Here is a 114,066-nt window from a genome sequence, read left to right as displayed (position 1 = left end):
GTTTCGGTTTCCTTGTATTCGCGAGCCGCGCCCGCGCCCAGATCCTGAGCGAATTCGGCGCGACGGCTTCGGCGCGCAGGCGTCGCGGCACGCGCCGTCAGGACGCAGGCGACGCCGCTTCGCGACCGCTGCGCTGATCCTGCGCGGACCTCCCTGGTTTCTGCCGATGCACGCGGGCCTCGCTGACGAGGCTCGTGCGCCGAGCGCGCTTCGCGCAAACCCCGACTACTCCCGCACGCGTTCCTGTCCTTTAATGGAAGCCACGCGCGAAAGCGTGATGGCGCGTGCCTTGCTGCATCGGTATTCGAAGCATCTTGCGACGCCACGCGTCGCATCGCTCTGACCGATCCACCACACTACAAGGAGAACACCATGTCGGAACACGTCTACAAGCAGATCGAACTGACCGGCTCGTCGCCGCAATCGAGCGATGACGCCGTGCGCGTCGCGCTCGAGAAGGCGTCGAAAACGCTGCGCAACATGCACTGGTTCGAAGTGGTGGAAACGCGCGGGCACATCGAGGACGGCAAGATCCTGCACTGGCAGGTGACGATCAAGGTGGGACTGCGTATCGATTGATGCGCGTGGCTCATCGCATGAAAAAACCGCGCTTCGTTTTGCAACGAAGCGCGGTTTTACATTGCGGCGAGCGAACGATGCGCGCTTACTTCGGCAGCGAGCCGTCCACGCCTTCGACGTACCAGTTGATGCGCTGCAGTTCCGGGTCGGTCAGCGTCTTGCCGGCCGGCACCTTCTCCGCGCCCGACTGATCCTTGATCGGACCGCTGAACACATCCCACTTGCCTGCGTGCAACTCGTCACGCTTCGCGGAGATCGCCTGCACTGCCTTCGCGGGAATCGCGCCGGTATTCAGGTCTTCGAGATCCACGGCCTTCTGCGGAATGCCGAGCCATACCGGATCGTTCTTCCACTTGCCGTCGATCACCTTCTGGATCACGTCGTTGTAATACACGCCCCAATGCGCGACGACCGAGCCCAAATGCGCGCTCGGGCCGAACTTCTTCATGTTCGAATCCCAGCCGAACGCGAAGACCTTCTTCTCGGCGGCGGTGTTGAGCGTCGCGTTCGAATCGGTGTTCTGCAGCAGGACGTCGGCACCCTGGCCGATCAGCGTTTCGGCTGCCTGCTTTTCCTTGCCCGGATCGAACCAGCTATTGATCCAGATGACCTTCGTGTGGACCTTCGGGTTCACGGAGCGCGCGCCCATTGTGTACGCGTTGATGTTGCGCACCACTTCCGGGATCGGCACCGACGCGACGAAGCCGAGCGTGTTCGTCTTCGTCACGTAGCCCGCGGCGACGCCCGCGAGATACGCGCCCTGATACATGCGCACGTCATACGTGCCGAAGTTCTTCGCCTTCTTGAAGCCGGTGGCCGTCAGGAAAATGGTGTCCGGAAAATCCTTCGCGACCTTCAGCGCGAAATCCTGATAGCCGAAGCTCGTCGCGAAGATGACCTTGTTGCCCTTGTTCGCGAGATCGCGGAACACGCGTTCCGAGTCCGCCGATTCCGGCACGTTCTCGACGCGCGTGATCTTGATCTTGCTGCCGTACTTCGCTTCGGCCTCCTTGCTGCCGGCGTCGTGCGCGAAGGTCCAGCCTGCATCGCCCGGATTGCCGAGATAGACGAACGCGACGCCCGGCGCATCCGCCGCCTGCGCGCTCAAGGCCGCGACGGTGGCGGACAGTGCGACCGTAGCGGTGATCGCCTTCAGCCATGGTTTATTCATTGTGATTCTCCTGGTCGATGTTGTGTGTCAAACGAATTGCTTTGGCCCGCATCAGTGTGGTCGGTCAAAAATGAGAACGGAACCGCGATGCTGCGCGCGAACAACAGCGGCATCAACTCGCCGCGAAGAACGGCTTGCCGAGCGATGCGGGCGCGTTGAGCCTGATCGTGTTCGGGTTACGCGAGATGAGCACGAGCACGACGATCGTCGCGATATACGGCAGCATCGCGAGAAATTGCGTCGGTACCGGGACGCCGATCGCCTGCGCGTAGAACTGCAGCGCCATCACCGCGCCGAACAGCAACGCGCCGATGAGCAGCCGGCCCGGGCGCCACGTCGCGAACACGACGAGCGCGAGCGCGATCCAGCCGCGCCCCGACGTCAGTTGCTCCTGCCAGACGTGCAGATAGACGATCGAGTAATAGCCGCCCGCGATGCCGGCCATCGCGCCGCCGAAGAGCGTCGCGCCGTAGCGCACGCCGACGACCGGAAAGCCGACCGAATGCGCGACCGCCGGCGATTCGCCGACCGAGCGCAGCACGAGCCCCGCCCGCGTCTTGTAGAGGAACCAGCCGATCACCGCGAACATGATGAACGCGAGATAGCCGAGCGGCGTGAGCGAGAAGATCGCCGGGCCGAGCACCGGAATGCTCGACAGCCCGGGAATCGGCATCACGTCGATGGTCGAGCGCACCGCCGCCGACGTATAGGGCTTGCCGACATACGCCGAAAAGCCGATGCCGAAGATGGTCAGCGAGAGGCCCGTCGCGACCTGATTCGCGAGCATCGTGATGGTGAGAAAGCCGAAGAGCAGCGCCATCGCGAGCCCGGCGAACACCGACGCGACGATGCCGAGCCACGGGCTGCCCGTGATCGCGGTGACGGCGTAGCCGGTGACGGCGCCCATCAGCATCATGCCTTCGACGCCGAGATTCAGTACGCCGGATTTTTCCGCGACGAGTTCGCCCGCGCCCGCGTACATCAGCGGGATGGCGGCGATCACGGCGCTCGAAGCGAGATTGCTGGCTTGATTGATGTCCATGTTTCTCTCGACCTCGTTAAGCGGCGTGATGTGCAGGCGTCCTGCGCTTGATGCGGAAATTCACGAACAGATCGCAACCGAGCAGGCAGAACAGCAGCAAGCCCTGAAACACGCCCGCGAGCGCCTGCGGCAATTGCAGCGACGTCTGCACCGCTTCGCCGCCGAGATAAAGCAGCGCCATCAGCAGACTGGCGAGCACGATGCCGACCGGATGCAGACGCCCCACGAACACGACGATGATCGCCGTGAAGCCGTAGCCCGGCGACCAGCCCGCCTGAAGCTGGCCGATCGGACCGGCCACTTCGCCCATGCCCGCGAGACCCGCGAGGCCGCCGGAAAGCAGGAGCGAGGTCCAGATCGTCTTCTTGTCGGAGAACCCGGCGTAGCGCGCGGCGAGCGGCGCGAGACCGCCTACGTTCATCCGGAAGCCCGCGAAGCTCTTGCGCATGAAGAGCCACACGCAGGGAATCGCGATCGCCGTCAGAAACACCGACGCGTTGATGCGCGTGCCCTTCAGCCATGTCCAGTGCCAGTCGCCGTAGAGACGCGGGAAGAGCGCGTCGTCGCCGAACATCGCCGAGATCGGGAAGTTCATGCCTTCCGGATCGCGCCACGGACCGCTCACGAGATAGATGAGCAACTGCGTCGCGACGTAGGTGAGCATCAGGCTCGTCAGGATTTCGTTCGTGTTGAAGCGGCTCTTGAGCAGCGCGGGAATGCCCGCCCACACCATTCCGCCGACGATGCCGCCCACCATCATCAGCGGCAGCGTCCACCAGCCGGAAGCATCGCCGACATGGACGGCGATGCCGCCCGCGACGATGCCGCCGAGCAGCATCTGCCCTTCCGCGCCGATGTTCCACACGTTCGCGCGATAGCCGACCGCGAGTCCGAGCCCGATCAGGCACAGCGGCGACGCCTTGAGCACGAGCTCCGACCAGCCGTTGATGCTGGAGAGCGGCTCGATGAAGAACGCATGCATCGCGCGCAGCGGATCCTGTCCGACGAGGCTGAAAATCAGAAAGCCGATGACGAGCGTCGCCACGGCGGCGACCACCGGCACCGCGAGCTGCATGACGCGCGAGGGCGCCGGACGCGCTTCGAGTCGATAAGGGAAGATCATCGTTCTTTTAGTGCTTCTGAAGAGAGTCGGATTCGACGGCGGACGCGGGCTTGCCTTCGAAGAGGCCGGCCATGAAGAGGCCGATCTCCTCCGCATTGGTTTCGCTCGTCTTGCGCACCGGCGAGAGCTTGCCGCGCGCGATGACGGCGAGCCGGTCGCAGATATCGAAGAGTTCTTCCAGTTCTTCCGAAATCACGAGAATCGCGACGCCGCGCGCGGACAGATCGAGCAGTTGCTGGCGGATGAAACCCGCCGCGCCGACATCGACGCCCCAAGTCGGCTGCGCGACCACGAGCACTTTCGGCTCCTGAAGAATCTCGCGTCCGACGATGAATTTCTGCAAGTTGCCGCCGGAGAGACTTTGCGCGAGCGCATCGCTGCCGCCGCAACGCACGTCGAACGACTTGATGCAGCGTTCCGCGAATGCCTTGACCGTGCCCGCCTTGATCCAGCCGCCGCGCACCATGTTTTCGCGATGCGCGGTGAGCAGGCCGTTATCGGCGAGCGACATCGCCGGGACCGCGCCGCGGCCGAGCCGCTCCTCCGGCACGAACGCGAAGCCGAGCCGCCGGCGGCCGCCCGCGGTGAGACGCGCGGCGGGCTTGCCGCAGATCGACACGGCATCGGCGGCGACGTGTTTATCGCGGATTTCGCCCGACAGCGCCGCGAGCAACTCCGCCTGTCCGTTCCCCGACACGCCCGCGATCCCGAAAATCTCGCCCGCGTGCACCCCGAACGAGACGTTGTCGAGCGACGTGCCGAACGGGTCCGGACTCGCGACCGACAGATTTTTCACCGCAAGGCGCACGTCGCCGGGATTGTGTTCGCGGCGCGTGTAGTCGGGCAGCGAATGGCCCACCATCAGTTGCGCGAGCGACGCATGCGTCTCCTTGCGCGGATCGACGTTGCCGGTCACGCGACCGCCGCGCATCACGGTGGCGTTTTCGCACAGCGACTGTATTTCGTCGAGCTTGTGACTGATATAGAGAATGCTGCAGCCCTCGGACGCGAGGCGGCGCAGCACCTTGAAAAGCTTCTGCACGGCTTGCGGCGTAAGGACGGACGTCGGCTCGTCCATGATGAGCAGCCGCGGATTCTGCAGGAGGCATCGCACGATCTCGACGCGCTGCCGTTCGCCGACGGTCAGGCTGTGGACGTGGCGCTGCGGATCGACATCGAGGCCATAGTCCTTCGACACATCGCGGATGCGCTTGCCGAGCGCCTTCATGTCGAACTTTTCGTCGAGCGCGAGCGCGATGTTTTCGGCGACGGTCAGCGTCTCGAACAGCGAAAAGTGCTGAAAGACCATGCCGATGCCGAGCTTGCGCGCGGCGGCCGGGCTGCCGATCTCGACCGCCTCGCCCTGCCAGCGGATCTCGCCTTCATCCGGGCGCACCGCGCCGTAGATGATTTTCATCAGCGTGGATTTGCCCGCGCCGTTCTCGCCGAGCACGGCGTGGATTTCGCCCGGCATGACGACGAGATTCACGCCGTCGTTCGCCTTGACCGACGGATACTGCTTGCTGATACCGGACAACGCCAGGCGCGGTGGCGTCGTCGACGTGGAGATGGCGTCGCCCATTGAGATCCAGAGATGCGCCCGGCCACCGAGCAGGCCGGGCTGGAAAAAGTTACCGCTCGAGAGCGCAAGACAGCGTGATGTCGCACGAACTCATATCGCGGGCAGAATTTACAGAATTCGAGACGCTAAGTCGATAACTCAAAATTATGTGTTGCGCCCCGCAAACCCAGGCATCGCGGGTAACTCACATCTTGACGAATTTTTTGCAACATATTAAAAACGATATGTCGCACCCCTGCGTCGATCAGCCAGAACATATAGTGGAGATAACATGAGTCAGCAACGCGAGGCGATCGATACTTACTTATTGCGCGTCTTGCATACCCTCCTGATGGAACGCAGCGTGACGCGTGCGGCCGTCAAGCTCAATCAGTCGCAACCCGCCATCAGCGCTGCCTTGCGGCGCTTGCGCGACATCACCGGCGACCCGCTTCTCGTGCGCGGCAAGTCCGGCATGGTGCCGACCGAATATGGCCTGCGCCTGCTCGAACCGACGCAGAACGCGCTGCGTGAAATCGAGCGCATCAAGGTTCAGCAGCATAATTTCGACCCGTCCACTTCGGTGCGGTGCTATCGGATCGGCTGTCCGGATTATCTGAACGTGCTGTTCGTGCCGACTGTCGTCGAGCGCTTCAGGCAGGCCGCGCCCAACGCCACGCTCGAATTTCATTCGCTCGGTCCGGCGTTCGATTACGAACTCGCGCTGGAGGACGGCAAACTCGATATCGTCGTCGGCAACTGGCCGGAGCCGCCCGAGCAGTTGCATCTTTCGAATCTGTTCGTCGACAAGATCGTGTGTCTCGTCAGCAATACGCATCCTTTCGCGAAGCGCGGCGGGCTTACGCTCGATCAGTACCTGAACGCGCCGCATCTCGCGCCGACGCCCTATTCCGTCGGGCAGCGCGGCGCGATCGACGTGCATCTCGCGCGGGAACGGTTGAAGCGTCATGTCGTCGTTACGTTGCCGTACTTCAATCTCGCGCCTTACGTGTTGATCAAGTCGGATCTCGTGTTTACGACGACGCGGCTGTTCGCGGACCATTACGCGCGGTTCTTGCCGCTGGCAGTCGTGCCCGCGCCGCTCGATTTTCCGCCGATGCAGTATTACCAGTTGTGGCATGAGCGGTGTCATTATTCGGATGAAGTGCGATGGTTGCGGGGGCTCGTCGCCGAGGCGACGCGGTCGTTGATCGATCAGCCTTAACGCTTTCCTTGCTCGTTCGTGAAACCTGTGTTCGCGTCGGTCTATTAGCGTTGCCCCGGTGCGAAAAGACCGACGCGAACACAGGTTTCACGCAACGCCCCCAAGAAAGATCAAGAGCCCGAAGAAGCAGCCTGAACCAAGTCCCGCGCCAGACGATTGTGGCGCTCCACGACCGCGCCTAGATCCACCGTCGCAAGCACCCCATCCTTCACCACGATCTTCCCGTCGATAACACTGGTCGACACCTGCGACGGAGCACAGAACACCAACGCAGCGACAGGATCAGAAAGCCCCCCGGCAAACGCGACCTGCGAGAGGTCGAAGGACACAAAATCCGCCGCCATGCCCGGCGCAAGCGCCCCGATATCATCGCGATTGAGCACCCTCGCGCCCCCGAGCGTCGCAATTTCCAGCGCCTCACGCGCAGTCATCGCATCCGGCCCGAACCCAACGCGTTGCAAGAGCAAAGCCTGCCGCACTTCCGCGACCATCTGCGCGCCATCGTTCGACGCCGACCCATCCACGCCGATACCCACCGGCACGCCCGCATCGCGCATCGCGCGAATCGGCGCGATCCCGGACGCGAGCCGCATGTTCGAGCACGGGCAATGCGCGACACCCGTCCCTGTGCGCGCAAAAAGCTCGATGCCCGCCTTGTCGAGCTGCACGCAGTGCGCGTGCCACACGTCATGCCCGACCCAGCCGAGATCCTCCGCATATTCCGCCGGCGTCATGCCGAATTTCTCGCGGCTATACGCGACATCGTTCACGTTCTCGGCCAGATGCGTGTGCAGCGACACGCCGTATTCGCGCGCGAGCAGCGCCGCATCGCGCATCAATTCGCGGCTCACCGAAAACGGCGAACAAGGCGCGACGACCACGCGCAGCATCGCGTAACGGCCTTCGCCGTGATACGTCTCGATCAGGCGTTGCGAATCCTTCAGAATCGCATCCTCCTTTTCGACGACCGAATCGGGCGGCAAGCCGCCATCCTTTTGTCCGACGCTCATGCTCCCGCGCGCCGCGTGAAACCGCATGCCGATCTCGCGCGCCGCCGCGATGCTGTCGTCGAGCCGGCTGCCGTTCGGATAGATATACAAGTGATCGCTCGACGTCGTGCAACCGGACAGCAGCAGTTCGGCCATCGCGGTCTGGGTCGAGACATGGATCATTTCGGGCGTCAGATGCGCCCAGATCCTGTAGAGATTCGTGAGCCAGCCGAAAAGCTCGGCGTTCTGCGCGGCGGGAATCGCGCGCGTGAGGCTCTGATACATGTGATGGTGCGTGTTGACGAGGCCCGGAATCACGAGATGACCGCGCATGTCGAGTACGTCGTCGGCGGATTGCGGAAGTTCGCTCGTCGGCCCGACCTGCACGATGCGATTGCCCTCGATATACATGCCGCCATCGGCGATTTCGCGGCGCGCTTCGTCCATCGTGACGAGCATGTGGGCGTTCTTGACCAGAAGACTGCGTGGCATAAGCTAACTCTCTCCAGAGACAGTTGGGAAACCAGTGAAAAGCCCCGGTTACCCAGCGTCTGCCGCCGTCTTCGGGACGCGGCAAATATCCATGGATATTGCGCGCACCGCTACTGTCCGCAGCCAAAAAATCGGACGCAATCAAGCGGCAGTCATAGTCATCTTCACGGCGGCAATATATTCCCGATTATTGGCGCGGGTAGCATCGGCGAAAAGCGATTCCGAGCGCGTGCGTCTTGCTTACGCGACGCTGTCATGCGTCAGGCATTATCTTTCCTATCGCGGCCGCACAGCGCGTCTCGAATTCCTACAATGCTGTACACGGCGCGCATCTGAAACGCCGACGGGTATGTAGCCACTGACGTGGAGCCTCGATCCGCCGCAGACGCACCTCGAGTAATCAGGTGCCGAATTTCGGATCGATGCGCAAAGCCGGATCTCGCACAACTCAAGGAAACTGCGAATGGGCAAGCTCACTACCCACGTCCTCGACACCGCGCACGGCCGCCCGGGCGCGAACCTCAAAGTCGAGCTGTTCGCGCTCAACGGCGACGCCCGCCGCGCGATCAAGACCATCCACACGAACGACGACGGCCGCGCCGATGCGCCGCTGCTCGAAGGCGCCGACTTCGAAACCGGCGAATACGAACTCGTGTTCCACGCAGGCGACTACTTCGCCGCGCTCGGCGTGAAAGTGCCCGAGCCGCGCTTCGTCGATCGCGTCGTGCTGCGCTTCGGCATCGCGGATGCTTCGTCGCACTATCACGTTCCGCTGCTCGTGTCGCCGTGGGCGTACAGCACCTATCGCGGAAGCTGAGCGGCAGCCAAAACATCGCTTGAACCCCACAAGCACATAACGAATCGGTAGTGGAGGAGTACATGGAAGGCTTTGTCACCGACTGGCTCAATCTCGTATTGCGCTGTCTGCACGTCATCGTCGCGATCGCGTGGATCGGCGAATCGTTCTATTTCGTCGCGCTGGACAACAGTTTGAAACCGCCAACCGACCCGAACGCGCGCCGGCGCGGCGTGTTCGGCGATTTCTGGCACGTTCACGGCGGCGGTTTCTATCACATGCAGAAGTATTCCGTCGCGCCGCAGGACATGCCGGAAAACCTGCACTGGTCGTTCTGGCCGTCGTACACGACGTGGATGTCGGGCTTCGGCCTCTTCTTCGTGCTGTATCTGATGGCGCCGAGCACGTATCTCATCGACAAGAGCGTGCTCGACATGGGTCCGGTGGTCGCCGTATCGGCCGCGCTCGGCTTTCTGATGGCCGGCTGGATCGTGTACGACACGCTGTGCCGCGTGCTCGGCACCAACGACAAGCTGCTCGGCATCTGCGTCGGCATCTATGTGCTGATCGCTGCGTTCATCGCGTGCCATGTGTTCGCGGGCCGCGCGGCGTATCTGATCACCGGCGCGATGATCGCGACGATCATGTCGGCGAACGTGTTCTTCGTCATCATTCCGGGCCAGCGCAAGATGGTCGCCGCGATGCTCAAGGGCGAAACGCCGAACGCGATCTACGGCAAGCGCGGCAAGCAGCGCTCCGTGCACAACACGTACTTCACGTTGCCGGTGGTGTTCGCGATGCTGTCGAACCACTACGCGATGACCTACACGCACAAGTACAACTGGCTGATCCTCGTGCTCATCATGCTGGCGGGCGCGCTGATTCGCCAGTTCTTCGTGATGCGCCATCGCGGCCAGGTGCTGTGGTACATGCCGGTCGCGGGTCTCGTGCTGGTGCTCGGCGCGTTCGCATGGACTATGCCCGCACCTTCGGTGCCCGTCGCCCAGGCCGCAGGCGCGCCGACGATCAAGGTCTCCGACATTCAGCCGATCATCCAGCAGCGTTGCGCGACGTGCCACTCCGCGCATCCGACGATGATGGGCAGCGCACCCGCCGGCGTCCTGCTCGATACGCCCGCGGAAATCAAGCAGAATGCGCAGCGCGTGCATCAGCAGGCCGTGACGCTGAAGGCGATGCCGCTCGGCAACGTCACGCAAATGACGGATGCGGAGCGTCAGAAGGTGGCGGCGTGGTTTGCAGGCGGCGCTGTCGAATAAGCTTGCCGCTGCGCGCAATGAAATGCCCCGCTTCGTTCGGAAGCGGGGCATTTTTGATTCGACCTTCAACGTGCGAAGTAATCCTTCACCGCGCGAACGACCGTGTCGATATCGGCGCGCGACACATCGCGATGCGTGACGAAGCGCGACGCATAGAGCATCTGCGTGAGGATGCCGCGCTCCTTCAGAAAGGCTTCGAGCCGCGCGCAATGCGCCTCGGGAATCTGCGCGAAGACCATGTTCGTCGCGTGCGACTGAATCTTGATGCCATCGATCTGTGCGAGGCCGGCGGCGAGATGCGCGGCGTTGTCGTGGTCTTGCACGAGGCCATCGACGTGATGATCGAGCGCATACAGACACGCCGCCGCCAGCACGCCCGACTGGCGCATGCCGCCGCCGAGCACCTTTCGCCAGCGGCTCGCGACATCGATCAATGCCTTCGATCCGACCAGCACCGAACCGACCGGCGCGCCCAGCCCCTTCGAGAAGCAGACGGAAACCGAGTCGAACGGCGCGCACAGTTCGCCGACTGGTTTGTCCGATGCCACCGCCGCATTGAATATGCGCGCGCCGTCGAGATGCGTCGACAGACCGCGACTGCGCGCGAGTTGCGTCGCCTCCGCGACATAAGACGCCGGCAGCACCTTCCCGCCGATGGTGTTTTCGAGCGCGAGCAGACGCGTGCGCGCGAAGTGATTGTCGATCGGCTTGATCGCCGCCGCGATCTTGTCGAGCGGCAAGGCGCCGTCGGGCGCGTTTTCGATCGGCTGCGGCTGGATGCTGCCGAGCACCGCCGCGCCGCCGCCTTCGTACTTGTACGTGTGCGCCTGCTGGCCGACGATGTATTCGTCGCCGCGCGCGCAATGCGCCATCAACGCCGCGAGGTTGCTCTGCGTGCCGCTCGGAAAGAACAGGCCCGCTTCCTTGCCCGTGCGCTCCGCGAGCCTGCCTTGCAATTCGATGACGGTCGGATCGTCGCCCCAGACATCGTCGCCGACTTTGGCCGCGGTCATCGCGGCGAGCATCGGCTGACTGGGACGGGTGACGGTGTCGCTGCGAAGATCGATCATGCGTGGTTCCTTGTTTCAGGCTCGTCTGGGCCGACTATCTTAGCCGTTCGATAAAGAGCGCGCCCCGAAACGCGAAAGGCCGGCGCGCCCGCACCGGCCTTTCGATACGCGATAACGACGCGCCGCTTACGGTTCCACGACGTTGAAGTCGTTGTCGACCTGTTCGAGCGCGCCGAGCAGCGACTTGAACGCGTCGAGATCGCCCGTGACGCGGATCTGACCTTCGCGCAGTGCGCCCGCGAAGCCGGTTTCGCCGCAGAGGATCAGATTCAGCGTCTCGCGCGTCATGTCGATCTGCGCGTGCGGCGGCAACGCAGACGGCAGCGCAGACCACGTCAGCGCGCCGTGCTGCAGATTCACGGAGAAGCGCTTGTCGACATCGCTGAAACGCCAGTCGAAGCGCGCAGTCAGATTCTGTGCCTTCAGCCCGTCGATACGCACCGCCAGATAGTCGAAGAACATGTCTTCGGTGATCGCGCACACCATGTCGCGGCTGCGGCTCGCGAACTGCGTCGCCGCGCGATGCCCTTCCCGCAACTCGCGCGCACCCAGAAGGAACGCATTGCGCCACGTCGCCGATTCGGCCTGATAGCCCATCTGCTCCAGCGCCGCCGCGCCCAGTGCGCGCGCTTCGAGCAACTGCGGCTGCGCGAACACGAGATGATTCATCACCTGAGCGACCCAGCGATATTCGCCCTTGCCGAAATCCCGGCGCGCGCGTTCGAGCACGGCATCCGCGCCGCCCATGTACTCGACGTAGCGCGGCGCCGCCAGTTCCGGCGGCAGCGCGTGCAGATTCGACGGATTGCCGTCGTACCAGCTCAGATACTGCTGATAGATGGCCTTCACGTTGTGCGACACCGTGCCGTAATAGCCGCGCGCGTGCCACAGCGCGTGAAGCGAATCGGGAAGGCGCATGACCTCCGCGATCTCGGCCGCGTTCATGCCGCGATTCATCATGCGTACGGTCTGATCGTGCAGATACTTGTATAGATCGCGCTGTGCTTCGAGATATCCGGCGATACGCTCGCGGCCCCAAGTCGGCCAGTTGTGCTGCGCGAACACGACATCCGCGTGGCGTCCGAAGCGCTCCAGCGATTCGCCCAGATAGCGCGCCCAGCGTTGCGCATTGCGCACGTTCGCGCCGCGCAGCGGACACAGATTGTGCAGCGAGCGCGTGCCGTTCTCCGCGAGATTGAGCGCGCGCTCCTGCGGGAAGTAAAAATGCATTTCGGCGGGCGCTTCGCTTTCCGGCGTCAGCTGGAAAACGATCTCGACGCCGTCGATGACATGCGTCTCCAGCGGCTCGCGAATGAGCTGCGTCGGCGGAATCAGCGTGATCGTGCCGCGCGGCATGGTCTTGCCCATGCCGGCATCGATCTGGCAGCACGCGTTGCGCGCGAGCGTGTGGCCGAACTGGAACTGCGCGCGACGCGCCATCGCCGGGCCGGCCATCACGTTTTCCGACACCGCCTCTTCCATGAACCCGGCCGGCGCGATGATCGCCGTGCGCCCGGCCTGCACATCCGCGTCATTCGTGACGCCGCGCACGCCGCCGAAATGATCCGCGTGGCTATGGCTGTAGATGACGGCCACGACCGGACGCTTCGGCCGATGCGCGCAATAGAGCGCGAGCGCGGCCTCGGCGGTTTCCTTGCATGTCAGCGGATCGATGACGATGAGCCCGCTGTCGCCCTCGATGAACGTGACGTTCGAGACGTCGAAACCCCGCACCTGATAAATGCGCTCCGTCACCTTGAAAAGGCCGTGCAGCGAATTGATGCGGGCGTGACGCCACAGCGACGGATGCGCGGTGTCGGGCGCCTCGGGCTCGTTCAGAAAGGCGTAGTCCGCGAGGCTCCAGACGAGCTGGCCATATGCGCCGCGCACTTCGGCGTCCGGCACCGTGCCGATGAATCCGCGCCGCGCGTCCGCTTCCTCCTCGGGATCGTCGGGAGGCAGTTCGTGCAGCGCGCGCTCGTGCGCCGCGCGCGTCGCCGCGGTCGCCGGCAGCGACGGCGGATAAGGTTTCGGCAGCGCCTGTGTGTCACCGTTTTGCATGCGATGTTCCCCGCTGAATTAGATTGCCTCGACGCGCGTCTCGGTGGAGACGGCGGCACGAATGAGATCCGCGGCCTTCTCCGCGATCATGATGGTCGGCGCGTTCGTGTTGCCGCCGATGATCGTCGGCATGACCGAGGCGTCGGCCACGCGCAGACCATCGATGCCGCGCACGCGCAGGTCGGGGTCGACGACCGCGAGTTCATCGACGCCCATCTTGCATGTCCCGACCGGATGAAAGAGCGTGTCCGCATGCTGGCGGATGTAAGCGCGAATGGCGCGCTCATCGCCCTCGCCGGGGCCGAAATCGTCGGTCATGAGCTCGCGCCCGCCCGCTTGCGCAAGCGCGGGCTGCGAGAAAATCCGGCGAATGAGCCGCACGCCGGTCACGAGGTTGTCCATGTCGGATTCCACGCTCAGATAGCGCGGATCGATGAGCGGCGCATCGCGCATGTCGCGCGACTTGAGGCGAAGCACGCCACGGCTTTTCGGACGCAGGTTGGTCGCGTGACAGCTGTATCCCGGCGGCGCTTTCCTGCCCGCGCCGTCGCCACGGCTGCCCACGAGCGCGAGAATGAACGCGAACTGCAGATCGGGTTCCGCGAGCCCTTCGCGGCTGCGCGTGAAGCCGCCCGCCTCGATGATGTTGGATGCGAACATGCCTGTGCGGTCGCGCCTGTAGCGCATCAGCTCCGGAATCATGCGCGCGATGTTGCGCCACGAGTAGCCGTAGAGATCGGCGGTCGGCACGGCCTTCTTGATCGTGATGTCGATGTGATCCTGCAGGTTCTCGCCGACGCCCGGCAGATCGTGCACGACATCGATACCCATCTCGCGCAGATGCGCGGCCGGGCCGATTCCCGATGCCAGAAGCAGTTGCGGCGAATTGAACGCGCCCGCGCACACGATGACCTCGCGACGCGCACGCAGGCTGCGCTCGACGCCATCGCGCACGACGCGCACGCCGGTCGCCCGCTTGCCGTCGAACTCAATGCGCAGCGCGATCGTGCCGGTCATCACCGAGAGCGAGTCGCGGCCGCCGCAGAGCGATGCATCGGCTGCGTCGCCGCGATGCAGATACGCGCGCGCCGTGTTCCAGCGCTCGCCGTTGTACTGCGTGACCTGATATAGCCCGACGCCTTCCTGATGCTGTCCGTTGAAATCGTGATTGAGCCGCATGCCCGCCTGCAACGCGGCGTCGATGAAGCGCTGGCTGAACGGATTGAGCGTGCGCTGATCGCAGACGTGCAGCGGGCCTTGCGCGCCGTGGAAGGCGTCGTCGAGACCATTGCGGATCCGGCCGTTCGACTCGGCCTTGCGGAAGTACGGAAGGACTTCTTCGTAGCTCCAGCCGCGGCATCCGAGTTGCGCCCATCGATCGTAATCGTTGCGATGACCGCGGACATACAGCATGCCGTTGATCGACGAGCTGCCGCCGAGTCCGCGGCCGCGCGGCTGAAACGACACCCGGTTGTTCAGCGACGGTTGCGGCAGCGTGTGATAACCGTAGTTGCGCACATTTTCCTTCACCGCCAGCTTCGCCACGCCGACGGGCGCCCACACCGTGTAGTGATGATCGTCCGGGCCGGTCTCCAGCAATGCGACCGTGACCCCTTGCTGGTCGGCAAGGCGGCTCGCGACCGCGCATCCCGCCGATCCTGCCCCGACCACTATGTAGTCATACTGATCGTTACCGCTTACGCTCGCGCGCCTCCTGGCCGAATCGCTCATGCTGTCTCCGTATTTATTAGTGCGGCACCGGACGGTCCCGAGGCGGACGCTGGCCGGATGCAAGCCGTCCGTCAAGGGTAAGGGGCGGGTCTGTCCCGTTCAACGGAGATTTCGGGTGGGAAGGCGGCGATATCGGGTGGTGTGGGTGGCGCTGTGACGAAAAAAAAGACCGGAGGTGCGTTCCGGTCTTTCGTCACTGCGCGGGTGCTGCTTTCGATGCGCCTATCGCAGCGCGTCTTCGGTCAGCCAGAGCGATTCCTTCAGATCCTGCTCGTTGAGGTTGTGCCCTTCGCCGCCGCCGCGATCGACGACGATGTAATCGCTCACCTTCCCCAGCGCGAGCAGCGGGTGATGCCACACGCCTTTCGCATAGTTCACACCCTGCCAGCCGCGCGTGACGAAGGCGCGGATCTTCGATTCGTCGAGATCGCCTGCGGGCGCGACGACGACGAGATACGGCCGGTCATCGAGCGGAATGAACGCCTGGCTGCCGAGCGGATGGCGCTCCATCATCTTGCATTCGAACGGCAGCGTGCGCGGCTGGCCGCGAAACAGATTGACGATCGCGTGGCCGCCGCCGTCCGTCACGTCGACGTTGCACAGATCGTGGAAGCGGATCGTGGTGCCGAGGTTGATTGGAATCTGCTTGGCGCCATCGAGTTCGATGACATCGCCATAAGGCTTGAACGCTGCGCGCGTCAACGGTTCGATAGCGAGTTTCTTCATCATGCAAGGGTTCCGAGGAGACGAAGACGCGACACGCCGCCGTCAGGATAAATATTGAAGCGCACGTGCGTCACCGGGCCGAGCGCGGCGAGTTCGGACTCGAAAAAATGCTGCTTGTCCATCTGCAGTTTCTGTTCGCCGAGCAGCACCGGCCAGAACATCGCCTGCGTGACGAGCGAGCTGTCCGTGCCGCCCTTCACGTATGCCGCCTGAAGCGAGCAGCGGTCGGGGAAATTGCCCTTGAAGTGCGCGGTATCCACTTCGACCTTCTTGATGATGCCCGGCTGCGCCAGCGCGACGATACACCAGTCGTTGCCCGGCTCGCGACGCCGGCGCGTTTCCCAGCCGTCTCCCATGTTCACGCCGCGGCCCGGCATCAGCAAGGTCGATGCGAGACCGAAGTGCTGATTGTTCGTGCCGACCATGTACGCGCCGTTTTCCATCGCGGCGAGATCGACGAGCGCATGCTTGTCCGCGTTGCTCCAGTCGAGTTGCGGCTGGCCATAGACCCGCAGACGCGCGATGCCGCCATCCGGATAGATGTTCACGCGCAGATGCGTGAACGGCTGCGGGACCTCGACTTCGAGATAGTGATGGCTGTTGCCCTGCAGCGTCGTCGACGGGACGATTTCCGTCCATTGCGTCGACTGATTCGGTGCGCCGTCGGCGACATGCGCCCCTTCGATCGACGCCGCCGGCGGGAAGTTGCCGGTGAAGTGGCTCGTGTCGACATCGATGCCCTTGATGACGCCCGGACGCGCGAGCTTGACGATGCACCAGTCATAGCCCGTCGTGCGCTTGCGGCGCGTTTCCCAGCCGTCCATCCACTTGCCGTGATCGTCGTACTTGCCGGGAATGAACACCGCCGGCTCGGGATTCAGCATGCGTTCCTTCGGCGCGAAGAAATCGTCGCTCGCCTCGAGTGCCTGCGCGCCCAGACGCGGGTCCGCCAGGTTCACATAGCGGCGCGTGAAGTCGGGCGCATTGGGATCGAGTGTCGGGATTGCCATTTGTTTCTGTCCTTCTTTTCGTTCGTTTACGGTTGTTTGCGGATTACGCCGCTTGAATCAGGTCGTTCAACCTGAAGCCCGCGATCCGGTAAATCTGGTCGAGACTCGTGCGCAATTCTTCGGCGCGGTCGTGATTCACGCGCGCTTCGAAGTTCGCGATGATGCCGTGACGGTCATAGCCGCGCACCGCGAGAATGAACGGAAACCCGAATTTCTCGCGATACTGCGCGTTCAGCGACTGAAGCCTGTCGAACTCTTCCTGCGTGCACAGATTCAGGCCCGCGCCGCTTTGTTCGCGCGTCGATTCGGCGGTCAGCTCGCCGCGCACCGCCGCTTTGCCCGCGAGCTCCGGGTGCGCGTTGATGAGCGCGAGCTGCCTGTCTTCGCCGGCCTCTTCGACGATCTGCGACATCGCGCGATGCAGCGCGTCGATGTCCTTGAACGGGCGCTGTTGCGCCGCTCTTTCCGGCACCCACGGCGAGTGCTCGAAAATGCCCGCGAGCACCGTCACGAACGTGTCGGCGGGCATGGTGTTGAGTTGGTCGAGTGTGTAGTGCATCGCCTTCATGCCGCCGTCCCGTTGTTAGCTTTTTCGAAAGGATGTTGCTCGCGCCAGTGACGCGCGATGTCGACACGCCGCGTGACCCACACCCGATCATGCTTCTCGATGTGATCGAGGAATTTCTGCAGGCCACGGAAGCGCCCCGGCCGGCCGAGCAAGCGGCAGTGCATGCCGATGGACAGCATCTTCGGCGCGTCGTCGCCTTCTTCGTAGAGCACGTCGAACGCGTCTTTCAGGTACGTGAAGAAGTGATCGCCCGTGTTGAAGCCTTGCGGCGTCGCGAAGCGCATGTCGTTGGTGTCGAGCGTGTACGGCACGATCAGATGCGGCTTCTTCTCGCCGCCCGTCACTTCGACTTCGGTCCAGAACGGCAGGTCGTCGCCGTAGTAGTCCGAGTCGTAGAGGAAACCGCCGTATTCCGCGACCAGCCGATGCGTATTCGGGCTATCGCGCCCGGTATACCAGCCGAGCGGCCGCACGCCCGTCACGCGCTCGATCGCTTCCATGCCGAGGCGCATGTGTTCGGCTTCCTTCTCCGGCGACATGTCCTGATAGTGAATCCACCGATAGCCGTGACACGCGATTTCATGCCCCAGTTCGACGAACGCCTTCGCCACTTCGGGATGCCGCTCGATCGCCATGCCGACGCCGAAGATCGTCAGCGGCATGCCGCGCTTCTCGAACTCGCGCAGGATGCGCCACACGCCCGCGCGCGAACCGTATTCGTAGATCGACTCCATGCTCATGTGACGCGACGGATACGCCGCCGCGCCCACGATCTCCGACAGGAACTGCTCGGAGCCCGGATCGCCGTGCAGCACGCAATTCTCGCCGCCTTCTTCGTAATTGAGCACGAATTGCACGGCGACGCGCGCCCGTCCCGGCCAGTTCGCCTGCACCGGGTGGCGGCCGTAGCCGATCAAATCGCGTGGGTAGTTCGGATCGAGTGACATGGCTGGCGTTCTGCTCAAGCGTTGAAAAAACGGGATTGTCGACGATTCAGTGTAGCTAAAAGACCCGGATGCGCCCATACATCAGGGCGCATAATCCGGGTCACGTCATCGGTATGTGTCCGGCGAAAAGGCTATCGGCGCGGGCTGAAATCCGACAGCACGCCGTCGTACCGTTTCGCGAGCGGGCGCGCGTAGTCGCCGCGTTTCGCCGTGTGCAGCTTCAGCGCGATGAGCGCCTCCGCCCATTTCACCGCGGCCGTCACGCCCTCAACCACCGGCGCGCCGATCGCGTCCTCCACTTCGCGGCAGAACTCCGCCATGCCCGCGCAGCCGAGCACGATGGCGTCCGAGCCGTCTTCGTCGAGCGCGCGCCGGCATTCGTCGATGATCGTCCGACGCGCCGGCGACCCCGGCACATCCAGTTCGAGCACGGGGACGTCTGTCGCGCGGACGTTCTTGCAGAAGCGCTCCATGCCGTAGCGCTCCGCCAGATGCCAAGCCATGCCGACGGTACGCTGCAACGTCGTGACGACGGAAAATCCCGGCGCGATGACGCTCGCCGCATGCATCGCCGCCTCCGCGATGCCGATCACCGGGCCGCGCGCCAGTTCGCGCGCGGCGTAAAGGGCCGGATCGCCGAAGCACGCGATCACATAGCCGTCGAAGCCCTGCTTTTCGCCCGCTTCCACTTCGGCGAGCAGACCGAGCGACGCGACCGCCTCGTCGTAATAGCCTTCGATGGACGGCGGGCCCATCGTCGGGCTGACGGCGACGATCTCCGTGCCGGGCGCGGCGACCTCGCGGGCGCAGCGGCCCATCGAGTCGGTCATGCGCTGCGTCGTGTTGGGGTTGATCAGTTTGATGCGCATTGCTGTCTCCACACTGCCTTTGGAAATTCTCTCAGGTTCCAGCTATCGTTTTAGACTCCGCGCTTGCGATCCGCGAGGAAGTAATAGAACACCGCGCCGAGTCCCGCACCGATGAACCACGAGAAGTTCGCAGCAGCTTCGAGCGACGGCACCGTCACGCAGAGCGTCGCGAGCACGGCGGCCGGCACGAGCGCCATCACCGCGCGGCGGTTCACGCCCTTCGTGTACCAGTACTTGCCCTGTTCCGACACCGTGTAGAGATCGTCGACCACCAGCTTGCCGCGTTTCACGAGATAGAAGTCGAGGATCAGCACGCCATACAGCGGTCCGATGAAGCTGCCGAGAATATCCAGCGTGTAGTGGATCACGGCCGGGTTGTTGAACAGGTTCCACGGCGTGATGAAGATCGACGCGACCGCCGCCATCATGCCGCCCATGCGCCAGCTGATGAGCTTCGGCGCGACGTTCGAGAAGTCGAAGGCCGGCGACACGAAGTTCGCGACGATGTTGATGCCGATGGTCGCGATCGTGAAGGTCAGCGCGCCGAGAATCACAGCAGACGGATGGTCGATGCGGCCGACGGTTTCCACCGGATCCGTGATGAGCTGGCCGAAGACCGGCAGCGTCGCCGCAGTCGTGATGACGGTCACGACCGAGAACGCCAGGAAGTTGACCGGCAGGCCCCAGAAATTGCCGCGCTTCACGCTGCGAAAGCTCTTCCCGTAGCGCGAGAAGTCGCCGAAGTTGAGCATCGGGCCGGAGAAGTACGAAACGACGAGCGCGATCGCGGTGATCATCACGGGAATCACTTCCGTGCCGTGATACTTCACCCCGCCGAGGTTCAGGCCGATATTGTCGATGCCCGCGCGCCACACCATATAGCCGGCGAGAATGAACATCACGACGTAGACGGCGGGACCGGCGAAGTCGATGAACTTCTTGATCATCTCCATGCCGCGCCAGAACACGACGGCCTGCAGCACCCAAAGCAGCATGAAGCCCGCCCAGCCGAGCGCCGAAAGCCCGACGAAGCCGTACTTGTGGACGTCGGCATAAGGCATCAGCGACGGCACGAACTTCAGCACGACGATGACGAGCGCGCTCGACGCCAGATATGTCTGAATGCCGTACCACGCCACCGCAATGAGCCCGCGGATCACGGCCGGAATGTTCGCGCCGAGCACGCCGAACGTGGCGCGGCACGCGACGGGATACGGCACGCCCGCCACCTGGCTCGGTTTGGCGATCAGATTGCACAGCACGTTCACGAGCCCAATGCCGATCAGCAGCGACACCAGCACCTGCCAGCTCGTCAGGCCGAGCGCGAAGAGACTTCCGGCGAACACATAACCGCCGACGCTGTGCACGTCCGACATCCAGAACGCGAAGATGTTGTACGCGCCCCAGGTCTGATTCTTGAGCGGGGCGAGGTCCTCGTTGTAAAGCCGGTCGCTGTAACCGGCGGGCAGATGTTGCTCTTCGTACTCGTTGTCGAGCGGCGGCAGGGTTGAGCTGCCGGATGCACTGAACTGGGCCATGACGTCTCCTTCATTGGCTGCTTGCGTGATGAGAAAACTGCAAATGCTCGGGGTTCAAGCTTCGATCGGATGCCTTCGCTGACGTGTCGGATGTCTCCATCCCGCGCGGCATTCTTCGGATTTGCGTTTTCGCCTTCGGGCATGAGGCCGAGAGCGCGCGAGGCATCGGCCCGGCACGCCCGCCCTGCGGCGGCTTTCATTTCACGCTCACACGAGCGTCCTGTTCGGTGCGATACACGCTACGGATTTTCAAAGCGTGCGACTCTCCACGCGCCTTCGCGCGAAGCGCGAGGCACGGTCTCCAGTTATTTAGTCCTGCTTGATTCAGCCGATGGCAGATAGTCCGATCTGCCGTCTGTCTGCCTTACATATCGAGCGCTCGTTCGCGCTCGGCGGGCTTCATGAACACTTCCTTCAGATCGACCGCGCCGCGTGCCGGCCGCTCCAGCATCTTCAGTTCGACGTCGCGCAGATGTTGCGCCATCAACACGCCGGCTTTCGCTGCATCGCCTGCATCGAGCGCGGCGAGAATCGCTTCGTGATCTTCGAACGAGCACGAACTCTTGCCGAGCGATTCATACAGCGCCGAGATCAGCGTCGAACGCGCGACGAGTCCCGACAGGCATTCGCACAGCACCGTGTTGCCGGTAAGCGCCGCGAGTTCGGTGTGAAACTCGCCGGAGAGCCGGATCCACGACGAAAAATCGTGGCTTTCGAAAGCGCGGCGCTCTTTTCCGATCGTCGCGCTGATCGACTTCAGCCGACGCAGGCCGTGCCCTTGCGCAATTCGGTCCACCACGGCCAATTCGATGATGCGGCGCATTTCGAACACTTCATGCACTTCCTGCAACGATGGACTCGCGACGAACGCCCCGCGATTCGGCTCCAGATCGACGAGCCGTTCGTTCGACAGTTGCGCGAGCGCCTGGCGGACGGTGCCGCGCTTCACGGCGAACACCTCGCATAACTGCGCTTCGGTCAGCTTCGCGCCCGGCGCCAGCCGATGCTCGAGGATCGCGGCGCGGATGTTCTCGGCGATCGACTCGGCGTTCGCCCCGTTGGGAGCGGAATCTGCAGCGTTCGGTGCAGCACTACGCTTGGTGTCGGACATGATGTGCTCGCTTGCATGTTAAGCATCTTAGAATCGACATAAAGATTGTCAACAATTCATTTTTAAAATTATCGGTTACCGCGCGTTTTTCGAGTACCGCGTTTTGCTGAGGCCCAATATCGGCGGGCATCGCAGCAGATTCCACAAGTTTTTGTCAGCATTGTCGCCTCTTTTTTGTCGACAATTCTAGCGCCGACGTGGTGCACGCAGTTGTCGCGGACGGTGCATGAACCGACAGTTAGTTGCAGGGACGAGCTAAAAATAAGGCGCTCGCTTGAGCGCCTTGCCACGCGGACTCAAGCCAGATGCGGGTAATCGGAAAGTTTCAGCGTGAAGCCCCGCTCGCTCGCGATAAGGTGCGCCGCCGCACCGAAAGGCAGCGTCAGCAGATTTTCGACGTGTCCGAACTGCAATCCTGTCACCACCGGAATGCCCGTCACCGACCTCACTTGCTCGATCATCGCGTCGAGCGAATAGCCGTTGTCGTAGTCCGACAGACGGCCGCCGGAGAACTCCCCCATCACGATCGCCTGCTGCCGACCGAGCACGCCCGCCTGATACAGCTGATAAATCATCCGCTCGATGCGAAACGGATGCTCGTTGACATCCTCGATGTACAGGATTCCGCCCTCGACCGGCGGCAGATACGGCGTGCCGACGAGCGACGCCAGAATCGCGAGATTGCCGCCCCACAGCATGCCGGTCGCGTCGACGGTCTGTTGCTGCGGCGTATGGCTCGTGACGGTGAAACTCGGTCGCGAGATCGCGTTCCAGAAGTGCTGCATCGTGAACGAACTGACCTGCTCGGCGCCGAAATCGCCCGCGAACATCGGTCCGCCGAAGCTTTTCACACCGGCGTGCGCGAACAGCGCGCACTGAATCGCGGTGAAATCGCTGTGGCCGACGATCGCCACCGGCTGATCCGCGAGCCTGCGCAGCCCGGTGTAGTCGAGGCCGTGCAGGATGCGCGACGCGCCGTATCCGCCCCGCACGGCAAGTACGATGTCAGGTAACGGGCGCGATGCATCCGCAAGACGATTGAGATCGGCGGCGCGTTCCGCATCGGTGCCGCCGAAGCGCTGGAAGCGTCGGCGCGTCACGTCGACGTTTTCGAGGCGATGCCCTTCCCTGCGCAACCGTCCGATGCCGCGCTCGACGGCCGCCGGATCGTGTGGATAGCCAGAGGGCGCAACGAGGTCGATGGTGCGTGATTTCACGATGTTGTTAGTCGATCAGATGAATCGGCGGCGGGTTGCCCGGCTTCGCGCGCGCGGCGCGCATCGCGTTCGTCGCGCGCGAGGCGGCGGCGCTCGGCGAAGAAATTCATGAGCGCATGCCCGCATTCATCCGCGAGCACGCCGCCCGTCACGGTGGTGTGGTGATTGAGCTGCGCATTCGCGAACATGTCGACGACACTGCCGCACGCGCCCGTTTTCGGGTCCGTGGCGCCGTAGACGACGCGCGAGATGCGCGCGTGCATGATCGCGCCCGCGCACATCAGGCAAGGCTCGAGCGTCACGTAGAGCTCGCAGCCCGGCAAGCGGTAGTTCTGGAGCGATTGGGCGGCGGCGCGCAGCGCGGCCATCTCGGCATGCGCGGACGGATCGTGTCCGCGAATCGGATGATTGAAGCCGGTGGCGATGACATCGTCGCCGAGCACGATGACCGCGCCGACGGGCACTTCGCCCGCGCGACGGGCTTCGTCGGCGGCGCGTTGCGCGAGCGCCATGAAGCGGCGATCGCGTTCGCTGGCAGGATCGGCGATTTGAGCGCTGGGCGCGGGATCGGCCGCATCCGGCAGGCCGGTCACTTGACGTCCACCGCCACGCGCGACTGCGCGCGCTCGGACAAACGCTCCGCGATGCGCCGGCGATATTCATGCGGCACGCAGCCGCCGCCGCGCAGCGACTCGAGCGCCATGTCGAGCGCGAGCATCTTGGCTTGCAGCTGGCAACGGGCCGCGGGGTCCGTCACCTTGTCGAACTCTTCCTGAAGCCCGCGCAGCGCGCGAAGCTGTTCGACTGCCGGCGGGACGAAGCCCGCATTCTTGAGGATTCGATTGGCGACGCGCACTTCCTCGGGCACGAGGGTGTCGTCGTCGAAGTGAAGCGGTGCGCCCGCGCCCGGCAGGTTGTTGAACTCGCCACGCGCAGCGGCTTCGTTGATCCGCTGTTCGACCAAAGCATCTAGCAATTTCATCGGGGATTACGACCGGTTTTCACCCGCGAACGGGCGCGGTCTGTCACGATTTCCGTTGGTTAGCTCGAAGTCGGAAGGCAGCCGGAAAACCACGCTCGCGCGTTGTTCGGCACGTCTCGACAATCCAGCGCACATTCTATCAGCGGCGGCGGCACCGGTTTCGTCGAAGACAAGCCGGCCCGCCGCGCGTCGTCGTATACCGGGCTTATCGCCGTGCTTATGCGTCGTTCGCGCAACATCCATTGACCGCGTCATGACGATTGTGCTTGTACGACGACTACGCGTTCTGTCGCGTGTAGCCTTCTGTCGCGAGCAGAAGCCGGCGCGTGTACTCGTGCGTAACGTCGCGCGAACGCACGGCATCGCCGCCCAGTTGCTCGACGATTTCGCCGTTGCGCATGACCGCGACGCGCTGGCAAAGAAAGCCGATCACGGCGAGATTGTGGCTCACGAGGATCATCGTCAGCTTGCGTTCGCGATGCAGGCGGCGCAGCAGGTTCAGGATTTCCGCCTGGACGGAGACATCGAGCGCGGAGGTCGGCTCGTCGAGCAGCAGCACGCGCGGCTCGACGATCAACGCGCGCGCGATCGACACGCGCTGGCGCTGCCCGCCCGATAACTGATGCGGATAGCGAAATCGATACGCCGGACCGAGCCCGACTTCGGCGAGCGCGGCGAGAATGCGCGTGTCTTCGTCGCCGATGCCGTTGATCGCGAGCGGCTCGCGCAAGGTCTTGTCGACGGTGAAGCGCGGATGCAGCGCGCCGTACGGGTCCTGGAACACCATCTGCACGTCGCGGCTTCCAGGGCGCGATCCGATGCTTATCCTGCCGCCCGACAGCGGCGTCAGCCCGGCGAGCCCGCGCAACAACGTCGACTTGCCGCTGCCCGATTCGCCGACGAGTCCGAAAACCTCGCCCTCTTCCACGCGCAGCGAAACGTCGCGCACGGCGTCGACGTGACCGCTCTTCGTCTTGAAGCGGATGAGCGCGCGCTCGATTTCGATCATCGCGCGATGCCTTCATCGAGCCACGCGGGGTCGCGGCGCAGCGTCGGCAACTCGTCGGGCGGATTCTCGAGCGGCGGATTCGCTTCGAGCAGCCCGCGCGTGTACGGATGCGTCGCGTGAACGAGATCGCGCGCCGCGCACGTCTCGACGACGCGACCGCCGTACATCACCGCGACGCGGTCGCAGAACGACATCACGAGCGGCAAATCGTGACTGATGAACACGAGGCCGGTATCGTGGCGCGCGATCATCTCGTCGAGCACGGCAAGCACCTGCATCGATACGAGGACATCGAGCGCGCTCGTGGGTTCGTCGGCGATCAGAAGGCGCGGGCCGGCCGAGACCATCATCGCGATCATGACGCGCTGGCCCATGCCGCCGGACAGTTCGTGCGGATACGCATCCGCGACACGCTGCGGATCGCGGATATGCACCGCTTCCAGCGCTGCGACGATGCGCTCGCGCAACGCGCGCCGGCCTTCTTTCACACCCTGCCGCACAAAGGTTTCGCGCATCTGCTGCGCGACGGTCATCACCGGGTTCAGCGAGAACTTCGGATCCTGCAGGATCATGCTCATGCGCGTGCCGCACAGGCGGCGGCGCGCTTTCGGGCGCATCGCGAGCAGGTCCTGCCCTTCGAAACGCAGCGCCTTAGCCGACCATTTTGCCTCGGGCGGCAGCAGTCCGAGCAGCGCGCGCCCCGTCAGCGATTTTCCCGATCCCGATTCGCCGACGATGCCGAGCCGCTCGCCGCGCCGCACCGTCAGCGATACGCCGCGCACGGCGGGCATGAGCACGCCGTCATGGCTCGCGAAGGCCACGTCCAGTCCGTCGATTTCAGCCAGCGCATCGGGCATGTCAGCCTCCGTGACGCGGATCGAAGACGTCGCGCAGACCGTCGCCGAGCAGGTTGAAGGCGAGGCTCACCGCGAGGATCGCGAGGCCGGGAATCGTCGCGACCCACCACGCGTCGAGCAGCACGTTGCGGCCCGCCGCGACCATGTAACCCCATTCCGGGCTCGGCGGCTGCGCGCCCAGTCCGAGAAAGCCGAGACCGGCGACGGCGAGAATGATGCCGGCCATGTCGAGCGTCGCGCGCACGATCACCGACGACGAGCACAGCGGCACGATATACCGCAGCAGAATGCGCAGATGCGAAGCGCCTTGCAGACGCGCCACATGGATGTAATCGGCCTGCGCGAGCCGCAGCGACTCCGCGCGCGCGAGACGCGCATACGGCGGCCACGCGGTGATCGACAGCGCGATCACCGCATTGAGCACGCCCGGCCCGAGCGCGGCGGCGAACGCGAGCGCGAGCACGATCTTCGGAAATGCGAGCGCGACGTCGGTCAAGCGCATCAGCACCGTATCGACGATGCCGCCGCAATAACCCGCCACCGTGCCCATCAAAAGCCCGACCGGCACCACGAGCACGACGACGAGCATCGCGATCGCGAGCGTCAGGCGCGAGCCGTGCACGAGCCGCGAAAGGATGTCGCGGCCGAGTTGATCGGTGCCGAACCAGTGCGCCGCGCCGGGCGGCGTCAGACGTTCGGCGAGCACCTGCTGCAACGGATCCTGCGTGACGAGCATCGGCCCGAACGCCGCGACTACGATCAGCAGCAGCAGGATCGCGAGTCCGAGCATGCTCAACGGATTCGACGAGAACCGCCGCCAGCGCCGATACGCGCGCCCGAGCGCGGCTTGACGCGGCGACGCGGGCGTATCGGTCAGGAGCCACGCGCGCAAGCCCGTTCGCGGCTGTTTCATCTGCGCAAGATCCTCCATGTCAGCGCGCACGCGGATCGAACACGCGATACAGCGCGTCGGTCAACAGATTGAGCGCGATGAACGTCGCGCCGATCACGAGCGTGCTGCCGAGCACGGCGTTCATGTCGGCGTTCAACAGCGCGCCCGTCAGATACGAGCCGATGCCCGGCCACGCGAACACGATCTCCGTCAGCACCGAGCCTTCGAGCAGATAGCTGTATGCGAGCGCGATCACCGTCAGCAGCGGCACCGCGATATTGCCGAACGCGTGCCGCCAGATCACGCGGCGCTCGGGCAGCCCTTTCGCGCGCGCGGTCGTCACGTATTCCTGGCTCAGTTGTTCGAGCATGAACGAGCGCGTCATCCGCGACAGATACGCGATCGAATAGAACGCGAGCACGCTCGCCGGCAGCGCGATATGCGAGAACGCGTTCTCGAAGACATCCCATTCGCCGGCGATGAGCGAATCGATGAGCAAACTGCCCGTGCGGGTATCGACCATGCCGTCGTAAAGCGGATCGATGCGTCCCGGCCCGGACACCCAATGCAGCCGCGCGTAAAAGAGCAGCAGGCCCATCAGCGCGAGCCAGAACACCGGCACGGAGCTTCCGGCGAGCCCGATCACGCGCGCGATGTGATCGACGATGCGATTGTGCTTCACCGCCGCCGCGACGCCGAGCGGCACGCCGATCGCGATGCCGATGAAGGTCGAGAGCGTCGCGAGTTCGAGCGTCGCGGGAAAGACGCGCTTGATGTCGTCGATGACCGGATTTGCCGTCAACAGCGAAATGCCGAGATTGCCGTGCAGCACGTCGCGCGCGTAGATCAGGAATTGTTCGATGAGCGGCTTGTCGAGACCGAGCCGCAGACGCGCGGCGGCATAAGCCGTCGCGGACGCGCGATCGCCGAGAATCGCGAGCACCGGATCGATCGGAATCTTGCGGCCGATGAAAAACGTGATCGCGAGCAAGCCCGTGAACGTGATGGCGAGCATCGCGATCCAGCGCGCGAGCGCCAACGCGATGCGCGCGCCGCCGCGCCGCGAGCCGATGAGCGTGACCGTGTTCACTGCTTCTTGATGTTGCGATACGACACGAGATCGTTGATCGGCCCGACTTCGAGACCGGTCACGCCGGGCCGCGCCGCCACCTGCGACACCTTTTGGAACATGATGACGAACGGCGATTTCGCGAGCACTTCACGCTGCATCTTCTCGTACAGCTGCGCGCGCTTTTTCGTATCGCTTTCGGCGAGCGCCGCGTTGGTTTCCTTCGTCAGTTGTGGAATGTCCCACGCGTTGCGCCACGCGAGCATCTTGTAGCTCGATGCATCCGAGTTGTCCGGATTCCACACGAAGCCCTGCGCGTTACTGTGCGGATCGATGTAATCCGCCGACCACTCGCCGATGTAGATATCGTGGGCCCGCGCGCGATATCGTCCGAGCGTCTGCTTGTTGTCGCTCGGCACGAGTTGCACCTTGATGTTGGCGAGCGCGAGATTCGCCTGCACGGCTTGCGCGATCTCGCTGTACGGATAATCGTTGCGCACGTCCATCTTCACCGTGAAGCCGTTGGACAAGCCCGCTTTCGCGAGCAGCGCCTTCGCCTTCGCGACATCCTGGTGATACGGGTTTTCGTTCAGCGCGCCGAGAAAGCCTTCGGGGAGAAACGCTTCGTGAACCTTGTAGGTCGTGCGGATCACGTTCTTCTGAATGCCCTGATAGTCGATGAGCCACTTCATCGCTTCCCAGACTTCCGGCTTCGCGAGATTCGGATTCTTGTTGTTGAGGCCGAGATACATGAGTGTCGCTTGCGGCACGGCCGTCGCCTTGATGACGCCGTTCTTCGAGAGCGTGTCGAGATCGTCGGGCGAGAGGTCGCGCGCGACGTCGATGTCGCCGTTCTGGATCATCAGACGCTGGCTCGCCGCTTCCGTGACGTGACGCAGCACGATGCGCTTCATCGCGAGCGGAATGCGATAGCCGTCGAAGCGTTGCAGCACGATGCTGTCATTCGCGGTCCATTTCACGAGCTTGTACGCGCCCGAACCGGCTTCGTTGGTCTTCAGCCACTCGTTGCCGTAGTCGTTGCCCTTCGCGTGCGATTCGACGAGCTTGCGATCCACCACCGACGCCGGCCACGAACCGAGCACGTTGAGCACGAAGGTCGGCGCATAGCGCTGATCCGTCGTGATCGAGACGGTCGTATCGTCGATCTTCTTCACGTTCTGCAACGCGTTCGCCTTCGTCAGCCCGATGCCCGCAAGCACCGCCGCCGCGCCCTTGTCGAGCAGCGCGGTGCGCTGGATCGACCACGCGACGTCATCGGCGGTGAGCGTATTGCCGGAATGGAACTTGAGTCCCGGCCGGATCTTGAACGTGAACGTGAGGCCGTCCTGACTCACCGTCCACGATTCGGCGACATCGCCATTGAATTTCGACGGATCCTTCAGATCGACGCGCACCAGACGGTCATACGTGTTCGCGACGTATTCCTCCGGCACCAGTTCGTAGATTTCGCCGGGATCGAGCGACGTGAATTCATCGAGCAACGTGGCCATGACGAACATGTCTTTCGGCGTCGCGGCGCTTGCCGGCGGCGCGCTCATCAACGTGAGCATCAGCGCCGTGATCAGTGCAGTCAGTTTCATGTCGAATCCCCGATTACATGAGCCGCAGCGGGCCGCATTCTTCGTTGTCGATCAGAGCAAGTTCGCGCGAGCCGGGCAATTCGTAATGCCACCACTCGCTTTTGATGTGCGTGAAGCCCGCGCCGTGCATGACGCCCAGCAGCAGCGTGCGATTGCGCTGCACATGCTCCGGCAAGCCGAAGTGAAAGTGCTCGGATTCGGCGACCATCGCATCGAAACCGGTGCCCATGTCGAGCTCGTTGCCGTCACGATCGACGAGCGTCAGGTCCACCGCCGTGCCGCGGCTATGGTTCGAGCCGCGTCCGAGTTCGGCGATGAAGGTCGGATCGGGCAGGAAATCCCACAGCACTTTCTGCGCTTGCGGCGGACGATAGGCGTCGAAGATCCTGAGCGTCATGCCGATGCTCGTCGCGATATCGACGGCTTTACGCAATGCCGCTTCGGCGGGCTCGAGCAGCAGGCAGTGCTGCGCCTTGTAGATGGGCTTGCCGGTGAAATTGCGATCGGTCGCGTAGACGAGATCGATCTGGACGTGGTGGGTGTCGGGCGTGATGTGCAGCAGGCGGGATCGGGTCATGTAAGCGCTTCGTCTCGATTCATTCCGATACACGCACCTTAACGCGTTAGAAAAATCCGCGAAACCTTTTATTGCGCGTGGTTCCGCCGATTCACGGCACGAGCGGCCAGCGCGCGAGGACTTCGTGTTGCGATTTGCCGAGCCGGCTGCGCACGAGCGCGAACTCACGCACGGTCCATGCGATGGGTTCGATGCGCTCACGCGCGACGCGGTGTTCGTCGTAGAGCAAGGTCACATGAGGCGTGAAATGGGGATGCCGCTTCAGTGCGATGCCTGCCGCCTCCAGCGCCGCGCCGAGCGTTCGCTCGAGCGCGTCGAGCGGCTCGGTGACATCGCCGGAAACGACGAGCGGGCGTCTCGCGCGACGGCCGGAAAAGCTTTCGATACGGTCGAGCGTCACATCGACGGGCGGCAACGCGATTCGGGATGCTGCGGCGCAAGCGTGCGCGGCCACATCGGCGGGAACGCCTGCGAAGGCGCCGAGATAATGCAGGGTGACGTGAAGGCGATCGGCGGGAATCGCCCTCGCCTTCAGCGTGTGCTCGATACGCAGCCGCGCCGCCAGTTCGGCGATGCGCGCGGCGGCGACTGCGTCCGGATAGATCGCGAAGAAGAGCGAGTCGGTGGGGCGATCGGACGCGGAATCAGTCATGCCCCCTCGCAATCAGACGCGGCTCACTCCCACTCGATTGTCGCAGGCGGCTTGCCAGAGATGTCATACACCACCCGATTGATCCCGCGCACTTCGTTGATGATGCGATTGGAAACATGCCCGAGCAGATCATGCGGCAGATGCGCCCAATGCGCGGTCATGAAGTCGAGCGTCTGCACGGCGCGCAGCGCGACGACGTATTCATAGGTGCGCCCGTCGCCCATCACGCCGACGCTCTTGACCGGCAGGAACACCGCGAACGCCTGGCTCGTCAGGTCGTACCACGACTTGCCCGTTTCCTTGTCGATGGTGTTGCGCAGCGTCTCGATAAAAATGGCATCGGCGCGACGCAGCAGGTCCGCGAATTCGCGCTTCACTTCGCCAAGAATCCGCACGCCGAGACCCGGACCGGGGAACGGATGGCGATACACCATCGCGGGCGGCAGACCGAGCTTCACGCCGAGTTCGCGCACTTCGTCCTTGAAAAGCTCGCGCAGCGGTTCGAGCAGCTTCAAATTCAGCGTCTCCGGCAAACCGCCGACGTTGTGATGGCTCTTGATCGTATGCGCGCCCTTCTTGCCCTTGCCCGCCGATTCGATCACGTCCGGATAAATCGTGCCCTGCGCGAGCCACTTGGCATCGGTGAGCTTGTCCGATTCGTTGTGAAACACTTCGACGAACTCCGCGCCGATGATCTTGCGCTTCGCCTCCGGATCGGTCACGCCCGCAAGCTTCTGCAGGAATTCCTCGCTGGCATCGACGTGAATCACCTTCACGCCCAGGTGATCCGCGAACGTCGACATGACCTGCTCCGCCTCGTTCTGACGCAGCAAGCCGTGATCGACGAACACGCACGTCAGCTGGTCGCCGATCGCGCGATGCAAAAGCGCCGCCGCCACCGACGAATCCACGCCGCCCGACAAGCCGAGAATCACATGCTCATTGCCGACCTGCGCGCGGATATTCTCGACCGCCTCGTCGATGTAATGGCCCATCTCCCAATCGGCCTTCGCGCCGCACAGCTCCAGCACGAAACGGTCGAGCATCGCGCGGCCCTGCACCGTATGCGTGACTTCCGGATGCCATTGCAGGCCGTAGAAGCGCCGGTCGTCGTCGGCCATCGCGGCGATCGGGCACGACGGCGTCGAGGCCATCAGCTTGAAACCCGCCGGCAGATCGACGACCTTGTCGCCGTGGCTCATCCAAACCTTGAGCATCGACTCGCCCTTGTCGCTGGCGAAATCCTGAATGCCTTCCAGAAAGCCCGTGTGATTCAGCGCCTGCACTTCCGCATAGCCGAATTCGCGCACGTTGCCGAGTTCGACCTTGCCGCCGAGCTGATCGGCCATCGTCTGCATGCCGTAGCAGATGCCGAGCACCGGCACGCCGAGATCGAAGACGATCTGCGGGGCGCGCGGCGACTTCGCCTCGGTGACGGAGTTCGGGCCGCCGGACAGGATGATGCCCTTCGGCGCGAATTCGCGGATGAACGTCTCGTCGACGTCGTACGGATGGATTTCCGAGTAGACGTGCGACTCGCGGATGCGCCGCGCGATCAGCTGGGTGACTTGGGAGCCGAAATCGAGAATCAGGATTTTGTCGTGCATGGCTGCGGCCAAAGGCTAAGTGAACGAATGATGTCGGTGCTGCCGGAGCGCGGCCTCGCGCCCCGGTCTGCAAATAAATCGACGGCCGGCGCAAAGGCCGACCGTGCTTGTCCTGCGTGTTTCCGTTGCTGCGCGTGCGTGGCTCGTAGCATGCGCTTCACGCCTTCAGCGAGGCGCGCGGCCCGCGTCGGGCGCGAGCGGATCGGCTCTTCGACCCGTCGCCGGATCGATCTCGCCGCTGATGACGGGCTCGATGCGCTTGCCGGTGACCGGATCGACCGCGCGGCCCGTCAGCGGATCGAGCGTGCCGCCGGTAACGGGATCGACCGCGCCGTCCGGGTGCGCGCGAACCGCGCCGGCCGGCGAGACGGAATCGAGCGTGCGGCCCGATACCGGATCGATGGCCGTCGCGCCCGGTGCGCGCGCTGCGGGACGCGCCGCGAGATCGACCGACTCGGCGCGCGCCGACGATGCCGCGTTGCTCGCGGAAAACTCGTCACGCTTTTGCGCCGCCTTCTTTTCCGCGCGCTGCGCCGATACCGCGCCGGCCGCCGCCGCGCGCTCGCGCCGACGCACCGCCGACGACAGTCTCACGCTGCCCAGACCGAGCACCAGCAGCACGGCGCCCACGACGGCCGCGCTGATCTGCCCGAAGCCATCGATCTGAGGCGTATGCAGTCCGAGCAGCCAGACCAGCACCACCACCCCCGACAGCCACTGCACGTGTCCCGACACGCGCGCGGCGCGAGCCGTCAACGCGCCATCGACGGCTGCGTGAAACGCAAGCCACGACAGCCCGATGAGCGCGATACCGAGCAACTGCCCGGCGAAGGCCGGCTGAACGCGGATCGAATCCAGTTGCAGCGCGCCGTACAGGCCCGCCCACGGCGTCAGCAGAAACAACAGGCCGAACGCCAGAAAAATCAGGGCATTGATGACGAGCACGACCCGCAGCAACGGTTTCATGATCAGTCCGCTCGATTAGTCGACGTGATAGTTGGGCGCTTCCTTCGTGATCTGCACGTCGTGCACATGCGATTCGCGCATGCCGGCCGCCGTGATCTGAACGAATTCCGCCTTCTCGTGCAGTTCGGAAATCGTGCGGCAACCGCAGTAGCCCATGCTCGCGCGCACGCCGCCGACGATCTGGAACAGGATCGCGTTGACCGAGCCCTTGTAGGCCACACGGCCTTCGATACCTTCCGGCACGAGCTTGTCGATGTTCGCCGAGTTGTCCTGGAAGTAGCGGTCCGCCGCGCCGTCCTTCATCGCGCCGACCGAACCCATGCCGCGGTACGACTTGTACTGGCGGCCCTGATACAGGAACACGTCGCCCGGCGATTCTTCGGTGCCCGCGAGCATGCTGCCCATCATGACGACGTTCGCGCCCGCCGCGAGCGCCTTCGACACGTCGCCCGAGAAGCGCACGCCGCCGTCCGCGATGACCGGCACGCCGGTGCCGCGCAGTGCTTCGGAAACATTCGCGATCGCCGTGATCTGCGGCACGCCGACGCCCGCCACGATCCGCGTCGTGCAGATCGAGCCCGGGCCGATACCGACCTTCACCGCGTCCGCGCCGTACTCGACGAGCGACTTGGCTGCCGCCGCCGTCGCGATATTGCCGCCGATGACCTGCACGTGCGGATAATTCTGCTTGACCCAGCGCACGCGCTCCAGCACGCCCTGGCTATGGCCGTGCGCGGTATCGACGACGATCACGTCGACGCCCGCCTGCGCGAGCAGCTCGACGCGCTCTTCATTGTCCGGACCGACGCCCACGGCCGCGCCCACACGCAGCTTGCCGTCTTCGTCCTTGCAGGCGTCCGGGTTTTCGGTCTGCTTGGTGATGTCCTTCACCGTCATCAGGCCGCGCAGCTCGAACGCGTCGTTCACCACGAGCACGCGCTCCAGGCGATGGCTGTGCATCAGCGCCTTCGCCTCGGCGAGCGACGTGCCTTCCTTGACCGTCACGAGGCGTTCGCGCGGCGTCATGATGTTGCGCACCGGCTCATCGAGCCGTTCTTCGAAGCGCAGGTCGCGATTGGTGACGATGCCGATCAGTTGCGCGCCTTCGACCACCGGGAAACCCGAAATGCCGTGCTGCTGCGTCAGCGCGATGACGTCGCGCACGCGCATTTGCGGCGGAATCGTGATCGGATCGCGCACGACGCCCGATTCGAAGCGCTTCACTTTCGCGACTTCGCGGGCCTGTTCCTTGGCGGTGAGATTCTTGTGGACGATGCCGATGCCGCCCATCTGCGCCATCGCGATGGCGAGCCGGCCTTCGGTGACCGTGTCCATGGCGGCGGACACGAGAGGCATGTTCAGGGAAATATTGCGAGTCAGCTGGGATTTCAGGCTGGTGTCGCGCGGGAGAACGCTGGAGAAGGCGGGCACGAGGAGCACGTCATCGAACGTGAGTGCTTTCTGGATCAGACGCATGGCAAATCCTATGGGCGCAAAAGCAGATTATACCGATAGTTCCCTGCATTTTCACTGCCCGAACAGCAGCTTAGCCCATTCGGACGCAAATTCCGGACCGCTTTCGCCCGTCTGCCGGGCGTCCGCGTTGTTGCAGTTTTAGACAAGACGGCCGCCCGGGGCCACATGCTACGCTTCGCGCCGTCAGTTGAAATTTCGGCAGGAGTCGGACGATGCAGCGCGGTGTGATGTACGGAATGGCGGCGGGAGCGATCTGGGGTTTCATCTTTCTCGCGCCACGGCTCTTGCCGGATTTTTCGCCGCTGACGCTCTCCGTCGGGCGCTATCTGATGTACGGCGCGGTTTCGCTCGTCGTGGCGCTGCCGTTCGCCCGGCGCCTCGCGGCCAAGCTCACGCGCGCCGATTTCATCGCGCTCGCGAAGCTCGCGCTGGTCGGCAACCTGCTGTACTACATGCTGCTCGCGAGCGCGGTGCAGCTCGTGGGCGTCGCGCCTTCGTCGCTGATCGTCGGCATTCTCCCCGTGACCGTCACGCTCGCCGGACGGCGGGATCGCGGCGCGGTCGACCTGAAAAGGCTCATCGGGCCGCTCCTGCTCGTGCTGGCGGGCATCGCGTGCATCAATCTCGATGTATTCAGCGACGCCGATCACGCGACGAGCGTGCTCACGCGCCTCGCCGGACTCGGATGCGCGCTCGGGGCGCTCGCTTCTTGGACGTGGTACGCGGTCGTCAACGCGCGGTATCTGCAATCGAATCGCCATTTCGACGGCAACGAGTGGTCCATCCTGTGGGGCATCGTGACGGGTCTGCTCGGCGTCGCGCTCGGCGCGATCGTCTGGATGCTGCCCGCGGGCACGGTGCAGGCGAGCGTCCCCGCGTCGCGCTGGCATCTGTTCTGGATCGTTTCTTTTGCGCTGGCCACCGGCGGCTCGTGGCTCGGCAACATGCTGTGGAACGCGGCAGCGAAGCGCCTGCCGCTCACGCTGTCAGGGCAGATGATCGTGTTCGAGACGCTCTTCGCCCTGCTCTACGCCTTCGTCTACGACGGCCGCTGGCCGCGCTCGCCCGAAGTGCTCGCGATCGTGCTGCTGCTCGCCGGCGTAATCTGGTCGGTCAGGCAGCACACGCTGGAGCCGGCGCCCGCCGCGGCGAAAGAAGCGCCCGCGCATTGAATTCGCTCAGCGCGAATCCTTCGACTGCCACTTGCGCCCTTCGATCGAACCCGCCTTGCGCGCCTTGTCCACGCGGCGCTGGCGCGCGGCCTTCGGATCCACCTTCAGCGGCCGATAAATCTCGACGCGGTCGAAATCGGCGAGCGCCGCGTCGAGCGGCTTCGGCTTGCCGAACACGCCGACCTTCTGCGTCGTCAGATCGATGTCGCGATGCGCGAGCAGCACGCCGCTTGCGTCGATCGCATCGCGCACCGTCGCGCCCTCGGGCAGGTCGACGCGCTTCAGGAACGCGCCATCGGGCAGGCCGTAGCAGACATCGATATGCATCATGGCTTGCCGTAGCGCTGGTCCGCGCGCTTCACGAAGGAATCGACGAACGTGTTGGCGATATGGCTGAAAACCGGCCCGATGATCTTCTCCAGAATCACGTTCGAGAATTCGTAATGCAGCGCGAATTCGATCTTGCAGGCGTCCGCGCGCAGCGGCGTAAAGTGCCAATATCCGGTGAATTTCTTGAAAGGGCCGCTCAGGAACTCCATATCGATATTGGTCGGACGCTTTTGCACATTGCGCGTCGCGAAATGCTGCTTGATGCCCTTGAAGCTGATGTCGATCTTCGCTTCCATGCCGTTCTCGTCGTGGCGGCCGATTTCGACGCCGCCGCACCAAGGCAGGAAATTGGGGTAGTCGGCGACATCGGTGACGAGGTCGAACATTTCTTCCGCTGAATGGCGGATCAATACGGTTTTCTGGACGTCTGCCATATAGGGCGCAGCGGTGGCTGAATTGGGCGGCAACGCGCAAGAGAACGAGGCATCGGATCGAACGCATGCCGGCGCGCTGCTAAAATCAGGATTTTAAACGAGTTGGGCACTTTCCATTCATGAGCATCATCGACAACAGAAAAGCCTTCTTCGATTACTTCGTCGAAGAGCGCTACGAGGCCGGTCTCGTGCTCGAGGGCTGGGAAGTCAAGGCGCTTCGCGCCGGGCGCGCGCAGATCAAGGAAGGCTACGTCGTGATCAAGAACGGCGAGCTCTTTCTGATCGGCACGCATATCAGCCCGCTGCCCGAAGCATCGAAATTCGCTAACCTCGATCCGGTGCGCACGCGCAAGCTGCTTCTCCACCGCGAACAGATCGACAAGCTCATCGGCAAGGTCGAGCAGCGCGGGCACACGCTCGTGCCGCTCAACTTCCACTACAAGGATGGCCGCGTGAAATGTGAAATCGGCCTCGCGAAGGGCAAGAAGTTGCACGACAAACGCGAGACCGAAAAGAAGCGCGACTGGGAACGCGAACGCGGGCGTCTGATGCGAACCGCCTCGCGTTAAACCGTGAAACGAATCGGGGGCGCTTTTTAGCGCCCCCGATTGCTTCAGCTCTTCCTGATTATGCCGCTGCCCTCGCCTTTCACGATCGACAACGCGGACGCGATCATCGTGCTCATGTCGGACATGTTGCCCGGCACGATCAGCGTGTTGCCCTGCTTCGCGAGATTGCCGAACGCGCCGACATACTGCTCCGCAACCTTCAGATTCACCGCTTCCATGCCGCCCGCTGTCTGAATTGCAGTGCCGATCTTCTCGATGGCTTGCGCGTTCGCTTCCGCCACCGCGAGAATCGCGGCGGCTTCGCCCTGCGCCTGATTGATCGCCGCCTGCCGTTCGCCTTCCGACTTCTGGATCGCGGCCTCGCGCGCGCCCGATGCCAGATTGATCTGCTCCTGCTTGCGCCCTTCGGACGCGGCGATCAGCGCGCGCTTCTCGCGCTCGGCGGTGATCTGCGCCTGCATCGCGTGAAGGATTTCCTTCGGCGGCGTGAGATCCTTGATTTCATAGCGCAGCACTTTCACGCCCCAGTTCGACGCGGCTTCGTCGAGCGCATTCACGATGCTCTGGTTGATGAAGTCGCGCTCCTCGAACGTCTTGTCGAGCTCCAGCTTGCCGATGACCGAACGCAACGTCGTCTGCGACAGTTGCGTGATCGCGAACACGAAGTTGCTCGATCCGTACGAAGCCTTCATCGCATCCGTGACCTGGAAGTACAGCACGCCATCGACTTGAAGCTGCGTGTTGTCGCGCGTGATACAGACTTGGCTCGGCACTTCGAGCGGAATCTCCTTCAGCATGTGCTTGTAGGCGATGCGATCGATGAACGGCAGCACGATGTTGAGGCCCGGCGTAAGCGTCGCGTGATAGCGGCCGAGGCGTTCCATGATCCATGCGTGTTGCTGAGGGACGATCTTGACCGTTTTCGACACGATGACGATCGCGATGACGAGCACGATGAGCGCAAAGTACATTGACATTATTTTTCTCCTTATAGGACTACCGTTTGGCCGCGACGATCAGGCGATTGCCGTCGAGCGCCGTGATGCGATAAAGCCGTGCGCCCTCCGTTTCGCCCGGTGCGAGCTCGACATCCCACTGCGCGCCGCGATACATTGCGCGCGCGTGGCCGTGATGCCATTGATCGACTTCCAGGGTCGCGCCGATATCGAGATTCACGGCCGCATCGCGCGAGGCGTCGTCACGCCGCTTCCAGCTGACGAAGCGCGAGCGCCGCAGCACCGCCACCGCGATCAGCGCGATGACCGCGGCCGCGCCCATCTGTACGTGCGGCAACGCGCCGAGCACATGAGCGACGCCGCCCGCGATCATCCCGAGCGCGATCATGAGCAGATAGAACGTTCCGGTAAACAATTCCGCGACGATCAGCGCGCCCGCAGCGACCCACCAGATCAACCCGCCCGTTTCCATCATCGGTCTCCAAACGAAAACACCCCGGAAAAGTCCGGGGTGTTTTTTATATCACGCTGCACCAATCCGAAAGCAAGTGGAAAGGTGTGACATCGACTTATTTTGACAAGGTCTTCGCGAGCTGCTGCCACGTATCGATGATCGTGTCCGGATTAAGCGACATCGACTCGATGCCCTGCTTCGCGAGCCACTCGGCGAGATCAGGGTGGTCCGACGGGCCCTGACCGCAAATGCCGACGTACTTGTTCAGCTTCAGGCACGTCTCGATCGCGCGCTTCAGCATGAACTGCACCGCTTCGTCGCGCTCGTCGAAGTCCGCCGCGAGCAACTCCATGCCCGAGTCGCGATCGAGGCCCAGCGTCAACTGCGTCAGGTCGTTCGAACCGATCGAGAAGCCGTCGAAGCGCTCCAGGAACTGCTCGGCGAGAATCGCGTTGGACGGCACTTCGCACATCATCACGAGCTTCAGGTCGTTCTTGCCGCGTTCGAGACCGAACTTCTTCAGCAGCTCGACCACGCGATCGGCCTGCTTCAGCGTACGCACGAACGGCACCATGATCTGCACGTTGTCCAGGCCCATTTCCTCGCGGACCTTCTTCAGCGCGATGCATTCCATGTGGAACGCCTCGGCGAAGTCTTCCGCGATATAGCGCGACGCGCCACGGAAACCGAGCATCGGATTTTCTTCATCCGGCTCGTAGCGCGAACCGCCGATCAGCTTCTTGTACTCGTTCGACTTGAAGTCCGACAGACGCACGATGACGGGCTTCGGATAGAACGCCGCTGCAATCGTGGCGATGCCTTCGGTCAGCTTGTCGACGTAGAACGCTTTCGGCGATGCATGGCCGCGCGCGACGCTTTCAACCGCCTTCTTCAGATCGGCATCGACGTTCGGGTACTCCAGAATCGCCTTCGGATGCACGCCGATGTTGTTGTTGATGATGAACTCGAGTCGCGCCAGGCCGACGCCCGCGTTGGGCAACTGCGCGAAGTCGAACGCGAGTTGCGGATTGCCGACGTTCATCATGATCTTGACCGGAATCTTCGGCAGTTCGCCGCGCTGCACTTCGGTCACTTCGGTTTCGAGCAGGCCGTCGTAGATCTTGCCTTCGTCGCCTTCCGCGCACGACACCGTGACGAGTGCGCCGTCCTTCAGGATGTCCGTTGCGTCGCCGCAGCCGACGACCGCCGGCACGCCCAGCTCACGCGCGATGATCGCCGCGTGGCACGTACGGCCGCCGCGATTGGTCACGATGGCCGATGCGCGCTTCATCACCGGTTCCCAGTTAGGGTCCGTCATGTCGGCGACGAGCACGTCGCCCGGCTGCACGCGTTCCATTTCCGACGGATCGTGAATCACGCGCACGGGGCCCGCGCCGATCTTCTGGCCGATCGCGCGGCCGGTCGCCAGCACGTTCGACTGCCCCTTCAGCTTGAAGCGCATTTCGGCCTTGCCCGACGCCTGGCTCTTCACCGTCTCCGGGCGCGCCTGGAGGATGAACAGCTTGCCGTCGCGGCCGTCCTTGCCCCACTCGATGTCCATCGGACGCTGATAGTGCTTCTCGATGATGACCGCGTACTTCGCGAGCTCGATCACGTCTTCGTCGGTGATCGAGAAGCGGTTGCGCTGTTCGTGCGGCACGTCGACGGTCTTCACGCGGCCCGGCTCGCCTGGCTTCGTGAATTCCATCTTGATGAGCTTCGAGCCGATCGAGCGGCGGATGATCGGGTATTTGCCCTGTTCGAGCGTCGTTTTGAAGACGTGGAACTCGTCCGGATTCACCGCGCCTTGCACGACGGTTTCGCCCAGGCCGTAGCTCGACGTGATGAAGACGGTTTCCTTGAAGCCCGATTCGGTGTCGATGGTGAACATCACGCCGGCCGCGCCGACGTCGGAGCGCACCATGCGCTGCACGCCCGCCGACAACGCGACTTCCGCATGCGTGAAGCCCTTGTGGACGCGATAGGAAATGGCGCGGTCGTTATAAAGCGACGCAAACACGTGCTTCATGCGATCGAGCACGTCCTCGATGCCGACCACGTTCAGATAGCTTTCCTGCTGGCCCGCGAAGGATGCGTCCGGCAAGTCCTCGGCCGTCGCCGACGAGCGCACGGCAAACGAAAGCTCTTCGGGCGAGCTGGCTTGAAGGACTTCGAAACCGCGGCGGATTTCGTCTTCGAGGCGCGGCTGCATCGGCGCGTCGACGATCCACTGACGGATTTCCTTGCCGGCTTCGGCGAGCGCCTTGACGTCGTCGACATCGAGCGTCTCGAGACGTTTGGCGATGCGGTCCGTCAGATTGTTGTGATGGAGGAAGTCGCGGAATGCGAGCGCAGTCGTGGCGAAGCCCGTCGGCACGCGAACGCCGGCTTCGGAAAGCTGGCTGATCATTTCGCCGAGCGACGCATTCTTGCCGCCGACGATTTCCACGTCGGTCATTCGCAACTGCTCGAATGGAACTACATACGCCTGATCCTTTGCGACATCTTTCGCAACATTGACTGCGTTAGTCATACAAGCCCCTAAGGTGGATGGAATTCACGATCGCACGAGTGGGCTCATATGCGAGCGCGCTCATTGGAAGCGCGCACGCATCTCGTACAACCTGTTTGATAAACCTTCGGGGACACGCGCCCGCGAGAACCGGGGCACGTCAAAAAGAAGCGGGGTACGTCTGAAATCTGCTCGAAAACGTGGACTGACGTAACGAAATGCCACGAAACGACCGCGATTTGACGAAAATCCGATTCAATTTCTCCGCAATTGCTTATCGAACAGGTTGCCGCTATTCTACCTTGCCGTATTTCAAAATTGTTTCGGCCGGGCAGTCGTTCCACGGCAAAATCGAGGTCTTTAACGCCTGATCGTGGGCTCACCCACACCCCGGCGCTCACGCCCGGTTCACTGCCTGCCAGCGGTCAGCTACCTTAACACAGGTTTTTACGGCGTCCGTGCTTTCGCGCTAGCCACGGTTCAGCGTTTGAGCATCGTCGCCCCAACTCGTTCCCTCTTTCGCCGATGCCGCCTTCCGTATTCATCGTTTCCGACGGGACCGGGATCACTGCCGAAACCTTCGCGCATTCGATCCTCGCCCAGTTCGATCAAAAATTCCGGCTCGTGCGCGTGCCGTTTGTCGACTCGATCGACAAGGCCTACGCGACCGTCGAGAAGATCAACGAAGTCGTCGCGCTCGATGGCCGCCGGCCGATCGTGTTCACGACGCTCGTCGACAGCGCATCGAATGAAGTGGTCAAGGGCTGCAATGCGCTCGTGCTCGACATGTTCCAGACCTTCATCGAGCCGCTCGAGCACGAACTGGAAATGAAATCGACGCACGCGATGGGCCGCGTGCACCAGAACGCCGACACGGAGGAATACAAGAATCGCATCGAGGCGATCAATTTCTCGCTCGCCCACGACGACGGCCAGTCGAACCGCAATCTCGCCGACGCGGACGTCATTCTCGTCGGCGTATCGCGCAGCGGCAAAACGCCGACGAGCCTTTATCTCGCGATGCAGTACGGCGTGAAGGCGGCGAACTATCCGCTGATTCCCGAAGATTTCGAGCGCGGCAAGCTGCCGACGCCGCTGCTCGAGCATCGGACGAAGATGTTCGGTTTGTCGATCGATCCGCAGCGGCTGGCCGAGATCCGTAACGAACGCCGTCCGGGCAGCAAGTACGCCGCACTCGAAAACTGCCGCTACGAGATCAACGAGGCGGAAATGATGATGAAGCGCGAAGGCATCAAGTGGCTTTCGTCGACGCACAAGTCGATCGAGGAAATCGCCACGACGATCCTGCAGGAGGTCAAGCCGGAGCGTCCTTCCTACTATTGACGGCTGTCAGCGCTGCTGGCGGCACTGCTCGAAGAGACAGATCGCCGCCGCGGCCGCCACGTTCAGCGATTCCATGCCGCCCGGCTGCGGAATCGTCACGCGATGCGTCACCGCATCGCGCCAGATTTGCGACACGCCCGCGCCTTCGTTGCCGAACACCCAGGCGAGCGCGCCCGACAGGTCGCAATCGTAGAGCGCGACGGCACCGTGCGAATCGGTGATCGTCACGGGTGCGTCGAGTCGCGCGATGAGATCGGCCGGTTCGACGTCCTCGAAAATATCCAGCAGAAAATGCGCGCCCATGCCCGAGCGCAGCACTTTCGATGACCACGCGTATGCCGTGCCCGGCGCGCAGAATACGCGCGTGATGCCCGCCGCCGCCGCGCTGCGCAGAATCGAGCCGACATTGCCGGCGTCCTGAACGCCATCGAGAATCACGCAGGTTTGTGCGACGCGCGCGGGCAATTCTGCATCGATCTTTTCGACGAGCAACAGCATGCCCACGCCGTGAACGACGCTCGACAACTGCCCGAAAAGCGCATCCGGCAACACGACGACGCGCTTCTCTTCGATGCGCGCGACGATCTCGCGCGCTTCCTCGTGCGTGAGCGCGCCTTCAGTGACGACGCACGTTTGCGGCTGGCCCGCCGCGTCGAGATACGCTGACGCCAGATGCAGGCCTTCGAGCAGCGCGTGGCCGCTTCTGCGCTGCTGCGCCGTCGACCCGGCGAGCGCCTTCATGCGCTTGTAGAGCGGGTTGTCCCGCGAAGTGATGGATTTCACGTTGATTCGGTTGACGCTCAGAAGGCGAGCGCGTCGGGATCGTCTTCGATCGTCGATGCGACCTGAAGCACTTCGGGAGCGATCTCGGGCAACACCGAACCGAACACGAGCGCGTGCGCCTCGCGCACCGGCGCGAACGACCGCCGATGATGCTCGCACGGCCCATGTTCGCGCAGCGCCTTCAGATGCTGCGGCGTGCCATAGCCGGAATGCGTGGCGAAGCCGTACATCGGGAAAAGCTCGTGCAGATCGACCAGCATGCGATCACGCGTGACCTTTGCGAGAATCGACGCCGCCGAGATCTGCTTGACGAGCGCATCGCCGCCGATCACGGCTTCGCTGCGGATGGACAAGGTCGGGCAGCGATTGCCATCGACTTTCACGAGCGTCGGCGCGACCGAGAGGCCTTCCACCGCGCGCTTCATCGCCAGCATGCTCGCGTGCAGGATGTTGATGGTGTCGATTTCCTCGACGCTCGCCGACGCGATGCAGTACGCGAGCGCGCGATCGACGATCTTCTCGTACAGCTCTTCGCGCCTTTTGGCAGAGAGCGCCTTCGAATCGTCGAGGCCGTTGATGCGAGGCTTCGCCGGATCGAAGATGACCGCCGCCGCCACGACCGGACCGGCCAGCGGACCGCGCCCGGCCTCGTCGACGCCACAAACGACGTCGAACGGTGAGCTGAAATCGAGTCCGGCTTGCGCCGATCGTCTAGCGGCCATTACCGCGGCCTCCGCGTGTCGAGCACCCGCGCGACGGCCTCGGCCGCTTTCTGCGACGTATTCTGGCGCAGCGCGATGTGCATGTCGGTGAATATTTCCGTCAGGGTACGGCGGTTGGCGTCGTCGTTCAACTGTTTCAGCGTGGCGTCGGCGAGCGCTTCGGGCGTCGCGAAGTGCTGCAGGATTTCCGGCACGACGAAGCGGCCCGCCAGAATGTTCGGCAAGCCGACATACGGCAGATAACCCTGACGCTTCATGATCTGACCCGTCAGCCAAGGCACCTTGTACGAGATGACCATCGGCTTCTTGAGCAGCGCCGCTTCGAGCGTCACCGTGCCGCTTTTCACGAGGATCGCATCGGCGGCGGTCATCGCGCGCTGGGCGTTGCCGTCCGTGATCGTCAGCGACAGATGCGGATGCGCGTCCACGAGCGGCCGCAGCAGTTCGCGCAACGCCGGATTCGCCGCGGGCATCAGGAAGCGCACGTCGGGCTCGCGAAGCTGCATCAGTTCCATCGCGTCGAAGAAGGTCGGGCCGATCAGCGAAATCTCCGAGCGACGGCTGCCCGGCAGGACCGCGATCACCGGACCGCCTTCCGCGATGCCGAGTTCGCGGCGCGCGCCCGCGACGTCCGGCTCGAGCGGAATGTCATCGGCGAGCGGATGGCCGACGTAGCTCGCGGCGACGCCCGCCTTTTCCATCAGCGCCGTTTCGAACGGAAACACGCACAGCATGTGATCGACCGCTTTCACGATCTTCTTGATGCGGCCGCCGCGCCACGCCCAGATCGACGGACAGACGAAATGCACGGTCGGAATGCCCGCTTCGCGCAGCGGCTGCTCGAGGCCGAAGTTGAAATCGGGCGCGTCCACACCGATGAAAACCGACGGCGGCTCGGCAAGCAACTGACGCTTGATCTCGTTGCGGATGCCGAGAATCTCGGGAATGTGCTTCAGCGCTTCGACATAGCCGCGCACGGTCAGCTTGTCCATCGGCCAATGCGCTTCGAAGCCCTCGGCCGTCATGCGCGGACCGCCGATGCCGCTATAGCGCGTGCCTTCGGGCAGCGTGCGCCGCAGGCCTTTGAGCAGCGATGCCGCGAGCAGGTCGCCGGACGGCTCGCCCGCGACCATCGCGATGCGTGGCGGGTTGGTGATCAGGGTCATCGGACAGCGTGTCAGCGGATGATGCCGCGCTGCGACGCCGCGATGAAATCGGAGAATGCCTTGACGGGCGCATCGCCCTCGCCGCCTGCCGTGCTCAGCTCCTTCAGCTGCGCTTTCGCCTCTTCGAGCGACAGGCCGCTCTTGTAGACGATGCGATACGCGGAGCGCAGCGCCGAAATGGCGTCGGGCGTGAAGCCGCGGCGGCGGAGACCCTCGACGTTGATGCCGTGCGGCTCCGCCTTGTTGCCTGCCGCGATGACGAACGGCGGCACGTCCTGCACGAGCGCCGATGCGCCGCCCAGCATGGAATGCGCGCCGATGCGCACGAACTGATGCACGCCCGACATGCCGCCGACGATCGCGTGGTCTCCGACGATGACATGTCCCGCCAGTTGCGCGTTGCTCGACATGATGACGTTGTCGCCGAGCCGGCAGTCGTGACCGACGTGCACGTACGCCATGATCCAGCAGTCGCTGCCGATCGACGTGAGGCCCTGATCCTGCGCCGTGCCCGTGTGCAGCGTCGTGAATTCGCGGATGGTGTTGCGGTCGCCGATTTCGAGGCGCGTCGGCTCGCCCTTGTACTTCATGTCCTGCGGACGGCCGCCGATCGACGCGTAATGGCCGATGCGGTTATCGCGGCCGATCGTTGTGTGGCCCTCGATCACGCTGTGCGAGCCAATGGTCGTGCCCGCGCCGATCACGACGTGCGAACCGACGATCGCGTACGGCCCGACTTCGACGGACTCGTCGAGCTGAGCGCCCGGCTCGATGATCGCGGTTGGGTGAATCTTGCTCATGCGCTTTTCGCCTATGCTGTTCGTGCTGCTTGTTACGTTGAACGCGGTGTGAACGCGAAGGCGCTCAGGCGTCCGTGCTCTTGACGGTACACATGAGCTCGGCTTCGGCGGCGGTCACGCCGTCCACTTCGGCGCGCGCCTTGAACTTCCAGATGCCCCGCATGTACCGCTCGAACGTGACGTTGAGAACGAGCTGATCGCCCGGCTCCACCACGCGCTTGAAGCGCGCGCCGTCGATACCCACGAAGTAATAGAGCGTGTTGGACGGATCGTGCGGCTCTTCCGCGAACGTCAGAAGCGCGGCCGTCTGCGCGAGCGCTTCGAGAATCAGCACGCCGGGCATCACCGGGCGCGTCGGGAAGTGGCCCTGGAAATACGGCTCGTTGATCGTCACGTTCTTGATCGCTTTGATGCTCTTGTGCGGCTCGAGTTCGAGCACGCGGTCCACGAGCAGGATCGGATAGCGATGCGGCAGCAGCGTGAGAATCTTGTGGATGTCGAGATTGATTTTTTCTGTGCTCATGGTCGTTCTGCTCACGCGCGCGTCGGGCGCGGAAATTTGGATGGCGGGCCGTATCGGACGCCCGCCCGGGATTGCCAGCTCGCTTCGGCGGCTTGAACCGGCCCGCTCTTGCTTGTGGTTCGTTCTTCGTTCGAACGAGCCCGGCGCTTATGCGCCGCCGCTCGTCTCGTCGCGCTTGCCTGAATCGGCGAGCGCGGTCTCGAGCGCCTTGATGCGCTCGCGCATCTTGTCCAGATTGCGCATGATCGCCGCGCTCTTGTTCCAGTCTGCATGCGGCACGGCCGGAAACGCGCTCGTGTACATGCCGGGCTTCAGGAGCGACTTCGACACGCCGGATTGCGCGGTGACGATCACGTAGTCCGCGAGCGTCACGTGCCCCGCGATGCCCACCGCGCCGCCGATCATGCAATGCTTGCCGATGCTCGTGCTGCCCGCGATGCCCGCGCAGCCGGCGATGACCGTATACGCGCCGATGCGGCAGTTGTGGCCGATCTGCACGAGATTATCGATCTTCACGCATTCCTCGATGACGGTGTCCGCCATCGCGCCGCGATCGATCGTCGTGTTGGCGCCGATTTCCACGTCGTCGGCGATATCCACCGCGCCAACCTGCGGAATCTTCACCCAGCTTCCGGTGCGCGCATCGCCCTCGCCGACGAAATCCGGAGCGAAGCCGAAACCGTCCGCACCGATCACCGCGCCCGCGTGCACGATCACGCGCGCGCCGAGCTTGCAGCCGTGATAAACGGTGACGTTCGGATACAGATGAACGTCGTCGCCTAGCGTAACGCCGCGCCCGACGACTACGCCCGCATCCAGCTTCACGCGCTCGCCGACGACCGCGCCCGCCTCAACCGTCACGTGAGGGCCGATCACGGCGCTCGCCGCAACCTTCGCGTCCGGATCGATGTAGGCGCTCGGATGCACGCCAGGCTCGGCCTTGGGCGTCGCCAAGTCGATGAACGCCTGAGCCACGCGAGCGAAATAAGCGTAAGGATTCGGCGTGACGATGAAATTACTGCCCGCGCGATTCGTCACCTTGTCGAGGTCGGCCGGGGAAATCAGCACGGCGCCGGCGCGCGTCGTCTCGACTTGGGGCAGATACTTCTGATTCGCGAGAAACGCGAGCTGCGCGGGGCCCGCCTTGTCGAGCGGCGCGAGACTGCCGACCGCGTGCGCGCCGTCGCCGACCACCTCGCCGCCGAAGCGTTTCACCAGCTCGCCGAGGGTGATCGTCATGCCTGATGCCATCTCGTCTCAGTCCTCGTCAGTTCGGGTTCGTGAGCGAACCCGTGCCGGTCGCGCCCGCCGCCAGCGCCTTCAGCACCTGATCCGTAATGTCGATGCGCGGGCTCACGTACACCGCTTCCTGCACGATCAGGTCGTAGTGCTGCTGCTCGGCGATCTGCTTGATCACCTTGTTCGCGCGGTCCAGCACCGCCGCGAGTTCCTCGTTACGGCGCTGGTTCAGGTCCTCGCGGAACTCGCGCTGCTTGCGCTGGAAGTCCGCGTCGAGCTGCGCCAGATCGCGCTGACGGGCCGCGCGGTCGGTCGGCGACATCGAGGCACCGTTCTTGTCGATGTTGTCCGACATCGCCTTCAGGCGCTGCGCCATGTCCTGCAGCGCCTTGTCGCGTTTGGAGAATTCCTGCTCGAGCTTCGACTGGGCGGCCTTCGCCGCGGACGATTCGCGCAAGATGCGGTCCGAATTGACCGCCGCGATGCGCGCTTCCTGAGCACTGGCGGACATCGCCGTGCCCAGGCCGAGAACCATCGACAACGCAAGCGCCAGCGCCCTATGTTTCGAATGCTTACCGGTTCCCAAAGTGTTCCTCACGTTACGTCGAAAAAAATGAAGTTCGCGTTCATCGGCGGGCTGCTTAGAACGCCGTACCGATCTGGAACTGGAACTTCTGATACTGGTCGCCCTCATGCTTCTGCAGCGGGAAGCCGAGGCTCAGCTTGAGCGGGCCGATCGGCGAGATCCACGCGAGACCCAGACCGTAACCGTAGCGCAAGCCGTTTGCACCGCCGCTCGTACCGCCTTGACCCGGATCGCCCCAGACGTTACCGGCATCGAGGAAGGTGAACACGCGCAGCGTACGATCGTAGCCCGTTCCCGGCAGCGGGAACGTCAGCTCGATATTGCCGACCGCCATGCGCGAGCCGCCGATCGGGTCGTTGGTCTTCGCGTCGCGCGGACCCAGCGAGCTCGGCGAGTAACCGCGCACCGAACCGATACCACCCGCGTAGTAGTTCTTGAAGATCGGGTACGTCTGCCCTTGCAGGCCCTTGCCGTAGCCGCCCTGCAGATTGAAGCCGAGCACGAAACCGCGCGCGAACGAGTAGTAATACTGGAACTGCGCGTCGAACTTCGCGTACGTCGTGTTGCCGAGCGGCGTGCCGTATTCTGCGTTCGACTGGATGTAGTAGCCGCGGCTCGGGACGAGCGCGCTGTCGCGATTGTCTCGCGACCAGCCCGCGGTCAGCGGGTAGTTGTTCACGACACGGCCGAACTCGTTCACGTAGTTCTTGTAGGACTGCGGCGTGTTGCTGTCCACGTCCATCGTGTTCTGTTCGGCTCCGACGCCGAAGAACACCGTGTCCTGCTCCGAGAACGGGATGCCGAACTTCGTGTCCGCGCCCATCGTGATGATCTTGAAGCTCGAATCCGTCGAGTAATACAGCGGCTGATACGTGCGGTAGTAAGCGTCGGTGATGCGCTTGATGCCGTCGATCGTGAAGTACGGATCGACCTGCGTCACGGTCAGCGTGCGATAGGTTTTCGCGGTGTTCACGTTGACCGCGAGACTCGTGCCCGAGCCGAACACGTTGTCCTGCGACACGCCCGCCGAGAGCACCACCTTGTCCGTCGACGAGAAGCCCGCGCCCAGCGTGATCGCGCCGGTCGGCTTTTCGGCCACCTTCACGTCGACGTCGACCTGGTCGTTCGTGCCTTCCACGGGCGTCGTAGTGACGTCCACGTCGGTGAAGTAGCCGAGACGGTTGATACGGTCCTTCGACAGCGCCAGGCGGCTCGAATCGAACCACGAGCTTTCGAGCTGGCGCATTTCGCGGCGCACCACTTCGTCTCGCGTACGCGTATTGCCGACGATGTTCACGCGCCGCACATACACGCGACGGCTCGGATCGACTTGCAGCGTGAGCGCCACGGTGTGGTTCGCCTGATCGATCTGCGGCTGCGCGTTGACCTGCGCGAACGCGTAGCCGTATTCGCCGAGCTTGTCGACGATCGCCTTGGTGGTCGACTGCAGCTTTTCGGCCGAGAAGCGCTCGCCCGGTTTGATCTTGATGAGCTTGTTGAGCTCGGCCTGACGGTCGAGCAGATTGCCCGAAAGCGTGATGCTGCTGATCTTGTACGGCTCGCCTTCGTGCACGGCGATCGTCAGATACATGTCCTTCTTGTCCGGCGAGATCGACACCTGCGTGGAGTCGATCGCGAACTCGAGGTAGCCGCGGTTCAGATAGTACGAGCGCACGTTCTCGAGGTCGCCCGTGAGCTTTTCCTTCGCGTAGAGATCGCTCTTCGTGTACCACGAGAACCAGTTCGGCGTGGAAAGCTGCATTTCGCCGAGCAGCGTACTGGAACTGAACGCCTTGTTGCCGACGAAGTTGATCTGGCGAATCTTCGCGCTCGGACCTTCCGCGACGGAGAACAGAATCTGCACGCGATTGCGGTCGACCGGCGTCACGGTGGTCGTGACTTCCGCGGCGTAGTAGCCGCGCGTCAGGTATTGGCGCTTGAGCTCCTGCTCCGCCTTGTCGACGAGCGCCTTGTCGTACGAGCGACCTTGCGACAGGCCGACGGAACGCAGCGCCTTCGTGAGGTTGTCCTTGTCGAACTCGTGCAGGCCCGCGAAATCGATGGCCGAAATCGCCGGGCGTTCCTGCACCTGAACGATCACCACGTTGCCTTCGGTGGCAATCTGAACGTCGTTGAAGAAACCCGTTGCGTAGAGTGCGCGAATCGCTTCGGAGGCCTTGTCGTCGGTGAAGGTGTCGCCTTGCTTGATCGGCAGATAAGCGAACACGGAGCCAGGCTCGATGCGTTGGAGACCGTCGATCCGAATATCCTGCACGACGAACGGCGTGGTGGCGTGCGCCGCCATGCCCGTTGCGGCGAGCGCCGCGGCCACAGCCGTCTTAGGAACAAAGCGATGAGGTTTGAACAACGTGCTTCCCCAGTATTTAAAGCTGCATTCGTTCCGGCGGTCGCTCGAAAGACGCCGCCAGAAATTGTCAAAGTGGATCAAAAACGAATCAGACGCGCGAGGTCATTGAACAGCGCGATCATCGACAGAGCGACGATGCAGACCAGGCCCGCCCTTTGCAGAACAAGCTGCCAGCGATCGGATACTGCCTTGCCGGTAACAGCCTCAACCAAATAATATAACAGATGCCCACCGTCCAATACCGGAATCGGTAACAAGTTCAACACTCCGAGGCTGATGCTCACGAGTGCCAGAAACGAAATGAAGGCCGTCGCGCCGAGCCTTGCGCTCTTGCCCGCGTAGTCGGCAATCGTGACCGGCCCTGACAGATTCTTGAGCGACGCCTCGCCGGTGATCATCCGCCCGAACATGCGCAGCGAGTACACGCTGATATCCCACGTGCGGTTCACGCCGAGGCGCAGACTTTCGAGCGGCCCGTAGCGCACATCTACGGTCGGCAGTTGATTCGCGAGCGCGGCGCCGATACGCCCGATGTCCTTGCCCGTCGACGCATCGCGCTTCACGTCCGGCACGATCTGCACGGAATCGCGCTGGCCGTTGCGCTCGACCACGAGCGTCACCGGCTTGCCGCCGTGCGCCTTCACGTAGTCGATGAAGCTCGTCGCGTTGTCGACGCTGCGGCCGTCGATCGCGCGCAGCATGTCGCCCGCCTTCAGCCCGCTCTTCTGCGCCGCGCTGCCCGCCTCGACGCCCGCGACCGTCAGCGTGCCGCCGCCCGGCGTGAAGCCGAGCTTGTCCATGAAATCCTGATCGGCTTCGGAATCGGTGATGCCCGTGACCGTCACCGGAAAGTCGAAGGTGCCGTCGTGCGTCTTCGCCGTCAGCACGATGCGCCGATGATCGAACGATGCGTCGAGCATCTTCCAGCGCAGGTCGGACCATGAGCGGATCGGATGCGTCTCGCCGCCTTCCGCGTCACGCATCGAGAGAATCGTTTCGCCGCCTTCGAAGCCCGCTTGCGCCGCCGCCGTATCGGAAGCGGGCTGCGAAACGATCGCCGCCGGCTCGGTCACGCCGCCCGCGAACACGGCGGAAAACAGCACGATTGCGAGCAGGAAATTGGCGATCGGCCCCGCCGCGACGATCGCGATGCGCTTGCCCACGTTCTGACGGTTGAACGCGCGCGGCAGGTCTTCAGCGGGAATGGTCGTGCCGCTCTCGGGATCGACCTCGCGTTCGTCGAGCATCTTCACGTAGCCGCCGAGCGGCAGCGCGGCGATCGTCCATTCGACGCCCGTCTTCTTGCTGACCCATCGCACGAGCGGCTTGCCGAAGCCGACCGAGAACCGCAGCACTTTCACGCCGCACAGTCGCGCGACGCTGTAGTGACCGAATTCGTGGACGACGACGAGTACGCCTATCGCGACAACGAAGGCGACGATTTCGGTCAGAAAGTTCATGACGGCCTCAATGGGCGATGGGTTCGGCGCCCGGCGCGCTCGCGGTGAGCTCTGCGACGAAACGGAACGCCAGACGGCGCGCGTCGGCATCCGCGGCGAGAACGTCGGCCAAGGTCGCGGCGCTCGTATTCGGCAGCGCGTTCAGCACGCGATCCACCACGTCGCCGATCGCCATGAAGCCGATGCGGCGATCGAGGAACGCCTCGACGGCGATTTCATTGGCCGCGTTCAACGCCGCGCTCGCGATGCCGCCTGCTTCCAGCGCGGCAATCGCCAGCGCGAGACACGGGAAGCGCGCGAAGTCGGGTTTTTCGAATGTGAGCGTCGCGATCTGCGCGAGATCGAGCGGCGCGACGCCCGAATCGACACGCTCAGGATACGCCAGTGCATGCGCGATCGGCGTACGCATGTCCGGATTGCCGAGTTGCGCGAGCACCGAGCCGTCGGCATAGGACACCATCGAATGAATCACGCTCTGCGGATGGATCAGCACCTCGATGCGCGAGCCGGGCAGATTGAAGAGCCAGTGCGCCTCGATGACTTCGAGGCCCTTGTTCATCATCGTCGCGGAATCGACCGAGATCTTGCGGCCCATCGCCCAGTTCGGATGCTTCACGGCCTCTTCGGGCGTGACGTTCACGAGCGTCGCGGGCTCGCGCGTGCGGAAAGGACCGCCGGACGCCGTCAGGATGATCTTCGAGACGCCGCCGTGCAGCTTCGCTTCCTTGTCTGCGCAAGGCGGCAGGCACTGGAACACCGCGTTGTGCTCGCTGTCGACCGGCAGCAGGATCGCGCCGTTGTCGCGCACCGCATCCATGAAAATCTGGCCGGACATCACGAGCGCTTCCTTGTTCGCGAGAAGGATGCGCTTGCCGGCGCGTGCGGCGGCGAGCGTGGGCGCCAGGCCCGCCGCGCCGACGATGGCCGCGACGACCGTATCGCACTGCGCCGCGCGCGCGACTTCGACGAGCGCCTCCGGCCCGTGCGTCACTTCGGTCTTGCAACCCTGCGCGCGCAACGCAGCCGCGACGCGTACGGCGGTTTCGGCGTCGCCGACGACCGCCACTTCGGGCTGAAACTTCAGACATTGCGCGACGAGTTTGTCGCCGTTGCGGTGAGCGGTGAGCGCGTAGACCGAGAAACGGTCCGCATGCCGCGCCACGACGTCGAGCGTGCTATCGCCGATCGAGCCCGTGGAGCCGAGCAGTGTGAGACGTGTTTGCATAAATTCTTCTCTAGCCGATCAGCCAAGCATGAGCAATGCGATCGGCAATACAGGCAACAATGCGTCGATGCGGTCGAGGACGCCGCCGTGACCCGGCAGAAGGCCGCTCGAGTCCTTGACACCCGCCTGGCGCTTGAGCAGCGACTCGAACAGATCGCCGACGACGCTGAACGCGACCAGCACGGAAAGCGCGACGAACGCGCGATCCCAGCCGAGCTGTCCGACGAAGGCGGTGAATACGGTGGGCGCATAAAAGCCGGTGGCGGCGGCGAGCGCGCCGATGACGATAACGGCGAGCCACCCGCCGATGGCGCCCTCCCAGGTCTTGCCCGGGCTGATCGACGGGGCGAGCTTATGGCGGCCGAGCGCTTTTCCGGCGAAGTATGCGCCTATATCAGCCAGCCAGACTACTAGCAGAAGCGATAGCACGAAGGATACGCCTCGCGTGCGCGCGTCGACGACCGCGTGCCAGCAGGCCAGAAACACGACGATTCCGGCGAAAAGCAGGAACGCGCGCCAGGCGTGCGCGGCCAGCGTGGGCTTGCGAAGCAATGCGTAAGGCCCCGCCAGCACCCAGAAAATACCGGCCATCTGGTAGAGCGGCGTGGCTTTGATCCCGAGAAACGTGCTCAGAACGAGCGCGATGCCCGCGACGAGCGCGTAGGCGACCGGCCCCGCCCCGTTCAGCTTGAGGAGCCGTCCCCATTCCCACGCCGCGAACACGACGACAAACCCGATCAACGCTCCGAATGCGCCGATCGGCGCAAACAGCGTGATCGGCACGAGTACGGCGAGCAGGACGATTGCCGTGATGACACGGGTTCTTAGCATGAAAGGGTGTCGGCCTTCTGCGATTGGGAAGCGAGTTGCGCGCTGGTGCGCCCGAAGCGGCGTTCGCGGTCGCCGTAGGACGCGATCGCGCGGTCCAGGGCGTCGGCGTCGAAGTCGGGCCAGTAGGTGTCGGTGAAGTAGAACTCGGTGTAAGCGAGCTGCCACAGCAGGAAGTTGCTGATGCGCTGCTCGCCGCCCGTGCGGATGAACAGATCCGGCTCCGGCGCGTAGGCCATCGCGAGATGTTCGGCGAACGATTCGTCGTCCACGCGCGCGGGCACGCCCGACTCGAGAGACTCCGCGATGAGCTTCTTCGTCGCCTGCATGATGTCCCAGCGCCCGCCGTAATTGGCAGCGATGGTCAGCGTGAGTCGCGTATTGCGGGCTGTCTTGGTTTCGGCGCGTTGGATGAGCGCGCGGATGCGGTCGTCGAACATGGAAATGTCGCCGACGACGCGCAGACGAATGCCGTTCGCATGCAGCTTGCCGATCTCGCGTTCGAGCGCGGTCACGAACAGGCGCATCAGGAAGGACACTTCGTCGGTCGGACGGCGCCAGTTCTCGGAACTGAACGCGAAGAGCGTGACGAATTCGACGCCGCGCCGCGCGCAGCTTTCGACGGTCGCGCGGACCGCATCGACGCCGCGCGTATGACCGGCGACGCGCGGCAGACGCCGCTCGGTCGCCCATCGGCCATTGCCGTCCATGATGATCGCGACGTGACGCGGGACAGCCGCGACATCGGGCACGGCAACGGTGGAGCTGGTATAGGTCATGGCCGCTGAATCTGGGAATCTGAAGAAGTGAGAGCCAGCCCGGAGCTTGCACGTCCGGGCTTGGCAGGACCGTCTCTACGGCCTCACACCGTCATGATTTCGGATTCTTTGGTCTGAACGAGCTTGTCGATTTCGGCGACGAACTTGTCGGTGAACTTCTGCACTTCGTCGCTCGCACGGCGCTCGTCGTCTTCCGAGATCTCCTTGTCCTTCACGAGTTTCTTCAGTTGATCGTTCGCATCGCGGCGCAGATTGCGCACGGCGACCTTGGCGGTCTCGCCTTCGCTCTTCACGACCTTCGTGAGTTCGCGACGGCGCTCTTCGGTCAGCGCGGGCATCGGCACGCGGATCAGGTCGCCCTGCGTGGCAGGGTTCAGGCCGAGATCCGATTCGCGGATCGCCTTCTCGATCACGGCGACCATCTTCTTTTCCCACGGCTGCACGCCGATCGTACGGGCATCGACGAGCGTCATGTTCGCGACTTGCGAGATGGGCACGTTCGAACCGTAGTAGTCGACCTGGATGTGGTCGAGCAGCCCGGTGTGGGCGCGGCCCGTACGGATCTTGGCGAGATCGGCCTTGAACGCTTCGATCGACCGCTGCATCTTCTGGTCGACGCTCTTCTTGATGTCAGCCACACTCATTTTGAACCTCCAAACCTAAGTTTTACCGGCGATAGCGGCGCTCTGTCGCGCGAGGCTTGCCGCCCCGCTGCGCGGCGCCTGATACCGCGAGAGTTTACACGTGGACGAGCGTCCCTTCGTCGTCGCCCTGCACGATGCGCTTCAATGCGCCCGGCTTCGTGATCGAGAACACGCGAATCGGCAGCTTCTGGTCGCGGCACAGTGCGAACGCGGTGGCGTCCATCACCTGAAGATTCTTGCCGATCGCCTCGTCGAAGCTGATCGTGCTGTAACGCGTCGCATGCGGGTCCTTCTTCGGGTCGGCGGAGTATACGCCATCGACCTTCGTCGCCTTCAACACCACTTCGGCGCCGATTTCCGAGCCGCGCAGCGCGGCGGCCGTATCCGTCGTGAAGAACGGGTTGCCCGTGCCGGCCGCGAAGATCACGACCTTGCCCTCTTCCAGTTGACGGATCGCGCGGGGGCGGATGTACGGCTCGACCACCTGATCCATGCGCAACGCGGATTGCACGCGCGCTTCGATGCCCGCGTGGCGCATCGCGTCTTGCAGCGCGAGCGCGTTCATCATCGTGGCGAGCATCCCCATGTAGTCGGCCGTCGCCCGGTCCATGCCGGCCGCGCCGCCCGCGACACCGCGGAAGATGTTGCCGCCGCCGATCACGACGGCCAGTTGCGTCCCGATCCGCACCACCTCCGCGACATCCGCCACCATCCTTTCGATTGTTGCGCGATTGATGCCGAAAGCATCGTCGCCCATCAGGGCTTCGCCGGAGAGCTTGAGGAGTACGCGTTTGTAGGCTGTGGGCATATGAGGTTCCGATCGCGCCGAGGAGGGTTGCAACAACGTAGAACTGTAGGGGTGAAACATTACTTACCGCAAGCGGGCCGGATCGGGCGGCGGGCGCGGCAGGTCAGGGTTTTCCCTGATCTGCCGCGCCCGCTCTTCGTGCGAACCGGATCGCTGAATTCTTGCGGCGGGACGATCCGCCGCGGTACTGCGGGCCCGACGCGCGGCCGCCCCATGACAGCACACGCGTCTTAAACGAGCCTTAGCGTGCCTTAGGACTGCTTGGCCGCCGCGACTTGCGCCGCCACTTCGGCCGCGAAGTCGTCCTGACGCTTCTCGATGCCCTCGCCAACCACGAACAGCGCGAACTTCTGCACCGACGCGCCGGCCGCCTTCAGGTACTGCTCGATCGTCTGCTTGTCGTTCTTCACGAACGGCTGGTTCAGCAGCGACACTTCCTTCAGGTACTTCTGGATCGAGCCGTCGACCATCTTCGCGACGATCTCGGCCGGCTTGCCCGACTCGGCAGCCTTCTGCTCGGCGATGCTGCGCTCCTTGGCGATCAGATCGGCCGGCACTTCGTCCGACGACAGCGAAACCGGCTTCATCGCGGCGACGTGCATCGCGACGTCCTTGCCGACTTGCTCGTCAGCGCCCGTGAATTCGACCAGAACGCCGATGCGCGTGCCGTGCAGGTACGACGCAACCTTGTTCGCGGAGTCGAAGCGCACGAAGCGGCGGATCGACAGGTTCTCGCCGATCTTCCCGACGAGCGCCAGACGCACTGCGTCGACCGTCGAGCTTTCGAGCGGCAGCGCCGACAGCGCGGCCACGTCGGCCGGGTTGTTCTTCGCGACCAGTTCAGCAATCGTCTTGCCGAAAGCCAGGAAGTCGTCGTTCTTCGCGACAAAGTCGGTTTCGCAGTTCAGCTCGACGAGCGCGCCCACGCCGCCTTCGACGTGCGCCGTCACGATGCCTTCAGCCGTCACGCGCGATGCCGCCTTGCTCGCCTTGTTGCCGAGCTTCACGCGCAGCAACTCTTCCGCGCGCGCCATGTCGCCGTCGGCTTCCGTCAGCGCCTTCTTGCATTCCATCATCGGCGCATCGGTCTTCGCGCGCAGTTCTGCCACCATGCTTGCGGTAATTGCCGCCATCATTCGCTCCTTGAGTCTGTTTGATACGTGCCGCCGGCTTTACAGCCCGCCCACGGCAGGAAAATTGGCATTTCTATCGCGCCGACTAAAAAAAAGGGGCCTTTCGCAAAGCCCCCTTTTTTGTCGGCCACAGGGCTCGATTACGCCTCTGCGTTGACCTCGACGAACTCGTCGCCTTCGCCGTTACGGACAGCTTGCACAACGTCGTTCACCGCGTTCGCGCGGCCTTCGAGGATCGCGTCAGCGACGCCCTGAGCGTACAGCGCGACGGCCTTGGATGCGTCGTCGTTACCCGGGATCACGTAGTCGATGCCTTCCGGCGAGTGGTTCGTGTCGACCACGGCGATGACCGGAATGCCGAGCTTCTTCGCTTCGGTGACAGCAATCTTGTGGTAGCCGACGTCGATGACGAACATCGCGTCCGGAATGCCGCCCATGTCCTTGACGCCGCCGATCGACTTCTGCAGCTTGACCATTTCGCGCTCGAACAGAAGCGCTTCCTTCTTGCTCATCCGCTCGGTTTCACCCGATTCCAGCGCTGCTTCCATGTCCTTCAGGCGCTTGATCGAAACCTTCAGCGTCTTGAAGTTGGTCATCATGCCGCCGAGCCAGCGGGCGTTGACGAAAGGCATGCCGGCGCGCGCTGCTTCCTGCGCGATCGTGTCGCGCGACTGACGCTTCGTGCCGACGAAAAGGATCGTGCCGCGATTCGCTGCCAACTGGCGCACGTACTTCAGCGCGTCGTTGTAGAGCGGCAGGGTCTTTTCGAGGTTGATGATGTGAATCTTGTTGCGATGACCGAAGATGTACGGGGCCATCTTCGGATTCCAGAAGCGGGTTTGGTGACCGAAGTGGACACCGGCTTCCAGCATTTGACGCATCGTGACTGCCATGAAAATTCTCCGCGAGGGTTGGGTCTTAAGCCGGCTGCCGCATCCCGCGCCCGGTTATCTTTGCTTTCCGGACGCCGGACACCCTGGGTGCGCCGGCTTGCGTATCGACTTGAACAGACTGGAACAACTAACACTAAGTCGCGTTTCACACCTGCAGACACGATTGTCTTATGAAATCGTGACGACAATATGGATTACGACTTAGCCTGCGAGTATAGCATGTGAGGATTGGTCGGCTCAAGCAGCACGACCGATCCGAATTGCGCGCGCGTTTCGTGTTTCGCGGCCGCCCGCCTCGAACTATCCGGGTGCGGCGCATTTCCTAAGGTGCGATAATGCCGCTTTCGCGGCTCACTGCCGCATTGACGCATTCCGGGCCAAGTCATGTCCATTACGCTGAAAAACGAACACGATATCGCACAGATGCGCGTCGCCTGCCGGCTCGCCAGCGAAGTGCTCGATTTCATCACGCCGCATATCGTTCCCGGCGTGACCACCGAAGAACTCGATCGCCTTTGCCACGAATATATGGTGAAGGAACAAGGCACCGTTCCCGCACCGCTCAATTATCAGCCGCCCGGCTATCCGCCGTACCCGAAGGCCACGTGCATTTCCGTGAACGACGTGATCTGTCACGGCATCCCCGGCGAGAAAGTGCTGAAGAACGGCGACGCGCTCAATATCGACATCACCGTCATCAAGAACGGATATTTCGGCGACACGAGCCGCATGTTCATCGTCGGCGAGGGCTCGATTCTGGCGAAGCGCCTCGTGCAGACCACGTTCGACTGCATGTGGCTCGGCATCGATCAGGTGCGCCCTGGCGCGCATCTCGGCGATATCGGCGCGGCGATCCAGAAGCACGCGGAGTCGCAAGGCTACAGCGTCGTGCGCGAATATTGCGGCCACGGCATCGGCCAGGTGTTCCACGAGGAGCCGCAGGTGCTGCACTACGGCCGCGCGGGCACGGGCATCGAACTGCAGGCGGGCATGATCTTCACCGTCGAACCGATGATCAACGCCGGCCGCCGCGAAATCCGCACCATGCCGGATCAGTGGACCGTCAAGACGCGCGACCGCAGCCTCTCGGCGCAATGGGAGCACACGGTGCTCGTCACGCCGACGGGCTACGAAGTGCTGACCGTCTCGGCGGGCACGCAGGCGCCGTCGCAGCTGATCGCGGCAACGGCCTGATTCTCCGTCTCCCCGCGCGCCCGCTTTCCCGCCGGCGCGCCCCCACCTCCTTTTTGGTCGATCCATGAGCGTCACCGCCGCTGTCGCCACGCCCTGTGAATCGTTGCGCGCCGCCTACAAGGTGGCGAAGGCGGCGCTCATCGAACGCTTTCAGTCCGGCTCGAACGTCGAACCGCTGATGCGCGCGCTCGCCCGCGCCACCGACGACGCCCTCAAAGGCGCGTGGTCCGCCTGCGACATGCCGGACAGCGCGGCGCTCGTTGCGGTCGGCGGCTACGGACGCGGCGAGCTCGCGCCCTACTCCGACGTCGACATTCTCGTCCTGCTGCCCGACGCATCGCCGCACGGCAGCGACGCGGAGCTCAACGGCCGCGTCGAGCGCTTCATCGGCATGGCGTGGGACCTCGGGCTCGATATCGGCAGCAGCGTGCGCTCGGTGGAGCAATGCATCGCCGAGGCGGGCAACGACATCACCGTGCAGACGTCGCTGCTCGAAGCGCGGCGCATCTGCGGCGATACGCAACTTTTTCAGCGCTTCTCGGCGCGCTACCACGAGACGCTCGATCCGCGCGCGTTCTTCCAGGCGAAGGTGCTGGAATTGCGCCAGCGGCACGCGAAGTTTCAGGACACGCCCTACAGCCTCGAGCCGAACATCAAGGAAAGTCCCGGCGGCCTGCGCGATCTGCAACTGATTCTCTGGATTGCGCGCGGAGCGGGTTTCGGCAGCAGCTGGCGCGAACTCGACACGCGCGGGCTCATCACCGAACGCGAAGCGCGCGAACTGCGCCGCAACGAAGGCTTCCTGAAGGCGCTGCGCGCGCGGCTGCACGTCATCGCGAAGCGCCGTCAGGACATTCTCGTCTTCGACCTGCAGACGCCGCTCGCGGAAAGCTTCGGCTTCAAGGCGACCGCCGCCAAGCGCGCGAGCGAGCAGTTGATGCGCCGTTATTACTGGGCGGCGAAAGCCGTCACGCAGCTCGCGACCATCCTGATCCAGAACGTCGAAGCGCAGCTTTTTCCGTCGACGAGCGGCATCACGCGCGTCGTCAACGGGCGTTTCGTCGAGAAGCAAGGCATGCTGGAAATCGCCCGCGACGATGTCTTCGAGCGCGAGCCGCACGCCATTCTCGAAGCGTTTCTGCTGTACGAACAAACGCGCGGCATCAAGGGATTTTCGGCGCGGACACTGCGGGCGATCTACAACGCGCGCGATCTGATGAACCGCGACTGGCGGCGCGACCCGGAAAACCGCCGGCTGTTCATGGGGATTCTCAAGCAGCCCGAAGGCATCACGCACGCGTTTCGCCTGATGAACCAGACGAGCGTGCTCGGGCGCTATCTGCTGAACTTCCGGCGCATCGTCGGACAGATGCAGCACGATCTCTATCACGTCTACACGGTCGATCAGCACATCCTGATGGTGCTGCGCAATCTGCGGCGCTTCGCGATCGCCGAGCACGCGCACGAATATCCGTTCTGCAGCCAGCTGATGGGCAATTTCGAGCGCCCGTGGGTGCTGTACGTCGCGGCGCTCTTTCACGATATCGCGAAAGGCCGCGGCGGCGATCATTCGACGCTCGGCATGGCCGATGCCCGGCGCTTCTGCCGCGAACACGACATCGGCGAGGAAGACACCGAGCTCGTCGTGTGGCTCGTGCAGCAGCATCTGACGATGAGTCAGGTCGCGCAGAAGCAGGACACGAGCGATCCGGACGTCATCAAGCAGTTCGCCTCCGTCGTGAAGACAGAACGCCGGCTCACGGCGCTGTATCTGCTGACCGTCGCCGATATCCGCGGCACGAGTCCGAAAGTCTGGAACAACTGGAAGGGCAAGCTGCTGGAAGATCTCTTCCGCGCGACGCAAGCCGTGCTCGGCGGCGCGCAGACCGACGCGCATTCGGAACTCAAATCGCGGCAGGAAGCGGCGCTCGCGCTGCTGCGGCTCGAAACGGTTCCCGAAGGCGCGCAGAAGCGGCTTTGGGATCAGCTCGACGTCGGCTATTTCCTGCGTCACGATCCGGCCGACATCGCGTGGCAGACGCGCGTGCTCTATCGGCACGTCGCGAGCGAGGAGCCGATCGTGCGGGCGCGGCCCTCGCCCATCGGCGCCGCGCTGCAGGTGCTCGTCTATCTGAAGGATCGGCCGGATCTTTTCGCCGGCATCTGCGCGTATTTCGACAAGAACGGGCTTTCCGTGCTCGATGCGCGCGTGACGACGACCCGCCACGGCTATGCGCTCGACAACTTCCTCGTGGCCCATCCGGACCACGACGGGAGTTATCGCGACATCGCCAATCTCGTCGAGCAGCAACTGGCCGCGCTGCTCACGGACGAGCGTATTCTCCCGGAACCGTCGAAGGGCCGCGTGTCGCGGCTCGTGCGTACGTTTCCGATCACGCCGCGCGTGGACCTGCGTCCCGACGATCGCGGCCAGTACTACATCCTGTCCGTGTCGGCGAACGACCGGCAGGGCCTTCTTTATTCGATCGCGCGCGTTCTGGCGCAACACCGGATCGGCGTGCAGGCGGCACGGATCAACACGCTCGGCGAACGCGTCGAAGACGTGTTTCTGCTCGACGGCAAGAGCCTGTCGAACAACCGCACCCAGATCCAGGTGGAAACCGAACTGCTGCGCGCGATCGCAGCCTGAGACTTTATGCGCGTCAAACTGACAGCCAAACATCCGCGTCCGACCTCGGCAACGCGTTCGCCGGTTCGAGCCGGCACGACCACCGGGCGCAAGCCCGTTCGCGCACCGTCGCCGGACGAGGCGCGTCCGAAGCGCTCGGGCCAGCCGGCCGACAAGCGCAGCGACGCGCCGCGTGAGCCGCGTGCTTTCAAGCCGCGTGGTGACGATTCGCGTCCGGCGTTCGGTGAACGCGGTCCGCGCAAGTCGTTCGAGGGTCGTCCGCCTGCGCGTGGCGAGCGTCCGTCGGGTGGCGATGAACGTCGTCCGTTCAAACCGCGTGGCGATGATTCGCGTCCCGCGTTCGGTGAACGTGGTCCGCGCAAGTCGTTCGACGACAGGCCGCCGCGTGGCGAACGCACGTCGGGTGGCGATGAACGTCGTCCGTTCAAACCGCGTGGTGACGATTCGCGTCCCGCCTTCGGTGAACGTGGTCCGCGCAAGTCGTTCGACGACAGGCCGCCGCGTGGCGAACGCGCGTCGGGCGGCGATGAACGTCGTCCGTTCAAACCGCGTGGCGATGATTCGCGTCCGGCGTTTGGCGAGCGTGGTCCGCGCAAATCGTTCGACGACAGGCCGCCGCGTGGCGAACGCACATCGGGTAGCGATGAACGTCGCCCGTTCAAACCGCGTGGTGACGATTCGCGCCCCGCTTTCGGTGAACGCGGTCCGCGCAAGTCGTTCGACGACAGGCCGCCGCGTCGCGAACGCGCATCGGGCGGCGATGAACGCCGTCCGTTCAAACCGCGTGGTGACGATTCGCGTCCGGCGTTTGGCGAGCGCAGTCCGCGCAAGTCGTTCGAGGGACGTCCGCCTGCGCGTGGCGAACGCGCATCGGGCGCCGATGAACGTCGTCCCTTCAAACCGCGCGGCGACGATTCGCGTCCCGCTTTCAACGAACGCGATCCGCGCAAGTCACGCGACGATCGCGCGCCCGGAGCGCGTCCCGCACGCCGCGATGAGAACGACCGTCCGTACGCCAGACGCGACGATCGCGGCGATACGCGCAAGCCAGCGGCGAAACCTGCGACGAAGCCCGCCGCGCCCGTCGCGGAGTCCGCGCCGAAGCATCGCGATCACCACGACGGCCTCGTGCGCCTGTCGAAAGTGATGTCGGAGCTCGGCCTCTGCTCGCGCCGTGAAGCCGACGAATGGATCGAGAAAGGCTGGGTGCTCGTCGACGGCGAAGTCATCGACACGCTCGGCACGCGCATCCGTCCGACGCAGAACATCGAAATCCTGCCCGCGGCGCATTCCGCGCAAGCGCGCCTCGTCACGATCCTGCTGCACAAGCCGGTCGGCTACGTCTCGGGTCAGGCGGAAGACGGCTACGAGCCCGCGGTCACGCTCATCAACCCGGCCAATCACTGGAACGAGGACCACTCGGGTGTGCGCTTCGCGCCGAGCCATCTGCGCACGCTCGCGCCGGCGGGCCGCCTGGACATCGACTCGACGGGACTTCTCGTGCTCACGCAGGACGGCCGCATCGCGAAACAACTGATCGGCGGCCACTCGGAAGTCGACAAGGAATACCTCGTGCGCGTGCGCTTCGGCGAGCATACGGTCGATGTCGATCAGCATTTCCCCGCCGAAAAACTCGCGCTCCTGCGTCACGGCCTCGAACTCGACGGCGTGCCGCTCAAGACCGCGCAGGTGAGCTGGCAAAACGGCGAACAACTGCGCTTCGTGCTCCGCGAAGGCAAGAAGCGGCAGATCCGCCGCATGTGCGAGCTCGTCGGACTGGAAGTGGTCGGTCTGAAGCGCATTCGCATGGGCCACGTGACGCTCGGCGCGCTGCCCCCCGGCCAGTGGCGCTATCTCGGCCCGAACGAGACCTTCTGAGCAAACCGAGCAGTTCGCGCGCACGTCGATCGAACGTTCGCGCGGCGTCGTATTGCGTCGCAAAAATGCGACGTTCCAGCAGAAAAACGGCACGACGCAATTCCGGTCGTGCCGTTTCATTTTTGGCGGCTTTTTGGCTAAAGAAAATAAGTCATCGATCCGATAAACCAGACAGCAGGATCAGCAGCATTGAACGGCATTGATGGAGAATCGCCATGTCAGTTGAGATCATCGTTCGTGAGACGGGAACCGGTCTGGAGATCGTGAGTGGCCGGCGACGGCTCGAAGCCCTCCTCGCCCTGCGCGACGAAGTCGTCGTGACGAGCCCCGGCGTGGGTGAAATGGTGATCGCCCGTCTGCCCGACGGACGCCTGCAGGCATCCGCGAATCCGGAGCATGTCGCGCTGTTTCGTCAACCCGACGTCAGCGGCAATCCGAAAACGTTGGCGTAAAGAAAAAGCCGCTTCTCGCGAAAGCGGCTCTCCGTATTCAGGCTGATTCGTTGCGATTCCAACCGCGCGGCGTCAGTCGTCGCGCGCGGGATCGAGACCCGGAAACAGCACTTCGGTGAAGCCGAACTTCGAAAAGTCGGTGATACGCATCGGATAGAGCTTGCCGATCAGATGGTCGCACTCGTGCTGCACGACGCGCGCGTGAAAGCCCTCCGCGAGCCGTTCGATGGCTTTGCCGTACTGATCGAAACCCTGATAGCGGATCATCGAGAAACGCTGCACCGCGCCGCGCAAACCCGGCACGGACAGACAGCCTTCCCAACCCTCCTCCATGTCGTGTCCGTTCGGCGTGATGATCGGATTGATGAGCACCGTCTCCGGCACCGACGGCGCGTCCGGATAACGCTCGTTCTGCCCGAAGCCGAAGATCACCACCTGCAGATCGACGCCGATCTGCGGCGCGGCGAGCCCCGCGCCGTTGGCGTCGCGCATCGTATCGAACATATCCTGCACGAGCGCGTGCAGTTCGGGCGTGTCGAAATGCTCGACCGGCTGCGCGATACGCAAAAGCCGCGGATCGCCCATCTTCAGGATTTCGCGAATCATGGAGTGACTCCTTCCAAAAGCTTACGCATGGCCTCTTCGTCGAGAACAGGAACCCCGAGTTCCTCCGCCTTGGCGAGCTTGCTGCCCGCTTCCGCGCCCGCCACGACGTAGTCGGTCTTTTTCGATACGGAACCGGCAACCTTCGCACCCGCCGACTCCAGCATTTCCTTCGCTTCCTCGCGCGATAGCGTGGGCAGCGTGCCCGTCAGCACGACGGTCTTGCCGGCCAGCACGCCCTGCGGCGCTTTCGGCGCGGGCGGCCCTTCCGGCCACGACACCTTGACGCGCAACTGCTCGATCACATGCTTGTTGTGTTCTTCGCTGAAGAAATTGTGGATGGCCTCGGCGACGATCGGCCCGACATCGTTGACTTCGAGCAGCTCTTCGACCGAAGCAGCCATGATCGGATCGAGCGAGCCGAAATGCTTCGCGAGATCCTTCGCCGTCGATTCGCCCACGTGCCGGATGCCGAGCGCATAGATGAAGCGCGCGAGCGTCGTCTTCCTCGCTTTTTCGAGCGAATCGATCAGGTTCTGCGCGGATTTGTCGGCGAAACGGTCGAGCGCCGCGAGCGTCGAAAAGCCGAGATTAAACAGATCCGCGGGCGTACGCACGAGATTCTGCTCGACGAGTTGATCAATGATCTTCTCACCTAGCCCGTCGATATCGAGCGCGCGGCGCTGCGCGAAGTGCCACAGTGCCTGCTTGCGCTGAGCGGGACAGAACAACCCGCCCGTGCAGCGCGCGATCGCCTCGTCCGGCAGGCGCTCGATCTTCGAGCCGCAGACGGGGCACTCCGTCGGCATGACGAATTCGCGCGCGTCGGCGGGACGGCGCTCAAGAATGGCGCCGACGACTTCGGGGATCACGTCGCCCGCGCGGCGCACCGTGACGGTATCGCCGATGCGGATGTCCTTGCGCCGCACTTCGTCCTCGTTGTGCAACGTCGCGTTCGTGACCGTCGCACCGCCGACGAACACCGGCGCGAGACGCGCGACCGGCGTGATCGCGCCCGTTCGACCGACCTGCACGTCGATGGCGAGCAGTTGCGTCAGCGCTTCCTGCGCCGGGAATTTGTGCGCGAGCGCGAAACGCGGCGCGCGCGACACGAAGCCGAGCTTATCCTGCTCGTCGCGGCGGTCGACCTTGTAGACGACGCCGTCGATGTCGTACGGCAGCTTCTCGCGCTTCTCGCCGATCCGGTGGAAGAAAGCGAGCAAACCGTCGGCGCCTTCGACCACGGCGCGCTCCGCATTCACCGGCAAGCCCATTTCCTTGTACCAGTCGAGCAACGCGGCGTGCGTCGCGGGCATCTCCGCGCCTTCGAGCACGCCAATGCCATAAGCGAAGAACGACAGCGAACGCTGCGCGGTCATTTTCGGATCGAGCTGACGCAAGCCGCCCGCCGCCGCGTTGCGCGGATTCGCGAACTCGCGCTGGCCCGCTTCGCGCTGACGCGCATTCAGGCGCTCGAAATCGCGCTTGAACATCAGCACTTCGCCGCGCACGTCGAGCCGTTTCGGCACGTTCTTGCCCTTCAGCGTGAGCGGAATCGAGCGGATGGTGCGTACGTTCGCCGTCACGTCCTCGCCCGTCGCGCCGTCGCCGCGCGTCGCGGCCTGCACGAAATGGCCGTCCTCGTAACGCAGGGAAATGGCGAGGCCATCGAACTTGAGCTCGCACGCATATTCGACGCTCGCGTGGCCCAGCGCGTCGGACACGCGCTTGTCGAATGCGGCGATGTCCTCGTCCGCGAAGCCGTTGTTGAGCGAAAGCATCGGCACGTCATGGACGACCGGCGTGAATCCTTCGGCGACTTCGCCGCCCACGCGCTGCGTCGGCGAATCCGGCGTGATCAGATCCGGATGCTCGGTCTCGATGCCCTGAAGTTCCTTGAAGAGCGTGTCGTACTCGGCGTCGGGCAGATCCGGCTGATCCAGTACGTAATACGCGTAGTTCGCGCGTTCCAGTTCCGAACGCAGCCACGCCGCGCGCTCGGCCGGACGAGCGGCGCTGGGCACGGCGGCGCCCGACTTCGCGGTCGCGGCGGATTCGGCTTTTGATTTTGCGGACATGCGGCTTCGAGAAAGTAGGTAAGTCAGTCAACCGACCGTTCGATTGTCTCAGAAGATCGGTAAATCGTGTCCTCGGCCAAACGGCCTAAGTGCGGGCGTCGGTGCGGCGGCGCGCACGCAAAGAAAAGCGCCCCGGCTGGGGCGCGATTCTCCTGGCAAGCGAGCGCCTTGCCGACTGCGCGCAGCAAAAAGTTACTGGCTGAAAAGACGCCGCGTCGCGGGCGAGCCGGCCGGAATGCCCGCCTGCTCCAGCTTCGCGTAGAGCGTCATCAACTGCTTCTCGATGGCGAGCAGCGCGGACTCCGGCAAGGGCCGGCGCTGGTCGTCGACGACACGCGCGCCGATACGCTCCGACAGCGACTTCGCGTAATCGCACATCAGGCGGAACGGCAGGATGTCTTCGTCGGCGACGGGCACGTCGAGCACCAGCGTGATCATCTGGCCGCCCTTGTAGGTGAGGTCGTCGCGCAGGAAGTTCGTGTCGCCGAACTGGAGCATGAAGACCGGATTCTGCTTCGCGTCGAGTTTGACGAAGCGTGTGCCGTCGCGCGAGAGCAAAAGGCCGTCTTGCGACGCCACCGCCTGCACGTAGTTCGCGGACCACGGCGCGCCGTCGGAGAGGATGTTGATCGAGAGCTGCGCGTCGCATTGCGCGGCAAACGCGTCCAGCTCGCGCGCCATGCCGACGGTTTCCATCATGTCGGGGAATTCGGGCGCGCCGTCGATGGCGTCGGCAAGCCGCTGCACGCCGGTCACGAACTCCGAGAATTCGAGTTCGTTGAGCGGGCCGCTGCGGTTCGCGAGTTGCGCGGCCGCGCGCAACTCCTCGTAGCGCACGCCGTTTCGCGGCAACTCCCACGCGCTGTCGCCTTCGGCCTTGCCTTCGATCGTCACGGGCTTCGTGCCCGCGCGGCGCAGGCGCTGCGCAAGCGGAATCACGCGATCGCCCGCAACCGGCGCGGCGAGGCGAATCGGCACGACACAATCGATGCGGCGATCGACGACCGCCGGCGGCGCCTGCGAAATCGTCGTCGCGGCGGGCATCACCGGTTCGGTGCGCTCGTCTTCGGTGGCACTTGGCGCTTCCTCGGACGCGCCATTGGCGGACGTCGCCTCGGCCTGGAGATCGACGGCGGTATCGGCAGGCGCGACGGGAGCCGCCGCCGTCGACTCGTTCGCCGTGCCGAAGCTCGGCTCGACACGCGTATCGCGCGGTTCGGCATCGGCGCCATCGGCGCCGCCCGCTACGGGCTCGCGCCGCGACTGACGCACGGGCTCGATGAACGGCTGCTCGTCGTCCGCTTCCTGGCGCGCGAGCGCATCCGCCGCTTCGTCCGGCATCGGACGCGGCATCTTGCGACGCACCTTCGCGCTCTGCCACGCGTTGTACACCACCACGCCGCCCACCACCACGGCTCCGGCTCCAATCAAACCGAGTGTCAACTCGTCCATGCAGGCTCCATCATTCTTTTAAGTTACGAAGCGCCGCGCGATCTGTCGCGCGCATCGCCGCGTTCCGGCTTCTCGCCGCCGCCTGGCCGATGCGCGCCACTCCGCGCCTTGACGCACGCTGCCGGAAACCTCGTCCGGCCCTTTCACTCAATCAAACTCTCGCGAGCGCGATGCTTCAGCCGTTCTGCGCGAAGCCCGCCGCCGCTTCCATGTCCACCGCGACGATGCGCGACACGCCCTGCTCCTGCATCGTCACGCCGATCAGTTGCTGCGCCATTTCCATCGCGATCTTGTTGTGCGAGATGAACAGGAACTGCGTCTTGGCCGACATCGCGCGCACGAGGTTCGCGAAGCGCTCGGTGTTGGCGTCGTCGAGCGGCGCGTCGACTTCGTCGAGCAGACAGAACGGCGCAGGGTTCAACTGGAACATCGCGAACACGAGCGCGGTCGCGGTCAGCGCCTTTTCGCCGCCCGAAAGCAGGTGAATCGTCGAATTCTTCTTGCCGGGCGGCTGCGCCATGACCTGCACGCCGGCGTCGAGGATTTCATCGCCGGTCATGATGAGCTTCGCCTGACCGCCGCCGAAAAGGCGCGGGAACAGTTCGCCGAAGTGACGGTTCACTTCGTCGAAGGTGCCTTGCAGCAGCGCGCGCGTTTCCTGATCGATCTTCTGGATCGCGTCTTCCAGCGTGCCGATGGCGTCGTTCAGATCCGCGGACTGCGCGTCGAGGAAATGCTTGCGCTCGGTCGCTGCTGCGAGTTCCTCGAGCGCGGCCATGTTGACCGGGCCGAGCGCGTTGATCGCGTTGTTCAGCCGCGTGACTTCGCCCTGCAGATACGACGGCTTCATGTCCGGCGTGAGCTTTTCGGCGAGCTCGGCTTCATCGACCCCGGCTGCCTGCAACTGCTCGACGAACTGCTCGCCGCTGATGCGCGCCGCCTGCTCCTTCAGTTGCAACTCGTTGATCTTGTCGCGCAGCGGCTGCAGCGAACGTTCGGCCATGAGGCGCTGCTCGTCGGCCTGACGCAGACGCGCGGTCAGATCGTCCAGTTCGACGCGCGCCGCATGCAGCGCTTCCTCGCGCGCCGCGCGCACTTCGAGCGCGTCCTGCAGGCCGGTCTGCGCGGTCTGTTCGTTGATGGTTTCGAGTTCGGCGCGCGCGTCTTCCAGCGTGCCCGCGATGCGCTCGCTCTGATCGTGCGCCGTCTCGATATTGCGCTTGTATTCGTCGATCTTCGCGGCGAGGCCGCGCACGGCGAAGCTGGCATCGCTCGCGGCGCGTTCCAGTTCGCGAAGTTCGTGGCGCGCGTTCGTGAGTTCCTCGTCGAGCGACTCGAACGCAAGCTGGTTGTCTTCGAAACGCGCCTGCAATTGCGCGATTTCGCCATCGTGACGTTCGAACGCGGCTTCCGATTCGGCGCGCAAGGCACGCTGCTCGTCGACCTGCGCGGCGATCTCTTCGAGCTCGTCGCCGATCTGCGTGTTGCGCTGCGTATAGCGTTCGTGCGCCTGCGTGAGCTTGAGCACGTCCATCTGCAACGCGTGCACGCGCTGCGTCGCGCGTTCAGCGGCGGCGCGCGCTTCCGCGAGCGTCTGCGAGCCTTGCGTGTGGGCGGCATCGGCACGCACGGCGTTGGCCTTGGCTTCATCGGACAGCAAAGCCTGCGCGCGCACCTGCTTCGTCAGATTCTCGATTTCCTGCGCACGCGCGAGCATGCCCGACTGCTCGGAATCCGACGCGTAAAGCTGCACGCCCACGCGCGTCACGATATGCCCCGCCTTCACGACGAACGCGGCGCCATCCGGCAACTGATTGCGCGAAGCGAGCGCCTGCGCGAGATCGTCGGCGACGAAAGTCGTGGCGAGCCATTCGTTGAGCACGGCGCGCAGGCCCGGATCGTCGATGCGCACGAGCGACAGCAGCGAGCGCAAGCCTTGCGGCGCGTCGACCGGCTTGCCCGCGACGGGCGGCGAGTAGAACGCGAGCTTGGCGGGCGGCGCATCCGTGGCGAACGCCTTGACCCAATCCAGATTCGATACTTCCAGCGCGGCGAGACGCTCCCGCAGCACGGATTCGAGCGCCGCTTCCCAGCCGGTCTCGACGTGCAGCTTCTTCCACAGACGCGGCAGCGCGCCGAGCTCGTGCTTGTCGAGCCACGGCTGGATCTTGCCTTCCGTCTGCACGCTTTCCTGAAGCTGCTTCAACGCGGCGAGGCGCGCTTCGAGCTGATGGATCTGCGCGCTTTCCTTCTGCACGCGTTCCTGCGCGGCGCGGCGCTCGGCGTCCAGACGCGGCACGGTTTCCTGCGCATCGGCGAGACGCGCTTGTGCTTCGGCGAGAATCTCTTCGTTTTCCGCGAGCTGCATGCGCAACTCTTCGAGATGCGCTTCGTCGGGCGCATCCAGACCGCTCGCCTCGCTCTTCAGACGCTCCTGACGCTGCTGCAATTGCTGAAGCTGCTGATCCGCGTTGCGCTGATGCGCCGCTTCGAGCTTGAGCGCCTGTTCCGCGCGCGCGATGCCCGCGCGTTCTTCGTTCAATTGCGCTTGCGCGTCGCGCCAGCGCGCTTCGAGCGCGGGGAGCGCGTCGTGTTTCGCGGCGGCATTTGCCTGCGCGATCGCGGCCTTTTCTTCGCCTTCGGCGAGCGCTTCGGTCGCGGTATCGATTTCGTCGCGCGCCTTTTGCGCCTGCACCTGCCATTGCTCGCGCTGCGCGGTGAGCGCGGCGATCTGCGCCTGCACGCGATTGCGCGACTCGACGATAAAGCGGATCTCCGCTTCGAGCCTGCTCACTTCGGCATTGGCTTCGTAGAGCGAGCCTTGCGCGCCTTGCATCGCGTCGCTCGCGCTGTAGTGCGCGACGCGCAGCGTTTCCAGTTGCGCTTCGACTTCACGCAGACGCGCCGTCTGCGCTTCGAGCTCGACCTGGGCCTCGCGAATCGCGCGCTGCTGACGCTCGGCTTCGTTGCCCGCTTCCTTCTTGCGCAAGAGCCACAGAAGGCGTTGCTTCTCTTCGCCTTCGGCCTGCAGTTCCTTGTACTTCGTCGCGACGACCGCCTGCGCTTCGAGCTTTTCGAGGTTCGTCGACAGCTCGCGGATGATGTCTTCGACGCGCGTCAGGTTCTCGCGCGTGTCATGCAGACGGTTCTCCGTCTCGCGGCGGCGCTCCTTGTACTTCGACACGCCCGCGGCTTCTTCGAGGAACACGCGCAGCTCTTCGGGCTTCGCCTCGATGATGCGCGCGATCATGCCCTGCCCGATGATCGCGTAGGCGCGCGGGCCGAGACCCGTGCCGAGGAAGATGTCCTGTATGTCGCGACGGCGCGCGGGCAGATTGTTGATGTAGTAGCTGGAAGTGCCGTCGCGCGTGAGCACGCGCTTCACGGCGATTTCGCCGTAGGCGCTCCATTGACCGGCGGCGCGGCCGTCGCCGTTATCGAAAATGAGTTCGACGCTAGCCCGGCTGCCGGGTTTGCGCGCCGTCGATCCGTTGAAGATCACGTCCTGCATCGATTCGCCGCGCAACTCGGAGGCGCGCGATTCGCCGAGCACCCAGCGCACGGCATCGATGATATTGGACTTGCCACAGCCGTTCGGCCCGACGACGCCGACCAGTTGGCCGGGGACCTGGAAATGCGTGGGATCGACGAAGGACTTGAAGCCAGCGAGTTTTATCGAGGTCAGACGCACGGCGATATCGCTGTTTTGAATGAGTGACGGAGGATATATGGCGGACAGGCCGCAGCACGGCCCGTCGTTTCCCGGCCGCGCGGCAGTGAAGCACCATCAACTGGCCCGGCGAAAGCGGACTCCATCATACCATCGCGCGAGTCGATTTCTTTTTGCTTTCCGGCACTTCTATCGCGATGTCGGACGCTGCGGACGAAGGCGAGCGCGCTGCCCGCGGCCGATGCACCCACGCCGACAGCACGCATGCAACGACGATGCACGCGCCGCCCGCCCATTCTCGCGCGCCGGGGACTTCGCCTGCGAAGAGCCACGCCGACAGCGCCGTGACGACGAGTTCGAACAGCATGATGATCGACGCACGATTGGCCGGCACGCGCGCGAGGCCGAGTTGCACGATCATGTTGTTGCCGGCGAGCACGACGCCCAGCCCGATCACGATCAGGCTCACGGTCGGCAAGAGAGCGGCTGCGGGCGGCGCGGGCATCGGCTCGAACAGCGTGACGATGGACGCGATGAGCGCCGCGCCGCCGAAGATCACCGCCGTGCGCATCTCGGGCTTCATCGCGGGCAGCGTACGGGTGACTTTCACGACGAGCACGTTGCTCATCGCGAAGCCCATGCCGCCCATCAGACCCGACCATTCGGCGAGATCGGCCGGCAGCGGCATGCCGAGTTCGGGCGACCAGAGCATGGTGACCGCGCCCGCGAGCGAGAGGAGCGAGAGCGCGGCGTCGGCGCGCGTGAGACGCTCTTTCAGGATGAAGTGCGCGAAGATCGCGGTCCACGCGGGCGTCAGATAGAAGAGCAGCAGCACGCGCATCACCTGCCCGTGGATCGCGCCCCACACGAAACCGATATTAGTCACGCCCGCGGACACGCCGAGCCCGACGAGCAGCCAGTGCCACGACAGCGTACTGATCGAGCGGCGTTTCGCGACGAGCACGAAGACGCACGCGGCGGCGCTCGTCGTCGCGCTCGCGGCCGTGCCGGAGAGGCCCATGGCGGCAAGCATCCGCATTGGATACCAGACGAGGCCCCACACCGACGCGCCGAGCATGATTGCGAGCGTCGGCCATGCGTTGCGCACGCTGCTCGTCATCGAGATGGTCCTTGCATTGCGTCCGGCATCACTCGTGTTTTCGTCCTTCGTGGCGCGCGCCGCCCGCCGTTTCCGGCGCGACGCCACGCGCTATAATCGTGAGTTCGTTTCACGTCCGTTCGATTCTTCCGATTGCCGCGCTCGCAGGCGCTTCTCGCCTCGCGCGCATCGCTCACTGCTTACCGGTCACGCCGTGAATCCACTTCTCGAGAAACTTCAGTCTTATCCATTCGAAAAGCTTCGTCTGCTCTTCAAGGGCATCGAGCCGCGCGCGGGATTCACGCCGATCAGCTTCGGCATCGGCGAGCCGAAGCATCCGACGCCCGCGCTGATCCGCGATGCGGTGATCGATTCGCTCGACGGCCTCGCGAGCTACCCGGCGACGCTCGGCAGCGAGCCGTTGCGCCGCGCGATCGCGGCATGGGTGATGCAGCGTTACGGCCTCGAATCGATCGATCCGGCAACCGAAGTGCTGCCTGTCTCCGGCTCGCGCGAGGCGCTTTTCGCGCTCGCGCAGACCGTGATCGACAGCCGCACGAACAAGGCCGCAGAACCGCCCATCGTACTCTGTCCGAACCCGTTCTATCAAATCTACGAAGGCGCGGCCCTGCTCGCGGGCGCCGAGCCGTACTTCGTCAACAGCGATCCGGCGCGCAACTTCGCGTGCGATTACTCGGCGGTGCCCGAAGAGATCTGGGCGCGCACGCAACTGCTCTACGTCTGCTCGCCGGGCAACCCGACGGGCGCCGTGCTCACGCTCGAAAACTGGCGCGAACTCTTCGCGCTGTCGGACAGGCACGGCTTCGTGATCGCATCGGACGAGTGTTATTCGGAGATCTATTTCGACGAAAGCAATCCGCCGCTCGGCGGCCTCGAAGCCGCGCGGCTGCTCGATCGCAACTTCGACCGTCTCGTGATGCTGTCGAGCCTGTCCAAGCGCTCGAACGTGCCGGGCATGCGTTCGGGCTTCGTCGCGGGCGATGCGTCGATCCTGAAGGACTTCCTGCTCTATCGCACGTATCACGGCGCGGCGCTGTCGACGGTGTTTCAGCGCGCGAGCATCGTCGCGTGGCAGGATGAAACGCACGTGCGCGACAACCGCGCGCAGTATCTGAAAAAATTCCAGACGGTCACGCCGATGCTCGCGGACGTCCTCGACGTGCGTTTGCCCGACGCCGCGTTCTACCTCTGGGCGAACGTTTCGGGCACCGGGCTCACCGATACCCAGTTCGCTGCACGCCTTTACGCCGACTATAATGTGACGGTTCTGCCGGGCTCCTTTCTCGCTCGCACGGCGCACGGCACGAATCCCGGCGAAGGTTTCGTGCGCATCGCGCTCGTCGCTGAAACCGGGGAATGTGTCGAAGGCGCTCGCCGCATCGTCGAATTCTGCCGCACGCTAAGTTCCTGACAAACGGTTCTGAAACGTAGCCGGCCCAACTACCCATCCTTGATACCAACTATGTCGCAACAACTTCAGAGCATCATCGATACCGCCTGGGAAAACCGCGCCGAGCTGTCGCCCAAGGCCGCGCCCGCCGAAGTCCGCGAAGCCGTCGCGCATGCGATCGAGCAGCTCGACAAAGGCCAGATGCGCGTCGCCGAAAAGCGCGATGGCGACTGGGCCGTGAATCAGTGGCTCAAGAAGGCCGTGCTGCTGTCGTTCCGACTGGAAGACAACGCGCCGATGCCTGCCGGTGGCGGGTCTTACAACTACACGCAGTTCTACGACAAGGTGCCCTCGAAGTTCGCGAACTACACGGCCGAAGACTTCGCGGCGGGCGGTTTCCGCGTCGTGCCGCCGGCCATCGCGCGCCGCGGCTCGTTCATCGCGAAGAACGTCGTGCTGATGCCGTCTTACACCAACATCGGCGCATATGTCGACGAAGGCACGATGGTCGATACGTGGGCGACCGTCGGCTCGTGCGCGCAGATCGGCAAGAACGTGCACCTGTCGGGCGGCGTGGGCATCGGCGGCGTGCTGGAGCCGCTGCAGGCGAACCCGGTCATCATCGAGGACAACTGCTTCATCGGCGCGCGTTCGGAAGTCGTGGAAGGCGTGATCGTCGAAGAGAATTCCGTCATCTCGATGGGCGTGTATCTCGGCCAGTCGACGAAGATCTACGATCGCGAAACCGGCGAAGTCACGTACGGCCGCATTCCGGCGGGCTCGGTCGTCGTCGCGGGCAACCTGCCGTCGAAGGACGGCTCGCACAGCCTGTACTGCGCGGTCATCGTGAAGAAGGTCGACGCCAAGACGCGCGCGAAAGTCGGCCTGAACGAACTGCTGCGAGGCGACTGATTTTGGCACGCGGATCCACCCCGACGACTGTCGTCTACGGCATTCCGAACTGCGATACGGTGAAGAAGGCGCGCGTGTGGCTGGAAGAGCACGGCGTGCCGTTCGAGTTTCACGACTTCAAGAAAGCCGGCGTGAACGAGAAGCTGGTTCAGGACTGGCTGAAGGACGTATCGCTCGATCAGCTCATCAACAAGCGCGGCACGACGTGGCGCGGCCTGTCGGACGTGCACAAGGCCGAAGCCGACACGACCAACGGCGCGATCGCGCTGATGATCCACAAGCCGTCGATCATCAAGCGGCCGGTCGTGGTGGTGAACGGACGCGTGAAGACGCTCGGATTTTCCGCCGAGCAGTACGAAACGCTCTTTGCCTGAGCCGATGCGATGACTGTGAATCCGACGGTCATCGCGAGCTTGCTACGAGTGCCGGCCCGCGCGCCGGCATTTTTTATCGCTGTGGAAAAAGAACCATGTCCGGCACCCTTTCCCTTACCGAAGCGCTGATCGAACGCGCATCCGTCACGCCCGACGACAAGGCTTGCCAGGCGCTCATGATCGAGCGGCTCGCGGCGATCGGCTTCGAATGCGAAACGATCGAATCGGGCGGCGTCACGAACCTGTGGGCCGTCAGGCGCGGCACGGACGCAAGCGGCAAGCTGCTCGCCTTCGCCGGCCATACCGACGTCGTGCCGACCGGCCCGCTCGAACAGTGGAGCTCGCCGCCCTTCACCCCGACGCATCGCGACGGCAAGCTGTACGGTCGCGGCGCGGCGGACATGAAGGCGTCGCTCGCGGCGTTCGTCGTGTCGAGCGAGGAATTCGTCGCGCAGCATCCGGAACATCGCGGCACGCTCGCGTTTCTCATCACGAGCGATGAAGAAGGCCCCGCGACCGACGGCACGATCAAGGTCGTTGAAGCGCTGAAGGCGCGCGGCACGCGGCTCGATTACTGCATCGTCGGCGAGCCGACTTCGAACGCCACGCTCGGCGACATGGTCAAGAACGGCCGGCGCGGCTCGATGACGGGCAAGCTCGTCGTCAAGGGCGTGCAGGGGCATATCGCGTATCCGCATCTCGCGAAGAATCCGGTGCATCTGCTCGCGCCCGCGCTCGCCGAGCTCGTCGCCGAAAAATGGGACGACGGCAACGAATATTTCCCGCCGACAACCTGGCAAGTGTCGAACCTGCATTCGGGCACCGGCGCGACCAACATCATTCCCGGTCATGCCGACCTGATGTTCAACTTCCGCTTCTCGACCGCGAGCACGGTCGAGAGCCTGCAAAGCCGCGTCCACGCGATCCTTGACAAGCACGGCCTCGAATACGACCTGCAGTGGATCGTGAGCGGCCTGCCGTTTCTCACCCCGCGCGGTGCGCTGTCCGACGCGCTCGAAAAAGCCATCGCCGATGAAACCGGCGTGCGCACCGAGCTGTCTACTACGGGCGGCACGTCCGACGGACGCTTCATCGCGCAAATCTGCGATCAGGTCGTCGAATTCGGCCCGCCGAACGGCACGATCCACAAGATCGACGAGCATGTCGAAGTGCGCTTCATCGAACCGTTGAAGAACGTGTACCGCCGCGTGCTCGAAGCACTGATCGCCTAATTCAAATCCGACAATAAAAAGGAGCCTTCGATGGCGCTGCCCTTCACCACCGTGCGCGACCTGCTGCGCTTCGGCGTCTCGCGTTTCACCGAAGCGGGCTTGTCCTTCGGCCACGGCTCGTCCAATGCCTACGACGAAGCCGCGTATCTGATCCTGCATACGCTGCATCTGCCGCTCGACACGCTCGATCCGTTCCTCGACGCGCGCCTGCTCGACCACGAGATCGACGCGGTCATGAAAGTCATCGAGCGCCGCGCGAAGGAACGCATTCCCGCCGCGTACATCACGCAGGAAGCGTGGATGCACGGCCGCCGCTTTTACGTCGATGAACGCGTGATCGTGCCGCGCTCGTTCATCGGCGAGTTGCTGCAGGACGGCTTGCAGCCGTATGTGGCCGATCCGGATCAGGTCACGCGCGTGCTCGAACTGTGCACCGGCTCGGGCTGCCTCGCGATTCTCGCGGCGCAGGCCTTCGAAAACGCCGATGTCGATGCCGTCGACATTTCCGCCGATGCGCTCGCGGTCGCGCGCCGCAACGTCGACGATTACGGTCTGGAAGAGCGCGTGAGCCTCTACGAAGGCGACCTGTACGCGCCGCTTCCCGAGGCGCGCTACGAGGTCATCATCACGAATCCGCCGTACGTCAACGCGGACGCGATGCAGGCGCTGCCGGCAGAGTACCGCCACGAACCCGAGCTCGCGCTCGCGGGCGGCGCAGACGGCATGGACGTGGTACGGCGCATCGTGCGCGACGCGGGCAAGTGGCTGACCGAGGACGGCGTGCTCGTCGTCGAGATCGGCAATGAGCGCCCGAATGTGGAAGCCGCGCTCGGCGGCCTCGATCTCGTCTGGCTCTCGACGAGCGCCGGCGATGACAACGTGTTCCTCATCCAGGCCGCCGACCTTCCGGCCTGAGCGTCCGCTTCTCCGTGAGCGGTCGTTGCGGCGGCGCAAGCGCTGCAACGATCGCTGACACTTCGCGTGGAAGGGTTGGGTAATATGGCAAATCGCCATTAGCCAAGCCCTTAGCTCCTTCCCGCGTCTATGCAAGCATCCGACTGGCTTCACCTCGGCACGCTCGTGATGGCCGCGCATGTGCTCGGCGTGATCGCCGCGATCCATGCCGTCATCAACACACGCACGTCGCAAGGCGCGGTCGCGTGGGCCGTGTCGCTCGTCGCGATGCCCTACTTCACGCTGATCCCGTATCTCTTCCTCGGCCGCAGCAAGTTCGCCGGCTATATCGACGAACGGCGGCTGGAAATAGAGATCCTGCGCAGCCGTTCGAAGCCTGCCGAATGGGATTCCGGCGCCCGCAGCGATGCGCCCGAAGCCGCTCCGCTCGTCGATTCCACCGGCGCGCGCGGCGAAATCGCGCCGGGGCCTGCCGCTTATCTCGGCAATCCGACGATCCGCACGCTGCAGCGCCTGTCCGGCATGCCGTTCTTGCGCGGCAACTCGGCCCGCGTGCTCATCAACGGCGACGCGACGTTCGCCGCGATTCTCGAAGCGATCGCCGGCGCCGAACGCTATGTGGTCGTGCAGTTCTTCATCGTGCGCGCCGATGCGCTCGGCGAAATGCTCAAGGACGCGCTCATCAAAAAAGCTCAGGCCGGCGTGCGCGTGTACTTCCTCTATGACAGCATCGGCAGCTTCGACCTGCCGCATCGCTACGTCAATGCGCTGCGGGCGGGCGGCGTCGAGGCGCATCCGTTCGCGGCCACCCGCAAGTTCGTGCACCGTTTCCAGATCAACTTCCGCAATCATCGGAAGATCGTCGTGGTGGACGGCAAATGCGCGTTCGTCGGCGGGCACAACGTGGGCGTCGAATATCTCGGCGGCAATCCGCGGCTTTCGCCGTGGCGCGACACGCATATCGAAGTGCGCGGCCCGGCGGTCGCGAGCATTCAGTTCGTGTTCACCGAAGACTGGTACTGGGCGACGCAACGCCTGCCGGAACTCGGCCCCGCGCCGCATTCCGGCGAGAACATGCACTGCATGGTGCTGTCGAGCGGCCCGGCGGACAAACAGGAAACCTGTTCGCTTTTCTTTGTCGAGGCGATCAACGCGGCGCGCGAGCGCATCTGGATCACATCGCCCTATCTGATTCCCGACGAAGCCGTGTTCTCGGCGCTGCGGCTCGCCGTGATGCGTGGCGTCGACGTACGCATCCTGATTCCAAGCCGGCGCGATCATCGCGTGGTGTTCGCGGCGTCACGGCTTTATGCGTACGACCTCGTGCAGGCGGGCGTTCGCATCTTCCGCTACAAGCCGGGATTTCTGCATCAGAAGGTCGTGCTCGTCGACGGCATCGCCGCGTCGATCGGCAGCGCGAATCTCGACAATCGCTCGTTTCGCCTGAACTTCGAGATCACGGTGCTGACCGTCGATCGCGCGTTCGCTAGCGAAGTGGAAACCATGCTGCTCGCCGACTTCGCGCATTCGTTCGAGATCGACGCCAATGACTATCGCGGCAAGGCCTTCTGGCGGCGCATGGCGATGCACGTCGCGCGGCTTTTCTCGCCGATTCTCTGAGCGGCGTCAGAGCAGCTTTTCGATGTCGTCGGTGATCGATTCCGGCTTGGTCTGCGGCGCATAGCGCTTGATGACCTTGCCACTGCGATCGACGAGAAACTTCGTGAAATTCCACTTGATCGCTTCGATGCCGAGCAGGCCCGGTTCCTTGTCCTTCAGATACTTGTAGAGCGGATGCGCGTTGGAGCCGTTCACCTCGATCTTCGCGAACATCGGAAACGTGACGCCGTAGTTTTGCTCGCAGAAAGCGCCGATTTGCCCGGCATCGCCCGGTTCCTGCTTGCCGAACTGGTTGCACGGAAAGCCGAGCACCTCGAAACCGCGCGCCGCGTACTGTCGATAAACCTCCTGCAAACCCTTGTACTGCGGTGTGAATCCGCATTCGCTCGCCGTATTCACGATGAGCAGAACCTTGCCGCGGTACTTGTCGAGGCTGACGGTCGCGCCGTCGAGTGTTTCGGCCGAGAAGCCGTAGATGCCTTCGCTGGCTGTGCTCATGGCGTGCTCCGGAAAAATTCGATGAAAGTCACGCGATGCTAACCCGTCGCGCGTTCGCCCGCCATTAGCCGAACGGCCGACCCCTGCCGCGCAATCGGTCCGGTCTAAAATAGCGCTTTCCCTCAAAGCCGCGCCCTTTTCGCCGCCATTCCGACGTGATCCGCTTCAACCAGTTCAGCCTGTCCCGCGGCACCAAGCCGCTTTTCGAAGACACGAGCTTCACGCTCAATCCGGGCGAGAAGGCCGGTCTCGTCGGCGCAAACGGCGCGGGCAAGTCGACGCTCTTTTCCGTGCTGCGCGGCGAATTGCACGCGGACGGCGGCGATTTCTCGATGCCGCCGTCGTGGCGCATCGCGCACGTCGCGCAGGAAACGCCCGCCGTGGATCGCAGCGCACTCGACTACACGCTCGACGGCGACACGCATCTGCGTGCGATCGAGGCGCGCATCGTGGCCGCGTCCGCCGCGCATGACGGCGCGGCCGAAGCGGAAGCCCACGCCGCCTTCGCCGATGCCGACGGCTACACGGCGCCCGCGCGCGCCGAAACGCTGCTGCTCGGTCTCGGCTTCACGCTCGAGCAGACGCGCGAGCCGGTGTCGAGCTTCTCGGGCGGCTGGCGCATGCGCCTGAATCTCGCGCAGGCGCTGATGTGTCCGTCCGATCTGCTGCTGCTCGACGAACCGACCAACCACCTGGACCTCGACGCCATCGTCTGGCTGGAAGACTGGCTCGGGCGCTATGCGGGCACGCTCGTCGTGATCTCGCACGACCGTGAGTTCCTCGATTCGGTCTGCAACGTCACGCTGCATCTGGAAAATCGTCAGGTGAAGCGCTACGGCGGCAACTACAGCCAGTTCGAAGTGCTGCGCGCGCAGCAGATCGCGCTGCAACAAAGCGCGTACGAGAAGCAGCAAAGGACAGTCGCGCATCTGCAGAGTTTCATCGACCGATTCAAGGCCAAGGCGACCAAAGCCAAGCAGGCGCAAAGCCGCGTGAAGGCGCTGGAGAAGATGGAGCTGATCGCGCCCGCGCACGCAACCTCGCCCTTCACGTTCGAATTCCGCGAGCCCGACGCCGCGCCGAATCCGATGATGGTCATGGAGAGCGTGCGTTGCGGCTATCACAACGACGCGGGCGGCGAGATTCCAATCGTCGAAGGCGTGACGCTGTCGATCCAGAACGGCCAGCGCATCGGCTTGCTCGGCGCGAACGGTCAGGGGAAATCGACGCTCATCAAGACGCTCGCGCAGACGCTCGAACCGCTTTCCGGCGACGTCCGGCAGGGCAAAGGCTTGCAGATCGGCTATTTCGCGCAGCACCAACTGGAAACGCTGCGCCCGGACGATTCCCCGCTCCAGCATCTCGCGCGCCTCGCACCGGACACGCGCGAGCAGGAACTGCGCGATTTCCTCGGCAGCTTCAATTTCTCCGGCGACATGGCGACCGCGAAGATCGCGCCCTTTTCCGGCGGGGAGAAGGCGCGGCTCGCGCTGGCGCTCATCATCTGGCAGAAGCCGAATCTGCTGCTGCTCGACGAGCCGACCAACCACCTCGACCTCGAAACGCGCCACGCGCTGACCATGGCGCTCGCGCAGTTCGAAGGCACGCTCATACTCGTGTCGCACGACCGGCACTTGCTGCGCGCGACGACCGACACGTTCATGCTCGTCGCGAAGCATCGCCTGAGTCCGTTCGACGGCGATCTCGACGACTACCGCGACTGGCTTCTGCAGCACGCCGCCGAAACGCGCGCGGCGGCGAAGGAAGCGAGCGCCGCGGCCTCGGGCGAGGCGTCCGACAGCGCGCTCAATCGCAAGGAACAGCGCCGGCAGGAAGCTCAGGAACGGCAAAAGCTTGCGCATCTGACGAAGCCGCTCAAGTCGCGCATCGCCAAGATCGAGAAAGAGATGGAAAAGCTCAACGCGGAAAAATCGGCACTCGATGCGTTCGTCGCCGATCCGGCGAGCTACGAAGCGCCGATGAAAGCGAAACTCACTGAGACGATCCGACGCCAGGGCGAAGTGAATGCGCGCCTCGAAACGCTCGAAATGGAGTGGCTCGAAGCGCACGAGGAACTGGAGCAGATCGGCTCATAACCGGAGATCGACAACTTGACGACGCCTTCCCTCACCGGCCTGCGCGTGCTGGATCTGACGCGGCTTCTACCCGGCCCCATCGCCACGCTACGGCTCGCGGAACTCGGCGCCGATGTGCTCAAGATCGAGCCGCCGGGCGAAGGCGACTACACGCGCACGATGCTGCAAAGCGAAGCCGATCGGCAAAGCGGCACGCCGAGCGCGTTTTATCGCATCGTCAATCGCGGAAAGCGGCAGCTCACGCTCGATCTCAAAACGGACGAAGGCCGCGCGAAATTGATCGAACTTGCGCGCGACGCAGACGTGCTCGTCGAGAGCTTTCGACCTTCGGTGATGGCGCGGCTGGGCGTCGGCTACGACGTGCTGCGCGAGGCAAATCCGAAGCTCGTCTATTGCGCGATCACCGGTTTCGGCAGCGAGGGACCGTTCGCGCAGAAGGCCGGACACGATCTGAACTACATCGCGTATGCGGGCGTGCTGGATCAGCTCGCGGCGCGCGACGGCACCCCCATCGCGCCGAATTTCCAGTTGGCGGATCTGCTCGGCGGCGCGCTTTCGGCGGTCATGGAAATACTGGCGGCGGCGTGGCACGTCGCGCGCGGCGGCGAAGGACGTTGCCTGAATGTGTCGATGACGCACGCGGCGCACGCGCACAACGTGATGGCGCATATCGCGCTCGCCAATGCCGACGAAGCCACGACGCGCGCGGGCGCTGGCCTGCTGAACGGCGGCGCGCCCTGCTATGACGTGTATCGCACGCGCGATGACCGTTTCGTCGCGGTCGGCGCGCTGGAGCTGAAGTTCTGGCAGACCTTGTGCGAAGCGCTCGGCCGTCCCGATTGGGCGACGCGGCACTGGAGCCTCGGACAGGCGATTGGCGGTGCGGACGCGGCAGACTTGTCCGCGCAGCTTGCCGCGATTTTCCGCGAACGCACGCGCGACGAATGGATGACGTTGCTGGAGCCGCTCGATTGCTGCGTCGCGCCCGTGCTGACGCCTGCCGAAGCGGCGGCACACCCGCTTTTCAGAAGCGCCTAACGCCGCGGCAAGACCTGACGCGGCTGACGTTCGTCGTCGACGAGCACATGCTTGCGGCCCGTCACATGCTCGCGAATGGTCGCGACGACTTGATCCTCGGTGACATCGGCCGCGACGACGCGACGCGAGATCTGGCCTTGCTCGTCGATCCATTCGACGATCCGGCAGCCGCTGCCCCAAGGCTGCTGAAGCGGCGCGGAGACGCGGCATCCGCGCAGGTGGAAAGCGGGCTTCGGCCGGGCTGAATTAGCGTGTTTCAATGCGTGGTCCTCTCGATCCTTCCGGTCACTTCGCGTGTTGAAATGCCCTTGGCGAAGTTGGCCGGGTCCGTAGCCCTGTAAGGATAGGAAAACCGCGCGTCCGTTGGGTTACATTGCGCAACGGGATTTTTACACGCCGTTACGAAGGGTCCGATCGCGAAATCATTCGAGGTCGCGAACGCGGTCGATCGCTTCCTCGATGCGGTCCACGGCGATCACCTTCAGACCGTCGATGGCCTGCTTGGGCGCGTTCGCCTTCGGAATGAGCGCGACGGAAAAGCCTAGCTTCGCCGCTTCCTTCAGGCGATCCTGCCCGCGCGGCGACGGCCGGATCTCGCCCGCCAAGCCCACCTCGCCGAACGTAATGAGACCCTTCGGCAGCGGCTTGTTGCGCATCGACGAGTGGATCGCGAGCAGCACGGCGAGATCGGCGGCGGGCTCGGTGATCTTCACGCCGCCGACCGCGTTCAGGAACACGTCCTGATCGAAACACGCAATTCCCGCGTGCCGATGCAGCACCGCCAGCAACAGCGCCAGCCGGTTTTGTTCCAGCCCGACCGCGAGCCGGCGCGGATTGGGCACGTGCGCGGTATCGACGAGCGCCTGCACTTCGACGAGCAGCGGCCGCGAACCTTCCTGCGTCACGAGCACGCACGAACCCGCGACGCTCTGCTCGTGCTGCGACAAAAATAGCGCCGACGGATTGGCGACGCCGCGCAAGCCCTTTTCCGTCATGGCGAAGACGCCGAGCTCGTTGACGGCGCCGAAGCGATTCTTGAACGCGCGCACGAGCCTGAACGACGAGTGCGTGTCGCCTTCGAAATACAGCACGGTATCGACGATGTGCTCCAGCACGCGCGGTCCCGCGAGGCTGCCCTCTTTTGTCACGTGGCCGACCATGATGATCGACGTGCCCGTCTGCTTCGCGATGCGCGTGAGTTGCGCCGCGCACTCTCGCACTTGCGCGACGGAGCCGGGCGCGGACGTCAGCGCTTCCGAGTAGATCGTCTGAATCGAGTCGATGACGGCGACTTCAGGCCGTTGCTCATCGATGGTCGCCTGGATCTTTTCGAGCTGAATTTCCGCAAGCAGCGCGAGATCGCCCGCGGCGCTCGCGCCGCCGATCAGTCCGAGCCGCTGCGCGCGCAGCGCGATCTGCGCGCCGGATTCCTCACCGCTCACGTAGAGCGCCGGCCGCTCGCGCGCGATTTCGGCGAGCGATTGCAGTAGCAATGTCGATTTGCCGATGCCCGGATCGCCGCCGATCAGCACGACGCCGCCCGGCACGAGCCCGCCGCCCAGCACGCGATCGAATTCGCCGACGCCCGTCGTGAAGCGCGGCACGTCCGACGCCTCGATTTCCGCGAGCTTGCGCACCGGCGAACTCTTCGCGAGCGCCTGGAAGCGATGGTTCGACGCCGTCTGCGCCACCGATTCGGTCAGCGTGTTCCACGCGTTGCATGCGGCGCACTGGCCGGTCCACTTCGGCGATTCCCCGCCGCATTCGCTGCACACATACAGCGTTTTTGCCTTCGCTACTTTTGCCACTCGAAGCCTTGCCTGATTTCTTGTTGTTGATTTCGTGTTGTTATTCCGCGCGCACCGGCACGCGTTGCGCGATCGCGCACATGAGTTCGTAGCCGATCGTGCCGGCCGAGCTCGCGACATCGTCGATCGGCAGATTCGCGCCCCACAGTTCCACGCGCGAACCGATGCCGGCGTTCGGGCACGGCGTCAGATCGACGGTCAGCATGTCCATCGACACGCGGCCGACGAGCCGCGTTCTCGCGCCGTCGACGATCACGGGCGTGCCTTCGGGCGCCACGCGCGGATAGCCGTCCGCGTAGCCGCACGCGACCACGCCGATGCGCATCGGCGTTCCCGCTGTATACGTCGAGCCATAACCGATGCTGCTCCCCGCGTCGACCGTCTGCACGGCGATCAGCTCGGACTGGAGCGTCATCGCGGGCTTGAGGCCGGTATCGGCGATATCCGCGGTCACGCCCGACGGCGATGCGCCGTACAGCATGATGCCGGGCCGCACCCAGTCGAAGTGCGCGCCCGGGTGCCACAAGAGCGCCGCCGAGTTTGCGAGACTGCGCGCGCCCGCGATGCCTTCCGCGCCGCGTTCGAACGCTTCCAGTTGATGCGCGACGCCGCGCGGGCCATCGGCATCGGAAAAATGGGTCATGAGCGTGATCTGGCCGACGCCCTGCACGGCGCGCGCGCGCTCCCACGCGGCGCGGAACTTCTCGGGCGTATAGCCGAGCCGGTTCATGCCGCTGTTCATCTTCAACTGAATGTTGACCGGTTTCGACAGCCGCGCCATTTCCAGCATCCGCAACTGCTCGTCGCAGTGCACGGCCGTGGTGAGGCTATAGCGGTCGATCACGTCGATGTCGGTCGGCCGGAAAAAGCCCTCGAGCAAAAGAATTGGCCCGGCCCACCCCAATTCACGCAACTTCGCAGCTTCTTCGAGGTCGAGAAGGCCAAAGCCGTCCGTTGCGCGCAAACCGGGGAACGCCCGGGCGAGACCGTGGCCATATGCATTGGCCTTGACGACGGCCCAGATCTTGGATTTCGGGGCGTACTTGCGTGCAACGGCCAGGTTGTTGGCGAGCGCGGCGGTGTGAATTGTTGCTGAAAGGGGGCGCGGCATGAGCGTTTGGTGGAATTGCAACGAGTGCGGTCTAAAAGGCCAGCATACGCGAGCGGGACGCGTCCTGCTGCGCCGACCGGGACGCCTTGCGAATCAGTATGTTATGAGGAATCACGAACACAGGCGCGTCATTTCTGGCGCGATCGAGATTACTGCTAGTCAGAATGCGCCTATTTTCGTGTTATAAAGCCGTGCACACAACCCATTTCGAAAGGCATAAGCCCGAGTGCACGACCGGTGCCCGGGGCGGATCACCCGCAGTGAGGAAAGCTTCGGATCAGATGAAAAAAGGTTTTTACACCATCATGGCCGCGCAGTTTTTCTCATCGCTGGCCGATAACGCTCTACTGATCGCTGCCATTGCACTGCTGAAAGACCTTCACGCCCCGAACTGGATGACGCCGCTGCTCAAGCTGTTCTTCGTCCTGTCGTATGTGATTCTCGCGGCTTTCGTCGGCGCTTTCGCGGATTCCCGGCCCAAGGGCCACGTCATGTTCGTGACCAATTCGATCAAGGTCGTGGGCTGCGTGACGATGCTCTTCGGCGCGCATCCGTTGCTCGCGTATGGCATCGTCGGGTTCGGCGCGGCGGCCTATTCGCCCGCGAAATACGGCATTCTGACCGAGCTCTTGCCAGCCGATCGGCTCGTCGCCGCGAACGGCTGGATCGAAGGCACGACGGTCGGCTCGATCATCCTCGGCACGGTCATGGGCGGCGCGCTCATCAGTCCGCATATCGCCAGTCATCTGCTGTCGCTGCACATTCCGCGCATCAACACGCCCGCCGAAGCCGCAATGCTCGTCATCATGCTGATGTACGTGATCGCCGCGATCTTCAATCTGCGCATTCCCGACACCGGCGCGCGCTATCCGAAGCAGGAGACGCGGCCGCTCAAGCTCATCACCGATTTCGCCGACTGCTTTCTCGTGCTCTGGCGCGACAAGCTCGGCCAGATCTCGCTCGCCGTCACGACGCTCTTCTGGGGCGCAGGCGCGACGCTGCAGTTCATCGTGCTGAAATGGGCCGAAGTGTCGCTCGGCATGACGCTCTCGCAGGCAGCGATCCTGCAGGCGGTGATCGCGGTCGGCGTCGCGGCGGGCGCGGTGCTCGCGGCCGCGCGCGTGCCGCTCAAGCGCTCGCTCAGCGTGCTGCCGGTAGGCATCGTCATGGGACTCGCCGTCATGCTGATGGCCTTCTACACGCGCCATCTCTTTCCCGCGCACTGGGGCATCTACTTCGGCAAGATGCACTTCCCCGGCTATCTGCTGATCGCATATGTGTTCCTGATGATCGTCGGCGGACTGTCGGGCTTCTTCGTCGTGCCGATGAACGCGCTGCTCCAGCATCGCGGGCACGTTCTGCTTTCCGCCGGGCATTCCATCGCCGTGCAGAATTTCAACGAGAACCTGTCGGTGCTCGTCATGCTGTGCCTCTACGCCGTGCTCGTGTGGCTCGACGTGCCGATCCAGTTCGTCATCGTGCTATTCGGCTCGTTCGTGTGTCTCATGATGTACTTCGTGATGCGACGGCATCAGGCCAATCAGCGCGCGTTCGATTCGGTCGCGCTGATCGGCGAAGCGCGGCACTGACCCTCTTCGCATCATGCTTGCCGCCGATCTCTTTTCCTTCGTCACCCGCGTGCGCGAACGCGCGCCGCTCGTGCATTGCCTCACGAATCTCGTCGTCACCAACTTCACCGCGAACGTGCTGCTCGCGATCGGCGCCGCGCCCGCGATGGTCGTCGCGCGCGAGGAAGTCGGCGAATTCGCGGCCGTCGCCAATGCGCTGTCGGTCAATCTCGGCACGCTCGACGTGCCGCAGAGCCGCGCGATCCGCGCCGCCGTCGAGGCCGCCAACAGCGCGGGCACGCCGTGGGTGCTCGATCCGGTCGCGGTCGGGCCGCTCGCGTTTTGCACGGAATTTGCGTTCGATCTGCTCGATGCGAAGCCCGCGGTGATCCGCGGCAACGCGTCGGAGATCATCAGCTTGTCGGGGGGCGCATCAAGCGGACGCGGCGTCGACAGCACCGCCGCCACCGATGCCGCGCTCGACGCCGCGCAGGTGCTCGCGCTGAAGACGCAGGCCGTCGTCGCGGTCACGGGCGAGACCGATTACGTGACCGATGGCCGCCGCGTCATCGCGATGTCGAACGGCTCGCCCTTGATGACGCGCGTGACGGGCGTCGGCTGCGCGTTGTCCGCGACGGTGGCCGCGTTCGTCGGCGTGGCGCCGGATCGCGACGCGCTCTGGTCCGCGACCGTCGCCGCCATCGCCTATTCGACCATCGCGGGGGAACTCGCCGCGCGCGACGCCGCGCTGCCCGGCAGCTTCGCCGTCGCGTATCTGGACCGGCTCGCATCGCTCGATGAAGCCGCGTTCGGCAAGACGCTCGTGCAGCGCGACATCGTTGCCGGCTGACATGCGCGCTTCGTTCGATCTCTCGCTCTATCTCGTGCTCGATCCCGTGCAGTGCGGCGGTCATGACGCGGCGGTTCGTGTCGCGCGCGCCGCGCTCGAAGGCGGCGCGACCATCGTGCAACTGCGCGCGCCCGAGTGGCACAAGCGCGCGTGGTTCGAACTCGCGCGCGATTTGCTGCCGATCACGCGCGCGCACGGCGTGCCGTTTGTCGTCAACGATCATGTCGATGTCGCGCTGGCTGTCGGCGCGGATGGCGTGCATATCGGCCAGCGCGATCTGCCCGCCGATGTCGCGCGCCGACTGCTCGGGCCGGACGCGCTGATCGGACTGTCGGTATCGAATCTCGATGAAACCGCCGACGCGGCGAAACGCGCGGGCGTCGTCGATTATCTCGGCGCGGGTCCGGTGTACGCGACGCCGACCAAGACCGACGCCTCCACGCCCTGCGGCATCGAGGGTCTCGCTGAAATCTGCGCGGCCGCGCATGTGCCGACCGTCGCGATCGGCGGCATTCAGGCGCATAACGCCGCAGACGTCATGCGCGCGAAGCCGGCCGGTCTCGCGGTGGTGTCGGCGATCTGCAAGGCGGCCGATCCGCGCACGGCGGCCTCGGCGCTTGCCGCGACCATCGCACAGTCACGCATCTAAGCTCATGGCAATCACGAAAACCATTCCGAACGTCCTCACGATCGCCGGCTCCGACTCGGGCGGCGGCGCGGGCATTCAGGCCGATCTGAAGGCGTTCTCCGCGCTCGGCGCGTACGGCGCGAGCGTCATCACGGCGCTCACCGCGCAAAACACGCGCGGCGTGACAGCCGTTCACGCGCCGGAGCCCGCGTTCATCGCGGCGCAGCTCGACGCCGTGTTCGACGACATCCGCATCGATGCCGTGAAGATCGGCATGCTGGCGAACGCGGGCATCGTGCGCGCGGTCGCCGAGGCGCTCAAGCGCCATCGGCCGAAACATGTTGTGCTCGACACCGTGATGATCTCGAAGAGCAATCACGCGCTGCTCGCGCCGGAAGCCGTTGCCGCGTTGCGCGACGAATTGCTGCCGCTCGCGACGCTCGTCACGCCGAATCTGCCGGAAGCGGCGGCGCTGTTAGGCGACGAAAGCGCCGCCGACGAAGACGCGATGGTCCGTCAGGGCGAAGCCTTGCGCGCGCTCGGCGCGCGGGCCGTGCTGATGAAAGGCGGCCACCTTGCATCGAACGACAGTCCCGACTGGCTGATCGAGGCGGCGGGCGCACTGAGGCTCGGCGGCGCGCGCGTGCCGCTCAAGAACACGCACGGCACGGGCTGCACGCTGTCGTCGGCGATCGCGGCGCTGATTGCGCAAACCGACGATCTTGCGAGCGCGACCGCCGAGGCGAAGCGCTATCTGACCGGCGCGATCGAAGCGAGCGTGCGGCTCGACGTCGGTCATGGCGTGGGTCCGGTGCATCATTTTTTCCGCTGGTGGTGATCAGCCGGTGATCACTCCGCCGACGCGGCGAACGCCCGCGCGCGCTCCGGCCAGTCGTCCGGCACGATGAAGCCTCGCGATTCCTCCACGAAATTTCCCGCTTCGTCGCGCGCGTAGGCGGCAACCATCGTCGGCGCGATCGTGCCTTCGAGACGCGCGCGAATCGCATCCGATTCCGCGATCAGCGTTTCGGCGGAATCCGCATCGAGCCGCCGCGACGCGAGCCACGCCATGCGCGGCTGCACGACCCACGCGCGCTCATCGTCCGACGCATTCGAGCGCGCGTCGCGCCATTCCGACGCCGTCAGCCACCATCCGCGCAGATGGTGCTCCCCTATTTCGCGCGCGGGCACGACCTCGTCGCCGCCGAGCCCGTGATAGAAAAGCCGGCCTTTGATGAACAACTGCGCCTGCCACGGACCGTCGAAGCCGAGCAACGCGAACTCGGCGCGCCGCGTCAGCGCCAGTTGATGCGTGAGAAGCCGCTCGTGCTTGATATCGAAGCGATCCTGCAGATTCGGCCCGACGTAGTTCGACAGACGCGCCGCGCGCGCCGCATCGCCGTCGCTATCGTCGATATGCAGGTAGAACTTCACCGCCAGCTCCCAGTGCAGCCGCGCGCCATCCGCCGATTCGAGCAGGAAATCGCATTCGCCGATGGTGCGCCGCTGTTGCCGCAACGGCACGTTCGCCGCGATGAGGCGCGCCGCCGGACCGTGCGCGAGAAAAAAGCGGATGAGGCTCTCGGCGTAGATGCCGAGGCGCGTGAACTTCGGATCGCGCGCGTGATCGTGCAGCGGCTGCGGCGCGGCATCGAGCGCCTTCAGCCACACGAGCGTCGCGTCGCGCTCCGCTGTCGACGCGAACGGATGCGCGAGCGCGGCGTCGCCTTCGCGCAGCAGATCGGGAGCGAACAGAAGCCAGGCGAGATCGCGAACCGTGACGTCGCCGAAACGATCGACGAGACGCGTGAGATCGCTCGCCCGGGCCGTCATCAGACGCCGCCCTTCTCTGCTCCTTGCTCGACGCCGAGCGCGGCGAGCGCCTCGCGATACGTATTGCGCGCGAGGCAGAGATCGGCCCACGCCTTCGACTTGTCCTGCAGGCTGCGCAGCAGATAAGCCGGGTGATACGTGACGACCACCGGCACGCCACGATACTCGTGCACGCGTCCGCGCATCGATGCGATGCTCGCCTCGTTCTTCAGCAGACTCTGCGCGGCAAAGCGTCCCATCGCGACGATGACCTTCGGCTTCACGAGTTCGACCTGCCGTTGCAGATACGGCTCGCAGCGCGCGACTTCGTCGAGCTCGGGATTGCGGTTGCCGGGCGGCCGGCACTTGATGACATTCGCGATATAGACGTTCGTCTGCCGCGACAGCGTGAGCGCGCGCAGCATGTTGTCGAGCAGCTTGCCCGCCTGGCCGACGAACGGCTCGCCTTGCTTGTCCTCGTTCTCGCCCGGCGCTTCGCCGATCAGCATCCAGTCGGCTTCGCGATCGCCGACGCCGAAGACCGTGTTCGTGCGGCGCTCGCACAAACGGCAGCGCTCGCAGTTCGCGACGCGTTCGGCGAGCGCATCCCACCCGAGCGTGTGGATGTCGCTCGGGGCTTCCGCGGTGGCGGGCTCGACATGGAGCGGCGTTTCGTCGGTCCAGGGGAGATCGTCGTAGGCGTCGAGCGGCGGCGCGTCGGATTCGGGCTGTGCGGACTGGAGGGGCTTCGGCTCCGGCCGCATGTCGACGACGACGGGCGCGGGTGCTTCCGTGATCGTCGCGACCGCTTCAGGCGTGCGCTCTTCCTCGACCTTCGGCGCGGGCGCAAGCCCACGCCGTACCCAGACCGGCCCGATTCCCAACTCTTCGATCAGCATTTCATCGAGCGCCATGCGCAGTCTCCTCCGTAAACGACAGACGCATGACGATTGCGTCCTCGCGCGAGCGATGCCGCGCGGGGTAATAGTTCTTGCGGCGTCCGATGGCCGCGAAGCCAAAACGCTCGTAGAGCTGGATCGCGCGCGGATTGGACGGCCGCACTTCGAGCAGCACGCCTTCGAGCTTCTCCGCGCGCGTGATGCGGACCGCTTCGCGCAGAAGCGTCAGACCCGCCCCCGCCCGCTGCGCAGACGGTGCGACGCACAGATTGAGCAGATGCATCTCGTCGACGACGGGCATCAGCACGCAATAGCCGATCAGCGTGCCGGTCACATGGCGCAGACACACGCCGAAATAGCCATTGCGCAGCGAATCCTGAAAATTGCCGCGGCTCCACGGAAACTCGTAGGCGAGCTTTTCGACCGCGGCGACTTCGTCGAGGTCCGCTTCCGTCATCGGTGTGAGATACCGATCGGCCAGCAGCACGCCGCTCACCGAAGCGCCTCCTCGCGAGCCTGCATGCGTTCGGCCGTCGTCTGGGCGACCTTGTCGCGCACATATTCGGGCGCGGCGTGTTCGGGTGCGACCGCGCGCCCAGCCCGCCAGTCCCGCAAGCCGATGAGCGCGACCGGCAACGCGTGCGGCAGCGCTTCGCGATCGACACGCGCGGCGGCGGCGAGCGCCGGCAGACGATCGCCGAATGCGGACGCGGCGTTGCCCGCGAGCGCGAACGGCACGTCGGGCAGAGGCAGCGCGCCGGGCGCATCGAGCGCGGCCGGATGCAGCGTGCGCCAGTCGCCGGCGGCGGCATCGAATTCGAAATCGGCCCAGTACGCTTCATCCATGCGGGCGTCCAGCGCCGCTAGCACGCGCGCCGGGATCGACGGATCGTTCAGGCGCGCGTGCTCCGCGCAGGCGAGCAGCGTGCCCACCGGCACGACCGGCACGTTCAAACCGAACGCCAGGCCTTGCGCCACGCCTGTCGCCGTGCGCAAGCCGGTGAAGGAGCCCGGGCCCGCGCCGAATGCGATCGCCGCGCAGTCGGCGAGCGCGAGCCCGGCGTCGGCGAAAAGCTCGCGCACGGCCGGCAAAAGGCGCGTGCTCGACACGGCGCCGGTCGCCTCGTGGCGAAACCACACGCGCGTGTCGCCGTTCACGTATTGAGGCGCGGCGGAGTTCGGAGTGGCGGCGAAAGCGCTGTCGGCGAGCAGGAGCGCGACGGAGCAAAATTCCGTCGAGGTGTCGAGGGCGAGCAAAACGGTGCGTGTCATAGCCGGTATTGTAATGCGGGACATGCGCCGGATTCGCGTGATCGGCGATACGCGGTCGACCCAATTCGCGTCCGCAAGGCGTCTGGAAGGCGTCCTCGGTTGGAGGAAAGCCTCGACCGGGCTCGCGCGTCTCGCTTGCTAAGATCGTCCGGTCCATCTCGATAACAACGGAGAACGCATGACCGACATCGATCAGCAATTCGCCCAAGCCCAGTCTGACGTCACTCAACTGCCCGAGCGTCCCGGCAATCTCACGCTGTTGCGGCTTTATGCGCTTTTCAAGCAGGCGAGCATCGGCGACGTGCAAGGCGAAAAGCCGGGCTTCACGGATATCGCCGGCAAATACAAATACGAAGCGTGGGCCGCGCTGCAAGGCACGCCCGCCGACGACGCCAAGGCACGCTACGTCGAACTCGTCGAATCGCTCAAGCGGGGCGAGGCGGCCTGAGGTTCGGGCCGGCGTCGGCCAGTTCCAGCGGACCGGCCGCGCCGTCCGATGCCCGAAGATGGCGCGGCGATGCGTCAAAATGTGGCGCAGTGCAGCAAATTCCGATATACTAGCGGTCAGCGCTCGATTGCGGGTGGCGAGCCTTCCGGCAAGTCCCACGCAGCAAGGCGCTTCGTAGCGTTTCGCTCCAATCCAGTTTAGAAACTGTCCCCTTCCTGCCAGGCCTTTGCGTCGCATTTGCGCGCAGCACGTTTCTCGGCCCGTCATGCATCAGGCTGACGTCAGCGCCCGTCGTTCTCTTCGGAACGATCGAGCCTGCCGTATCCGATACAGCTTCTAACAAAGATACTCGCCGCACGTTCGCGCGAGTAGCCTACGTTTTTCGATTTGCTCGCTGTTTCTTCGCTCGCTGAATCCAACGACCTGGGTATGCCGATTGGCGCCGACGCCTTATTCCTCGTTTCAAGGATCGACATGACTTCGAGCTTCACCGCTAGCCCGTTGGACAATCTCGCAGCAAACATTGGCATCACCCCCTCGGCCGATACCCCGGCCACCGACGCACCCGCCGACAAGCCCGCCGGCCCCACTTTCGAATCGCTCGGCCTTTCCGCCGACATCGTGTCCGCGCTGACCGCTGCGGGCTACGAATCCCCGACGCCCGTGCAGCAGCGCGCGATTCCCGCCGCGCTCGCCGGCCGCGATCTGCTCGTCTCCAGCCCGACCGGTTCGGGCAAGACGGCCGCGTTCATGCTGCCCGCCATCGAAAAATTCGCGCAACTGCAAAAGCTGGAAGCGCAACAGCCGCGCGCGCCGCGCGACCCGAACGCAGCGCGTGGCCGCCGTCCGCAGCCGATCGCGCGCCCGAAGCTGCTCGTGCTCACGCCGACGCGCGAACTCGCGATGCAGGTTTCCACCGCCGCGACCACGTACGGCAAGCATCTGCGCCGCCTGCGCACCGTCAGCATTCTGGGCGGTGTCGCGTACGGCCAGCAGCTCATGCTCCTCGCGAAGAACCCTGAGATTCTCGTCGCGACGCCGGGCCGCCTGATCGACCATCTGGAACGCGGCCGCATCGACCTGTCGGAACTCAACATGCTCGTGCTCGACGAAGCCGATCGCATGCTCGACATGGGCTTCATCGAAGACATCGAAACGATCGTCGACGCGACGCCCGCCTCGCGCCAGACGCTGCTCTTCTCCGCGACCATCGATAGCAAGATCACGTCGCTGACCGGCCGCCTGCTGAAGGATCCGGAGCGCATCGAGATCGTCCAGAAGCTCGAAGCGAAGAGCAACATCGCGCAGACCGTGCATTACGTCGATGACCGCGATCACAAGGACCGCTTGCTCGATCATCTGCTGCGCGGCGAAGGCCTGGATCAGGCGATCGTATTCACGGCGACGAAGAGCGACGCGGATCTCATCGCCAACCGTCTCGCCGACGCGGGCTTCGAGTCCGCCGCGCTGCACGGCGATCTGCCGCAAGGCGCGCGCAACCGGACGATCCGCGCGCTGCGCGAGCGCCGCGTGCGCGTGCTGGTAGCGACCGACGTCGCCGCGCGCGGCATCGACATTCCGGGTATCACGCACGTCTTCAACTATGACCTGCCGAAGTTCGCGGAAGACTACGTGCACCGTATCGGCCGTACCGGCCGTGCTGGCCGCAGCGGCACGGCGGTGAGCCTCGTGCACTACGCCGAAATGGGCGCGTTGAAGCGCATCGAGCGTTTCGTGCGCGCGCCGCTGCCGGTGAACGTCGTCGCAGGCTTCGAACCGCGCAAGGCGCCGCCGAAGGGTGGTTTCGGCGGCGGCCGTGGCCGTCCGGGCGGTAACGGCGGTGGCCGTCGCTTCGGTGGCAATGGCGGCGGCAGCAGCAGTGGCCGTGGTTACGGTCCGGGCAACGCCGGCGGTTATGGCAACAAGTCGAATGCAGGTTCTCGCGAAGGCGGTTATCGCGATGGCGGCGGTTATCGCGGCGGCAACAGCGATGGCGGCTACCGTGGCGGCAACAGCGATGGCGGCTATCGCGGTGGCAATCGCGAAGGCGGCTACGGCTCGCGCGACGGCTACAGCGCACGCCGTAACGACGGCCCGCGCGCCCCGCGCCGCGGCAACTAAGCTGCTTGCGGGAAGCGGTTCCTGATACCGCTTCCCCGTTGCGAAAAGAAAAACCGATGCCTCGTGCATCGGTTTTTTTTCGCCCCGTCGCCATATTTCACCATGCGCAATGCTCTTTTGCGTCGCAAAAGCGGTGCTGCGCGGCACAAAACCGGCGGTTGCAAGATAGAAAACGCCGTTCCGCAATACGATATTCGGATCGTATCTCGTTGATTTTTAACAAGGAAAATAAACCAGAATTCTCTGTCAGAGAGGTGTTTCGGAAAATCGCATTAGCCTAGACTCTTATATAAGAGTTGAGCAAACGCAGACGCCGATTCGGCGCCGCTCATGCGATTCAGGAACATCAGTCCAGTCTCAGGGAGATTCGCCATGACCTCACGTCAACAACAAGCCCAGCAACTCCAGCAGCAATGGGAAACCGATCCGCGCTGGAAGGGCATCAAGCGCGGCTACTCGGCGGATGACGTCGTCCGTCTGCGCGGCTCGGTGCAGCCGGAGCACACGCTCGCGCGACGCGGCGCCGAACGGCTGTGGGCATCGATCAACGACGAGCCGTTCGTCAACGCGCTCGGCGCGCTGACCGGCAATCAGGCGATGCAGCAGGTCAAGGCCGGCCTCAAGGCGATCTATCTGTCGGGCTGGCAAGTGGCGGGAGATGCCAACGTCGCGGGTGAAATGTATCCCGACCAGTCGCTGTATCCGGCGAATTCGGTGCCGCTCGTCGTGAAGCGCATCAACAACACGCTCACCCGCGCCGATCAGATTCAATGGTCGGAAGGCAAGAATCCAGGCGATGAAGGCTATATCGATTACTTCGCGCCGATCGTCGCCGATGCGGAAGCGGGTTTCGGCGGCGTGCTGAACGCGTTCGAACTCATGAAGGCGATGATCGAAGCCGGCGCCGCGGGCGTGCACTTCGAGGACCAACTGGCGTCGGTCAAGAAATGCGGTCACATGGGCGGCAAGGTGCTCGTGCCGACGCGCGAGAATGTGGCGAAGCTGTCGGCCGCGCGGCTGGCCGCGGACGTGTGCGGCGTGCCGACGTTGCTCATCGCCCGCACGGACGCCGAAGCCGCCGATCTCGTCACGTCCGACATCGACGACAACGACAAGCCGTTCCTCACCGGCGAGCGCACGGTGGAAGGCTTCTTCCGCACGAAGCCGGGTCTCGCGCAGGCAGTTTCGCGCGGCCTCGCCTACGCGCCCTACGCCGATCTCGTCTGGTGCGAAACGGGCAAGCCGGATCTCGAATACGCGAAGAAGTTCGCCGAGGCGATCCACAAGGCATTCCCCGGCAAGATGCTGTCGTACAACTGCTCGCCGTCGTTCAACTGGAAGAAGAATCTGGACGACGCGACCATCGCCAAGTTTCAGCGCGAACTGGGCGCGATGGGCTACAAGTTCCAGTTCATCACGCTGGCCGGCTTCCACGCGCTGAACTACTCGATGTTCAACCTCGCGCACGGCTACGCCCGTTCGCAGATGAGCGCGTTCGTCGAATTGCAGCAGGCCGAATTCGCCGCCGCCGACAAGGGCTTCACGGCCGTCAAGCACCAGCGCGAAGTGGGCACCGGCTACTTCGACGCGGTCACGCAGACGGTCGAGAAGGAAGCATCGACGACCGCCCTGCACGGCTCGACCGAAGACGAGCAGTTCTTCGACAAGAAGGTCGCGTAATACGGCTTCAGCAGGCGAATCAGGGAGAGTGGTGAAAAGAAGCGGCGTCCCGGCGCGCGCAGCCACGCGCCGGGGAACGCCGCTCGCTAGCGATACACGATCACCGGAATCTTCGTATGGGTCAGGACGCGCTGCGTTTCGCTGCCGATCAGCAGACTGCCGAGACCGCGCCGTCCGTGCGACGCCATCAGGATCACGTCGCAACCGTTTTGCTCCGCCGCCTCGATGATGCCGATATACGGCGCGGCATCGATGCTCGTCACGCTCGTGCAGGGCACGCCGGCGCTTTCCGCGGCGCGCTCGACCGCGCGCAGATGTTCGCGGGCTTCGTTCTCGGCGCGGGCGTGAAAATCGTCGGGCGGCTCGACGGCGACATCGGCGAATGGCGAATACGGATACTGAGGCAGGCACGCGTAAGCCGTGATGCGCGCACCGACGGATTGCGCAAGATCGATCGCGCCGTCGATGGCCTTTTGCGATAGCTCCGAGCCGTCGGTCGGCACGAGGATGTGTTTGAACATGGCGTCCTCCCCCGTCAGTTGATGGTGCGTGATTCCATTGTAGTAACGGGCGCCGGCGCAGAGCAATTTCGATGTACCCGCGCGGCGATGCGACGCCGCGCATAGGATTCCGAAGCTTTCACCGGCTCGCAGTCAACCCCAATATCCCGTCGCGTTATAGGTATGTTTGAGCAAATCGAGAAACAATCGCACGCGCAACGGCAGATGCCGCCTTTGCGGAAACACCGCGTGAATGCCGATCGGCGGCGCGGCGTACGCATCGAGCACGCTGACGAGGCGGCCAGCGTCGATGTCATCGCCGACTTCCCACCACGAGCGCCACGCGAGACCGCGGCCTTCGAGACACCATTCGTGCAGCACGGCGCCGTCGGAGCATTCCATCGTGCCGGAAACCTTGATCGTGACAACCTTGCCGTCCTGCTCGAACACCCAGCCACGCTGCTGATTCGCCGACGCGCCGAGTGCCAGGCAATTGTGATGCGCGAGCGCGGCGAGATCGGCGGGCTCGCCACGTTTTTCCAGATACTCCGGCGACGCGACACACACGCGTCGGTTCTCCCCGAGCTTCAAGGAGACCAGCGACGAATCCGGCAACTCGCCGAGACGCACGGCGCAATCGAAGCCTTCGTTGACGAGATCGACCATGCGGTCGGTCAGATCGAGACTCACGGAAACGTCCGGATGCAAGGTCGTGAACTTCGGCACGAGCGGCGCGACGTGACGCCGTCCGAAGCCCGCCGGCGCCGAGACGCGCAAATGCCCGCTCGCCTTCACGCCGCCCGCCGACACGCTCGCCTCCGCGTTCTGCATGTCGTTGATGATGCGCTGGCAGTCCTCGAGAAACGCGGAGCCTTCGAAGGTCAGCGTGATTCGGCGCGTCGTACGCACGAGCAGCTTCACGCCGAGCCGCTCTTCGAGCGCATCCAGCCTGCGTCCGATGACGGCCGGCGCGATGCCCTCCGCCTGTGCCGCCGCCGACAGGCTGCCCTTCGCCGCGACCGAAGCGAAGGTTTCTATCTGCTTGAATCGATCCATGCGCGTTCGTCGTCAATATCGGTGTTGAACCACAGATTAGGTAAGTAAAAGTAAAAGATCAAGTGATGCTGCGGTGCTTTTTCCATCACTTAGATCACGAATACAATCGATTCCGACCTCTAAACGGAGCGCAAGGCTATGTCGGCCATAACGACACACGCATCGTCCAGCGAAATTTCCCGCGAGTTGTCCAAGCTCCCCCGCGCAGTCATCTTCGACGCTTACGGCACGCTTTTCGACGTCCACTCGGTCGTCGCGGCGGCCGAGCAGCTCTTTCCCGGCCTCGGCGACGCACTCTCGAAGCTCTGGCGCCGCAAGCAGATCGAGTACACGCAACTGCGCACGCTCGCCGATCCGTCGGGCGCGCACTACGAGCCGTTCTGGACAGTCACGATCGATGCGCTGCGCCACGCGGCTGCACGCCTGAACCTCGCCGATGCGCTCACGAGCGCCGCCGAAAAGCGCCTGATGGACGAATACGCGTGCCTTTCCGCGTTCCCCGACACGCTGCCCGCGCTCAGATCGTTGCGCGACGGCCTCGCCATTCCGCTCGCGATTTTGTCGAACGGCAATCCGCCGATGCTCGACATCGCCGTGAAAAGCGCCGGCATGAGCGGCCTCTTCGATTACGTTCTGTCGGTCGATGCAGCGCGCGCCTACCAGCCCGCGCCCGCCGCCTACGCGCTCGGCACCCGAGCCTTCGATGCCAGCGCGCGCGACATCGTATTCGCGTCGAGCAACGGCTGGAATGTCGCCGGCGCAACATGGTTCGGCTACACGACTTTCTGGATCAACCGCGCCGCGCTGCCGCCCGAGGAACTGGGCGTCGCGCCGCACGGCAGCGGCTGCGGCATGGCCGATCTCATCGCTTTCATCGAAGGCGGCGCGACGCGCGCCGTCGCCAACTCTCGCCGGATCACGCAGCCGAAAAGCAGGCAGCGCAACGCTTCACGCACAACCACTAGCAAAACCGTCTGACCGACCAAGGAGAAAACCATGACGCATCCATCGAATCCGCTTTCGCTTCCGAAAGGCATGGCCATCTCAGCCGATATCAAGCCCGGCTACGAGACCATCCTGACGCCCGAAGCGCTCGCGTTCGTCGCGTCGCTGCATCGCCAGTTCGAGCCGCGCCGCCAGCAATTGCTCGCGGCGCGCGTCGAGCGCACGAAGCGTCTCGATGCGGGCGAGCGCCCGAGCTTCCTCGAAGAAACGAAATCGATCCGCGAAGGCGACTGGAAGGTCGCGCCGCTGCCGGCAGATCTTCAATGCCGTCGCGTCGAGATCACCGGTCCGGTCGAGCGCAAGATGATCATCAACGCGCTCAACTCCGGCGCGGATTCCTACATGACCGACTTCGAGGATTCAAATGCGCCGAACTGGGACAACCAGATCGTCGGCCAGGTCAATCTGAAGGAAGCCGTGCGCCGCACGATTTCGCTCGAACAGAACGGCAAGTCGTACAAGCTCAACGACAAGATCGCGACGCTGATCGTGCGTCCGCGCGGCTGGCATCTCGACGAAAAGCACGTCACCGTTGATGGCGAGCGCGTGTCGGGCGGCATCTTCGATTTCGCGCTCTTCCTGTTTCACAACGCGAAGGAGTTGATCGCGCGCGGCAGCGGTCCGTACTTCTATCTGCCGAAGATGGAAAGCCATCTCGAAGCGCGTCTGTGGAACGACATTTTCGTCGCGGCGCAGGATGCCATCGGCATCCCGCGCGGCACGATTCGCGCGACGGTGCTCGTCGAAACGATTCTCGCCGCGTTCGAGATGGACGAAATCCTGTACGAGCTGCGCGAGCATAGCTCGGGTCTCAACGCGGGCCGCTGGGATTACATCTTCTCGGCGATCAAGAAGTTCAAGAACGACACGGACTTCTGCCTCGCCGACCGCGCGAAGATCACGATGACGTCGCCCTTCATGCGCGCCTATGCGCTCGAACTTTTGAAGACATGCCACAAACGCAATGCGCCGGCGATCGGCGGCATGTCGGCGCTGATTCCGATCAAGAACGATCCGGCCGCGAACGACAAAGCGATGGGCGGCGTGCGCTCCGACAAGGCGCGCGACGCCTCCGACGGCTACGACGGTGGCTGGGTCGCGCATCCGGGCCTCGTGCCGGTCGCGATGGAAGAGTTCGTGAAGGTGCTCGGCGACAAACCCAACCAGATCGACAAGCAGCGCACCGACGTGCAGGTGACGGCGCACGATCTGCTCGACTTCCGTCCGGAAGAGCCGATCACCGAAGCGGGCTTGCGCAACAACGTGAACGTCGGCGTCCACTATCTCGGTTCGTGGCTCGCGGGCAATGGCTGCGTGCCGATCCACAATCTGATGGAAGACGCCGCGACCGCCGAAATCTCGCGCTTGCAGGTGTGGCAATGGATCCGCTCGCCGAAGGGCAAGCTCGACGACGGCCGCAAGGTCACGGCATCGATGGTGCGCGAGATCACCATCGACGAACTGGAGAAGGTGAAGCAGGCGGTCAGCGCGTCGGGCGCGGACACGAAGCCCTACGAACGCGCGGCGAAAATCTTCGAGGAAATGTCGACTTCGGCGCACTTCACCGAGTTTCTGACGCTGCCGCTGTACGAGGAAATTTGAGCGTTTCGCGTCGTCTCGCGCACGAACGGAAAACGGCCTTCGGGCCGTTTTTTCGTCTGGCACGCCGCATGGATCGCGCACGGCGTGTGCTACATTGCGCATCGTCTTTTCAACGATTCAACCGTGGAGCGCACTCATCGTGCGAACGACAGCATGAGCAATATCCAGCTCGATATCGAATGGACCGAAGCGGCATCGCGCAAGATCGAAAAACTGATGCCGCGCAACGCGAACAAGGACTCGTATCTGGCGCTGCCGCCCGTCGAATGCCTGCCGATGGAAGGCGACGTGCTGTTCCTCGGACCGTCCGGCAAGCAGCAGCCGTTCATCGTCGCGGAGCGCCAGTATCATCACGACGGCGACGCCGACTGGACCATCATCCTGATCCTCGACGTCCCGCAAGAAACGCATTAAAAGCGCTGTCCGGTCCGTCAGAGAATCTTGCTCGCGACACGGACTTCGCCGTGCTCGCACAAGTCCGGCGATTTGGCGCGGAACGTCTGGATGTGCGCCGTTTCGCCGTGCTTCGCGAGCGCGGCCTCGCTCTCCCAGCGCTCGACGAAGATAAAGCGCCGCGGCTCCTTCAGGTCGCGGTGCAAGTCGTATTGCAGCGCACCCGCCTCCTTGCGCGTCGGCTCGACGTTCGCTTCCAGCACTTCCCTCAGTTCCTCTTCCTTGCCCGGTTTGGCAACAAAGATCGCGACGACGGCAACTTCCGACATGAGCTTCTCCTTTCTTACTTGAACGATGGAAGCACGAGCATAACCGCGCATCGCGCATGTCGCCGAAAACGCCCGATCTGCAAGCCAAAGAAAAAGCCCGCGTTCCAAGAGAAACGCGGGCAAAAACCGTCGCCCTACGAGGATAGGCGACGGGGCCATCGGGGTTCGCGCAGCGCGAACCAATCGTCTGTTTGTCAGGTACAACGTGCGTGATACCCGCGCTTCGTGGAACTTCCGGCGGGTGATTTACGCCACTGATGCAATGTACTGTCCGGGCGTTCATTTCTATAAGCTTTTGCGCACATTTCCCGATAGAAAGAATTGTCTGCGCAATATTTACGCGTCGCTCGCATTTCCGTGCGCGCTGAAAAAATCGTTTGCGCGCCCGGCGGCGACATCGGCAGCGTAAAAAAACCGCCTCGCGAAGGAGGCGGTTTCTGGGGATCGGCGCGGAAAACGATCAGCTGATCTGGTCGGCGAGCAGCGCCATGATCTGGCGAGCTTGCGGCGACGAATCGACTTCGCCCTTGTCGTCGACGATCGCCACGCGCGTTTGCTGCTCGGTGACGGCGCGCACGTTGACCTGATACTGCTTCGCCTTCATTTCCTTGCGGCCGTGGAATACCTGGCTCCAGAAGCCTTGTTCCGCCGACGACTTGTCCGTCGGATCGACGTAGCGCACGTAATAGACGCCCTTGCTGCGGTCGCGGTCGTCCACCGTGAAGTTGGCGCGATCGAGCGCGATGCCCACGCGCAACCACGCGCGGTCGTACGCTTCCGGCAAGGTCAGTTGCGACGATGCGGCCTCGGGCACGACTTCGTTGCGGATCGGCGAATTGCCCGCGTACGCGGCGTTCTGCGCCGCGACCGACGCCGCCTTCGCATCGCCGCCCTTCGCGGCTTGCGCGCCCGCAGCACCGGCGGCCGGGGCGTCGAGCGGCGTTGCGCCGCCGGAAGCCGCCCGCTGGTCGGCCAGCGACAGCGAGGACATCAGGCGCTTGAGGTATTCGTTCTCGAGCGCGGGATCGTTCGGGCGGGCCTGCCACTGGCTCGTGTCATTGTTCACGCCGGTCAGCGCCTCGCGCATGCCCTTCTGGCTGATGAACACATACGTGCCGCCGTTCGGCGCCGCTTCGAGACGCGTGCGGTACTTGTTGCGCTCGGCCGTGACATACGAGTTGCCGGTTGCCTTGGCGAGCGTGTCGCGGATTAGGCCGTCGGAAATCTGCGGATGGGTTTCGTTCCAGTCCGTTTCCATCACGCCCTTGTCGCGCTGATCGACGACGAGCAGAAAGCCCTGCTCCTGCCAGAAACGGCGGACCTGCGGCCACACCTGATCGGGCGTCTTGCCATCGACGACGAGCCAGCGCTCGGTGCCGTCGCGCTGAACGCGCATGCCCGACACCGGCGGAACCACCGTGGGCGCGTTCGGTGCGACTTTCTGAATCTGCTGCAGATCGGACAGCGATGCCTGCCCGCCCTGCGGCGGCAATGAACGCTGATCGGCCGCTTCGTCGAGCAGGTTCGGCGGCACGGCGAGAGACACCTGTTTCGAACGCTGATCGCTCTTGTAGTTGAACGCGTTGGGATTGGACGAGCCACATCCCGCCACGATTCCGGCCACCGCGAAGAGCGCAGCCATCCGCTTCGTTACACGAAAATCTGTCATTTGGAGAAGTCCTTCCGCTACGCCACGGGCGTTCTTCCGTGGATCAACCCGTTATTTTACCGGTCCGCCGTGCGCCGTGACAAAAAAGAGGTCACGACGGCTTCCGGCAAGGCTGCGCAGCGCGCCCATTAAACGTTGCCTTTCAATGACGAAAGCAGACTACGCGCAGCCAAAAGGCGCGCCTCAAATTTCCATTTAAGCCGCTCCGCATCGAATTGACAATTTATGACAATCGCGAAAAGCGGCAATTCGGCTTTTCGATCTGCGTAACCTTTTGATTCATAGAGACTTCTTTTTCTCCGACGCGCATCCGCCCGTTTCGCGCGGAAACATCGACGTGTATCAGTTTTTTCTGACTTCCTCCTAAAATCGCATCTCGAAAATAAGAAGAGTCCTAATTAACGGAGAGAACGTCATGAGAAAAATCAGAATTCCTCACTACGCGACCGCGTGCCTGACCATTCTGGCGATCGGCGCGTCGGCTAATGCCCACGCGCAGCTCGGTGCCGCCGGGCGCGCGTCGAGCGCATCGCAGGGCGATGTCGTGCATCAGGCGCAGAGCGGCCTCGTGAAATTCCACGAAACGACCGATGCCGACGGCATCGTCGTGCGTGAGTATGTCGATTCGAGCGGCACGGTGTACGCGGTGTCCTGGCGCGGCCCGGCGATGCCGGACGTCCGCACGCTGCTCGGCAGCCATTTCGAGACGTTCAGGCAAGGCGCGAGCGCGTCGGTCGGCGATGCGGGCCTGCATGCGGCGCACGTCGCCGCGGGCGATCTCGTCGTCGAAAATCGCATGCGGCTGCGCGAATTCATCGGCCGCGCATGGCTTGCGAGCGCCCTGCCGCCGGGCGTCAGCGCAACGGACATTCAGTAAGAGGCCCGCCATGAACCCACGCGCCCTTCTCTCGATCGCCGCACTCGGCACTTGCGTTCTGCTTCACGCCTGCGGCGGCGGCGGAGGTTCGGACGGCGGCTCGAACGGCAGCGCCGCCGCGTCGCCTCACCAGGCCAGCGCGCCCCAGACGGCCAGCGCCGCGACGCCCGCGAGCGCGGCGTCGTCCCCATCCACCGGCACGACCGTCGCGCAATCGACGACGCCCAACGTCCAGATCATCCATGTTTCCAGCACGCCGACCAACACGCGCAACATGCTGCAAACCAGCGTGACGATCTGCGTGCCGGGCACGGACACATGCCAGACCATCGACGACATTCAGGTCGATACCGGCTCGCACGGCTTGAGAGTGCTGGCGTCCGCACTCAGTCCGTCGATCGCGTTGCCGCTCGTTGCGGGCGGCAGCCAGAGCGCGATCATCGCGGAATGCGCCGTGTTCGGCTCAGGCTATACGTGGGGCGCGGTCCGCACGGCCGATATCCGGCTCGCGAGCCAGGTCGCGCGCTCGACTTCCGTGCAACTGATCGCCGACTCCGCCGCAGGCAACGCGGCGCAGGACTGCAGCCAGTCCGGCCTGCCGATGCTCTCCGCGTCGAGCCTGCGCGGCAACGGCATCCTCGGCGTCGGACCATTCACCGCCGACTGCGGCGCGGGATGCGCGACCTCGGCGATGCCGCGCTGGTACTACAGCTGCATCTCGGGCAACTGCACCGCGAGCAAGCTGGCGGTCGCGCAGCAGGTGACCAATCCGGTCGCGAACTTCGCGTCGGACAACAACGGCGTGCTGATCGAGCTGCCCGACGTGCCGGATAGCGGCGCATCGGCGGTCACGGGGACGATGACCTTCGGCATCGGCTCGCAGTCGAACAATCTGCTCGGCTCGGCCACGGTGCTCAAGGCGAGTTCGCTGTCCGGCTACGTCACGACGGATTTCGGCGGCAGCCAGTACGGTTCGAGCTTCATCGATAGCGGATCAAACGGCGTCTTCTTCCCGTCGGCGACGCTCGCGAAGTGCGGCGCGTGGTATTGCCCGTCGACGCCGACGACGATCGCCGCGACGATCCGTTCGTCGAGCGGCGCGCAGAGCGCGGTGAGCTTCACCATCGCGCAATCGACGACCTTGTTCGGCACCGGCCACTTCGCCTTCGACAATCTCGCCGGCTCCGCGAGCGGCTTCTTCGACTGGGGCTTGCCTTTCTTCTACGGACGGCGCGTGTTCACGGCGCTCGCAGGACGCCCGACGCCCGCAGGACCGGGACCGTTCTACGCGTTCTGAGTCCGCAAACGAAAAAACCGTCTCCGGTTTCCCGGAGACGGTTTTTATCGGTTCCGCGTCGCGACTACGCCTTGCTCTCTTCGTCGAAGATTTTCTGCGCGAGGTGGAACGCCGAATTCGCCGCCGGCACGCCGCAGTAGACCGCCGTTTGCAACAGCACTTCCTTGATCTCGTCTTGCGTGACGCCGTTGTTCTTCGCGGCGCGCAAGTGCAGTGCGAGTTCTTCGCTGCGGTTGAGCGCGACCATCATCGCGATCGTGATGAGGCTGCGCGTGTGACGCGGCAGGCCGTCGCGCGTCCAGATTTCGCCCCACGCATAGCGCGTGATGAAGTTCTGGAATTCGGTCGTCAGCTCGGTGCGGTTTGCAAGCGAGCGGTCGACGTGCGCGTCGGACAGCACCGCGCGGCGCACTTTCATCCCGGCTTCGTAACGTTCGTCGTCGGTCATCTTTATTCTCCGAGGAAGTCGAGGACGGCGCGCGTGTAGTCGTCGCGCTTTTCGATGTTCGACAGATGCGCCGCGTCCAGTTCGACGTAGCGCGAGCCGCCGATATAACCCGCGAGCTCGCGGCCCTGCTCGGCCGTCGTCGACAGATCGTGCGTGCCCGCAATCACAAGCACGGGCAATGCGATGGTCTTCGCTTCGTCGCGCAGGTCGGCGTCGCGGATCGCCTCGCAGTTCGACGCGTAGCCGTCGCCGTTGGTGTGGCGGAACACGTCGCGGATATTCGCGAGTTCGAGCTGCTCACGCTCGATGAAGGGCGCGGTAAACCAGCGCGCGATCACGGCGTCGGTCAGCGCGGGCATGCCGCCCGGCTCGCGCGCTTTCGCGGCGCGCGGCGTCCACACGGCGTCCGAGCCGATCAGCGCGGCGGTGTTCGACAACACCACGCGCGAGAAGCGCTCCGGATGACGCGCCGCCAGCCCGATGCCGGTCAGCCCGCCCATCGACAGGCCGCAGTAGTTCGCGCGCTCGATTTTCAGATGATCCATCAGGCCGATCACGTCGCCGATCAGCTGATCGATCGTGTACGGGCCCGGCGGCACGTCCGAATGACCGTGGCCGCGCGTGTCGTAGCGCACGACGCGATAGCGCGCGGCGAACGCCTCGATGTTCGGCGTCCACATCGAGACATCGGCGCCGAGCGAATTCGACAGCACGAGCCACGGCGCGTTGTCGCCCGCCGTCGCGTCGATGCGATAGTGAATCCGTGTTCCGTTGACTTCGGCAAGAGGCATGTTTTTACCGCTCCTGTGTGTTCCTGCTTATTTCGAGTGAGCGTTCGCGATGGCGGCATCGACGAACGCCTGCGCCTGTCCGACGTAATTCGCCGGATCGAGCAGCGATTTCAGTTGATCCTGCGAAACATGACGCGTGACGGTTTCGTTCGAGAAGAGTTCGTCGAAGAGCGACGTGCCGTTCGCCACCGACGCCTTCGACGCGCCTTCGACGAGCTTGTGCGCGTCGAGCCTGCCGATTGCGTCGCCGAGCGCGAGCATCACCGCTTCGCCGAGAATCAGTCCGTTGGTCACGTCGAGATTGCGTGCGAGCCGTTCGACATTGACTTCCATCGACGGAACGATGCCCACGATGTTCGACAACGCGCCCGCCGTCAGACGCGCGAGATCGGGCAGCGCTTCCCATTCGGCCTGCCAGCCGCCAAGCGCGCGCTCGTGCTCCTGGACCATGCCCGCGAAGATCGTCGCGACGAGATTCGGCGCGCGCGTCGCGGCGGTCAGAACGGCCGCGCAGCCGACTGGATTGCGCTTGTGCGGCATCGTCGACGATCCGCCCTTGCCTGCGGCCGCCGGTTCGGCGACTTCTCCGAGCTCGGTCTGCATCATCAGCGAGACATCGCGCGCGATCTTGCCCAGCGTGCCCGTCAGCATGCCGAGAAACGACGCGGTTTCCGCGATGCGATCGCGCTGCGTGTGCCACGGCAACGCGGGAAGCGCCAGCTTCAGGTCCTGCGCAAGCGATGCCGCGACCGGCAAGGCCTTGTCGCGCAGACTCGCGAGCGTGCCCGCCGCGCCGCCGAATTGCAGCACGAGCGCGCGCGACCTCAGTTCGCCGAGGCGCTCGCGATGACGCGTCACTGCATCGAGCCATTGCGCGAACTTCAGGCCGAGCGTGATCGGCAGCGCCTGCTGAAGCCAGGTGCGGCCGATCATCGGCGTGTTTTTGTGGGCTTGCGCCTGCGTGGCGAGCGCATCGGAGAGCGAGCGCAGATCCGCATCGATCAGATCGAGAAACGCGCGCAATTGCAGCACGACGCCCGTATCGATGATGTCCTGACTCGTCGCGCCCCAATGCACGTACTTGGCTGCTTCGGCGTCGCGCGCCTTTACGACGGCCGTCAGTTGCTTGACGAGCGGAATCGCGAGATTGCCGCCCGCCGCGGCGCCGGTCATCAGCGCATCGGCGTCGATGTTATCGGCATCGCAGGCGGCGACGATCGCATCCACCGCGCCCGACGGAATCACGCCATGCAGCGCGGATGCGCGCGCGAGCGCGGCTTCGACATCGAGCATGGCCTGCACGGTCGCGCGCGGCGACCAGATCTCGTTCGCGGCGGCGTTGCCGCAAATGAGATCGGTCAAACGTCCGGTCGATGAAAACATGTGATCAGACGCGCTCGATGATCATCGCGATGCCTTGGCCGACGCCAATGCACATCGTGCAAAGCGCGTAACGTCCGCCCGTGCGATGCAACTGGTAGCTCGCGGTCGTGACGAGCCGCGCGCCGGACGCGCCCAGCGGATGGCCGAGCGCGATCGCACCGCCGTTCGGATTGACGCGGGGATCGTCATCGGCGACGCCGAGCATGCGCAGCGTCGCCAAACCTTGGGACGCGAACGCTTCGTTCAGCTCGATCACGTCCATCTGGTCGATGGTCATGCCGAGACGCGCAAGCAGCTTCTGCGAGGCCGGACCCGGACCGATGCCCATCACGCGCGGCGGCACGCCGGCCGTGGCCAAGCCCAGAATGCGCGCGCGCGGCGTGAGGCCGTTGCGCTTCGCGCTTTCCTCGTCGGCTATCAGCATCGCGACCGCGCCGTCGTTCACGCCCGACGCGTTGCCCGCCGTCACCGAGCCGTCCGGACGCACGACGCCCTTCAGTTTCGCGAGCGCTTCGAGGCTCGTTTCGCGCGGATGCTCGTCCTTGTCGACGACGAGTGCATCGCCCTTTTTCTGCGGAATCGTCACCGCGACGATTTCCTGCGCCAGCGTGCCGTCCTTTTGCGCGCGCGCCGCCTTCTGCTGCGAGCGCAGCGCGAACGCGTCCTGATCGGCGCGGCTGATCTTGTAGTCGTCCGCGACGTTTTCGGCGGTTTCCGGCATCGAATCGACGCCGTACTGCTTCTTCATCAGCGGATTGATGAAGCGCCAGCCGATGGTCGTATCGTGGATTTCTGCGGAACGCGAGAACGCGCTCGTCGCCTTGCCCATCACGAACGGCGCGCGGCTCATGCTTTCGACGCCGCCCGCGATCATCAGGCTCGTCTCGCCCGACTTGATGGCGCGCGCGGCCACGCCGATCGCATCCATGCCGGAGCCGCACAGACGATTGACCGTCGAGCCCGGCGTGCCGACCGGCAAACCGGCCAGCAGCGCCGACATGCGCGCGACGTTGCGGTTGTCTTCGCCCGCCTGATTCGCGCAGCCGTAGATCACTTCGTCGATGGCTTCCCAGTCCACTTCCTTGTTGCGCTCGACCAGCGCGCGCAGCGGCACGGCGCCGAGATCGTCGGCGCGCACGGAGGACAGCGAACCGCCGTAACGGCCGATCGGCGTGCGGATGGCATCACATACGAAAGCTTGTTTCATCTTCAATGTCTCCAGAATTCTCTCAGGCTGCTTCGGTCAGCGGCGCGAATTGCAGCGGCACCTGGGCCAGCTTCCGCAACTCTTCGAACGACAGGCCGTCGACGATTTCGCGCACGACGAAGCCTTCCGGCGTCACGTCGAACACGGCGAGATCCGTGTACACGCGATTCACGCACGCGACGCCCGTCACCGGATACGTGCAGGCGTCGACCAGCTTGCTCTCGCCCTGCTTGGTGAGCAGTTCCATCATCACGTAGACCTGCTTCGCGCCGATCGCGAGATCCATCGCGCCGCCGACAGCCGGAATCGCGTCGGGCGCGCCGGTGTGCCAGTTCGCGAGATCGCCCGTCGCGGAAACCTGGAAGGCGCCGAGCACGCAGAAGTCGAGATGGCCGCCGCGCATCATCGCGAACGAATCGGCGTGATGGAAAAACGCGCCGCCGGTCAGCAACGTGACGTGCTGCTTGCCTGCGTTGATGAGTTCGTCGTCTTCCTCGCCTTTGGCGGGCGCCGGTCCCATGCCGAGCAGGCCGTTTTCGCTGTGCAGGAAGATCTCGCGGTCCGCCGCGAGATGATTGGCGACGAGCGTCGGCACGCCGATGCCCAGGTTCACGTACGCGCCTTCGGGAATGTCCGCGGCCACGCGCTTGGCCATTTCGTCACGAGTGAGTTTCTTCATGGCTTTTCGTCCTTCCTTAAGCGGCGAGTTCGGCTTGATGCACGGCTTGCGGTACTTCGACGACGCGCTGCACGAAAATGCCCGGCGTCACGATGTTTTCGGGGTCCAGCTCGCCGAGCGCGACGACCTTCGAGACCTGCACGATGGCCGTTTTCGCGGCGCTCGCCATGATCGGACCGAAGTTGCGCGCAGTTTTACGATAGACCAGATTGCCCCAGCGATCGCCCTTATATGCCTTCACGAGCGCGAAATCCGCGTGCAGCGGCGCTTCGAGCACGTAGTGCCGGCCGTCGATCACGCGCGTTTCCTTGCCTTCGGCGAGCTTCGTGCCGTAGCCCGTCGGCGTGAAAAATCCGCCGATGCCCGCGCCCGCCGCGCGGATGCGTTCCGCCAGATTGCCCTGCGGCACGAGTTCCAGCTCGATTTCGCCCGCGCGATAGAGCGCGTCGAACACATGCGAGTCCGTCTGACGCGGGAACGAGCAGATGATCTTGCGCACGCGCTTCGCCTTCAGCAGCGCGGCCAGTCCCGTGTCGCCGTTGCCGGCGTTGTTGTTGACGATCGTGAGCCCGCGCGCGCCCTGCTCGATGAGCGCGTCGATCAGCTCGGACGGCATGCCCGCCGTGCCGAAACCGCCGATCATGATGGTCGCGCCGTCGTGGACGTCGGCGACGGCCGAGGCGAGCGAATCGAAAATCTTGTTGATCATTGCCGTTCCTGTCTGTCTCGAACTGGGGTTTACCTGCTCGTCAGCACACTTGCGCTGAAATGTTCGTCATGCGAACATGGATTCGTTTAGCGAACATCGGCATGTTAGTCCCGCATTCGTTGTCGTGTCAACGAAGCATGCGCGAAGTGGGGGTTTTCACCGAGCTCGAACTTCGCCTCGACCGCCCGTTCGCGCTTTCATCACAGGCCTTATGAAGAATTCAGCCACGCTCAATCCGGATGCCGAGCCGCAAGACGCGCAGGCGCGCCCCGGCGATGCCTACGTGCAGTCGTTCGCGCGCGGGCTCGCTGTCATCCGCTCGTTCGATGCGAACCGCCCCGCGCAGACGCTGACGGATGTCGCGGCGGCCACCGGCCTCACGCGCGCCGGCGCGCGCCGCATCCTTCTGACGCTGCAGGCGCTCGGGTATGTCGAGGCCGACGGGCGTCTCTTTCAGTTGACGCCGAAGATTCTCGACCTCGGCTTCGCCTATCTGACGTCGATGCCCTTCTGGAATCTGGCCGAACCGGTAATGGAAGATCTCGTCGAGCAAGTGCACGAAAGCTGCTCGGCGGCCGTGCTGAACGGCGCGGAAATCGTCTATGTGCTGCGCGTGCCGACGCACAAGATCATCACGCAGAATTTGTCGATCGGCAGCCGTCTGCCTGCGTTCTGCACGTCGATGGGCCGCGTCCTGCTCGCCGCGCTCGACGAAGCGCGCCTCGACGAAGCGCTCGATGCGAGTTCGCTCGTCGCGCGCACGCCGCGCACGATCGTCGACAAGGGCGCGCTCAAGGAAGCCATCGCCGCGGTGCGCCGCCAGGGCTGGGCAATCGTCGATCAGGAACTGGAGGAAGGACTGATTTCGATGTCCGCGCCGATCCGCGACCGGCAAGGCCGCGTGATCGCGGCGCTGAACATCAGCGGCAACGCGCAGCGCAAGAACGCAAAGCAGATGGTGAAGGCGTTTCTCGAACCGCTGCAGGAAGCGGCGCAGCGCGTGTCGGACATGGTCGCGCGGCGCGGATGACGCCGTATCGACGCGAGGAGACGGCGGTTCCGAAATGAACGATCTCGATCTCAACCTGATTCCGTACCTCGTCGCCATCGAGGAGACGCGCAACGTGAGCCGCGCCGCCGAGCGGCTCGGGGTGAGTCAGCCGCGCGTGTCGACCGCGCTCGCACGTCTACGCGAGTACTTCAACGATCCGCTCTTCGTGCGCACCTCGCGCGGCATGGAGCCGACGCCGCGCACCATCGCGCTCGTGCCCGCGGCGCGCGAGGCGCTGGCGCGCATCGAACGCGGCCTGCTCGACCGGCAGCACTTCGATCCTTCGACGAGCGCGGAGACGTTTTCGATCGCGCTTTCCGATGTCGGCGAGATCGTCTTTCTGCCGCGCCTCTTGCAGGCCTTCGCGAAGGAAGCGCCGAACGCGAATCTGCGCTCGGTGTCGGCGTCGCATGGCGATGTGGAGCGCGGGCTCGAAGCCGGCGATATCGATCTGGCGGTCGGCTACTTTCCGGACTTGCGCGGCAACAACTTCTTTCAGCAGCGGCTTTTCTCGCACCGGTTCATCTGTCTGATGCGGCGCGATCATCCGTTCGCGAACCAGCCGCTCACGCTCGAACGCTTCATGGAATGCGGCCACGCGGTCGTGCGCGCGGAAGGCCGCAGCCAGGAAGTGCTGGAGAATTATCTCGACAAGGAACGCGTGCGCCGGCGCGCGGTGCTCGAAACGCCGCACTTCATGAGCCTGCCGTTCATCCTGTCGCGCACCGATCTGATCGCGACGGTGCCGCATGCGATCGGCTTCGCGTATGTCGCCGAACATGCGTCGATCACGCTCGCCGAGCCGCCGCTCGCGTTGCCCCGCTTCGATCTGAAGCAGCACTGGCATCGCAAGTTTCACAACGATGCGCGCACGATGTGGCTGCGCGGCATCGTCGCTTCGCTCTTCAACGACGAGCTAGACGAGTGGCCGAAGTAATGCTCGACGTCGCCCGTCGATGCTCCACGCGCCCGGCCCCGCCGCCGCGATGAACAAATAGATGAACGACAGCAGCACGGCCGGCTCGCCCTGATTCAATAGCGGCAGCAGGAAGTTTCCTTTCGGCGCGTGCCCGATGAAGTACGCGAACGCCAGTTCGCCCGACAACACGAACGCCGCCGCCCGCGTGAACAGGCCGATCAGCACGAGCACGCCGCCGATCAATTCGATGACGCCCGCCACGC

Annotated in this window: 107 protein-coding genes (2 of these 107 only partly in view); 34 read left to right on the top strand and 73 right to left on the bottom strand. The window is 64.2% G+C overall.

All coding sequences use genetic code 11. From position 1 onward, the window contains the following. Both LDZ23_RS06235 and LDZ23_RS06230 read left to right on the top strand, forming a co-directional pair. Nucleotides 1-137, top strand: partial view of a hypothetical protein gene (locus tag LDZ23_RS06235; RefSeq protein WP_244808037.1) — the 3' portion only. 355 nt of this gene lie to the left of the window's left edge; the window shows 137 of its 492 coding nt (coding positions 356-492); the start codon falls outside the window, past its left edge; it ends in the stop codon at nt 135-137. A gap of 235 nt (nt 138-372) precedes the next feature. Then, the gene (locus tag LDZ23_RS06230) at nt 373-579 is read left to right on the top strand and encodes a dodecin (RefSeq protein ID WP_008349988.1); all 207 of its coding nucleotides are present in this window, start codon (nt 373-375) and stop codon (nt 577-579) included. 85 nt (nt 580-664) lie between these two features. On the opposite strand, the gene LDZ23_RS06225 is transcribed toward LDZ23_RS06230, so the two are convergent. From LDZ23_RS06225 to LDZ23_RS06210, 4 genes are all read right to left on the bottom strand, one after another. Next, nucleotides 665-1,750, bottom strand: coding sequence for a BMP family ABC transporter substrate-binding protein (locus tag LDZ23_RS06225; RefSeq protein WP_008349990.1), 1,086 nt, complete (start codon nt 1,748-1,750; stop codon nt 665-667). 112 nt (nt 1,751-1,862) lie between these two features. Beyond that, nucleotides 1,863-2,792, bottom strand: a complete 930-nt coding sequence (locus LDZ23_RS06220; RefSeq protein WP_008349992.1) for an ABC transporter permease — start codon at nt 2,790-2,792, stop codon at nt 1,863-1,865. A 16-nt stretch (nt 2,793-2,808) separates the two neighbouring features. Then, nucleotides 2,809-3,915: an ABC transporter permease gene (locus LDZ23_RS06215; RefSeq protein WP_008349994.1), complete on the bottom strand. Its 1,107-nt coding sequence runs from the start codon at nt 3,913-3,915 to the stop codon at nt 2,809-2,811. Between the two features lie 7 nt (nt 3,916-3,922). Further along, nucleotides 3,923-5,497: an ABC transporter ATP-binding protein gene (locus LDZ23_RS06210; RefSeq protein ID WP_034473593.1), complete on the bottom strand. Its 1,575-nt coding sequence runs from the start codon at nt 5,495-5,497 to the stop codon at nt 3,923-3,925. Between the two features lie 271 nt (nt 5,498-5,768). Between LDZ23_RS06210 and LDZ23_RS06205 the strand changes: the two genes are divergently transcribed. Continuing rightward, nucleotides 5,769-6,701 carry a LysR substrate-binding domain-containing protein gene (locus tag LDZ23_RS06205; protein WP_008349998.1) on the top strand — a complete coding sequence of 311 codons (933 nt, stop codon included), beginning with the start codon at nt 5,769-5,771 and terminating at the stop codon, nt 6,699-6,701. A gap of 110 nt (nt 6,702-6,811) precedes the next feature. Here LDZ23_RS06205 and LDZ23_RS06200 read toward each other — a convergent pair whose 3' ends face one another. Continuing rightward, on the bottom strand, nt 6,812-8,182 hold the full coding sequence (locus tag LDZ23_RS06200; protein WP_244808036.1) for an 8-oxoguanine deaminase: 1,371 nt from the start codon (nt 8,180-8,182) through the stop codon (nt 6,812-6,814). Between the two features lie 463 nt (nt 8,183-8,645). On the opposite strand from LDZ23_RS06200, the gene uraH reads away from it, so the two are divergent. Further along, nucleotides 8,646-8,999, top strand: a complete 354-nt coding sequence (uraH, locus tag LDZ23_RS06195; protein ID WP_008350002.1) for a hydroxyisourate hydrolase — start codon at nt 8,646-8,648, stop codon at nt 8,997-8,999. A 62-nt stretch (nt 9,000-9,061) separates the two neighbouring features. Next, nucleotides 9,062-10,255: a urate hydroxylase PuuD gene (locus tag LDZ23_RS06190; protein ID WP_008350004.1), complete on the top strand. Its 1,194-nt coding sequence runs from the start codon at nt 9,062-9,064 to the stop codon at nt 10,253-10,255. A 65-nt stretch (nt 10,256-10,320) separates the two neighbouring features. On the opposite strand, the gene ltaE is transcribed toward LDZ23_RS06190, so the two are convergent. The 23 genes from ltaE to guaB form a co-directional block, all read right to left on the bottom strand. After that, nucleotides 10,321-11,325, bottom strand: coding sequence for a low-specificity L-threonine aldolase (gene ltaE / locus LDZ23_RS06185; protein ID WP_244808035.1), 1,005 nt, complete (start codon nt 11,323-11,325; stop codon nt 10,321-10,323). A gap of 126 nt (nt 11,326-11,451) precedes the next feature. Beyond that, nucleotides 11,452-13,386: an alkyl/aryl-sulfatase gene (locus LDZ23_RS06180; protein ID WP_175980001.1), complete on the bottom strand. Its 1,935-nt coding sequence runs from the start codon at nt 13,384-13,386 to the stop codon at nt 11,452-11,454. Between the two features lie 18 nt (nt 13,387-13,404). After that, nucleotides 13,405-15,117, bottom strand: coding sequence for a GMC family oxidoreductase (locus LDZ23_RS06175; RefSeq protein ID WP_034473584.1), 1,713 nt, complete (start codon nt 15,115-15,117; stop codon nt 13,405-13,407). 222 nt (nt 15,118-15,339) lie between these two features. Continuing rightward, complete coding sequence (locus tag LDZ23_RS06170; protein WP_033537260.1) at nt 15,340-15,843, bottom strand: ureidoglycolate lyase; 504 nt, start codon at nt 15,841-15,843, stop codon at nt 15,340-15,342. After that, the gene (gene alc, locus LDZ23_RS06165; RefSeq protein WP_244808034.1) at nt 15,843-16,853 is read right to left on the bottom strand and encodes an allantoicase; all 1,011 of its coding nucleotides are present in this window, start codon (nt 16,851-16,853) and stop codon (nt 15,843-15,845) included. Before alc ends, LDZ23_RS06170 begins: the two co-directional genes overlap by 1 nt. Nucleotides 16,854-16,896: 43 nt before the next feature. Then, nucleotides 16,897-17,421 (bottom strand): 2-oxo-4-hydroxy-4-carboxy-5-ureidoimidazoline decarboxylase, encoded by a 525-nt coding sequence (gene uraD / locus LDZ23_RS06160; RefSeq protein WP_008350016.1) that lies wholly within the window; start codon nt 17,419-17,421, stop codon nt 16,897-16,899. Next, nucleotides 17,418-18,368, bottom strand: coding sequence for an allantoinase PuuE (gene puuE / locus LDZ23_RS06155; RefSeq protein ID WP_034473579.1), 951 nt, complete (start codon nt 18,366-18,368; stop codon nt 17,418-17,420). Before puuE ends, uraD begins: the two co-directional genes overlap by 4 nt. A 131-nt stretch (nt 18,369-18,499) precedes the next feature. After that, on the bottom strand, nt 18,500-19,237 hold the full coding sequence (locus LDZ23_RS06150) for an aspartate/glutamate racemase family protein (RefSeq protein ID WP_008350020.1): 738 nt from the start codon (nt 19,235-19,237) through the stop codon (nt 18,500-18,502). A 50-nt stretch (nt 19,238-19,287) separates the two neighbouring features. Continuing rightward, nucleotides 19,288-20,775 (bottom strand): NCS1 family nucleobase:cation symporter-1, encoded by a 1,488-nt coding sequence (locus tag LDZ23_RS06145; protein ID WP_244808033.1) that lies wholly within the window; start codon nt 20,773-20,775, stop codon nt 19,288-19,290. Nucleotides 20,776-21,139: 364 nt separating this feature from the next. Then, nucleotides 21,140-21,886, bottom strand: coding sequence for a GntR family transcriptional regulator (locus LDZ23_RS06140; RefSeq protein WP_244808032.1), 747 nt, complete (start codon nt 21,884-21,886; stop codon nt 21,140-21,142). Nucleotides 21,887-22,182: 296 nt separating this feature from the next. Continuing rightward, nucleotides 22,183-23,106: a muramoyltetrapeptide carboxypeptidase gene (gene ldcA, locus LDZ23_RS06135; protein ID WP_244808113.1), complete on the bottom strand. Its 924-nt coding sequence runs from the start codon at nt 23,104-23,106 to the stop codon at nt 22,183-22,185. Further along, complete coding sequence (tadA, locus tag LDZ23_RS06130) at nt 23,100-23,696, bottom strand: tRNA adenosine(34) deaminase TadA (protein ID WP_425306895.1); 597 nt, start codon at nt 23,694-23,696, stop codon at nt 23,100-23,102. Before tadA ends, ldcA begins: the two co-directional genes overlap by 7 nt. Next, entirely contained in the window at nt 23,693-24,085 is a 393-nt protein-coding gene (locus LDZ23_RS06125; RefSeq protein WP_033537251.1) for a DnaJ family domain-containing protein, read from the bottom strand. The genes tadA and LDZ23_RS06125 overlap by 4 nt, the downstream gene beginning before the upstream one ends. 277 nt (nt 24,086-24,362) lie before the next feature. Next, nucleotides 24,363-25,094: an ABC transporter ATP-binding protein gene (locus LDZ23_RS06120; RefSeq protein WP_244808031.1), complete on the bottom strand. Its 732-nt coding sequence runs from the start codon at nt 25,092-25,094 to the stop codon at nt 24,363-24,365. Beyond that, on the bottom strand, nt 25,091-25,951 hold the full coding sequence (locus tag LDZ23_RS06115) for an ABC transporter ATP-binding protein (protein WP_244808030.1): 861 nt from the start codon (nt 25,949-25,951) through the stop codon (nt 25,091-25,093). The genes LDZ23_RS06120 and LDZ23_RS06115 overlap by 4 nt, the downstream gene beginning before the upstream one ends. A gap of 1 nt (nt 25,952) precedes the next feature. Beyond that, complete coding sequence (gene nikC / locus LDZ23_RS06110; RefSeq protein WP_244808029.1) at nt 25,953-26,864, bottom strand: nickel transporter permease; 912 nt, start codon at nt 26,862-26,864, stop codon at nt 25,953-25,955. Nucleotides 26,865-26,883: 19 nt separating this feature from the next. Beyond that, entirely contained in the window at nt 26,884-27,858 is a 975-nt protein-coding gene (locus LDZ23_RS06105) for an ABC transporter permease (protein WP_235366356.1), read from the bottom strand. A gap of 71 nt (nt 27,859-27,929) precedes the next feature. Further along, nucleotides 27,930-29,513: an ABC transporter substrate-binding protein gene (locus tag LDZ23_RS06100; RefSeq protein WP_008350038.1), complete on the bottom strand. Its 1,584-nt coding sequence runs from the start codon at nt 29,511-29,513 to the stop codon at nt 27,930-27,932. Between the two features lie 13 nt (nt 29,514-29,526). Then, nucleotides 29,527-30,090: a D-alanyl-D-alanine dipeptidase gene (gene ddpX / locus LDZ23_RS06095; RefSeq protein ID WP_008350041.1), complete on the bottom strand. Its 564-nt coding sequence runs from the start codon at nt 30,088-30,090 to the stop codon at nt 29,527-29,529. 91 nt (nt 30,091-30,181) lie between these two features. Then, complete coding sequence (gene thpR / locus LDZ23_RS06090; RefSeq protein ID WP_008350043.1) at nt 30,182-30,742, bottom strand: RNA 2',3'-cyclic phosphodiesterase; 561 nt, start codon at nt 30,740-30,742, stop codon at nt 30,182-30,184. Nucleotides 30,743-30,765: 23 nt separating this feature from the next. Beyond that, entirely contained in the window at nt 30,766-32,349 is a 1,584-nt protein-coding gene (guaA, locus tag LDZ23_RS06085) for a glutamine-hydrolyzing GMP synthase (protein ID WP_008350045.1), read from the bottom strand. Nucleotides 32,350-32,514: 165 nt separating this feature from the next. Further along, complete coding sequence (locus LDZ23_RS06080; RefSeq protein ID WP_244808028.1) at nt 32,515-33,315, bottom strand: hypothetical protein; 801 nt, start codon at nt 33,313-33,315, stop codon at nt 32,515-32,517. A gap of 15 nt (nt 33,316-33,330) precedes the next feature. Then, nucleotides 33,331-34,791: an IMP dehydrogenase gene (guaB, locus tag LDZ23_RS06075; protein ID WP_008350049.1), complete on the bottom strand. Its 1,461-nt coding sequence runs from the start codon at nt 34,789-34,791 to the stop codon at nt 33,331-33,333. Between the two features lie 212 nt (nt 34,792-35,003). Between guaB and LDZ23_RS06070 the strand changes: the two genes are divergently transcribed. After that, nucleotides 35,004-35,963, top strand: a complete 960-nt coding sequence (locus LDZ23_RS06070) for a DMT family transporter (RefSeq protein WP_244808027.1) — start codon at nt 35,004-35,006, stop codon at nt 35,961-35,963. A gap of 6 nt (nt 35,964-35,969) precedes the next feature. Here LDZ23_RS06070 and LDZ23_RS06065 read toward each other — a convergent pair whose 3' ends face one another. Both LDZ23_RS06065 and LDZ23_RS06060 read right to left on the bottom strand, forming a co-directional pair. After that, nucleotides 35,970-36,293, bottom strand: a complete 324-nt coding sequence (locus tag LDZ23_RS06065; protein ID WP_008350051.1) for an RnfH family protein — start codon at nt 36,291-36,293, stop codon at nt 35,970-35,972. After that, nucleotides 36,290-36,727: a type II toxin-antitoxin system RatA family toxin gene (locus tag LDZ23_RS06060; protein ID WP_008350053.1), complete on the bottom strand. Its 438-nt coding sequence runs from the start codon at nt 36,725-36,727 to the stop codon at nt 36,290-36,292. The genes LDZ23_RS06065 and LDZ23_RS06060 overlap by 4 nt, the downstream gene beginning before the upstream one ends. 119 nt (nt 36,728-36,846) lie before the next feature. On the opposite strand from LDZ23_RS06060, the gene smpB reads away from it, so the two are divergent. Further along, a complete protein-coding gene (gene smpB / locus LDZ23_RS06055) occupies nt 36,847-37,296 on the top strand; it encodes an SsrA-binding protein SmpB (RefSeq protein WP_008350055.1) in 450 nt (149 codons plus the stop codon). Between the two features lie 44 nt (nt 37,297-37,340). On the opposite strand, the gene LDZ23_RS06050 is transcribed toward smpB, so the two are convergent. The 3 genes from LDZ23_RS06050 to ppsA form a co-directional block, all read right to left on the bottom strand. After that, the gene (locus LDZ23_RS06050; protein WP_008350056.1) at nt 37,341-38,267 is read right to left on the bottom strand and encodes an SPFH domain-containing protein; all 927 of its coding nucleotides are present in this window, start codon (nt 38,265-38,267) and stop codon (nt 37,341-37,343) included. A 25-nt stretch (nt 38,268-38,292) separates the two neighbouring features. Further along, nucleotides 38,293-38,724 carry an NfeD family protein gene (locus LDZ23_RS06045; protein WP_008350058.1) on the bottom strand — a complete coding sequence of 144 codons (432 nt, stop codon included), beginning with the start codon at nt 38,722-38,724 and terminating at the stop codon, nt 38,293-38,295. Between the two features lie 97 nt (nt 38,725-38,821). Further along, nucleotides 38,822-41,239: a phosphoenolpyruvate synthase gene (gene ppsA, locus LDZ23_RS06040; RefSeq protein ID WP_244808026.1), complete on the bottom strand. Its 2,418-nt coding sequence runs from the start codon at nt 41,237-41,239 to the stop codon at nt 38,822-38,824. Nucleotides 41,240-41,743: 504 nt separating this feature from the next. Here ppsA and ppsR point away from each other — a divergent pair. After that, nucleotides 41,744-42,562 (top strand): posphoenolpyruvate synthetase regulatory kinase/phosphorylase PpsR, encoded by an 819-nt coding sequence (gene ppsR / locus LDZ23_RS06035; protein WP_008350062.1) that lies wholly within the window; start codon nt 41,744-41,746, stop codon nt 42,560-42,562. Between the two features lie 6 nt (nt 42,563-42,568). Here the strand turns inward: ppsR and LDZ23_RS06030 are convergent, their stop codons facing one another. The 16 genes from LDZ23_RS06030 to rpsB all read right to left on the bottom strand — a co-directional run bounded on the left by LDZ23_RS06030 (nt 42,569) and on the right by rpsB (nt 58,519). After that, on the bottom strand, nt 42,569-43,345 hold the full coding sequence (locus LDZ23_RS06030) for a TrmH family RNA methyltransferase (RefSeq protein ID WP_175979990.1): 777 nt from the start codon (nt 43,343-43,345) through the stop codon (nt 42,569-42,571). Between the two features lie 17 nt (nt 43,346-43,362). Continuing rightward, entirely contained in the window at nt 43,363-44,067 is a 705-nt protein-coding gene (rnhB, locus tag LDZ23_RS06025) for a ribonuclease HII (protein WP_008350066.1), read from the bottom strand. Beyond that, nucleotides 44,067-45,233, bottom strand: coding sequence for a lipid-A-disaccharide synthase (gene lpxB / locus LDZ23_RS06020; protein WP_244808025.1), 1,167 nt, complete (start codon nt 45,231-45,233; stop codon nt 44,067-44,069). Before lpxB ends, rnhB begins: the two co-directional genes overlap by 1 nt. 11 nt (nt 45,234-45,244) lie before the next feature. Beyond that, a complete protein-coding gene (gene lpxA, locus LDZ23_RS06015) occupies nt 45,245-46,033 on the bottom strand; it encodes an acyl-ACP--UDP-N-acetylglucosamine O-acyltransferase (protein WP_008350069.1) in 789 nt (262 codons plus the stop codon). 64 nt (nt 46,034-46,097) lie between these two features. Beyond that, a complete protein-coding gene (gene fabZ, locus LDZ23_RS06010) occupies nt 46,098-46,556 on the bottom strand; it encodes a 3-hydroxyacyl-ACP dehydratase FabZ (protein ID WP_008350071.1) in 459 nt (152 codons plus the stop codon). A gap of 147 nt (nt 46,557-46,703) precedes the next feature. Next, nucleotides 46,704-47,795, bottom strand: coding sequence for a UDP-3-O-(3-hydroxymyristoyl)glucosamine N-acyltransferase (gene lpxD / locus LDZ23_RS06005; RefSeq protein WP_244808024.1), 1,092 nt, complete (start codon nt 47,793-47,795; stop codon nt 46,704-46,706). Nucleotides 47,796-47,823: 28 nt separating this feature from the next. Then, nucleotides 47,824-48,330 (bottom strand): OmpH/Skp family outer membrane protein, encoded by a 507-nt coding sequence (locus LDZ23_RS06000; RefSeq protein WP_008350075.1) that lies wholly within the window; start codon nt 48,328-48,330, stop codon nt 47,824-47,826. Nucleotides 48,331-48,436: 106 nt separating this feature from the next. Next, the gene (bamA, locus tag LDZ23_RS05995; RefSeq protein ID WP_008350077.1) at nt 48,437-50,749 is read right to left on the bottom strand and encodes an outer membrane protein assembly factor BamA; all 2,313 of its coding nucleotides are present in this window, start codon (nt 50,747-50,749) and stop codon (nt 48,437-48,439) included. Nucleotides 50,750-50,826: 77 nt separating this feature from the next. Next, nucleotides 50,827-52,209 (bottom strand): RIP metalloprotease RseP, encoded by a 1,383-nt coding sequence (gene rseP / locus LDZ23_RS05990; protein ID WP_008350079.1) that lies wholly within the window; start codon nt 52,207-52,209, stop codon nt 50,827-50,829. Nucleotides 52,210-52,216: 7 nt separating this feature from the next. Next, nucleotides 52,217-53,434, bottom strand: coding sequence for a 1-deoxy-D-xylulose-5-phosphate reductoisomerase (locus LDZ23_RS05985; protein ID WP_244808023.1), 1,218 nt, complete (start codon nt 53,432-53,434; stop codon nt 52,217-52,219). Nucleotides 53,435-53,452: 18 nt separating this feature from the next. Further along, entirely contained in the window at nt 53,453-54,265 is an 813-nt protein-coding gene (locus tag LDZ23_RS05980) for a phosphatidate cytidylyltransferase (protein ID WP_034471983.1), read from the bottom strand. Beyond that, nucleotides 54,259-55,041 carry a polyprenyl diphosphate synthase gene (gene uppS, locus LDZ23_RS05975; RefSeq protein ID WP_034471985.1) on the bottom strand — a complete coding sequence of 261 codons (783 nt, stop codon included), beginning with the start codon at nt 55,039-55,041 and terminating at the stop codon, nt 54,259-54,261. Before uppS ends, LDZ23_RS05980 begins: the two co-directional genes overlap by 7 nt. A gap of 83 nt (nt 55,042-55,124) precedes the next feature. Next, entirely contained in the window at nt 55,125-55,685 is a 561-nt protein-coding gene (gene frr / locus LDZ23_RS05970; RefSeq protein ID WP_008350085.1) for a ribosome recycling factor, read from the bottom strand. Between the two features lie 94 nt (nt 55,686-55,779). Continuing rightward, on the bottom strand, nt 55,780-56,493 hold the full coding sequence (gene pyrH, locus LDZ23_RS05965) for a UMP kinase (protein WP_008350086.1): 714 nt from the start codon (nt 56,491-56,493) through the stop codon (nt 55,780-55,782). Nucleotides 56,494-56,744: 251 nt separating this feature from the next. Then, nucleotides 56,745-57,626 (bottom strand): translation elongation factor Ts, encoded by an 882-nt coding sequence (gene tsf / locus LDZ23_RS05960; protein WP_008350087.1) that lies wholly within the window; start codon nt 57,624-57,626, stop codon nt 56,745-56,747. A gap of 140 nt (nt 57,627-57,766) precedes the next feature. After that, the gene (rpsB, locus tag LDZ23_RS05955; RefSeq protein ID WP_008350088.1) at nt 57,767-58,519 is read right to left on the bottom strand and encodes a 30S ribosomal protein S2; all 753 of its coding nucleotides are present in this window, start codon (nt 58,517-58,519) and stop codon (nt 57,767-57,769) included. Nucleotides 58,520-58,903: 384 nt separating this feature from the next. On the opposite strand from rpsB, the gene map reads away from it, so the two are divergent. The 4 genes from map (at nt 58,904) to LDZ23_RS05935 (ending at nt 64,693) form a co-directional block, all read left to right on the top strand. Continuing rightward, nucleotides 58,904-59,713 (top strand): type I methionyl aminopeptidase, encoded by an 810-nt coding sequence (map, locus tag LDZ23_RS05950; RefSeq protein WP_175979985.1) that lies wholly within the window; start codon nt 58,904-58,906, stop codon nt 59,711-59,713. A 64-nt stretch (nt 59,714-59,777) separates the two neighbouring features. After that, nucleotides 59,778-62,363, top strand: coding sequence for a [protein-PII] uridylyltransferase (locus LDZ23_RS05945; protein ID WP_244808022.1), 2,586 nt, complete (start codon nt 59,778-59,780; stop codon nt 62,361-62,363). 6 nt (nt 62,364-62,369) lie between these two features. After that, nucleotides 62,370-64,241 (top strand): pseudouridine synthase, encoded by a 1,872-nt coding sequence (locus tag LDZ23_RS05940; RefSeq protein ID WP_244808021.1) that lies wholly within the window; start codon nt 62,370-62,372, stop codon nt 64,239-64,241. A gap of 215 nt (nt 64,242-64,456) precedes the next feature. After that, nucleotides 64,457-64,693: a hypothetical protein gene (locus LDZ23_RS05935; RefSeq protein ID WP_008350092.1), complete on the top strand. Its 237-nt coding sequence runs from the start codon at nt 64,457-64,459 to the stop codon at nt 64,691-64,693. A gap of 72 nt (nt 64,694-64,765) precedes the next feature. Here the strand turns inward: LDZ23_RS05935 and def are convergent, their stop codons facing one another. The 5 genes from def to LDZ23_RS05910 all read right to left on the bottom strand — a co-directional run bounded on the left by def (nt 64,766) and on the right by LDZ23_RS05910 (nt 73,616). Next, on the bottom strand, nt 64,766-65,299 hold the full coding sequence (def, locus tag LDZ23_RS05930; protein WP_008350093.1) for a peptide deformylase: 534 nt from the start codon (nt 65,297-65,299) through the stop codon (nt 64,766-64,768). Next, entirely contained in the window at nt 65,296-67,374 is a 2,079-nt protein-coding gene (gene ligA, locus LDZ23_RS05925) for an NAD-dependent DNA ligase LigA (protein WP_034471993.1), read from the bottom strand. The genes def and ligA overlap by 4 nt, the downstream gene beginning before the upstream one ends. A 192-nt stretch (nt 67,375-67,566) precedes the next feature. Next, nucleotides 67,567-68,826 carry a cell division protein ZipA C-terminal FtsZ-binding domain-containing protein gene (locus LDZ23_RS05920; protein WP_008350095.1) on the bottom strand — a complete coding sequence of 420 codons (1,260 nt, stop codon included), beginning with the start codon at nt 68,824-68,826 and terminating at the stop codon, nt 67,567-67,569. Between the two features lie 175 nt (nt 68,827-69,001). Further along, complete coding sequence (smc, locus tag LDZ23_RS05915; RefSeq protein WP_244808020.1) at nt 69,002-72,517, bottom strand: chromosome segregation protein SMC; 3,516 nt, start codon at nt 72,515-72,517, stop codon at nt 69,002-69,004. 124 nt (nt 72,518-72,641) lie between these two features. After that, complete coding sequence (locus LDZ23_RS05910) at nt 72,642-73,616, bottom strand: DMT family transporter (protein ID WP_244808019.1); 975 nt, start codon at nt 73,614-73,616, stop codon at nt 72,642-72,644. Nucleotides 73,617-73,809: 193 nt separating this feature from the next. Here LDZ23_RS05910 and dapC point away from each other — a divergent pair, with 193 nt between their 5' ends. From dapC to cls, 6 genes are all read left to right on the top strand, one after another. Continuing rightward, entirely contained in the window at nt 73,810-75,027 is a 1,218-nt protein-coding gene (dapC, locus tag LDZ23_RS05905; protein ID WP_244808111.1) for a succinyldiaminopimelate transaminase, read from the top strand. A gap of 51 nt (nt 75,028-75,078) precedes the next feature. Next, the gene (gene dapD, locus LDZ23_RS05900) at nt 75,079-75,918 is read left to right on the top strand and encodes a 2,3,4,5-tetrahydropyridine-2,6-dicarboxylate N-succinyltransferase (RefSeq protein ID WP_244808018.1); all 840 of its coding nucleotides are present in this window, start codon (nt 75,079-75,081) and stop codon (nt 75,916-75,918) included. A gap of 2 nt (nt 75,919-75,920) precedes the next feature. Beyond that, nucleotides 75,921-76,292, top strand: coding sequence for an ArsC family reductase (locus LDZ23_RS05895; RefSeq protein WP_008350107.1), 372 nt, complete (start codon nt 75,921-75,923; stop codon nt 76,290-76,292). A 95-nt stretch (nt 76,293-76,387) separates the two neighbouring features. After that, nucleotides 76,388-77,524, top strand: a complete 1,137-nt coding sequence (gene dapE, locus LDZ23_RS05890; RefSeq protein WP_008350108.1) for a succinyl-diaminopimelate desuccinylase — start codon at nt 76,388-76,390, stop codon at nt 77,522-77,524. A 30-nt stretch (nt 77,525-77,554) separates the two neighbouring features. Further along, nucleotides 77,555-78,439 (top strand): 50S ribosomal protein L3 N(5)-glutamine methyltransferase, encoded by an 885-nt coding sequence (gene prmB / locus LDZ23_RS05885; RefSeq protein WP_008350110.1) that lies wholly within the window; start codon nt 77,555-77,557, stop codon nt 78,437-78,439. 129 nt (nt 78,440-78,568) lie between these two features. After that, nucleotides 78,569-80,059 (top strand): cardiolipin synthase, encoded by a 1,491-nt coding sequence (cls, locus tag LDZ23_RS05880; protein ID WP_033537247.1) that lies wholly within the window; start codon nt 78,569-78,571, stop codon nt 80,057-80,059. A 6-nt stretch (nt 80,060-80,065) separates the two neighbouring features. On the opposite strand, the gene LDZ23_RS05875 is transcribed toward cls, so the two are convergent. Beyond that, the gene (locus LDZ23_RS05875; RefSeq protein ID WP_008350115.1) at nt 80,066-80,557 is read right to left on the bottom strand and encodes a glutathione peroxidase; all 492 of its coding nucleotides are present in this window, start codon (nt 80,555-80,557) and stop codon (nt 80,066-80,068) included. A gap of 155 nt (nt 80,558-80,712) precedes the next feature. On the opposite strand from LDZ23_RS05875, the gene LDZ23_RS05870 reads away from it, so the two are divergent. After that, complete coding sequence (locus tag LDZ23_RS05870; protein ID WP_008350117.1) at nt 80,713-82,653, top strand: ATP-binding cassette domain-containing protein; 1,941 nt, start codon at nt 80,713-80,715, stop codon at nt 82,651-82,653. 15 nt (nt 82,654-82,668) lie between these two features. Then, nucleotides 82,669-83,691, top strand: coding sequence for a CaiB/BaiF CoA transferase family protein (locus LDZ23_RS05865; RefSeq protein WP_034471999.1), 1,023 nt, complete (start codon nt 82,669-82,671; stop codon nt 83,689-83,691). Here the strand turns inward: LDZ23_RS05865 and LDZ23_RS05860 are convergent. From LDZ23_RS05860 to alr, 3 genes are all read right to left on the bottom strand, one after another. After that, entirely contained in the window at nt 83,688-83,951 is a 264-nt protein-coding gene (locus tag LDZ23_RS05860; protein WP_008350121.1) for a DUF2866 domain-containing protein, read from the bottom strand. The genes LDZ23_RS05865 and LDZ23_RS05860 overlap by 4 nt on opposite strands. A gap of 162 nt (nt 83,952-84,113) precedes the next feature. Then, a complete protein-coding gene (gene radA / locus LDZ23_RS05855) occupies nt 84,114-85,499 on the bottom strand; it encodes a DNA repair protein RadA (protein WP_175979974.1) in 1,386 nt (461 codons plus the stop codon). Nucleotides 85,500-85,539: 40 nt separating this feature from the next. Continuing rightward, a complete protein-coding gene (alr, locus tag LDZ23_RS05850; protein ID WP_034472003.1) occupies nt 85,540-86,610 on the bottom strand; it encodes an alanine racemase in 1,071 nt (356 codons plus the stop codon). A gap of 281 nt (nt 86,611-86,891) precedes the next feature. On the opposite strand from alr, the gene lplT reads away from it, so the two are divergent. From lplT to thiD, 4 genes are read left to right on the top strand one after another with little or no spacing between them, the layout of a single operon-like run. Continuing rightward, nucleotides 86,892-88,199 (top strand): lysophospholipid transporter LplT, encoded by a 1,308-nt coding sequence (gene lplT / locus LDZ23_RS05845; protein WP_008350127.1) that lies wholly within the window; start codon nt 86,892-86,894, stop codon nt 88,197-88,199. A 13-nt stretch (nt 88,200-88,212) separates the two neighbouring features. Continuing rightward, nucleotides 88,213-89,028 carry a hydroxyethylthiazole kinase gene (gene thiM, locus LDZ23_RS05840; RefSeq protein ID WP_244808017.1) on the top strand — a complete coding sequence of 272 codons (816 nt, stop codon included), beginning with the start codon at nt 88,213-88,215 and terminating at the stop codon, nt 89,026-89,028. 1 nt (nt 89,029) lies between these two features. Then, nucleotides 89,030-89,677: a thiamine phosphate synthase gene (gene thiE, locus LDZ23_RS05835; protein ID WP_244808016.1), complete on the top strand. Its 648-nt coding sequence runs from the start codon at nt 89,030-89,032 to the stop codon at nt 89,675-89,677. A gap of 10 nt (nt 89,678-89,687) precedes the next feature. After that, nucleotides 89,688-90,494: a bifunctional hydroxymethylpyrimidine kinase/phosphomethylpyrimidine kinase gene (thiD, locus tag LDZ23_RS05830; RefSeq protein ID WP_034472154.1), complete on the top strand. Its 807-nt coding sequence runs from the start codon at nt 89,688-89,690 to the stop codon at nt 90,492-90,494. 11 nt (nt 90,495-90,505) lie between these two features. Here thiD and LDZ23_RS05825 read toward each other — a convergent pair whose 3' ends face one another. The 4 genes from LDZ23_RS05825 to tsaB are packed head-to-tail and all read right to left on the bottom strand — an operon-like array spanning nt 90,506 to nt 93,639. Further along, complete coding sequence (locus tag LDZ23_RS05825) at nt 90,506-91,489, bottom strand: DUF1853 family protein (RefSeq protein WP_008350135.1); 984 nt, start codon at nt 91,487-91,489, stop codon at nt 90,506-90,508. After that, a complete protein-coding gene (locus tag LDZ23_RS05820) occupies nt 91,489-92,382 on the bottom strand; it encodes a uracil-DNA glycosylase family protein (RefSeq protein WP_244808015.1) in 894 nt (297 codons plus the stop codon). The genes LDZ23_RS05825 and LDZ23_RS05820 overlap by 1 nt, the downstream gene beginning before the upstream one ends. Beyond that, a complete protein-coding gene (gene rimI / locus LDZ23_RS05815) occupies nt 92,369-92,863 on the bottom strand; it encodes a ribosomal protein S18-alanine N-acetyltransferase (RefSeq protein WP_008350138.1) in 495 nt (164 codons plus the stop codon). Before rimI ends, LDZ23_RS05820 begins: the two co-directional genes overlap by 14 nt. Beyond that, the gene (tsaB, locus tag LDZ23_RS05810; protein WP_244808014.1) at nt 92,860-93,639 is read right to left on the bottom strand and encodes a tRNA (adenosine(37)-N6)-threonylcarbamoyltransferase complex dimerization subunit type 1 TsaB; all 780 of its coding nucleotides are present in this window, start codon (nt 93,637-93,639) and stop codon (nt 92,860-92,862) included. Before tsaB ends, rimI begins: the two co-directional genes overlap by 4 nt. 178 nt (nt 93,640-93,817) lie before the next feature. Here tsaB and LDZ23_RS05805 point away from each other — a divergent pair, with 178 nt between their 5' ends. The 3 genes from LDZ23_RS05805 (at nt 93,818) to aceA (ending at nt 97,888) form a co-directional block, all read left to right on the top strand. Further along, entirely contained in the window at nt 93,818-94,087 is a 270-nt protein-coding gene (locus LDZ23_RS05805) for an acyl-CoA-binding protein (RefSeq protein ID WP_008350142.1), read from the top strand. 474 nt (nt 94,088-94,561) lie between these two features. Beyond that, nucleotides 94,562-96,208 (top strand): DEAD/DEAH box helicase, encoded by a 1,647-nt coding sequence (locus LDZ23_RS05800; protein WP_244808013.1) that lies wholly within the window; start codon nt 94,562-94,564, stop codon nt 96,206-96,208. A gap of 372 nt (nt 96,209-96,580) precedes the next feature. Continuing rightward, nucleotides 96,581-97,888, top strand: coding sequence for an isocitrate lyase (aceA, locus tag LDZ23_RS05795; RefSeq protein WP_008350146.1), 1,308 nt, complete (start codon nt 96,581-96,583; stop codon nt 97,886-97,888). 86 nt (nt 97,889-97,974) lie between these two features. On the opposite strand, the gene LDZ23_RS05790 is transcribed toward aceA, so the two are convergent. Continuing rightward, the gene (locus tag LDZ23_RS05790) at nt 97,975-98,409 is read right to left on the bottom strand and encodes a universal stress protein (protein WP_008350148.1); all 435 of its coding nucleotides are present in this window, start codon (nt 98,407-98,409) and stop codon (nt 97,975-97,977) included. A 132-nt stretch (nt 98,410-98,541) separates the two neighbouring features. Beyond that, nucleotides 98,542-99,444 carry a LysR family transcriptional regulator gene (locus LDZ23_RS05785; RefSeq protein ID WP_034472020.1) on the bottom strand — a complete coding sequence of 301 codons (903 nt, stop codon included), beginning with the start codon at nt 99,442-99,444 and terminating at the stop codon, nt 98,542-98,544. 138 nt (nt 99,445-99,582) lie between these two features. Here LDZ23_RS05785 and LDZ23_RS05780 point away from each other — a divergent pair, with 138 nt between their 5' ends. The 3 genes from LDZ23_RS05780 to LDZ23_RS05770 all read left to right on the top strand — a co-directional run bounded on the left by LDZ23_RS05780 (nt 99,583) and on the right by LDZ23_RS05770 (nt 102,465). After that, on the top strand, nt 99,583-100,422 hold the full coding sequence (locus LDZ23_RS05780) for a haloacid dehalogenase type II (protein WP_244808012.1): 840 nt from the start codon (nt 99,583-99,585) through the stop codon (nt 100,420-100,422). An 18-nt stretch (nt 100,423-100,440) separates the two neighbouring features. Next, complete coding sequence (gene aceB / locus LDZ23_RS05775) at nt 100,441-102,051, top strand: malate synthase A (RefSeq protein ID WP_244808011.1); 1,611 nt, start codon at nt 100,441-100,443, stop codon at nt 102,049-102,051. A gap of 153 nt (nt 102,052-102,204) precedes the next feature. Continuing rightward, nucleotides 102,205-102,465: a hypothetical protein gene (locus LDZ23_RS05770; protein WP_008350156.1), complete on the top strand. Its 261-nt coding sequence runs from the start codon at nt 102,205-102,207 to the stop codon at nt 102,463-102,465. A gap of 17 nt (nt 102,466-102,482) precedes the next feature. On the opposite strand, the gene LDZ23_RS05765 is transcribed toward LDZ23_RS05770, so the two are convergent. Continuing rightward, a complete protein-coding gene (locus LDZ23_RS05765; protein ID WP_008350158.1) occupies nt 102,483-102,773 on the bottom strand; it encodes a putative quinol monooxygenase in 291 nt (96 codons plus the stop codon). A 460-nt stretch (nt 102,774-103,233) separates the two neighbouring features. After that, a complete protein-coding gene (bamC, locus tag LDZ23_RS05760; protein WP_034472024.1) occupies nt 103,234-104,442 on the bottom strand; it encodes an NlpB/DapX family lipoprotein in 1,209 nt (402 codons plus the stop codon). Between the two features lie 415 nt (nt 104,443-104,857). On the opposite strand from bamC, the gene LDZ23_RS05755 reads away from it, so the two are divergent. Together LDZ23_RS05755 and LDZ23_RS05750 are read left to right on the top strand one after the other, a co-directional pair. Then, nucleotides 104,858-105,319, top strand: coding sequence for a DUF2844 domain-containing protein (locus LDZ23_RS05755; RefSeq protein ID WP_008350161.1), 462 nt, complete (start codon nt 104,858-104,860; stop codon nt 105,317-105,319). Nucleotides 105,320-105,329: 10 nt separating this feature from the next. Next, complete coding sequence (locus LDZ23_RS05750) at nt 105,330-106,616, top strand: DUF3443 domain-containing protein (protein WP_034472026.1); 1,287 nt, start codon at nt 105,330-105,332, stop codon at nt 106,614-106,616. Between the two features lie 64 nt (nt 106,617-106,680). Here LDZ23_RS05750 and pcaC read toward each other — a convergent pair whose 3' ends face one another. The 6 genes from pcaC to LDZ23_RS05720 are packed head-to-tail and all read right to left on the bottom strand — an operon-like array spanning nt 106,681 to nt 111,833. After that, the gene (gene pcaC, locus LDZ23_RS05745) at nt 106,681-107,064 is read right to left on the bottom strand and encodes a 4-carboxymuconolactone decarboxylase (RefSeq protein WP_008350165.1); all 384 of its coding nucleotides are present in this window, start codon (nt 107,062-107,064) and stop codon (nt 106,681-106,683) included. Between the two features lie 2 nt (nt 107,065-107,066). Further along, on the bottom strand, nt 107,067-107,855 hold the full coding sequence (gene pcaD / locus LDZ23_RS05740; RefSeq protein WP_175979964.1) for a 3-oxoadipate enol-lactonase: 789 nt from the start codon (nt 107,853-107,855) through the stop codon (nt 107,067-107,069). Nucleotides 107,856-107,882: 27 nt separating this feature from the next. Then, nucleotides 107,883-109,238, bottom strand: coding sequence for a 3-carboxy-cis,cis-muconate cycloisomerase (locus tag LDZ23_RS05735; RefSeq protein ID WP_244808010.1), 1,356 nt, complete (start codon nt 109,236-109,238; stop codon nt 107,883-107,885). 4 nt (nt 109,239-109,242) lie between these two features. Continuing rightward, nucleotides 109,243-110,445, bottom strand: a complete 1,203-nt coding sequence (gene pcaF / locus LDZ23_RS05730) for a 3-oxoadipyl-CoA thiolase (protein WP_244808009.1) — start codon at nt 110,443-110,445, stop codon at nt 109,243-109,245. Between the two features lie 22 nt (nt 110,446-110,467). Continuing rightward, complete coding sequence (locus LDZ23_RS05725) at nt 110,468-111,124, bottom strand: 3-oxoacid CoA-transferase subunit B (RefSeq protein ID WP_034472035.1); 657 nt, start codon at nt 111,122-111,124, stop codon at nt 110,468-110,470. Nucleotides 111,125-111,140: 16 nt separating this feature from the next. Further along, nucleotides 111,141-111,833 carry a 3-oxoacid CoA-transferase subunit A gene (locus tag LDZ23_RS05720; RefSeq protein ID WP_008350174.1) on the bottom strand — a complete coding sequence of 231 codons (693 nt, stop codon included), beginning with the start codon at nt 111,831-111,833 and terminating at the stop codon, nt 111,141-111,143. A 211-nt stretch (nt 111,834-112,044) separates the two neighbouring features. Between LDZ23_RS05720 and LDZ23_RS05715 the strand changes: the two genes are divergently transcribed. Together LDZ23_RS05715 and LDZ23_RS05710 are read left to right on the top strand one after the other, a co-directional pair. Next, entirely contained in the window at nt 112,045-112,863 is an 819-nt protein-coding gene (locus LDZ23_RS05715; protein ID WP_008350176.1) for an IclR family transcriptional regulator, read from the top strand. A 34-nt stretch (nt 112,864-112,897) separates the two neighbouring features. Continuing rightward, a complete protein-coding gene (locus LDZ23_RS05710) occupies nt 112,898-113,821 on the top strand; it encodes a LysR family transcriptional regulator (protein ID WP_008350178.1) in 924 nt (307 codons plus the stop codon). On the opposite strand, the gene LDZ23_RS05705 is transcribed toward LDZ23_RS05710, so the two are convergent. Further along, nucleotides 113,801-114,066, bottom strand: the 3' portion of a protein-coding gene (locus LDZ23_RS05705; RefSeq protein WP_244808008.1) for a DoxX family protein. 175 nt of this gene lie beyond the right edge of the window; 266 of the gene's 441 nt are visible here — the last part of the coding sequence; its start codon lies beyond the right edge, outside the window — the gene reads right to left on this strand; the stop codon is at nt 113,801-113,803. The two genes, LDZ23_RS05710 and LDZ23_RS05705, sit on opposite strands and share 21 nt — an antisense overlap.

Source organism: Caballeronia zhejiangensis, from assembly GCF_022879815.1.
GTDB lineage: Bacteria > Pseudomonadota > Gammaproteobacteria > Burkholderiales > Burkholderiaceae > Caballeronia > Caballeronia zhejiangensis.
This window is presented reverse-complemented; position numbering and strand designations above follow the sequence as displayed.

Excerpts from the sequence above, each read along its gene's own strand:
- LDZ23_RS06230 (WP_008349988.1), top strand. The coding sequence starts at position 373 with ATGTCGGAACACGTCTACAAGCAGATCGAACTGACCGGCTCGTCGCCG.
- LDZ23_RS06225 (WP_008349990.1), bottom strand. The coding sequence starts at position 1,750 with ATGAATAAACCATGGCTGAAGGCGATCACCGCTACGGTCGCACTGTCC.
- LDZ23_RS06220 (WP_008349992.1), bottom strand. The coding sequence starts at position 2,792 with ATGGACATCAATCAAGCCAGCAATCTCGCTTCGAGCGCCGTGATCGCC.
- LDZ23_RS06215 (WP_008349994.1), bottom strand. The coding sequence starts at position 3,915 with ATGATCTTCCCTTATCGACTCGAAGCGCGTCCGGCGCCCTCGCGCGTC.
- LDZ23_RS06210 (WP_034473593.1), bottom strand. The coding sequence starts at position 5,497 with ATGGGCGACGCCATCTCCACGTCGACGACGCCACCGCGCCTGGCGTTG.
- LDZ23_RS06205 (WP_008349998.1), top strand. The coding sequence starts at position 5,769 with ATGAGTCAGCAACGCGAGGCGATCGATACTTACTTATTGCGCGTCTTG.
- LDZ23_RS06200 (WP_244808036.1), bottom strand. The coding sequence starts at position 8,182 with ATGCCACGCAGTCTTCTGGTCAAGAACGCCCACATGCTCGTCACGATG.
- uraH (WP_008350002.1), top strand. The coding sequence starts at position 8,646 with ATGGGCAAGCTCACTACCCACGTCCTCGACACCGCGCACGGCCGCCCG.
- LDZ23_RS06190 (WP_008350004.1), top strand. The coding sequence starts at position 9,062 with ATGGAAGGCTTTGTCACCGACTGGCTCAATCTCGTATTGCGCTGTCTG.
- ltaE (WP_244808035.1), bottom strand. The coding sequence starts at position 11,325 with ATGATCGATCTTCGCAGCGACACCGTCACCCGTCCCAGTCAGCCGATG.
- LDZ23_RS06180 (WP_175980001.1), bottom strand. The coding sequence starts at position 13,386 with ATGCAAAACGGTGACACACAGGCGCTGCCGAAACCTTATCCGCCGTCG.
- LDZ23_RS06175 (WP_034473584.1), bottom strand. The coding sequence starts at position 15,117 with ATGAGCGATTCGGCCAGGAGGCGCGCGAGCGTAAGCGGTAACGATCAG.
- LDZ23_RS06170 (WP_033537260.1), bottom strand. The coding sequence starts at position 15,843 with ATGAAGAAACTCGCTATCGAACCGTTGACGCGCGCAGCGTTCAAGCCT.
- alc (WP_244808034.1), bottom strand. The coding sequence starts at position 16,853 with ATGGCAATCCCGACACTCGATCCCAATGCGCCCGACTTCACGCGCCGC.
- uraD (WP_008350016.1), bottom strand. The coding sequence starts at position 17,421 with ATGAAGGCGATGCACTACACACTCGACCAACTCAACACCATGCCCGCC.
- puuE (WP_034473579.1), bottom strand. The coding sequence starts at position 18,368 with ATGTCACTCGATCCGAACTACCCACGCGATTTGATCGGCTACGGCCGC.
- LDZ23_RS06150 (WP_008350020.1), bottom strand. The coding sequence starts at position 19,237 with ATGCGCATCAAACTGATCAACCCCAACACGACGCAGCGCATGACCGAC.
- LDZ23_RS06145 (WP_244808033.1), bottom strand. The coding sequence starts at position 20,775 with ATGGCCCAGTTCAGTGCATCCGGCAGCTCAACCCTGCCGCCGCTCGAC.
- LDZ23_RS06140 (WP_244808032.1), bottom strand. The coding sequence starts at position 21,886 with ATGTCCGACACCAAGCGTAGTGCTGCACCGAACGCTGCAGATTCCGCT.
- LDZ23_RS06125 (WP_033537251.1), bottom strand. The coding sequence starts at position 24,085 with ATGAAATTGCTAGATGCTTTGGTCGAACAGCGGATCAACGAAGCCGCT.
- LDZ23_RS06120 (WP_244808031.1), bottom strand. The coding sequence starts at position 25,094 with ATGATCGAAATCGAGCGCGCGCTCATCCGCTTCAAGACGAAGAGCGGT.
- LDZ23_RS06115 (WP_244808030.1), bottom strand. The coding sequence starts at position 25,951 with ATGCCCGATGCGCTGGCTGAAATCGACGGACTGGACGTGGCCTTCGCG.
- nikC (WP_244808029.1), bottom strand. The coding sequence starts at position 26,864 with ATGAAACAGCCGCGAACGGGCTTGCGCGCGTGGCTCCTGACCGATACG.
- LDZ23_RS06105 (WP_235366356.1), bottom strand. The coding sequence starts at position 27,858 with ATGCTCGCCATCACGTTCACGGGCTTGCTCGCGATCACGTTTTTCATC.
- LDZ23_RS06100 (WP_008350038.1), bottom strand. The coding sequence starts at position 29,513 with ATGAAACTGACTGCACTGATCACGGCGCTGATGCTCACGTTGATGAGC.
- ddpX (WP_008350041.1), bottom strand. The coding sequence starts at position 30,090 with ATGACCCGATCCCGCCTGCTGCACATCACGCCCGACACCCACCACGTC.
- thpR (WP_008350043.1), bottom strand. The coding sequence starts at position 30,742 with ATGACTGATTCCGCGTCCGATCGCCCCACCGACTCGCTCTTCTTCGCG.
- guaA (WP_008350045.1), bottom strand. The coding sequence starts at position 32,349 with ATGCACGACAAAATCCTGATTCTCGATTTCGGCTCCCAAGTCACCCAG.
- LDZ23_RS06080 (WP_244808028.1), bottom strand. The coding sequence starts at position 33,315 with ATGAAACCGTTGCTGCGGGTCGTGCTCGTCATCAATGCCCTGATTTTT.
- guaB (WP_008350049.1), bottom strand. The coding sequence starts at position 34,791 with ATGCGTCTGATCCAGAAAGCACTCACGTTCGATGACGTGCTCCTCGTG.
- LDZ23_RS06070 (WP_244808027.1), top strand. The coding sequence starts at position 35,004 with ATGCAGCGCGGTGTGATGTACGGAATGGCGGCGGGAGCGATCTGGGGT.
- LDZ23_RS06065 (WP_008350051.1), bottom strand. The coding sequence starts at position 36,293 with ATGATGCATATCGATGTCTGCTACGGCCTGCCCGATGGCGCGTTCCTG.
- LDZ23_RS06060 (WP_008350053.1), bottom strand. The coding sequence starts at position 36,727 with ATGGCAGACGTCCAGAAAACCGTATTGATCCGCCATTCAGCGGAAGAA.
- smpB (WP_008350055.1), top strand. The coding sequence starts at position 36,847 with ATGAGCATCATCGACAACAGAAAAGCCTTCTTCGATTACTTCGTCGAA.
- LDZ23_RS06050 (WP_008350056.1), bottom strand. The coding sequence starts at position 38,267 with ATGTACTTTGCGCTCATCGTGCTCGTCATCGCGATCGTCATCGTGTCG.
- LDZ23_RS06045 (WP_008350058.1), bottom strand. The coding sequence starts at position 38,724 with ATGGAAACGGGCGGGTTGATCTGGTGGGTCGCTGCGGGCGCGCTGATC.
- ppsA (WP_244808026.1), bottom strand. The coding sequence starts at position 41,239 with ATGACTAACGCAGTCAATGTTGCGAAAGATGTCGCAAAGGATCAGGCG.
- ppsR (WP_008350062.1), top strand. The coding sequence starts at position 41,744 with ATGCCGCCTTCCGTATTCATCGTTTCCGACGGGACCGGGATCACTGCC.
- rnhB (WP_008350066.1), bottom strand. The coding sequence starts at position 44,067 with ATGGCCGCTAGACGATCGGCGCAAGCCGGACTCGATTTCAGCTCACCG.
- lpxB (WP_244808025.1), bottom strand. The coding sequence starts at position 45,233 with ATGACCCTGATCACCAACCCGCCACGCATCGCGATGGTCGCGGGCGAG.
- lpxA (WP_008350069.1), bottom strand. The coding sequence starts at position 46,033 with ATGAGCAAGATTCACCCAACCGCGATCATCGAGCCGGGCGCTCAGCTC.
- fabZ (WP_008350071.1), bottom strand. The coding sequence starts at position 46,556 with ATGAGCACAGAAAAAATCAATCTCGACATCCACAAGATTCTCACGCTG.
- lpxD (WP_244808024.1), bottom strand. The coding sequence starts at position 47,795 with ATGACGATCACCCTCGGCGAGCTGGTGAAACGCTTCGGCGGCGAGGTG.
- LDZ23_RS06000 (WP_008350075.1), bottom strand. The coding sequence starts at position 48,330 with ATGGTTCTCGGCCTGGGCACGGCGATGTCCGCCAGTGCTCAGGAAGCG.
- rseP (WP_008350079.1), bottom strand. The coding sequence starts at position 52,209 with ATGAACTTTCTGACCGAAATCGTCGCCTTCGTTGTCGCGATAGGCGTA.
- LDZ23_RS05985 (WP_244808023.1), bottom strand. The coding sequence starts at position 53,434 with ATGCAAACACGTCTCACACTGCTCGGCTCCACGGGCTCGATCGGCGAT.
- LDZ23_RS05980 (WP_034471983.1), bottom strand. The coding sequence starts at position 54,265 with ATGCTAAGAACCCGTGTCATCACGGCAATCGTCCTGCTCGCCGTACTC.
- uppS (WP_034471985.1), bottom strand. The coding sequence starts at position 55,041 with ATGACCTATACCAGCTCCACCGTTGCCGTGCCCGATGTCGCGGCTGTC.
- frr (WP_008350085.1), bottom strand. The coding sequence starts at position 55,685 with ATGAGTGTGGCTGACATCAAGAAGAGCGTCGACCAGAAGATGCAGCGG.
- pyrH (WP_008350086.1), bottom strand. The coding sequence starts at position 56,493 with ATGCCCACAGCCTACAAACGCGTACTCCTCAAGCTCTCCGGCGAAGCC.
- tsf (WP_008350087.1), bottom strand. The coding sequence starts at position 57,626 with ATGGCGGCAATTACCGCAAGCATGGTGGCAGAACTGCGCGCGAAGACC.
- rpsB (WP_008350088.1), bottom strand. The coding sequence starts at position 58,519 with ATGGCAGTCACGATGCGTCAAATGCTGGAAGCCGGTGTCCACTTCGGT.
- map (WP_175979985.1), top strand. The coding sequence starts at position 58,904 with ATGTCCATTACGCTGAAAAACGAACACGATATCGCACAGATGCGCGTC.
- LDZ23_RS05945 (WP_244808022.1), top strand. The coding sequence starts at position 59,778 with ATGAGCGTCACCGCCGCTGTCGCCACGCCCTGTGAATCGTTGCGCGCC.
- LDZ23_RS05940 (WP_244808021.1), top strand. The coding sequence starts at position 62,370 with ATGCGCGTCAAACTGACAGCCAAACATCCGCGTCCGACCTCGGCAACG.
- LDZ23_RS05935 (WP_008350092.1), top strand. The coding sequence starts at position 64,457 with ATGTCAGTTGAGATCATCGTTCGTGAGACGGGAACCGGTCTGGAGATC.
- def (WP_008350093.1), bottom strand. The coding sequence starts at position 65,299 with ATGATTCGCGAAATCCTGAAGATGGGCGATCCGCGGCTTTTGCGTATC.
- ligA (WP_034471993.1), bottom strand. The coding sequence starts at position 67,374 with ATGTCCGCAAAATCAAAAGCCGAATCCGCCGCGACCGCGAAGTCGGGC.
- LDZ23_RS05920 (WP_008350095.1), bottom strand. The coding sequence starts at position 68,826 with ATGGACGAGTTGACACTCGGTTTGATTGGAGCCGGAGCCGTGGTGGTG.
- LDZ23_RS05910 (WP_244808019.1), bottom strand. The coding sequence starts at position 73,616 with ATGACGAGCAGCGTGCGCAACGCATGGCCGACGCTCGCAATCATGCTC.
- dapD (WP_244808018.1), top strand. The coding sequence starts at position 75,079 with ATGTCGCAACAACTTCAGAGCATCATCGATACCGCCTGGGAAAACCGC.
- dapE (WP_008350108.1), top strand. The coding sequence starts at position 76,388 with ATGTCCGGCACCCTTTCCCTTACCGAAGCGCTGATCGAACGCGCATCC.
- prmB (WP_008350110.1), top strand. The coding sequence starts at position 77,555 with ATGGCGCTGCCCTTCACCACCGTGCGCGACCTGCTGCGCTTCGGCGTC.
- cls (WP_033537247.1), top strand. The coding sequence starts at position 78,569 with ATGCAAGCATCCGACTGGCTTCACCTCGGCACGCTCGTGATGGCCGCG.
- LDZ23_RS05875 (WP_008350115.1), bottom strand. The coding sequence starts at position 80,557 with ATGAGCACAGCCAGCGAAGGCATCTACGGCTTCTCGGCCGAAACACTC.
- alr (WP_034472003.1), bottom strand. The coding sequence starts at position 86,610 with ATGCCGCGCCCCCTTTCAGCAACAATTCACACCGCCGCGCTCGCCAAC.
- lplT (WP_008350127.1), top strand. The coding sequence starts at position 86,892 with ATGAAAAAAGGTTTTTACACCATCATGGCCGCGCAGTTTTTCTCATCG.
- thiM (WP_244808017.1), top strand. The coding sequence starts at position 88,213 with ATGCTTGCCGCCGATCTCTTTTCCTTCGTCACCCGCGTGCGCGAACGC.
- thiE (WP_244808016.1), top strand. The coding sequence starts at position 89,030 with ATGCGCGCTTCGTTCGATCTCTCGCTCTATCTCGTGCTCGATCCCGTG.
- LDZ23_RS05825 (WP_008350135.1), bottom strand. The coding sequence starts at position 91,489 with ATGACGGCCCGGGCGAGCGATCTCACGCGTCTCGTCGATCGTTTCGGC.
- LDZ23_RS05820 (WP_244808015.1), bottom strand. The coding sequence starts at position 92,382 with ATGGCGCTCGATGAAATGCTGATCGAAGAGTTGGGAATCGGGCCGGTC.
- tsaB (WP_244808014.1), bottom strand. The coding sequence starts at position 93,639 with ATGACACGCACCGTTTTGCTCGCCCTCGACACCTCGACGGAATTTTGC.
- LDZ23_RS05805 (WP_008350142.1), top strand. The coding sequence starts at position 93,818 with ATGACCGACATCGATCAGCAATTCGCCCAAGCCCAGTCTGACGTCACT.
- LDZ23_RS05800 (WP_244808013.1), top strand. The coding sequence starts at position 94,562 with ATGACTTCGAGCTTCACCGCTAGCCCGTTGGACAATCTCGCAGCAAAC.
- aceA (WP_008350146.1), top strand. The coding sequence starts at position 96,581 with ATGACCTCACGTCAACAACAAGCCCAGCAACTCCAGCAGCAATGGGAA.
- LDZ23_RS05790 (WP_008350148.1), bottom strand. The coding sequence starts at position 98,409 with ATGTTCAAACACATCCTCGTGCCGACCGACGGCTCGGAGCTATCGCAA.
- LDZ23_RS05785 (WP_034472020.1), bottom strand. The coding sequence starts at position 99,444 with ATGGATCGATTCAAGCAGATAGAAACCTTCGCTTCGGTCGCGGCGAAG.
- LDZ23_RS05780 (WP_244808012.1), top strand. The coding sequence starts at position 99,583 with ATGTCGGCCATAACGACACACGCATCGTCCAGCGAAATTTCCCGCGAG.
- aceB (WP_244808011.1), top strand. The coding sequence starts at position 100,441 with ATGACGCATCCATCGAATCCGCTTTCGCTTCCGAAAGGCATGGCCATC.
- LDZ23_RS05770 (WP_008350156.1), top strand. The coding sequence starts at position 102,205 with ATGAGCAATATCCAGCTCGATATCGAATGGACCGAAGCGGCATCGCGC.
- LDZ23_RS05765 (WP_008350158.1), bottom strand. The coding sequence starts at position 102,773 with ATGTCGGAAGTTGCCGTCGTCGCGATCTTTGTTGCCAAACCGGGCAAG.
- bamC (WP_034472024.1), bottom strand. The coding sequence starts at position 104,442 with ATGACAGATTTTCGTGTAACGAAGCGGATGGCTGCGCTCTTCGCGGTG.
- LDZ23_RS05755 (WP_008350161.1), top strand. The coding sequence starts at position 104,858 with ATGAGAAAAATCAGAATTCCTCACTACGCGACCGCGTGCCTGACCATT.
- LDZ23_RS05750 (WP_034472026.1), top strand. The coding sequence starts at position 105,330 with ATGAACCCACGCGCCCTTCTCTCGATCGCCGCACTCGGCACTTGCGTT.
- pcaC (WP_008350165.1), bottom strand. The coding sequence starts at position 107,064 with ATGACCGACGACGAACGTTACGAAGCCGGGATGAAAGTGCGCCGCGCG.
- pcaD (WP_175979964.1), bottom strand. The coding sequence starts at position 107,855 with ATGCCTCTTGCCGAAGTCAACGGAACACGGATTCACTATCGCATCGAC.
- LDZ23_RS05735 (WP_244808010.1), bottom strand. The coding sequence starts at position 109,238 with ATGTTTTCATCGACCGGACGTTTGACCGATCTCATTTGCGGCAACGCC.
- pcaF (WP_244808009.1), bottom strand. The coding sequence starts at position 110,445 with ATGAAACAAGCTTTCGTATGTGATGCCATCCGCACGCCGATCGGCCGT.
- LDZ23_RS05725 (WP_034472035.1), bottom strand. The coding sequence starts at position 111,124 with ATGAAGAAACTCACTCGTGACGAAATGGCCAAGCGCGTGGCCGCGGAC.
- LDZ23_RS05720 (WP_008350174.1), bottom strand. The coding sequence starts at position 111,833 with ATGATCAACAAGATTTTCGATTCGCTCGCCTCGGCCGTCGCCGACGTC.
- LDZ23_RS05715 (WP_008350176.1), top strand. The coding sequence starts at position 112,045 with ATGAAGAATTCAGCCACGCTCAATCCGGATGCCGAGCCGCAAGACGCG.
- LDZ23_RS05710 (WP_008350178.1), top strand. The coding sequence starts at position 112,898 with ATGAACGATCTCGATCTCAACCTGATTCCGTACCTCGTCGCCATCGAG.